Annotated in this window: 115 protein-coding genes, 1 tRNA gene and 1 other RNA gene (1 of these 117 running past the window's edge); 53 read left to right on the top strand and 64 right to left on the bottom strand. The window is 46.4% G+C overall.

From position 1 onward, the window contains the following. The coding region (locus B3S93_RS02980) for a methyl-accepting chemotaxis protein (protein ID WP_292748398.1) at window positions 1–1,551 on the top strand (1,551 nt) is incomplete at its 5' end. A gap of 26 nt (window positions 1,552–1,577) precedes the next feature. On the opposite strand, the gene B3S93_RS02985 is transcribed toward B3S93_RS02980, so the two are convergent. Further along, window positions 1,578–2,465: an SDR family oxidoreductase gene (locus tag B3S93_RS02985; protein WP_292353614.1), complete on the bottom strand. Its 888-nt coding sequence runs from the start codon at window positions 2,463–2,465 to the stop codon at window positions 1,578–1,580. Between the two features lie 548 nt (window positions 2,466–3,013). Between B3S93_RS02985 and B3S93_RS02990 the strand changes: the two genes are divergently transcribed. From B3S93_RS02990 to B3S93_RS03015, 6 genes are all read left to right on the top strand, one after another. Further along, entirely contained in the window at window positions 3,014–3,475 is a 462-nt protein-coding gene (locus B3S93_RS02990) for a ferritin-like domain-containing protein (RefSeq protein ID WP_292353615.1), read from the top strand. Window positions 3,476–3,563: 88 nt separating this feature from the next. Next, a complete protein-coding gene (locus B3S93_RS02995; RefSeq protein WP_292353616.1) occupies window positions 3,564–3,947 on the top strand; it encodes a hypothetical protein in 384 nt (127 codons plus the stop codon). Window positions 3,948–4,221: 274 nt separating this feature from the next. Then, window positions 4,222–4,806, top strand: a complete 585-nt coding sequence (locus tag B3S93_RS03000) for a hypothetical protein (protein WP_292353617.1) — start codon at window positions 4,222–4,224, stop codon at window positions 4,804–4,806. 199 nt (window positions 4,807–5,005) lie between these two features. Then, window positions 5,006–8,704: a methionine synthase gene (gene metH / locus B3S93_RS03005; RefSeq protein ID WP_292353618.1), complete on the top strand. Its 3,699-nt coding sequence runs from the start codon at window positions 5,006–5,008 to the stop codon at window positions 8,702–8,704. Between the two features lie 74 nt (window positions 8,705–8,778). After that, on the top strand, window positions 8,779–8,982 hold the full coding sequence (locus tag B3S93_RS03010; protein ID WP_292353619.1) for a SlyX family protein: 204 nt from the start codon (window positions 8,779–8,781) through the stop codon (window positions 8,980–8,982). 45 nt (window positions 8,983–9,027) lie between these two features. Further along, window positions 9,028–11,028 (top strand): tRNA(Met) cytidine acetyltransferase TmcA, encoded by a 2,001-nt coding sequence (locus B3S93_RS03015; protein ID WP_292400168.1) that lies wholly within the window; start codon window positions 9,028–9,030, stop codon window positions 11,026–11,028. A 286-nt stretch (window positions 11,029–11,314) separates the two neighbouring features. Here the strand turns inward: B3S93_RS03015 and B3S93_RS03020 are convergent, their stop codons facing one another. From B3S93_RS03020 to rluC, 9 genes are read right to left on the bottom strand one after another with little or no spacing between them, the layout of a single operon-like run. Continuing rightward, the gene (locus tag B3S93_RS03020; protein WP_292353621.1) at window positions 11,315–12,517 is read right to left on the bottom strand and encodes a permease; all 1,203 of its coding nucleotides are present in this window, start codon (window positions 12,515–12,517) and stop codon (window positions 11,315–11,317) included. A gap of 35 nt (window positions 12,518–12,552) precedes the next feature. After that, complete coding sequence (locus tag B3S93_RS03025) at window positions 12,553–12,900, bottom strand: Rieske (2Fe-2S) protein (RefSeq protein ID WP_292400166.1); 348 nt, start codon at window positions 12,898–12,900, stop codon at window positions 12,553–12,555. Window positions 12,901–12,902: 2 nt separating this feature from the next. Further along, a complete protein-coding gene (locus B3S93_RS03030; protein ID WP_292400163.1) occupies window positions 12,903–13,757 on the bottom strand; it encodes a PfkB family carbohydrate kinase in 855 nt (284 codons plus the stop codon). Window positions 13,758–13,769: 12 nt separating this feature from the next. Continuing rightward, on the bottom strand, window positions 13,770–14,417 hold the full coding sequence (locus B3S93_RS03035; RefSeq protein WP_292353624.1) for an adenylate kinase: 648 nt from the start codon (window positions 14,415–14,417) through the stop codon (window positions 13,770–13,772). A 41-nt stretch (window positions 14,418–14,458) separates the two neighbouring features. Continuing rightward, window positions 14,459–15,298: an HDOD domain-containing protein gene (locus B3S93_RS03040; RefSeq protein ID WP_292353625.1), complete on the bottom strand. Its 840-nt coding sequence runs from the start codon at window positions 15,296–15,298 to the stop codon at window positions 14,459–14,461. Continuing rightward, window positions 15,289–15,450, bottom strand: coding sequence for a hypothetical protein (locus B3S93_RS03045; RefSeq protein ID WP_292353626.1), 162 nt, complete (start codon window positions 15,448–15,450; stop codon window positions 15,289–15,291). The genes B3S93_RS03040 and B3S93_RS03045 overlap by 10 nt, the downstream gene beginning before the upstream one ends. After that, the gene (locus B3S93_RS03050; RefSeq protein WP_292400159.1) at window positions 15,450–16,433 is read right to left on the bottom strand and encodes a S49 family peptidase; all 984 of its coding nucleotides are present in this window, start codon (window positions 16,431–16,433) and stop codon (window positions 15,450–15,452) included. The genes B3S93_RS03045 and B3S93_RS03050 overlap by 1 nt, the downstream gene beginning before the upstream one ends. 43 nt (window positions 16,434–16,476) lie before the next feature. Beyond that, window positions 16,477–17,139, bottom strand: coding sequence for an HAD-IA family hydrolase (locus B3S93_RS03055; RefSeq protein WP_292353628.1), 663 nt, complete (start codon window positions 17,137–17,139; stop codon window positions 16,477–16,479). Then, window positions 17,139–18,095 (bottom strand): 23S rRNA pseudouridine(955/2504/2580) synthase RluC, encoded by a 957-nt coding sequence (rluC, locus tag B3S93_RS03060; protein ID WP_292400156.1) that lies wholly within the window; start codon window positions 18,093–18,095, stop codon window positions 17,139–17,141. Before rluC ends, B3S93_RS03055 begins: the two co-directional genes overlap by 1 nt. 544 nt (window positions 18,096–18,639) lie before the next feature. Here rluC and B3S93_RS03065 point away from each other — a divergent pair. Then, window positions 18,640–21,060 carry an Rne/Rng family ribonuclease gene (locus B3S93_RS03065; RefSeq protein ID WP_292400153.1) on the top strand — a complete coding sequence of 807 codons (2,421 nt, stop codon included), beginning with the start codon at window positions 18,640–18,642 and terminating at the stop codon, window positions 21,058–21,060. A gap of 16 nt (window positions 21,061–21,076) precedes the next feature. Continuing rightward, entirely contained in the window at window positions 21,077–21,337 is a 261-nt protein-coding gene (locus tag B3S93_RS03070; RefSeq protein WP_014708114.1) for a hypothetical protein, read from the top strand. Here B3S93_RS03070 and kdsB read toward each other — a convergent pair. The 7 genes from kdsB to B3S93_RS03105 are packed head-to-tail and all read right to left on the bottom strand — an operon-like array spanning window position 21,305 to window position 28,350. Beyond that, entirely contained in the window at window positions 21,305–22,063 is a 759-nt protein-coding gene (gene kdsB / locus B3S93_RS03075) for a 3-deoxy-manno-octulosonate cytidylyltransferase (protein WP_292400150.1), read from the bottom strand. The two genes, B3S93_RS03070 and kdsB, sit on opposite strands and share 33 nt — an antisense overlap. Next, window positions 22,063–22,242 carry a Trm112 family protein gene (locus tag B3S93_RS03080; RefSeq protein ID WP_292353632.1) on the bottom strand — a complete coding sequence of 60 codons (180 nt, stop codon included), beginning with the start codon at window positions 22,240–22,242 and terminating at the stop codon, window positions 22,063–22,065. Before B3S93_RS03080 ends, kdsB begins: the two co-directional genes overlap by 1 nt. After that, window positions 22,243–23,223, bottom strand: a complete 981-nt coding sequence (gene lpxK, locus B3S93_RS03085; RefSeq protein ID WP_292400147.1) for a tetraacyldisaccharide 4'-kinase — start codon at window positions 23,221–23,223, stop codon at window positions 22,243–22,245. Beyond that, on the bottom strand, window positions 23,223–24,977 hold the full coding sequence (gene msbA / locus B3S93_RS03090) for a lipid A export permease/ATP-binding protein MsbA (RefSeq protein ID WP_292400144.1): 1,755 nt from the start codon (window positions 24,975–24,977) through the stop codon (window positions 23,223–23,225). The genes lpxK and msbA overlap by 1 nt, the downstream gene beginning before the upstream one ends. Continuing rightward, window positions 24,974–25,399 (bottom strand): ExbD/TolR family protein, encoded by a 426-nt coding sequence (locus B3S93_RS03095; RefSeq protein WP_292353635.1) that lies wholly within the window; start codon window positions 25,397–25,399, stop codon window positions 24,974–24,976. Before B3S93_RS03095 ends, msbA begins: the two co-directional genes overlap by 4 nt. After that, on the bottom strand, window positions 25,396–26,031 hold the full coding sequence (locus B3S93_RS03100) for a MotA/TolQ/ExbB proton channel family protein (protein ID WP_014708108.1): 636 nt from the start codon (window positions 26,029–26,031) through the stop codon (window positions 25,396–25,398). Before B3S93_RS03100 ends, B3S93_RS03095 begins: the two co-directional genes overlap by 4 nt. 51 nt (window positions 26,032–26,082) lie before the next feature. Beyond that, window positions 26,083–28,350: a DNA internalization-related competence protein ComEC/Rec2 gene (locus B3S93_RS03105; protein ID WP_292400142.1), complete on the bottom strand. Its 2,268-nt coding sequence runs from the start codon at window positions 28,348–28,350 to the stop codon at window positions 26,083–26,085. Between the two features lie 44 nt (window positions 28,351–28,394). Between B3S93_RS03105 and B3S93_RS03110 the strand changes: the two genes are divergently transcribed. Further along, on the top strand, window positions 28,395–28,931 hold the full coding sequence (locus tag B3S93_RS03110; RefSeq protein ID WP_292353637.1) for a DUF2062 domain-containing protein: 537 nt from the start codon (window positions 28,395–28,397) through the stop codon (window positions 28,929–28,931). Window position 28,932: 1 nt separating this feature from the next. Here B3S93_RS03110 and lolD read toward each other — a convergent pair whose 3' ends face one another. From lolD to rpiA, 3 genes are read right to left on the bottom strand one after another with little or no spacing between them, the layout of a single operon-like run. Continuing rightward, complete coding sequence (lolD, locus tag B3S93_RS03115; RefSeq protein WP_292353638.1) at window positions 28,933–29,613, bottom strand: lipoprotein-releasing ABC transporter ATP-binding protein LolD; 681 nt, start codon at window positions 29,611–29,613, stop codon at window positions 28,933–28,935. Further along, the gene (locus B3S93_RS03120; protein WP_292400139.1) at window positions 29,606–30,853 is read right to left on the bottom strand and encodes a lipoprotein-releasing ABC transporter permease subunit; all 1,248 of its coding nucleotides are present in this window, start codon (window positions 30,851–30,853) and stop codon (window positions 29,606–29,608) included. Before B3S93_RS03120 ends, lolD begins: the two co-directional genes overlap by 8 nt. 47 nt (window positions 30,854–30,900) lie before the next feature. Beyond that, window positions 30,901–31,563 carry a ribose-5-phosphate isomerase RpiA gene (gene rpiA, locus B3S93_RS03125; protein ID WP_292353640.1) on the bottom strand — a complete coding sequence of 221 codons (663 nt, stop codon included), beginning with the start codon at window positions 31,561–31,563 and terminating at the stop codon, window positions 30,901–30,903. Between the two features lie 116 nt (window positions 31,564–31,679). On the opposite strand from rpiA, the gene ilvA reads away from it, so the two are divergent. Continuing rightward, entirely contained in the window at window positions 31,680–33,194 is a 1,515-nt protein-coding gene (gene ilvA, locus B3S93_RS03130) for a threonine ammonia-lyase, biosynthetic (RefSeq protein WP_292353641.1), read from the top strand. An 84-nt stretch (window positions 33,195–33,278) separates the two neighbouring features. Here the strand turns inward: ilvA and B3S93_RS03135 are convergent, their stop codons facing one another. Further along, on the bottom strand, window positions 33,279–33,989 hold the full coding sequence (locus B3S93_RS03135; protein ID WP_292400136.1) for an SIMPL domain-containing protein: 711 nt from the start codon (window positions 33,987–33,989) through the stop codon (window positions 33,279–33,281). 141 nt (window positions 33,990–34,130) lie between these two features. Between B3S93_RS03135 and pgl the strand changes: the two genes are divergently transcribed. The 3 genes from pgl to apaG are packed head-to-tail and all read left to right on the top strand — an operon-like array spanning window position 34,131 to window position 36,193. Continuing rightward, window positions 34,131–34,841: a 6-phosphogluconolactonase gene (pgl, locus tag B3S93_RS03140; protein WP_292353643.1), complete on the top strand. Its 711-nt coding sequence runs from the start codon at window positions 34,131–34,133 to the stop codon at window positions 34,839–34,841. Window position 34,842: 1 nt separating this feature from the next. Further along, complete coding sequence (glk, locus tag B3S93_RS03145) at window positions 34,843–35,823, top strand: glucokinase (protein WP_292400133.1); 981 nt, start codon at window positions 34,843–34,845, stop codon at window positions 35,821–35,823. After that, window positions 35,813–36,193, top strand: coding sequence for a Co2+/Mg2+ efflux protein ApaG (gene apaG, locus B3S93_RS03150; protein ID WP_014708098.1), 381 nt, complete (start codon window positions 35,813–35,815; stop codon window positions 36,191–36,193). Before glk ends, apaG begins: the two co-directional genes overlap by 11 nt. A gap of 9 nt (window positions 36,194–36,202) precedes the next feature. On the opposite strand, the gene B3S93_RS03155 is transcribed toward apaG, so the two are convergent. Next, window positions 36,203–37,063 (bottom strand): pentapeptide repeat-containing protein, encoded by an 861-nt coding sequence (locus B3S93_RS03155; RefSeq protein ID WP_292400131.1) that lies wholly within the window; start codon window positions 37,061–37,063, stop codon window positions 36,203–36,205. A gap of 63 nt (window positions 37,064–37,126) precedes the next feature. On the opposite strand from B3S93_RS03155, the gene B3S93_RS03160 reads away from it, so the two are divergent. The 3 genes from B3S93_RS03160 (at window position 37,127) to B3S93_RS03170 (ending at window position 40,994) form a co-directional block, all read left to right on the top strand. Continuing rightward, on the top strand, window positions 37,127–38,695 hold the full coding sequence (locus B3S93_RS03160) for a flagellar hook-length control protein FliK (RefSeq protein WP_292400128.1): 1,569 nt from the start codon (window positions 37,127–37,129) through the stop codon (window positions 38,693–38,695). Further along, complete coding sequence (locus tag B3S93_RS03165) at window positions 38,692–38,970, top strand: EscU/YscU/HrcU family type III secretion system export apparatus switch protein (RefSeq protein WP_292400125.1); 279 nt, start codon at window positions 38,692–38,694, stop codon at window positions 38,968–38,970. The genes B3S93_RS03160 and B3S93_RS03165 overlap by 4 nt, the downstream gene beginning before the upstream one ends. 212 nt (window positions 38,971–39,182) lie before the next feature. Next, window positions 39,183–40,994 carry a putative bifunctional diguanylate cyclase/phosphodiesterase gene (locus B3S93_RS03170; RefSeq protein WP_292400123.1) on the top strand — a complete coding sequence of 604 codons (1,812 nt, stop codon included), beginning with the start codon at window positions 39,183–39,185 and terminating at the stop codon, window positions 40,992–40,994. Here the strand turns inward: B3S93_RS03170 and B3S93_RS03175 are convergent. The 24 genes from B3S93_RS03175 to B3S93_RS03290 form a co-directional block, all read right to left on the bottom strand. After that, the gene (locus B3S93_RS03175) at window positions 40,991–41,377 is read right to left on the bottom strand and encodes a DUF2802 domain-containing protein (protein ID WP_292400120.1); all 387 of its coding nucleotides are present in this window, start codon (window positions 41,375–41,377) and stop codon (window positions 40,991–40,993) included. The two genes, B3S93_RS03170 and B3S93_RS03175, sit on opposite strands and share 4 nt — an antisense overlap. A gap of 18 nt (window positions 41,378–41,395) precedes the next feature. Then, complete coding sequence (locus B3S93_RS03180; RefSeq protein ID WP_292353649.1) at window positions 41,396–41,578, bottom strand: hypothetical protein; 183 nt, start codon at window positions 41,576–41,578, stop codon at window positions 41,396–41,398. Window positions 41,579–41,584: 6 nt separating this feature from the next. Continuing rightward, window positions 41,585–42,064, bottom strand: coding sequence for a chemotaxis protein CheW (locus B3S93_RS03185; RefSeq protein ID WP_292353650.1), 480 nt, complete (start codon window positions 42,062–42,064; stop codon window positions 41,585–41,587). 101 nt (window positions 42,065–42,165) lie between these two features. Continuing rightward, complete coding sequence (locus B3S93_RS03190; RefSeq protein WP_292400117.1) at window positions 42,166–42,747, bottom strand: chemotaxis protein CheW; 582 nt, start codon at window positions 42,745–42,747, stop codon at window positions 42,166–42,168. Next, window positions 42,740–43,537: a ParA family protein gene (locus B3S93_RS03195; protein ID WP_292353652.1), complete on the bottom strand. Its 798-nt coding sequence runs from the start codon at window positions 43,535–43,537 to the stop codon at window positions 42,740–42,742. The genes B3S93_RS03190 and B3S93_RS03195 overlap by 8 nt, the downstream gene beginning before the upstream one ends. Next, window positions 43,534–44,445, bottom strand: coding sequence for a flagellar motor protein MotD (gene motD, locus B3S93_RS03200; protein ID WP_292400114.1), 912 nt, complete (start codon window positions 44,443–44,445; stop codon window positions 43,534–43,536). The genes B3S93_RS03195 and motD overlap by 4 nt, the downstream gene beginning before the upstream one ends. Window positions 44,446–44,449: 4 nt before the next feature. Then, a complete protein-coding gene (locus B3S93_RS03205; protein WP_292400111.1) occupies window positions 44,450–45,190 on the bottom strand; it encodes a flagellar motor protein in 741 nt (246 codons plus the stop codon). A 3-nt stretch (window positions 45,191–45,193) separates the two neighbouring features. Continuing rightward, complete coding sequence (locus B3S93_RS03210) at window positions 45,194–46,231, bottom strand: protein-glutamate methylesterase/protein-glutamine glutaminase (protein ID WP_292400109.1); 1,038 nt, start codon at window positions 46,229–46,231, stop codon at window positions 45,194–45,196. An 8-nt stretch (window positions 46,232–46,239) separates the two neighbouring features. Continuing rightward, window positions 46,240–48,231 carry a chemotaxis protein CheA gene (locus tag B3S93_RS03215; protein WP_292400106.1) on the bottom strand — a complete coding sequence of 664 codons (1,992 nt, stop codon included), beginning with the start codon at window positions 48,229–48,231 and terminating at the stop codon, window positions 46,240–46,242. Window positions 48,232–48,243: 12 nt separating this feature from the next. After that, entirely contained in the window at window positions 48,244–48,975 is a 732-nt protein-coding gene (locus tag B3S93_RS03220; RefSeq protein WP_292353657.1) for a protein phosphatase CheZ, read from the bottom strand. 18 nt (window positions 48,976–48,993) lie between these two features. After that, on the bottom strand, window positions 48,994–49,383 hold the full coding sequence (gene cheY / locus B3S93_RS03225; RefSeq protein WP_169697805.1) for a chemotaxis response regulator CheY: 390 nt from the start codon (window positions 49,381–49,383) through the stop codon (window positions 48,994–48,996). Between the two features lie 16 nt (window positions 49,384–49,399). Then, window positions 49,400–50,113: an RNA polymerase sigma factor FliA gene (locus B3S93_RS03230; protein WP_292748405.1), complete on the bottom strand. Its 714-nt coding sequence runs from the start codon at window positions 50,111–50,113 to the stop codon at window positions 49,400–49,402. Window positions 50,114–50,129: 16 nt separating this feature from the next. Next, window positions 50,130–51,002 carry a MinD/ParA family protein gene (locus tag B3S93_RS03235; RefSeq protein WP_014708082.1) on the bottom strand — a complete coding sequence of 291 codons (873 nt, stop codon included), beginning with the start codon at window positions 51,000–51,002 and terminating at the stop codon, window positions 50,130–50,132. After that, entirely contained in the window at window positions 50,995–52,197 is a 1,203-nt protein-coding gene (gene flhF / locus B3S93_RS03240) for a flagellar biosynthesis protein FlhF (protein ID WP_292353659.1), read from the bottom strand. Before flhF ends, B3S93_RS03235 begins: the two co-directional genes overlap by 8 nt. Window positions 52,198–52,212: 15 nt before the next feature. Next, the gene (gene flhA, locus B3S93_RS03245) at window positions 52,213–54,291 is read right to left on the bottom strand and encodes a flagellar biosynthesis protein FlhA (protein ID WP_292353660.1); all 2,079 of its coding nucleotides are present in this window, start codon (window positions 54,289–54,291) and stop codon (window positions 52,213–52,215) included. 3 nt (window positions 54,292–54,294) lie between these two features. Next, the gene (flhB, locus tag B3S93_RS03250) at window positions 54,295–55,434 is read right to left on the bottom strand and encodes a flagellar biosynthesis protein FlhB (protein ID WP_292400100.1); all 1,140 of its coding nucleotides are present in this window, start codon (window positions 55,432–55,434) and stop codon (window positions 54,295–54,297) included. Further along, window positions 55,427–56,209: a flagellar biosynthetic protein FliR gene (gene fliR, locus B3S93_RS03255; protein WP_292400096.1), complete on the bottom strand. Its 783-nt coding sequence runs from the start codon at window positions 56,207–56,209 to the stop codon at window positions 55,427–55,429. Before fliR ends, flhB begins: the two co-directional genes overlap by 8 nt. 2 nt (window positions 56,210–56,211) lie before the next feature. Beyond that, a complete protein-coding gene (gene fliQ, locus B3S93_RS03260; protein ID WP_014708077.1) occupies window positions 56,212–56,481 on the bottom strand; it encodes a flagellar biosynthesis protein FliQ in 270 nt (89 codons plus the stop codon). A 2-nt stretch (window positions 56,482–56,483) separates the two neighbouring features. Continuing rightward, on the bottom strand, window positions 56,484–57,221 hold the full coding sequence (gene fliP / locus B3S93_RS03265) for a flagellar type III secretion system pore protein FliP (protein WP_292353663.1): 738 nt from the start codon (window positions 57,219–57,221) through the stop codon (window positions 56,484–56,486). Next, window positions 57,221–57,574 carry a flagellar biosynthetic protein FliO gene (fliO, locus tag B3S93_RS03270; RefSeq protein ID WP_292400093.1) on the bottom strand — a complete coding sequence of 118 codons (354 nt, stop codon included), beginning with the start codon at window positions 57,572–57,574 and terminating at the stop codon, window positions 57,221–57,223. Before fliO ends, fliP begins: the two co-directional genes overlap by 1 nt. 65 nt (window positions 57,575–57,639) lie before the next feature. Further along, entirely contained in the window at window positions 57,640–58,098 is a 459-nt protein-coding gene (gene fliN, locus B3S93_RS03275) for a flagellar motor switch protein FliN (protein ID WP_292353665.1), read from the bottom strand. After that, complete coding sequence (fliM, locus tag B3S93_RS03280; RefSeq protein WP_292353666.1) at window positions 58,091–59,116, bottom strand: flagellar motor switch protein FliM; 1,026 nt, start codon at window positions 59,114–59,116, stop codon at window positions 58,091–58,093. Before fliM ends, fliN begins: the two co-directional genes overlap by 8 nt. A 2-nt stretch (window positions 59,117–59,118) precedes the next feature. Next, window positions 59,119–59,628 carry a flagellar basal body-associated FliL family protein gene (locus tag B3S93_RS03285; RefSeq protein WP_292353667.1) on the bottom strand — a complete coding sequence of 170 codons (510 nt, stop codon included), beginning with the start codon at window positions 59,626–59,628 and terminating at the stop codon, window positions 59,119–59,121. Window positions 59,629–59,677: 49 nt separating this feature from the next. Further along, on the bottom strand, window positions 59,678–60,085 hold the full coding sequence (locus B3S93_RS03290; protein ID WP_292353668.1) for a flagellar basal body-associated FliL family protein: 408 nt from the start codon (window positions 60,083–60,085) through the stop codon (window positions 59,678–59,680). 85 nt (window positions 60,086–60,170) lie between these two features. Between B3S93_RS03290 and asd the strand changes: the two genes are divergently transcribed. Then, window positions 60,171–61,061 carry an archaetidylserine decarboxylase gene (gene asd / locus B3S93_RS03295; RefSeq protein WP_292353669.1) on the top strand — a complete coding sequence of 297 codons (891 nt, stop codon included), beginning with the start codon at window positions 60,171–60,173 and terminating at the stop codon, window positions 61,059–61,061. Between the two features lie 61 nt (window positions 61,062–61,122). On the opposite strand, the gene zwf is transcribed toward asd, so the two are convergent. Then, window positions 61,123–62,592: a glucose-6-phosphate dehydrogenase gene (zwf, locus tag B3S93_RS03300; protein WP_292400089.1), complete on the bottom strand. Its 1,470-nt coding sequence runs from the start codon at window positions 62,590–62,592 to the stop codon at window positions 61,123–61,125. 78 nt (window positions 62,593–62,670) lie between these two features. Here zwf and glgA point away from each other — a divergent pair, with 78 nt between their 5' ends. Both glgA and ppc read left to right on the top strand, forming a co-directional pair. Next, window positions 62,671–64,137: a glycogen synthase GlgA gene (gene glgA / locus B3S93_RS03305; RefSeq protein WP_292353671.1), complete on the top strand. Its 1,467-nt coding sequence runs from the start codon at window positions 62,671–62,673 to the stop codon at window positions 64,135–64,137. Next, on the top strand, window positions 64,134–66,977 hold the full coding sequence (ppc, locus tag B3S93_RS03310; protein WP_292400086.1) for a phosphoenolpyruvate carboxylase: 2,844 nt from the start codon (window positions 64,134–64,136) through the stop codon (window positions 66,975–66,977). The genes glgA and ppc overlap by 4 nt, the downstream gene beginning before the upstream one ends. Here ppc and B3S93_RS03315 read toward each other — a convergent pair. The 7 genes from B3S93_RS03315 to trxA all read right to left on the bottom strand — a co-directional run bounded on the left by B3S93_RS03315 (window position 66,974) and on the right by trxA (window position 73,679). Then, on the bottom strand, window positions 66,974–68,194 hold the full coding sequence (locus B3S93_RS03315) for a DEAD/DEAH box helicase (protein ID WP_292400083.1): 1,221 nt from the start codon (window positions 68,192–68,194) through the stop codon (window positions 66,974–66,976). The two genes, ppc and B3S93_RS03315, sit on opposite strands and share 4 nt — an antisense overlap. Before the next feature lie 106 nt (window positions 68,195–68,300). After that, a complete protein-coding gene (locus B3S93_RS03320; RefSeq protein ID WP_292400080.1) occupies window positions 68,301–69,173 on the bottom strand; it encodes an EamA family transporter in 873 nt (290 codons plus the stop codon). After that, entirely contained in the window at window positions 69,173–69,706 is a 534-nt protein-coding gene (locus B3S93_RS03325) for a DUF411 domain-containing protein (protein WP_292400077.1), read from the bottom strand. The genes B3S93_RS03320 and B3S93_RS03325 overlap by 1 nt, the downstream gene beginning before the upstream one ends. Further along, complete coding sequence (locus B3S93_RS03330) at window positions 69,693–69,944, bottom strand: hypothetical protein (RefSeq protein ID WP_292353676.1); 252 nt, start codon at window positions 69,942–69,944, stop codon at window positions 69,693–69,695. The genes B3S93_RS03325 and B3S93_RS03330 overlap by 14 nt, the downstream gene beginning before the upstream one ends. 2 nt (window positions 69,945–69,946) lie before the next feature. Further along, on the bottom strand, window positions 69,947–71,044 hold the full coding sequence (locus B3S93_RS03335; protein WP_292353677.1) for a TRAP transporter substrate-binding protein: 1,098 nt from the start codon (window positions 71,042–71,044) through the stop codon (window positions 69,947–69,949). Window positions 71,045–71,059: 15 nt separating this feature from the next. Beyond that, window positions 71,060–73,222 carry a DNA helicase II gene (gene uvrD, locus B3S93_RS03340; protein WP_292400075.1) on the bottom strand — a complete coding sequence of 721 codons (2,163 nt, stop codon included), beginning with the start codon at window positions 73,220–73,222 and terminating at the stop codon, window positions 71,060–71,062. Window positions 73,223–73,352: 130 nt separating this feature from the next. Then, window positions 73,353–73,679 (bottom strand): thioredoxin TrxA, encoded by a 327-nt coding sequence (gene trxA, locus B3S93_RS03345; RefSeq protein WP_014708059.1) that lies wholly within the window; start codon window positions 73,677–73,679, stop codon window positions 73,353–73,355. A 100-nt stretch (window positions 73,680–73,779) separates the two neighbouring features. On the opposite strand from trxA, the gene rhlB reads away from it, so the two are divergent. Genes rhlB through B3S93_RS03360 form a run of 3 tightly spaced genes read left to right on the top strand, consistent with a single transcriptional unit; the run spans window position 73,780 to window position 76,091 of the window. Further along, a complete protein-coding gene (gene rhlB, locus B3S93_RS03350; RefSeq protein WP_292400073.1) occupies window positions 73,780–75,096 on the top strand; it encodes an ATP-dependent RNA helicase RhlB in 1,317 nt (438 codons plus the stop codon). After that, complete coding sequence (locus B3S93_RS03355; protein ID WP_292400069.1) at window positions 75,083–75,412, top strand: hypothetical protein; 330 nt, start codon at window positions 75,083–75,085, stop codon at window positions 75,410–75,412. The genes rhlB and B3S93_RS03355 overlap by 14 nt, the downstream gene beginning before the upstream one ends. Further along, on the top strand, window positions 75,399–76,091 hold the full coding sequence (locus B3S93_RS03360; protein WP_292400067.1) for a hypothetical protein: 693 nt from the start codon (window positions 75,399–75,401) through the stop codon (window positions 76,089–76,091). The genes B3S93_RS03355 and B3S93_RS03360 overlap by 14 nt, the downstream gene beginning before the upstream one ends. A gap of 4 nt (window positions 76,092–76,095) precedes the next feature. On the opposite strand, the gene B3S93_RS03365 is transcribed toward B3S93_RS03360, so the two are convergent. Genes B3S93_RS03365 through B3S93_RS03380 form a run of 4 tightly spaced genes read right to left on the bottom strand, consistent with a single transcriptional unit; the run spans window position 76,096 to window position 80,330 of the window. Beyond that, window positions 76,096–77,268 carry a UbiH/UbiF/VisC/COQ6 family ubiquinone biosynthesis hydroxylase gene (locus B3S93_RS03365; RefSeq protein WP_292400064.1) on the bottom strand — a complete coding sequence of 391 codons (1,173 nt, stop codon included), beginning with the start codon at window positions 77,266–77,268 and terminating at the stop codon, window positions 76,096–76,098. Beyond that, window positions 77,265–78,467, bottom strand: a complete 1,203-nt coding sequence (gene ubiH, locus B3S93_RS03370; protein ID WP_292353683.1) for a 2-octaprenyl-6-methoxyphenyl hydroxylase — start codon at window positions 78,465–78,467, stop codon at window positions 77,265–77,267. Before ubiH ends, B3S93_RS03365 begins: the two co-directional genes overlap by 4 nt. Window positions 78,468–78,471: 4 nt before the next feature. Beyond that, entirely contained in the window at window positions 78,472–79,782 is a 1,311-nt protein-coding gene (gene pepP / locus B3S93_RS03375) for a Xaa-Pro aminopeptidase (protein WP_292400060.1), read from the bottom strand. Then, the gene (locus tag B3S93_RS03380; protein ID WP_014708052.1) at window positions 79,782–80,330 is read right to left on the bottom strand and encodes a UPF0149 family protein; all 549 of its coding nucleotides are present in this window, start codon (window positions 80,328–80,330) and stop codon (window positions 79,782–79,784) included. Before B3S93_RS03380 ends, pepP begins: the two co-directional genes overlap by 1 nt. Window positions 80,331–80,435: 105 nt before the next feature. Here B3S93_RS03380 and B3S93_RS03385 point away from each other — a divergent pair, with 105 nt between their 5' ends. From B3S93_RS03385 to ssrS, 3 genes are all read left to right on the top strand, one after another. Next, window positions 80,436–80,645, top strand: a complete 210-nt coding sequence (locus B3S93_RS03385) for a TIGR02449 family protein (protein ID WP_069294960.1) — start codon at window positions 80,436–80,438, stop codon at window positions 80,643–80,645. Continuing rightward, window positions 80,642–80,947, top strand: a complete 306-nt coding sequence (locus B3S93_RS03390; RefSeq protein ID WP_292353685.1) for a cell division protein ZapA — start codon at window positions 80,642–80,644, stop codon at window positions 80,945–80,947. Before B3S93_RS03385 ends, B3S93_RS03390 begins: the two co-directional genes overlap by 4 nt. A gap of 40 nt (window positions 80,948–80,987) precedes the next feature. Further along, window positions 80,988–81,172, top strand: a non-coding RNA gene (gene ssrS / locus B3S93_RS03395) — 6S RNA. Between the two features lie 31 nt (window positions 81,173–81,203). Here the strand turns inward: ssrS and B3S93_RS03400 are convergent. Next, window positions 81,204–81,704, bottom strand: coding sequence for a MarR family winged helix-turn-helix transcriptional regulator (locus tag B3S93_RS03400; RefSeq protein WP_292400057.1), 501 nt, complete (start codon window positions 81,702–81,704; stop codon window positions 81,204–81,206). 146 nt (window positions 81,705–81,850) lie between these two features. On the opposite strand from B3S93_RS03400, the gene B3S93_RS03405 reads away from it, so the two are divergent. The 3 genes from B3S93_RS03405 (at window position 81,851) to sodC (ending at window position 86,799) form a co-directional block, all read left to right on the top strand. Then, window positions 81,851–83,026 carry an efflux RND transporter periplasmic adaptor subunit gene (locus tag B3S93_RS03405; RefSeq protein WP_292400055.1) on the top strand — a complete coding sequence of 392 codons (1,176 nt, stop codon included), beginning with the start codon at window positions 81,851–81,853 and terminating at the stop codon, window positions 83,024–83,026. Further along, window positions 83,023–86,199, top strand: a complete 3,177-nt coding sequence (locus tag B3S93_RS03410) for an efflux RND transporter permease subunit (RefSeq protein ID WP_292400052.1) — start codon at window positions 83,023–83,025, stop codon at window positions 86,197–86,199. Before B3S93_RS03405 ends, B3S93_RS03410 begins: the two co-directional genes overlap by 4 nt. Before the next feature lie 87 nt (window positions 86,200–86,286). Next, entirely contained in the window at window positions 86,287–86,799 is a 513-nt protein-coding gene (sodC, locus tag B3S93_RS03415) for a superoxide dismutase [Cu-Zn] SodC (RefSeq protein ID WP_292400050.1), read from the top strand. 26 nt (window positions 86,800–86,825) lie between these two features. On the opposite strand, the gene B3S93_RS03420 is transcribed toward sodC, so the two are convergent. Further along, window positions 86,826–88,166, bottom strand: a complete 1,341-nt coding sequence (locus B3S93_RS03420; protein ID WP_292400048.1) for a sensor histidine kinase — start codon at window positions 88,164–88,166, stop codon at window positions 86,826–86,828. Then, window positions 88,166–88,852, bottom strand: a complete 687-nt coding sequence (locus tag B3S93_RS03425; protein WP_292353691.1) for a response regulator transcription factor — start codon at window positions 88,850–88,852, stop codon at window positions 88,166–88,168. Before B3S93_RS03425 ends, B3S93_RS03420 begins: the two co-directional genes overlap by 1 nt. 245 nt (window positions 88,853–89,097) lie before the next feature. Between B3S93_RS03425 and B3S93_RS03430 the strand changes: the two genes are divergently transcribed. Further along, window positions 89,098–89,499: a Spy/CpxP family protein refolding chaperone gene (locus B3S93_RS03430; protein WP_292353692.1), complete on the top strand. Its 402-nt coding sequence runs from the start codon at window positions 89,098–89,100 to the stop codon at window positions 89,497–89,499. Between the two features lie 59 nt (window positions 89,500–89,558). Here B3S93_RS03430 and aroE read toward each other — a convergent pair whose 3' ends face one another. After that, the gene (gene aroE, locus B3S93_RS03435) at window positions 89,559–90,380 is read right to left on the bottom strand and encodes a shikimate dehydrogenase (RefSeq protein WP_292400041.1); all 822 of its coding nucleotides are present in this window, start codon (window positions 90,378–90,380) and stop codon (window positions 89,559–89,561) included. A gap of 3 nt (window positions 90,381–90,383) precedes the next feature. After that, complete coding sequence (hemB, locus tag B3S93_RS03440; RefSeq protein ID WP_292400038.1) at window positions 90,384–91,394, bottom strand: porphobilinogen synthase; 1,011 nt, start codon at window positions 91,392–91,394, stop codon at window positions 90,384–90,386. Between the two features lie 164 nt (window positions 91,395–91,558). Here hemB and carA point away from each other — a divergent pair, with 164 nt between their 5' ends. The 11 genes from carA (at window position 91,559) to B3S93_RS03495 (ending at window position 102,944) form a co-directional block, all read left to right on the top strand. Beyond that, window positions 91,559–92,689 (top strand): glutamine-hydrolyzing carbamoyl-phosphate synthase small subunit, encoded by a 1,131-nt coding sequence (gene carA / locus B3S93_RS03445; protein ID WP_292353695.1) that lies wholly within the window; start codon window positions 91,559–91,561, stop codon window positions 92,687–92,689. 6 nt (window positions 92,690–92,695) lie between these two features. Further along, window positions 92,696–95,914, top strand: a complete 3,219-nt coding sequence (gene carB, locus B3S93_RS03450; protein WP_292400035.1) for a carbamoyl-phosphate synthase large subunit — start codon at window positions 92,696–92,698, stop codon at window positions 95,912–95,914. Further along, window positions 95,914–96,390: a transcription elongation factor GreA gene (gene greA / locus B3S93_RS03455; protein ID WP_292353697.1), complete on the top strand. Its 477-nt coding sequence runs from the start codon at window positions 95,914–95,916 to the stop codon at window positions 96,388–96,390. Before carB ends, greA begins: the two co-directional genes overlap by 1 nt. A 3-nt stretch (window positions 96,391–96,393) precedes the next feature. Continuing rightward, complete coding sequence (locus B3S93_RS03460; protein WP_292400032.1) at window positions 96,394–96,858, top strand: DUF4149 domain-containing protein; 465 nt, start codon at window positions 96,394–96,396, stop codon at window positions 96,856–96,858. Between the two features lies 1 nt (window position 96,859). Beyond that, window positions 96,860–97,477 (top strand): 23S rRNA (uridine(2552)-2'-O)-methyltransferase RlmE, encoded by a 618-nt coding sequence (rlmE, locus tag B3S93_RS03465; protein ID WP_292353699.1) that lies wholly within the window; start codon window positions 96,860–96,862, stop codon window positions 97,475–97,477. A 45-nt stretch (window positions 97,478–97,522) separates the two neighbouring features. Continuing rightward, on the top strand, window positions 97,523–99,424 hold the full coding sequence (gene ftsH, locus B3S93_RS03470) for an ATP-dependent zinc metalloprotease FtsH (RefSeq protein ID WP_292354101.1): 1,902 nt from the start codon (window positions 97,523–97,525) through the stop codon (window positions 99,422–99,424). A gap of 13 nt (window positions 99,425–99,437) precedes the next feature. Then, complete coding sequence (gene folP / locus B3S93_RS03475; RefSeq protein WP_292400029.1) at window positions 99,438–100,277, top strand: dihydropteroate synthase; 840 nt, start codon at window positions 99,438–99,440, stop codon at window positions 100,275–100,277. Continuing rightward, window positions 100,270–101,619, top strand: a complete 1,350-nt coding sequence (gene glmM / locus B3S93_RS03480) for a phosphoglucosamine mutase (protein ID WP_292400026.1) — start codon at window positions 100,270–100,272, stop codon at window positions 101,617–101,619. The genes folP and glmM overlap by 8 nt, the downstream gene beginning before the upstream one ends. A gap of 100 nt (window positions 101,620–101,719) precedes the next feature. Further along, entirely contained in the window at window positions 101,720–102,499 is a 780-nt protein-coding gene (tpiA, locus tag B3S93_RS03485; RefSeq protein ID WP_292353702.1) for a triose-phosphate isomerase, read from the top strand. A gap of 8 nt (window positions 102,500–102,507) precedes the next feature. Then, on the top strand, window positions 102,508–102,840 hold the full coding sequence (secG, locus tag B3S93_RS03490) for a preprotein translocase subunit SecG (RefSeq protein WP_292400023.1): 333 nt from the start codon (window positions 102,508–102,510) through the stop codon (window positions 102,838–102,840). Between the two features lie 19 nt (window positions 102,841–102,859). After that, window positions 102,860–102,944 (top strand) — tRNA-Leu (locus B3S93_RS03495). A gap of 110 nt (window positions 102,945–103,054) precedes the next feature. Here the strand turns inward: B3S93_RS03495 and rarD are convergent. Continuing rightward, window positions 103,055–103,936, bottom strand: coding sequence for an EamA family transporter RarD (gene rarD, locus B3S93_RS03500; RefSeq protein ID WP_292400020.1), 882 nt, complete (start codon window positions 103,934–103,936; stop codon window positions 103,055–103,057). Window positions 103,937–104,125: 189 nt separating this feature from the next. Between rarD and B3S93_RS03505 the strand changes: the two genes are divergently transcribed. The 12 genes from B3S93_RS03505 to nuoK all read left to right on the top strand — a co-directional run. Further along, window positions 104,126–106,084: a putative bifunctional diguanylate cyclase/phosphodiesterase gene (locus B3S93_RS03505; RefSeq protein ID WP_292353705.1), complete on the top strand. Its 1,959-nt coding sequence runs from the start codon at window positions 104,126–104,128 to the stop codon at window positions 106,082–106,084. A 140-nt stretch (window positions 106,085–106,224) separates the two neighbouring features. Then, complete coding sequence (gene ndhC, locus B3S93_RS03510) at window positions 106,225–106,581, top strand: NADH-quinone oxidoreductase subunit A (RefSeq protein WP_292353706.1); 357 nt, start codon at window positions 106,225–106,227, stop codon at window positions 106,579–106,581. Continuing rightward, window positions 106,572–107,060, top strand: coding sequence for a NuoB/complex I 20 kDa subunit family protein (locus B3S93_RS03515; protein WP_292353707.1), 489 nt, complete (start codon window positions 106,572–106,574; stop codon window positions 107,058–107,060). The genes ndhC and B3S93_RS03515 overlap by 10 nt, the downstream gene beginning before the upstream one ends. A gap of 9 nt (window positions 107,061–107,069) precedes the next feature. After that, the gene (locus tag B3S93_RS03520; protein WP_292353708.1) at window positions 107,070–107,741 is read left to right on the top strand and encodes an NADH-quinone oxidoreductase subunit C; all 672 of its coding nucleotides are present in this window, start codon (window positions 107,070–107,072) and stop codon (window positions 107,739–107,741) included. Then, entirely contained in the window at window positions 107,741–108,994 is a 1,254-nt protein-coding gene (locus tag B3S93_RS03525; RefSeq protein ID WP_292353709.1) for an NADH-quinone oxidoreductase subunit D, read from the top strand. The genes B3S93_RS03520 and B3S93_RS03525 overlap by 1 nt, the downstream gene beginning before the upstream one ends. Beyond that, window positions 108,991–109,503: an NADH-quinone oxidoreductase subunit NuoE gene (gene nuoE / locus B3S93_RS03530; protein ID WP_292400018.1), complete on the top strand. Its 513-nt coding sequence runs from the start codon at window positions 108,991–108,993 to the stop codon at window positions 109,501–109,503. The genes B3S93_RS03525 and nuoE overlap by 4 nt, the downstream gene beginning before the upstream one ends. Beyond that, window positions 109,503–110,801, top strand: coding sequence for an NADH-quinone oxidoreductase subunit NuoF (gene nuoF / locus B3S93_RS03535; protein ID WP_292353711.1), 1,299 nt, complete (start codon window positions 109,503–109,505; stop codon window positions 110,799–110,801). Before nuoE ends, nuoF begins: the two co-directional genes overlap by 1 nt. Then, entirely contained in the window at window positions 110,794–113,157 is a 2,364-nt protein-coding gene (gene nuoG, locus B3S93_RS03540) for an NADH-quinone oxidoreductase subunit NuoG (RefSeq protein WP_292400016.1), read from the top strand. The genes nuoF and nuoG overlap by 8 nt, the downstream gene beginning before the upstream one ends. Beyond that, on the top strand, window positions 113,150–114,202 hold the full coding sequence (gene nuoH / locus B3S93_RS03545) for an NADH-quinone oxidoreductase subunit NuoH (protein ID WP_292353714.1): 1,053 nt from the start codon (window positions 113,150–113,152) through the stop codon (window positions 114,200–114,202). Before nuoG ends, nuoH begins: the two co-directional genes overlap by 8 nt. Further along, a complete protein-coding gene (gene nuoI / locus B3S93_RS03550) occupies window positions 114,199–114,690 on the top strand; it encodes an NADH-quinone oxidoreductase subunit NuoI (protein WP_292353716.1) in 492 nt (163 codons plus the stop codon). Before nuoH ends, nuoI begins: the two co-directional genes overlap by 4 nt. Window positions 114,691–114,701: 11 nt before the next feature. Next, the gene (locus tag B3S93_RS03555; RefSeq protein ID WP_292353718.1) at window positions 114,702–115,310 is read left to right on the top strand and encodes an NADH-quinone oxidoreductase subunit J; all 609 of its coding nucleotides are present in this window, start codon (window positions 114,702–114,704) and stop codon (window positions 115,308–115,310) included. Next, window positions 115,307–115,343 carry the start of an NADH-quinone oxidoreductase subunit NuoK gene (gene nuoK, locus B3S93_RS03560; protein WP_292353720.1) on the top strand. Its footprint extends 269 nt past the window's final position, so 37 of the gene's 306 nt are visible here — the first part of the coding sequence; the start codon lies at window positions 115,307–115,309; the stop codon falls past the right edge of the window. Before B3S93_RS03555 ends, nuoK begins: the two co-directional genes overlap by 4 nt.

The raw sequence follows: 115,343 nt of genomic DNA on the forward strand, positions 1-115,343 counted from the left end.
CGGAAAAGCAGTTGTGTCATTGACCCTTACCTTTATCCAATTGACGGTGAGCAAGTGCTATTGACCAGTCTGGTTGCTCCGATAATGCGTGATGGTCGGTTTATTGGCATAAGTGGTATTGATATCTCTGCTGCTTTTTTGCAATCGGTTATCAAGGATGTCGCGGCAGAGCTTTATAAGGGAATGGGGCAGACCTTATTGATCAGTCCACGGGGTGTCATAGTTGGACACAGTCAGCAACCTGAGCTGATTGGTCAGAATCTCAATGCGTTGGATAATGACCTCAGAGAAGCATTACGCAGTGTCAGCGAGGAAGGCCAAAGCCGGATTTTGCAGCAACAGCAACAATTTATCGTGCTTAGCCCATTCAACCTGCCAGGAAGTGATCAGGGCTGGGTAACCTATCTGGCGGTTCCAGAAGCCGAGGTACTGGCAGCCGTAGCCAAACAGGAGCAATTTCTTCATCGTGCTCAAACCACCTTTGTGACCACCACCAGTCTGCTGGGTTTGCTTTTAGCCATTATTGGTGTCGGTGTGGTCTGGCTGGTGGCGCGTAGCAGTATCAAGCCATTGTCAGAAATGACTACACTGGTAGCTTCTATCGCTGAGGGCGAGGGCGATCTGACGCAGCAGCTTGATATCAAACGCCAGGATGAGACGGGTAAATTATCCGGTTTTCTGAACACCTTTATTGGCAAGCTTCGCAGGCTGATTCAGCAATTAATTCCGCTTGGCGACAATGTCAGCAAGTTGTCTGCTGAAGGTCGTCAAATCAGCGAGCAAACGCGAACACAGATGGATCAGCAGCAGCAGTTGCTTGAAGAAATGGTTTCTGCGGTAACAGAAATGGCTGCTTCAGCCCAGCAGATTGCCGGAAATGCCGATCGCACATCACAATTTGTCAGTAATGCCAATGAGTCATCACAGTCTGGTGCTGGACTGGTGCAACGTACCTCAGAGTCAATTCACCAGGTCAGTAATAGTGTGCAGGAATCTCAATCAGCGATGTTGGAGCTGGAAAAAAACAGTGAGGCGATTGTCAGCATTTTGTCAGTGATCCAGGGAATTGCTGAACAGACCAATTTGTTGGCACTTAATGCAGCAATTGAAGCAGCGCGGGCCGGGGAGAAAGGTCGTGGTTTTGCTGTAGTAGCAGATGAAGTAAGAGCCCTGGCAAGTAGGACTCAGGTAGCCACTGTTGATATTCAGGAAAAGCTCAATGTATTGCAAAAAGGCAGTCGACAGGCAGCCGCCAAAATGCAGCAAAGTGGGCAACAAGTGACTGAAACTGTTGATCTGGCTCGTGCAGCAGAATCTGCATTGCAGGATATTCAGAAAGCTATCATGGAAGTCACCGAAATGACGTTTCAGATTGCTTCAGCGACCGAAGAACAAAGTGCGGTATGTGAGGATGTCAGTAAAAATCTGACAAAAATTTCGCAACTGGTCGAACATACAACCGAGGGCGCTCGCCAGCTGAATCAGGTAGGGAATCAGCTGGACGAAGCTGCTAACAGCCTTAAACTTCAGTTAGGTTCGTTCAAGGTCTGACCTGGATTTTATGGCAACCCGGGGTTTCACATTTGGATACGGCCACCGGTGACGCCATAAATTTCACCAGTCACATAGCTGGCATCTGCTGAGGCCAGAAAGACATAAACCGGTGCCAGTTCAGCCGGCTGGGCCGGGCGGCCAAATAAGGTATTGGCACCGAAGTTTTTCACTTTTTCATCAGGCATGGTGGTGGGGATTAACGGAGTCCAGACCGGGCCCGGTGCTACCCCGTTTACTCTGACGCCCTGGTTGATGGCTTCAGAAGCTAATGACAGGGTGAAGTTGGCAATAGCTGCTTTAGTTGCGGCATAAGGAGCAAGATTGCTGCTGGGTTCAAATGCCTGAATAGAGGTGGTGTTAATAATGGATCCACCTGGTGGAATATGGTTTAACGCTGCTCGTGAAAAATGGAAAAAGGCTTCAATATTGGTTTGAAATGCATAACTGATTTCCTCATCGGGAATATCCTGTATCGATTCATAGGTTTGCTGAAAAGCGGCGTTATTGACCAGAATATCCAGTCGGCCAAATTCTTCGATACATACTTCCACGGCTCTATCACAGGCCGGTCGATTATTTGACTGATCCATTTTTATTGAAATAACTTCTCGACCAGCTTCCCGTACCAGGCGTTCAGTCTCATGTGCATCCACTTCTTCGCTGAGATAGGTAAATACAATATTTGCTCCCTCACGAGCATAGGCCAAGGCCACCGCCCTCCCAATGCCACTGTCACCACCGGTAATCAAAGCCACTTTCCCGGCTAATCGATCATGTCCCTGATAGCTGGTTTCACCATGATCCGGCACCGGGTTCATTTTGCTTTCCTGACCGGGCAATTTCTGTGACTGCGTTTCAAATTCGGGACGAGGGTAACAATTTCTTGGATCAGTGAAGGTGTTTTGCGTCATGGCTGAAATCCTCCTAAATCATTAATTGAAAAACACTTAATGAATAACTCAATTGCAAAAGCTATTCCGATCACGATTCAACGAGAAAACAATCAGTGATGATGAGCTGCTAATGCGTAATTAGATGTATTTACAGGAACAATGCCCGGGTAAAAATTACTGGTGATAGGAATTTTTTATACAGGTAACCCTTTATTTTGCTGATTTAATTTAAACAGAATTCCGGGCCAGACATTGTGCATCCTTGTTTCACGGTGAAAAAAGATCTCTGGCATACAGATTGCGATAGTGTTGATTAGCTTTTGGCTAAGGCCAGTACATGATGCATTGCAGTATATGTACGCTAAGTAACGAACAGAGTGAGATGTTTGGGAGAGAATCAAGAATATCCAAGACATCATGAATCCGGAAATCGAAATGGTCAGTGTTACGACCCGCGTTAAAGATGAGTACCGAAAATGGCTGCGTGAGTGGCTGTAGTAAATGGAGGGTCAGGTTTAAAAAATGAATAAGCAATTAATATTCAATAAAAAATTTAAAGGCACACGATGGAAGTAATTAATGAGAGTGATGTCATGGAGACTGAAGATATCATCAGCAAGCTTAATGATTTGGTTGCATTGGAATTTAATGCTATTGAGACTTACGAAGTTGCAATCGAACGGCTGGAAAATCTCGACTATCGGGCAAAAATGACGGAGTTTCTTGGCGAACACGAGCGCCACTTGATGGACTTATGTGACGCGATTATCGAGGAAGGTGGAACTCCACTAGATGGAGGAGATTACAAACAATTCCTCACAAAGGGACCCGTGATCATCGCGGGTATTGGTGGGGATAAATCTGTTTTGAAAGCCATGCTGCTTAATGAGGGGCTGACCAACAAGCTTTATAAAAATGCTAATGATGAAATATATCCTGGTTATATCCAATTAATGCTGAAGCAGGCCCTGGGAGATGTTCGTCATCATCGGGTCTGGATTGAATCGGCGATACAAGAGCTTGATTAAAACATACGAAAAATATCACACCAGGCATGCAACATTTACTTATATAGAACTGTCTTTTTAAAAGATAGCTTAATGAAGGACTAAAGAAATGTATAAAAAATTATTTCTTTCAGCAACCGTTTCGGCTTTCTTAACCGTTACTTCAGTAATGGCAGAGGATTTAAATCAACCTCAGGACCACCGTTCAACCATTAACCAGAAACAGGAAAATCAGGTTGGACTACCCATCGATAATCGAGTTGATAGTCAGATAAAACAGAATCAACAAAACACAACGGTCAATCCTCCTGAAACTGAACCATTGCCGACAACTCCTCCTTCAAGATCGGTTATCACACCTGAACCACCGCCACCACCTTCGCGCATAAACCCGAAAAGTAACGATCCGACTCTTCCCGAAAACCAGTCTCCACAGGGTATTGCGCCAGATGTGCCGGATTCAGCCTATCCGGATGATAGCCCGACGCCATAACGTTGAAATGAGGGTGAAACACTAAATGACGAGAATCGAACTTAACTGCTCAACTTGGTTGAGCTTGCGGTGTTAAAGAGCCAGTTTGGATAACATCGCTAATATAAACAAAGCTTCTACAGGGTCAAACAGATAAAAGGATGCTGCCATGCCACACGCTAGAAAGTTAGATAATCAGCCCATACCGAGACACCATACCCGGTTTTCAAAAACACTCACGGATGATGAAAAGACAAACACGAGCTCTTCTTCTGAAAAAAACAGAGCTAAAATCATGCTTCATCCTGAACTTGATATGGATGAGATGGATTTTGAAGTTTTAAGTAAATCCGTTCCTGATGGAGCCGTTGGTGACATCAAGAAAGTGCATCAACACAACACTGAATTGTTGCTGCATAAACTAGGTCAGCGACTTGCATTTGAACGCGCCAGCGTCAGATTATATGAAGCGCTGATATTCAAATGTCTGGCAATGCGAAATGGCAGAAAAACTGTAGTTTCCGTTGACCTGTTAAGACAATTCCGTGATGAAGAAGTAGAACATAGTCGGTTACTGAAGACGGCCATCGAGACATTAGGATTTGACTCTGATGAATGGATTCCCGATGCGGATTCCAATTTACAGTCCAGCCTGCAAATACCCAAAGTCTTCACCAAGAAAACGACATCCGTGCTGCAATGCCTGGAATCGGTATTGATCTTTGCTACTAATGACAATGCAGAATGGCATACACTGCACGGTTTGTTTACCAACATGGGGTTACAGGACCTGGCGAATGAGTTTAATCAGGCCCTCGAAGAAGACAGCCGACAGCTTGAGACTATTTCCCGCTGGATATATCAGCTCTCTCACGCCTGAGACGCTTCAATCCTGCTGAAATCAAAACTGGGAGGAGAAACATTTCTCCTCCCATATTCTTTTTGTCAGTTTAAATCCATTAAAGATATATTTTCGACTGAGCTCAAAACAGAAGCGCTAACATGCCTGAAGCGATACGAGTATCTGTTATAATCAAGCGTTTTTTCTATACCTCTAACAGCCTGACAGGAAAACCGTTTTGACCACAGCTTCTCATCAAATCCGCAGTCTGCTTGAACAAAAGATCCTAATCCTTGATGGCGGCATGGGCACCATGCTGCAAAGTTACAAATTGAGTGAAGCAGATTTTCGCGGTGAACGTTTTGCCAATCATCCTTGTGATGTCAAAGGTAACAACGATTTACTGTCGCTGACTCAGCCGCAGATCATTCGCGATATTCATCGGGCCTATTTTGAAGCCGGTGCCGATATAGTTGAAACCAATACCTTTAATGGTACGTCGATCGCGATGGCCGACTACCAGATGGAAGATCTGGTTTATGAGCTGAATAAAGTCTCGGCACAACTGGCCCGTGAAGTGGCCGATGAATTTACCGCCAGTAATCCTGACAAACCGCGGTTTGTCACCGGCGTATTAGGCCCCACCAATCGTACCGCCAGTATTTCACCAGATGTAAACAATCCTGGTTTTCGTAACGTCAATTTTGATCAGCTGGTGGAAGCCTATCTGGAGGCCATTCGTGGTCTGATTGATGGTGGCAGTGATCTGCTGTTGGTTGAAACCGTCTTTGATACCTTGAATGCCAAAGCCGCAGTATTCGCCATCGAGCAGTATTTTGAACAGCATGATGTGCATTTGCCGGTGATGATTTCCGGCACCATTACCGATGCCAGTGGCCGCACACTTTCTGGCCAAACGGCTGAAGCGTTCTGGAATTCACTGTCACATGTACAACCGTTATCCATTGGTTTGAACTGTGCTTTAGGTGCAGAGCAATTACGTCAGTATGTTGAAGAGCTGTCGAATATTTCCACCAGTTATGTCAGTGCCCATCCCAATGCCGGTTTACCAAATGAGTTTGGTGAATATGATGAATCACCGGAAGCCATGGCGATTCATATCAAGGAATGGGCCGAAGCCGGTTTCCTGAATATTATCGGTGGTTGCTGTGGTACGACGCCGGCACATATCAAAGCCATTGCCGAAGCCGTCGAAGGTGTTAAACCACGCCAGCGGATTGAAAACAAGCATTATTGCCGCTTGAGCGGCCTGGAACCCCTGACGATCACACCGGACAGTCTGTTTGTGAATATTGGTGAGCGGACCAATGTGACCGGTTCATTGCGGTTTGCCAAACTGATCAAGGAAGGTGATTACGATACAGCTTTAGAGGTTGCCAGACAGCAGGTTGAAAACGGCGCACAAATCATCGATATCAATATGGATGAAGGCATGCTCGATTCGCAGGATGCGATGGTGACTTTCCTCAATCTGGTTGCTGCCGAACCGGATATCAGCCGCGTTCCGATTATGATTGACTCCTCCAAATGGGAAATCATTGAAGCCGGTCTCAAATGTATTCAGGGCAAGGGCATCGTCAACTCGATCAGTCTCAAGGAAGGTGAGGAAAAATTCATCGAACAGGCCAAGCTGGTACGCCGTTATGGCGCAGCCGTTATCGTCATGGCGTTTGATGAAGATGGGCAGGCCGATACCCGTGAACGGAAACGCGAAATCTGTACCCGCAGTTATGAGATTCTCACTGAAAAAGTGCATTTTCCGGCCGAAGATATCATCTTTGATCCGAATATTTTTGCCGTGGCGACCGGCATTGATGAGCATAACAATTATGCCGTCGACTTTATTGAAGCCACCCGTGATATCAAGCAAAGCCTGCCACATGCGATGATCAGTGGCGGCGTATCCAACGTATCATTTTCATTCCGTGGTAATAATCCAGTACGTGAAGCGATTCATGCGGTGTTTCTCTATCACACCATCAAAGCCGGAATGGACATGGGTATCGTCAACGCCGGACAGCTGGCGATCTATGATGATTTACCCGAAGAGTTACGTGAGCGGGTTGAAGACGTTATCTTAAACCGCCGTAACGATGCCACTGATCGCTTGCTGGAAATTGCTGATAAATACAAAGGCGATGGCAGCGTTGAGAAAAAAGAAGATTTGGAATGGCGCAGTCTACCGGTGGTTAAACGGCTGGAATATGCATTAGTCAAAGGTATCGCGGACTTTGTCGAAGAAGATACCGAGCTGGCTCGTCATGAATATGCCAAACCACTAGAGGTCATCGAAGGACCGTTAATGGACGGCATGAATGTGGTCGGCGATTTATTCGGTGAAGGCAAAATGTTTTTACCACAGGTGGTTAAGTCCGCCCGGGTAATGAAAAAAGCCGTGGCCTATCTGATGCCGTTCATCGAACTGGAAAAAGACGACAGCACGGTCAGTAGCAGTAACGGTAAGATCCTGATGGCCACGGTAAAAGGCGATGTTCACGATATCGGCAAGAATATTGTCGGCGTGGTATTGCAATGTAACAACTTCGAGATCATTGATCTTGGCGTGATGGTGCCTGCAGCGACAATTCTGGAAACCGCACGCAAGGAAAATGTCGATATTATCGGTTTGTCAGGTTTAATTACGCCTTCGCTGGAAGAAATGGCGCATATGGCCAAGGAAATGGAGCGTTTGGGGTTTGATATTCCGTTAATGATCGGTGGTGCAACGACTTCGCTGATTCATACCGCTGTCAAAATTGATCCAAATTATCATGGTCCGGTGATTTACGTAAAAGACGCATCACGAGCCGTTGGCGTGGCACAGAATCTGGTCAGTAAAATCACCCGTGAAGATTTTGTCGACAAAATCAAAACCGATTATCAAACTAAACGCGATCAGCATAAAGGCCGTAAATCTACCCGACGTTTGCTGACACTGAAACAAGCCCGGGCCAATAAAACCAAAATCGACTGGCCGGCATATCAAGCGGTAAAACCTGCTCAGACCGGAATTCAGGTGTTTGATGACTACCCACTACAAGAATTGGTGGATCGCATCGACTGGACACCATTTTTCCAGTCATGGGAATTAGCTGGCAGATATCCCCGTATTTTAACCGATGAAATCGTCGGTGAGCATGCCACGCATTTGTTTGAAGATGCGAAAAAAATGCTCAAACAGATTGTTGATGAAAAATGGCTAACAGCACGCGCGGTGATTGGTTTGTTTCCAGCCAATAGTGTCGGCGATGACGATATCGAAATTTATACTGATGACAGTCGTCAGCAGGTATTAATGAAATTGCATTCATTGCGACAGCAAGCCGAGAAACCACCAGGTCGGCCTAATGCTGCATTAGCAGACTTTCTGGCCCCCAAAGACAGTGGGGTGGAAGATTATATCGGCGCCTTTGCTGTAACTGCCGGAATTGGCATAGATGAGCATATTGAACGTTTTGAAGCTGATCATGATGACTACCATAGCATTATGGTCAAAGCGCTGGCCGACCGGCTAGCAGAAGCCTTTGCTGAGCGTATGCATGAACGGGTTCGCAAGGAATTCTGGGGCTATAAAAAAGATGAACAATTAGCCAATGAAGATCTGATTGACGAAAAATATCAGGGTATTCGTCCGGCACCGGGATATCCAGCATGTCCAGATCATACCGAAAAAGGTCTGTTATGGGATTTGCTGGATGTAGAAAAACGCATTGGCATGACGTTAACCGAAAGTTTTGCCATGTTGCCAACAGCGGCGGTCAGCGGTTTCTATTTTGCGCATCCTGAATCACGTTATTTTGGTCTGGGTAAAATTAGTGAAGATCAGGTTAAGGATTATGCAAAACGCAAAAACTGGACGCTTGATTATGCTGAACGTTGGTTGGCACCGGCATTATCCTATGATGGTGATGATTGATGACGGATAAAAAACAAGCCCATTCTTAAAACTGTGTTTAAACCCATTAACTATAAGAAAGGGGAAGTTTAGCTATGCATGAAGACATCGTAGATTTACAAACCCGCATGGCGTTTCAGGATGGTGTGATTGAACAACTCAACCAGGTGGTCACCGATCAGCAACAGCAGATAGATCGACTGGAACGTCGAATGGAAAAATTGCTGGGTCAGGTGGAAGCACTTCAGGCAGATCAGTTGATCCAACAGGCGAATGAACCGCCACCACCGCATTATTAATTCTGTCCAGCGTCTATGAAGTTGAATAAACCGCCCAGGCGATGTTTGCTGATTAAAGAAGCGGTTGAGCTTGCTCATCAAACTGCTGAAGCCTTGCTGGCATTCTGGCAGCCCGATTCTCATATCTGGCTCACTGACGCTTCACAGGCCTCAGCGGATAAAAAAATTCAAAAACAGGCACGCCAATTTCTCGGGCAAGAATTTGATGTAGTGGTTTTTGACGCGACTCAGGAATTTAACGCCGACAGCTTTGCAGCCATTATTGGCACTATCCGCGCAGGTGGTATATTGCTAATGCTGCTGCCTGAAAAAAGTCCTTCTTCCAACTGGTATCAACGGTTTGAGCAGGTTATTGAGCGTTATCAAGCTGACTTTGTAGAGTTTCATCAATGGCTACCGGGTAGAATCCTGCCAGGTGATTTTCGTCCTGAACAAAACCCGGATAAAGCGTTTCAACTGACGCCTGATCAGCAAAATGCATTAAGTCTTATCCACAAAACAGCTTTTGGTCATCGGCGCCGACCCTTATTGATTACATCTGATAGAGGTCGTGGCAAAACAGCCTTGCTGGGGATCGCGGCAGCGGAGTTGATTCGCCAGGGGAAACAAAAGATTTTAGTCACAGCCCCCAGCTATGCCAGTGTGGAAACTTTATTTAAACATGCTGCCAGCGAATTAAAAAACGCCCAGCTTGGTCACGGGCAGTTATTCAGCGATGGTTGCGAGATTCAGTTTGTGGCACCTGATGCTCTGCTGGAGAATGAGCTGGAAGCTGATGTATTGCTGGTTGATGAAGCCGCTGCATTGACCTTACCCATGCTCAAGCTGATGTTGCAACGCTATCCGAGGATTATTTTTGCGACGACTTTACATGGTTACGAGGGCAGTGGCCATGGTTTTAAATTGCAGTTCCAGCAAGTCCTTGATCAGCAAACACCAGATTGGCGACAGATTGAATTAACGCAACCGGTTCGCTGGAATTTAGGCGATGTATTGGAACAATTCAGCTTTGAACTCTGTTTGCTGGATGCCGAACCTGTCGCTGAACAATTGATTGTGGATCTGGGGATAGAAAAGCTTCAGGTTAAAAAACTGACTGCAGTAGAGTTATTAAAGGACGAAGCGTTGTTAAGACAATGCTTTGGTCTGATGGTAACGGCGCATTACCGAACTCGGCCATCTGATCTGCAAATGCTGTTGGATCGTGATGATATGTGGTTAGTTGGTGTCTTTAATCAGCAGCAGCTGGTTGCTAGTGCATGGTTAGTAGCTGAAGGACCGATTAATCCGCGATTGGCCGCAGCAGTATTTGCTGGTGAACGACGTCTAAATGGTCATCTATTGCCGCAGACATTGTTAGCCCATTCAGGCATTAGTATTGCCGGTGAATATCATTATCAGAGAATCGTGCGGATTGCTGTACATCCTGCCCTGCAAAGTCGTGGCATAGGACAGTATTTAGTAAATGCTTTGGTAACTCATTTACCAGAAAACACCGATATATTAGGTTGCAGCTTTGCTGCCAGTGAAGCATTGGTGCGCTTCTGGCAAAACAGCGATTATCGATTAATGCGAGTGGGCGCTCATAGTGATCATATCAGTGGTCGTCATGCAGTCATTCTGGCAAAACCCATCAGTTTGGCTGGTCAGCAACTGGTTGAGCTAACCCAGCAACGATTGAGTCAACAGTGGCCAGATTTGCTCAATAGCCAGCTATCTCAACTGGAAGCCGGTTTGATCCCATTGTTGATGCAGCTGTTACCGGAAGCGGAGTTGCCAATAACGGCTGCTGATGAAGAGGAAATCACTGCTTTTGCCTTTCAAAAACGGCATTATGATGCTTGCCAGATAGCCATCAGAAAATTTGTGTTGAATTGCGTAGAACAGCAGCGGTTCCTATCAATTTCAACATTACTGCAATCTATCTGTTTAATTTTTGTATTACAGCAGCAGCCAATAGCCACTGTTTGCAGACAGTTAAATTTGAAAGGGAAGCAGGATTTGATAGGGCAGTTGCGGGAAGCGATCAGAGTTCTATTGTTGTGAGGTCAGTAATAAATAATCTGTAGAACAATTTTTTGCAGTGCTTCCCACAAGCTATGCTTCATTAAAATGCAATATAGTTGTCATCTTTTCGCCTAACATTGGCTTGATCGAAACCTACGGAACAAACTTCTGTAATTAAGCTTAGTAGCAGGTATGTTAAATAACTAGCACTAACAGCAAATGAAATAATCACAACAGAGAAAAGTTGGGAGGGAAACGAACAAGCAATTCCTGCTGGATTATAAATACTCTTGGTTCAAATGCGTCAGGCAGAAGACTGTTCTTCTCAAAACAAACTCAGAACCACGCCCAACACCAGCCAAATAACAGCAATTACACAAAGACTATTGATAATCGGTTGGCTACTACCTCCACCGTGATGGTGATGTTTGCTATTCTCATTTTGGCGTTTCCATTTCAATAACATCCATACTGAAGCCACTATGGATATGACATTGAGCCAGAACTGATAATTAAGCTGAAAATGATCGCGATCAGCTGGGGATGACCACTGGCTCTGATCCGGCAACGAGTTAAATAACTGCAGCCCATAATGCATCAGCAAGGAAGTGGCTATTAGGCAGGTAAATAGCATAAGCATAATGTACAGAGCCATTTTCCAGCCATAATATTGGGCATTAATACGCAGCACTGGCAACACAATTAAATCAGAGAAGATGAAGGCCATCACGCCAGCAAAAGCGACCCCTTCACCAAACAGAACTGCTGCCAAAGGAATATTGCCCATTGAGCCGATAAATGTAAAAAATGCGGCAACGGGTCCAACCATCGCCTGTTGCAATAAGGCCCAGAAACCCGGGTCGCTGGTACCGGCACCGATAAACAGCCACTCAAAAAAAGCCGTTGGCACAAAAGCGGAAATAATGCCGGCGACAGTAAAGCCAATCAGTACGTCTTTCCATACCATCTGCCATTCCATGGCATATTTCTGACTAATAGCGGACCAGATTTCTTTATCCAGAATACGTGACCACGCATGACCGTCGTTTTCATGGTCATGATCACTATTTGATTTTTTTTGCCGCGCTTTTTTGATTAATTCGGCCGGATTAGTCAGCTTTATGAATAGCCAGGCTAAAAGGATCAGAATAATTCCACCAATATATTCTCCGACCACAAACTGCCAGCCCAAAAACAGGGCGATAACAAAACCCAGCTCGATAACAAGATTGGTGGAAGCAAGCAGAAATGCTATAGAGGGGGCGAAATTGGCGCCTTTTTGAAACAAAGCACGGCTGGTTGCAAGTGCAGCAAAGCTACATGAGCTGGAGATAAAGCCAAATGCACTGCCCAGCGTCATAGATTTCAGACTATCATCACCCATTAATTTGCGCATTTCACTACGGGAGACCATGACCTGGATAATACTGCTGATAAGATAACCCAGCACAAATGCCCAAAGAGCCATCCAGAAAAATCCCAAGCTGGTGAGGGCGGCCTCGGACCATTTATCGAGCAAAGAATCCATCGCAATTCCTTTCAGCTGAAGTAATTAAAACCCTATCAGCCTTGAGAGATGAGGTAAACCTCCCCTTGCTCAGTGATTTCAATATTGAGCGGAGTCAGACTTTGCCCGCGACATGGACCGGAAATACAATAACCTTCTTCCAGCGTAAACAACGCGCCATGTGTTGAGCATTGAATATGTGTTTCTTCCAGCGAGAGAAATTTGTCTGGCTGCCAGTTCAAGGGGATGCCCAGATGTGGACAATGATTGAGATAGGCGCGGATATGTTTGCCCTGACGTAGCACGACAATATCGAGCTCATTTTCTGCTGCTAACGGGATCTGAAATCCATAGCTTTGATGGTCTTTCAGGTCTTTGGTATGGCAAACAAATTTTTTCATCATAATTAAACGAGATTTTCAAAACCATATTGTTGGCATTTTCGAGCAGCGAGTTCACTGGCAAATTGCAGACTATCCTGTAGCGAATTTTCCGCTACCAGGCTGTGGATCATTCCGGCATTAAAGGTATCACCGGCACCCAAGGTATCAACAACGTGATCGATCTTGGTTGCTGGAATATACATAACTTTTCCATTGTGCCAGCCATAAGCACCTTCTGCACCCCAGGTAAGCGTTGCCTGATAGGTCACTGGCAGCGAAGCCAGCATATCCTCTGCAGATTGAAAACCTCTCGCCTCGGCATATTGGCTGGAGAAAAAGAGCCAGTCAGCCCAATCAAATAAGCTCTCAATATCTTCGCGAGGTTTCTCTATTTCCAATGATATAGGCACATTTGGTGCCTTTTGCCGACAATATTTCAGTATTTTCTGTAATTCAGAAATATTACGGGCTTCAAAATGTAACCAGTCAATTTGTGATAAATCGATGTGCTGGAATGCGGCAAAACTCAATTCGGGACAATCTCGGTGATGCACAATCGTACGACTGCCAGTTTGCCGGTTTAACGTGATATAGGATGTTGGCATTTTGCCCTCATTCAATCGAGGGCAAAACTGTGTATTGATGTGATAGCGATTTAGATCGGCTTCGATAACCTGACCATCGGCCTCATTAATCAGTGTAGCAGCCAAATAACTTTGATGGCCCAGCTGACTTAACACGCAAAGGGTATTGCTGGCATTACCACCACGGCGAATGCGCTGTGATAAAGCCCGAACTTCTGCATCTTCTTCCGGATAGCTGGCAACTTCATTAATAATATCCAGCGTCGCAATGCCGGTGGCCAGAATGCGTGCCATCAGTAAAACAAATCAGATGTCGTCGAAAATGGCACCGACTGCATCAGTAATGGCATCAATATCGCCGGTACCTTTTATCGTGTGAAGTTTATTCTGTTGCTGATAGAAGCCGACTAATGGCGCCGTTTGTTCTTCATAGACTTTCAGGCGATTTTCGATAGTGGCTTCGTTATCGTCCTGCCGTTGAAATAATTCTCCACCACAATTATCACAGATACCTTCCTGCTTGGGTGGAGACAAATGTACATTAAAAATGGCGCCACAGTCCTTACAGGTACGGCGACCGGTTAAGCGTTGCATCAATTCATTAAAGGGTACATCCAGTAACACCACTCCCTGTAATGGTTGTCCCAGATCATCCAGCATCTGATCCAGTGCTTCGGCCTGAGCAATATTACGTGGAAAACCATCCAGAATATAACCATTCTTGGCATCATCATGTGTCAAACGTTCACGGATAAGTCCAATCACGATTTCATCAGAAACCAGTGCGCCGGCATCCATCGCAGATTTAGCCTTTTTACCCAAGTCAGAGCCGGCAGTGACCGCGGCACGAAGTAAATCCCCAGTTGAAATTTGTGGGATATTGAATTTTTTGGATAAAAATACGCCCTGAGTACCTTTACCGGAACCCGGTGCGCCAAGTAATACTGTTCTCATGTTTGCCTCTTGCTAGTTTGCTATTCGTTTAAATTAGATTTTTATAATAAGTTTGCTGCCAGATGATCTAATTGGATGGCCACTTTACGTAGCAATGCTGGAATTATTTCCGGTTGTAAACCCAATCTTTCCCAGGCCACAGGGTCCAGCGGAGGAACATGCTGATCACCGCTGTGTCCGAATGGAACTGAACTGACCATAACATCAGCGACGTGGACAATGCAGACTTCTGGCGCATAGCCTGAAGCAACCGGAGTGTGATGATGTCTGGCAACAAAACCAAGCGATTCCGGTAACCGCCATGCCTGAATTAACGCTTCTCCGGCCTCTGTGTGGTCAAAACCGAGCACCCGCTGTTCAGCCAGGTAAATGACTTCATGCCCGAATCTGGCGCTTTTTATTGCTTCGCCAGACAGTTCAGGTACTGATTGATACAGGACCAAACTGCCGATGTTATGTAACAAACCGGCAATCAGATATTGCTCACTTTGCTTATGGCCTGCTGCTTCAGCGAGTAATTTGGCACAGATGGCACAGGCCAGACTGTGTCGCCAGAAAGTGTTCATCTCTATCAGTGTTTTGGGGATGCCGGTAAAGGCATTAACCACCGATGTTGCCAGAACCAGATTGGTCAGTTCACGGGTACCAATAACAGTAATCGCACGGGAAATGGTATTTATCTGCGATGGAAAGCCATAGAAAGGGCTGTTAACGATCTTCAATAATCGTGTCGTCAATGCCGGATCGGTGTTAATGACTTTACTGATGTCATCAATGGCGCTGTCAGGATCGTGGATCAACTCATCAAGCCGGGCATAGGTACTGGGCGGTGAAACCAGTTCCAGCGATTTGTTAACTAATGATTGAGGTGTCAGAGCCATGCTTTATCCGTTTCATCAGGAGTCAGCTTGTCTATTGATGCCTCGGCAAACAGCATGGCTATTAAAGGATGATTCAGGTCTGCATAGCGGAATAATTCTTCGCGCTCGGCTAAGGCCTTGGTCTCTGATTCATTGAGATGGTTAGTTTCCATTAACGAAGATTCCAATATTGACTACTCAGCAGAATTTCACTGATTTTCACACCGAGGCTGCCGGCAAAGCGATCCAGATAGCTTGGGCGGGGTGTGTAATCGACAAGTTCTTCGGCGCCGACAATGTCTCTGGCAACGGTACTGCTATTGGCCAGTCCATCAATCAAACCTAATTCAAGCGCCTGCTCACCCGACCAGAACAATCCGGAGAAAATTTCAGCATTATCTTTTAAACGATCCCCTCGGCCAGTTTTGACGACATCAATAAACTGCTGGTGGATATTGTTGAGCATTTCATGGGCATGCTCAACATCTCTTTCCTTAAGTGGCATAAACGGATCGAGGAAAGCTTTATTTTCACCGGCTGTTAATGAACGTCGTTCCACGCCTACTTTATCCATTGCTTCGGTGAAACCAAAGCTATCCATACGAACGCCAATTGAACCAACAATACTGGCTTTATCGGCATAAATTTCATTGGCGGCCACGGCGATATAATATCCGCCTGAAGCGCAGACATCCTGAATGACAGCATAAACAGGGAAATCAGGGCGTGTTGCCCGCAAACGGGTGATTTCATCGTTGATGATTCCCGACTGAACCGGGCTGCCGCCAGGAGTATTCATGCGGAGGATTAATGCTTTGGCCTGTGGACTTTCGAAAGCTTCACGGATACCGGTGACAACCCGATCGGCACTGGCTTCCATATCCGGTGCAATAACACCACTCACATCAACTAATGCCGTATGTGGGCCTGATGGCAGATCACTCTCGCCAAAAGGCCTAGTCATCAGGAAGATAGCGACGAAATACAGTAATACCAGAAATTTGAACAGGTATCCCCAGCGGCGTGTTGCGCGCTGCTCTTTGATGGCAGCGAATGCAAGATCCTGCAGAATTTTGCGTTCCCACTGGTCATTTTGCGGTGAAGTGTTCTGTGGATCTTGTTTGTGTTCTGGTGGAAAGTCGCCAAAAGTTGCCATTAGGTTTCATCCTGAACTATAAAGTTAGTGGGTCACATCATAATCAAAAGCGCACGTTGTTGCCATGCAACCAGTCATCCAACGCAAATAAGTCATCAACAATATGCAGTGGCTCGCAGGCCTGCAACCTTTCCAGAGCATGTGCCCCGTGTGTTACCGCAACACTTTTTGCTTTGGCATTATGGGCCATCAGCAAATCAAACTCGGTATCACCAATCATCATAGTGGCATCTGCTTCAACGCCACAGAAGCTTATTAATTCTTCAAGCATTTGCGGATGCGGTTTGGAATGACATTCATCAGCACAACGCGTTGCGGTAAATAAATCTGCTAAACCCGTGGCAGCGAGGACTTTGTCCAGACCGCGTCGTCCTTTACCGGTTGCCACACCGAGGAAAATATTCTGATTTGCCAGTTTGTGCAATAACTCGACAGCATTATCAAACATCGGCGACTCATGTGGATGATCCAGCCAGATTTCTCGATAAGCCATTGCCAGCCGCTGAATATCTGCATCGGTGCTGTGTGGATATAGGGTGCGGACGGCTTCTGGTAAACCCAAACCAATAATCTGACTGATTGCATTATCAGTTAATGGCGAGAGTTGCAGTTTATGAATGGCTTCGCGCATACAGAAAACGATATGGCTGGTGGAATCCATCAGGGTGCCATCCCAGTCAAAAACGATCATTTGATACTGACTCATCACTGCTTTTCCAATTGTTTTAAAACGTCTTTTAGCGTATCGGGCAGTTCTGCGTTAAAGGTTAATGGTTCATCCGTTATCGGGTGTTTGAGCGAAAGCTGCCAAGCATGCAGAAACATGCGTTTTAAACCAAATTGTCTGAGACGTTTGTTAAATTCACGATCGCCGTACTTTTCATCACCAGCTACCGGATGTGACTGGCTGGCGCTATGCACACGGATCTGATGTGTACGTCCGGTGTAGAGTTTTGCAGCAACCAGCTGGCAGCCAGAAAACTCCTGTTTTACCTCAAATAAGGTTTTGGATTTTTTACCATTAATATCCGGCACCACCATGCGCTCGCCAGAACTCAGCGAATTTTTTTGTAATGCCAAATCAACAATGTTTTCCTGTGCAGGCCACTTGCCTCTGGTTAAGGTAAGATAACGCTTATCGGTTTCAGAGTCTTTCATTTGCTGCTGCAGATTTAATAGCGCGGTACGGCTTTTTGCCAGCACCAGACAACCTGAGGTGTCACGATCCAGGCGGTGTACCAATTCAACAAAGCGATTTTCAGGACGTATAATGCGCATGGCTTCAATGACGCCCAATTGGATCTGACTACCTGCATGAACCGCCAGACCTGCAGGTTTATTTATCACCAGTATGTCATCATCTTCCATGAGAATTGCGCTTTCAAGTGCATCGGTAAGTGAGTCGGATAACTCGGTAATAACAACTTTCTCACTGACCCTGAGCGGAGGAACCCTTACCTGATCACCAGCTTGTAGTCGATAGGTCTGTTTAATGCGACCTTTATTAACCCGAACCTCGCCTTTGCGCAAGGCACGATAAATCCGGCTTTTCGGAACGCCTTTTTCCAATGTAATCAAAAAATTATCAATACGTTGGCCTGCCTGATCGGCCCGAATATCGATAAATTGAACGCTTGGTGGTGCTGGTGGAGAATTCGCCATAAAATATTGTAAGGTTATTTCTTGCTGATGTGGTTGCGTACTGATATATTTTGCCGTTGGTCTGTACGTAAAATGAGGTCAGTATACCGGCTTTCTGGCGATGAGACCTAAGCAAACGTCGCTCCCCCTAGAAATGGGGTTGATGCGGCTAAGGACACGAAACGAATTTGAATACGCTGAACAGGGGTTCAGTGATGCAGGGCTCCGCATAAGGAGCTTGTTTTTAAGAATAAGATGGTTCCCACGTCTGGCTACAGCAAAACAAATAGCAAAAAATGTACAAGACAGGGCGACGAAGTAAATAATCAAACGTACTGTGACTAAAGAGAGTCACACGACGTTATGTAGCGTTGCAGAACCCTATTGCAGCCACAATGTGATGACATTGTATAAATGGACCAGTGATCTGTTGATTCGATACTGGCAGTGCCCAACTAGTTGATTATATTGCTGATAAAACGCCGTTCTGGATGTCCTGGGCAGGCTGATGCCGCCCGGCTTACTGACTGTAACTGACGCGTGAACCTCTAACTGAGGTTTATGAATGAAACGAATTTTAATTAACGCAACACACGAAGAAGAGTTGCGTGTTGCGATGGTCGATGGCCAGCGCTTGTTCGATCTAGATATCGATACTCCTTCCAGAGAACAGAAAAAAGGTAATATTTACAAAGGTAAAATCACTCGTGTAGAACCGAGTCTCGAAGCGGTTTTTGTTGAATACGGTTCTGAACGTCAAGGCTTTCTGCCACTTAAAGAAATCAGTAAAAGTTATTTCCGACAAAACAAGGATGACGGCGAAAACAACGGCCGAATCAATGTGCAGGATGTGCTTTCAGTTGGCCAGGAACTGGTCATTCAGATTGAAAAAGAAGAACGTGGTAACAAAGGCGCAGCCCTCACCACATTTATCAGCCTGGCCGGCCGTTATCTGGTTTTAATGCCTAATAGCCCACGTGCCGGTGGAATTTCACGCCGGATTGAAGGCGATGAACGTGCGGAACTGCAAGAAGCCTTGCGCGATCTGGAAGTTCCTGATGGCATGGGCATGATTGTTCGCACTGCCGGCGTCGGTAAACAAACCGAAGAACTGCAGTGGGATCTTGAATACCTTGTCCAGCTTTGGACAGCTATTGATGTTGCCACCAAAGACCGTAATGCGCCATTTCTGGTGTATCAGGAAAGTAACATCATCATTCGTGCGTTACGTGACTATTTGCGTAAAGACATTGGTGAGATTCTGGTGGATTCACCAGAAGTTTATCAAACTGGTTATGACTTCATGCGCATGGTCATGCCGCATGAATTGAGCAAATTCAAGCTCTACCAGGACAAAGTTCCGTTGTTTACCCGTTACCAGCTGGAAAGCCAGATTGAAAGCGCTTTCCGTCATGAAGTGCGACTGCCTTCCGGTGGCGCTCTGGTAATCGATCCCACTGAAGCGTTGATTTCAATTGACGTCAACTCGGCGCGTGCCAATAAGGGCGGCGATATCGAGGAAACGGCACTGAATACCAATCTGGAAGCAGCTGAGGAAATTGCCCGTCAATTACGCTTGCGTGATTTGGGTGGACTGGTGGTTATCGACTTTATTGATATGGGACCTACCCGTAATCAACGTGAGGTGGAAAATCGTCTGCGTGACCATCTAAAATCAGATCGTGCTCGCGTTCAGATTGGCCGAATTTCACGGTTTGGTTTACTGGAAATGTCACGTCAGCGTTTACGGCCTGCTTTGGGAGATGCACATCAGGAAGTCTGTCCTCGTTGTGCCGGTTTAGGCCATGTTCGTGGCGTAGAATCTTTAGGTTTAGCCGTATTAAGACTGGTTGAAGAAGAAGCGACAAAAGACAGCGTCAGCCAGCTGGTAATTCAATTACCGGTTTCTGTGGCAACTTTCATGCTGAATGAAAAACGTGCCCAGATTGATACGATTGAAAAACGTCATGGCGTGCGTTTGGTATTGATTCCCAATCCGCATCTGGAAACACCACATTACGATATCGAACGTATTAAAGATGGCAATGAAAAACAGACCAGCAGCCATCAGCTGATTACGACGCCTGAAATTGAAGCAACCGTAGTGTTAAAAGAAAAACCGGTTATGGAACAGCCTGCTGTTACCGGTATTGCCCCTATTGCTCCTGCACCGATTATTAAACCTGCAGCAGCGGCTGAACGTAAGCCAAGTCTGTTAAAACGACTGTTAGGTGTTTTAACCGGTGCTCCGGTAGAAGAACCAGAAGTGAATAACCCCGCTTCTGTTGTTAAAGAGACTGATGTGGAAAAAGAAACCCGTAATCAAAATCGTCGTAGTCGAGGACGAAATAATACCAACCGACGTAATAATAATCGTCCCCGTCGGCCTGAAAATGCTGCCGGTGAAGAGGAGAAAAATATCAAACCAGCGGAAGCATCCACAAAAGTTGCCACCGCAGATGAGAAACCTGCAGCTGAGGCTGCGGGAGATGAAAAAGCGCGTAATCCCAATGCCAAACGTTCACGTCGGGGCGGACGTCGTCGTCGCGGACGTGGTGAAGGCGATGCCGCAGCGGCGGGAACAGTAGCGACTGAGAACTCTGAAACTTCTGAAAAAGTGGAACGTCCGGAAAAGGGCAATGCCATTCCGACACCTCCACCAGAAGTGAATGGTAATGCTATCCCTGAACCAGAACCGGAAATCAATGGCAATGCTATTCCAGTATCGACGGAGCCAGAAGTAGACGGCAACAAAATTCCGGCTAAATCTGCACCACGTCGTTCGCGTACCAGCACCGGAGCATCGACTAATAACCGTCGCCGCCGCGGAGCACCTGCAAAAGATAAAGAAAACCGTGAAACAAAAGAAGTAGAAAAAAATCCTGCTTCGGCTGATAATGAGACTCAGAAGGTTGAAAAACCAAAACCAGTTGAAAAACCAAAACCAACTGAAGAGAGTCCTAAAGCAGATGCCAAGGAATCATAAATTTAGCTGTGACGACTTGCTGAACCTTATTGGTCAGCAAGTCGTATACCATCATCAACGCTGTGAAATTATTGAGTTGCTGGATGGCTGTGAGCTGGTATTACAGGAGCTCAATCAGGACAGTAATATCCAGCCAACACAATACGGAGAAGGGCATCGTCCGGTTCCTGTGACCCATGTTTTACCGGTTTTTGACGGTGAAGGTGAGTTACATGCTGAATTAGTCTCAGCCGGTCTGGATCAATTACTGAGAGAGCAAGGCCTCTACGGCCAGTAAATCCTGCTCTGTATCTACCCCGTGTCCCGGATCAACCTGGGCTTCTGTCAAATGTATCCGATTGCCATGGTAAAGCGCTCGAAGCTGTTCCAGTGATTCAAATTGTTCTGGTGGTGCAGGTGGTAATTCATGATAACGATGCAAAAAATCTGCTCGATAGGCGTACATGCCAACATGCTTTAAATGCGGCATAGTGACGTTGTCGAGGGGCTGTTTGTTATTAAATTGCTCGCGTAACCATGGAATAGGAGCGCGGCTAAAATACATCGCATAACCTTTAGCATCCACCACCACTTTAACGATATTAGGATCAAATACCTGTTCAGCGTCTTCAAGCGGGCTGTAAAGCGTAGTAATGGCTGCTTCACGATGGTGGGCCAGATCCGCGGCGACCTGATTAATCAACAAGGCCGGCAAACAGGGCTCATCTCCCTGTACATTCACTACTAAATCATCACCATGAAAAGCTCTTAACTGAGCCACTTCTGCCAAACGATCGGTGCCGGAAATATGATCATCCCTTGTCATGCAGACATCTGCACCAAAACTTTTTGCCGCTTCGGCAATACGCTGATCATCTGTTGCGATAATGACTTCACTGGCTTCACTTTCCAGGGCTCTTTCATAGACATGCTGAATCATCGGTTTTCCGACGATTTGACGTAAAGGCTTACCTGGCAGCCGGCTTGAAGCAAAGCGGGCCGGAATAATGATTTTAAATTGCATCAGTAGGTTTCTTCAGCCGTCAGTTCGCGTGCTTCATCAATTAACATTACCGGAATTTCATCACGAATGGGATACGCCACACGGCAGGCTTTACACACCAGTTCCTGAGATTGTTTCTGATATAAAACACTGCTCTTACAGACGGGGCAGGCGAGTATTTCCAATAAGGTTTTATCCATTTAAAGCTCTCTTAATTTTTTGTCGATTGCTGGACCAAGTGATGGGCTGAGTTTAGCTTCCGCTGGCACATACCACATGTTTTCTGTGGCAAAGCCCTGACATTTTACCGCATCTTTTTCAGTCATCAGTATGGGATAGGCCTCTGCAAACTGGAAATCTGCTTCAGTATAGGCATGATGATCAGCAAATGCATGGGGAATGATGGTTAAACCGAGTTGTTGCAACTGGTCAAAAAAACGTTGCGGATGACCGATTCCGGCGACGGCATAAACAGGGGTTTCAGCAAATTCAGTTAATGATATGTGGCGGTTATTATTCTTTAACTGGGTTGCCTGCTGGAGTTGCAGTTGCATGGTGAGTCGCTGAGAATCGGACTCACCATGAAAAATAATAAAATCAACGGTTTCAAGCCGGGATAATGGTTCACGCAATGGTCCAGCAGGTAAACATAATTGATTGCCCAGACCTCGTTTGGCATCAATAATAACGATTTCCATATCACGCTCTAGCCGGTAATGCTGCAGTCCATCGTCGGTGATAATCACATTACAGGAATTTTCCGCTAACAGTTGTTGCCCCGCGGCTACCCGATCCGGAGCCACCACCACTGGACAGTGAGTGCGCTGATGAATTAACAAGGGCTCATCACCGACTTCGGCAGCCGAACTGTTCAGCTGAACACTGCATGGATAATGATCTGCCTTGCCGCCATAACCACGACTGATAATGCCTGGTTGCCAGCCCTGATTCTGTAAGTATTGCGCCAGCCAGATCACAAAAGGGGTTTTACCACTGCCACCAACACTGATATTGCCCACTACAATGACGGGCACTGGAAGTGATAGTTGTTCGAACAGGCCTTTTCGGTATGACTGACGTCTTAGACTGATAATGAGTCGATATAACCAGCTGACTGGACGTAACAGCAGTGAGACTAACGAGGGGCGATACCAGTTATTAGTTAGCCAATCCGTCTTCATTATTGTTGTTGAAACTGCAGTCGATGAAGTTCTGCGTAATGATCGCCTTTACTGATCAATTGTTGATGAGTACCGGTTTCAACAATGCGCCCATCATGCATCACCACAATAAGATCGGCTTTTTCGATAGTGGATAGTCGATGCGCTATAACCAATGTGGTTCGGCTTTGCATCAGATTTTCCAATGCTGACTGAATATGTCGTTCGGCTTCCGAGTCCAGTGAGGCGGTGGCTTCATCAAGAATCAGAATGGGCGTGTCACGTAATAACGCCCGGGCAATAGCCAGTCGTTGTCGCTGTCCACCAGACAATAAGACACCATTCTGGCCGACTTCAGTCTGCAAGCCTTCCGGTAGTTTCTGAATGAATTCCCAGGCATGAGCTGCTTTGGCTGCCGCAATAATACGTTCTTTAGCCACAACTTCTTTTTGACCATAGGTAATATTATTGGCAATCGTATCGTTAAACAGAATAACCTGCTGATTAACCAGGGAAATCTGTTGACGTAAATCCAGCAACTTGAGATCGCTGATATCCGTTTCATCAATGAATATCTGACCTTCTGTAGGTGAATAAAATCGAGGTAACAGACTAACCAATGTAGTTTTTCCACTTCCGGAATGTCCTACAAACGCAATGGTTTGACCGGCTTTTACCTCAAAGCTGATATTGTCCAGAACCTTTCGTGAGTTTGGATTGTATTGAAAGCCCACCTGTTGAAAGCGAATATCGCCTCTGGCACGTTCCAGTTGCTTTGTACCGGTGTCTGCTTCCGGTTGTTGGTCCAGCATTGTAAATACACTATCGGCGGCTGCGATACCGGCCTGAAGTTTGGAATTGAGTTTGGTGAGGCGTTTTAGCGGTGTCAGGATCATAAACATCGCCGTGATAAAGGAAATAAAGGTGCCCACGGTGATCTGCTCAAGCATTTGCGGCAGGGTGGCCAGATAAATCACCACAGCCAGTCCAAGCACGGCAATTAATTCGATAATGGGCTGGCTGGTCGCTTCGGTAGCGATCTTTTTCATTCGTTGACGACGGTTCAGCTGATTGACCTTATCAAAACGTTTGGCTTCATATTGTTGGCTTCCAAACGTTTTCACCTCACGGTGGCCTTCAATCACTTCACTGGAGGTATGGCTGACATCGCCCATTGAATCCTGAATGGTCTTACTGATGCGTCTGAAACGTGAACTGATTTTGTAGACCAGCAGGCCAATAAACGGCACCGTCAGTAAAATAATTAACGAAAGCAAGCCATTCAGATAAATCATCCAGGCAAGCAGGCCAACAATCGTCAAGGTGTCCCGAACTAATACCAGAATGGCGTCCGTCGCAGCATCAGCTACCTGCTCAACGTCATACAGTAGTTTGGACATCAGCTGCCCGGAAGTGCTTTTATCGTAAAAGCTGGCAGGTAATGTCAGCAAGCGATCAAACATTTCGGATCGCAAGGTCATGATCACATTACGGGCGATCCAGCCTAAACCATAGGTGGTTAGAAAGTTGGCGACACCACGAATCAGAAAAATAGCGATTAACGCAATGGGGATCCATTTAATAATAAACGGATCTTTTTCGACAAAACTGCCGTCCATTAACGGTTTCATCAAAGCAGCCATCGCGGTTTCACTGCCGGCATAAACCAGCATGGACAAAATAACGGCGCCAAACACCAGCCAATAGGGTTTTACATAAGTCAGCAGGCGCTTATACAGTTGGACAGCGCTCATTTCATTGGCTATTTGTTTCATGGAGTCTCAGCAGTTTTTTGGCGTGTTGCCAGTGTCAAACGGGTAAAACCAAGTAATTGCGCGGCATCCATCGCCGTAACGATATGTTGATATTCGGCATTGGCATCAGCGCTGATAATGATATGTGGATCAGCATTATCGCCTGCAGTGGTTTTCAGTAAATCCCTTAAGGCATCGCGGGTGGCAACGGCTATTGGTGTTTCATTAACCAACACTTCTCCATTTGCCCGGATAATAATGTCAATCGGTGTTTCCTCTTCCGTCAGTGCCTGACCGCTGGCTTCAGGTAAATCCACTTTTAAAGAACTTTCCCGAATAAAGCTGGTAGAGACCATAAAAAACAGTAGTAGCAGAAACACCACATCAATCATCGGCGTCAGATTGACGTCGGGCTCTTCAGAATTCCGTGGCAACAATTTCATTGCGAACGTGCCTCATCAGGGTCAAACTCACGTTCGCCATGTAACATTTCAATTAACTGCATGGCTTGTTCTTCCATACTGACCACCAGTTGATTGATTTTCCCACGGAAATAACGATAGAAAATCACACTGGGAATGGCCACGACCAAACCGGCTGCAGTGGTCAGTAATGCCTCAGAAATACCGCCGGCCAGTGTTTCCGGGTTTCCGACACCTTCCAGCGTAATGACGGCAAAAACTTTAATCATGCCAATAACGGTACCCAACAAACCGATTAGGGGGGAGATCGCGGCAATAGTGCCTAAGGTATTCAGGTTGCGTTCCAGTAGCTGAGTTACATGGCGACCCGTATCCTCAATACTTTCTTTGGTAATTTCTCGAGAACTGTTGCGATTGATAAGACCTGCAGCGAGAATTTGACCAAGCGGAGAGTTTTTTTGCAGTGAGTTAATGCGATATTGATCAATTTGTTTGAATTGTAACCACTGCCAGATCTGAGTGATTAATTCAGGTGGTGCAATACGACGTTGTTGTAGACTCCAAAACCGCTCTGCAATAATTGCAATGGCAATTATCGAACAGCCAAGTAGCGGTAACATCAGCCAGCCACCTGCTTTAAATAGTTCCAGCATGCTCCATCCGTCCCAGTTAATGAAATGTTGCCATGATACGTGAAAACGCATTTATTCAGTAGCGTTACGCATCCATATTCTACGGTGTTGCTCCCGCCATCCAATGGGCATTAAATCTATGTGTTGGTCGAGTTTGATAGATAATGCACCTTGTTTACCCGTTTGAAATGTTTTGCTGCCAATATCCTGGTAACGGGAAACTACCTCTTCAGAAGGAAAGTTGTAGCGGTTTTGATGACCACTGGCGAATAAAACATAGCGTGGAGAAACCTGCCTGATAAACGTCGTAGAGGATGAGCTGCGGCTGCCATGGTGAGGTGCAATCAGAATATCGGCTTTGAGCTGCTGCTCATATTGTCTTATAAGTTTTATCTCGGCTTTTCGCTCAATATCGCCCGTCAATAAAACCGTACCATATGGACCGCTGATTTTAAGTACGCAGGATAAATCATTACGGCTACCGGTTTGATCTTTATCAGGATGTAAAACGTCAAACCGGACCTGATCCCACTGCCATGACTGGCCATCTCTGCAGAATTCACTGCCAGCTAATTTATCAGGATCACTGCTTAGAATCTGTTTAGTGGGATAGCTTGATAAAACGGCACTTGCTCCGCCAATATGATCGTTATCTGCATGACTTATCATCAGCATATCGAGTTGCTTGATACCTTGATATCGAAGATAAGGCACTACCACTGCAGCACCGGTATCAAAATTACCAAAAGCCGGACCGGTGTCAAAAACCAATGTATGATTTTCAGTTTGCACTACGGCTGACAAGCCTTGTCCCACATCGAGTAACGTAAACCAGATTTCACCGCTTTCTGGTTTATTTGGCAGATAATAAAAAAGTGGCAATAACATAACAGCACCCAGCCAGCGTAAAGGCCAACCCCGTGGGGCAAGTATTATCAGCGTGCCAATGATTGATATGGCGAGCAGCTCAACGGGAAACACAGGTGTTTGCCAGACAGAAAAGGGTGATTGTGCCAGCCACTCCAGATACCACCACAATTTGGATAACAACCATTCTGTAAGTTGCAGCAGCCATTCAGCCAATCGCAGATCAAAGCTTAACAACAGCATGGAAATTAACAACAGCGGAACAACCAGGAAACTGATCACCGGCACCGCAAGCAGGTTAGCTAACGGTGCAATCAACGAGGTTTCCTGAAAAAACAGTAAAAGTAATGGCGTCAGACCTATTGCAATCCATAGATGAATATGCAGCCAGAGCCATTTTCTGGCCGGTTGTCGATATTGTGCTATATACAAAATGCAGGCAACAGCAGCAAATGAAAGCCAGAAACCTGCTGCCAGAACCGCAAATGGATCCAGCATCAGAATCAATATCAAGCTCAGACTCAGCACATGCAGCGGATCAGTACGACGTTTTATAAAGATACTGAGCATCACCACGCTGACCATTACTAATGCACGCTGAGTCGGGATGGATAATCCGGCCAGCAAGGCATAGAACAAAGCCAGTAAAAATCCGCCAACAGCACCGGCCTGCCTGTCGCTTAATGTTAATAAATGACGACTGCGTATTCGCCAGAGCAGTTTGGCAGTAAAAAATCCCAGTGCTGCAGCGAGTCCTATATGCAATCCGGAGATTGCCAGTAAATGGCTGGTACCAGTTTGTCGTAAAGTATCCCATTGGCTTGTTTGCATATTGTCACGGTTACCAACAGCCAGCCCTTGAACTAACGCCAGCGAAGGACTTTGCTTTAAGACGTCGGACATTTTATCTATTAACTGCGCGCGCCAATGATTAACCGATAGCAAATTTGCTGAATGTAATTTTTGATTATGATCAGATTCCCGGATATATCCGGTAGCCCCGATCTGTTGCTGAAACAGCCATGCTTCGTAATCAAACCCACCCGCGTTGGACATACCATGTGGGGCTTTCAAGCGAACGGAGAACTGCCATTTTTCACCAGATTTGGGGAGGTTGGTGGGAGGGAAATACCAACTCAAGCGAATCTTCTCGGGCAGCTTTAAATCGTTATTTTCCGGTTTGAATTCAAAACGGATTCGTTGATCGTTATGATGTGGCAGCGAGGTAATGAAACCTGACACCACAATATCCTGTCTCTCAAGTGTAGGATCAAGCTGATCATCTATTCTGAGCTGAGCCTGGAAACTCGCCCATACCACCGCCACAACAAACCACATAACGGTCCATTGAGACCGCCGCCAGACAATAATCATCAAGGGGATTAAAGTGAGCAGCCAATATGGAGAGAGCAGCTGGGGCAACCATGCCACCAGTAAACAGCCCGACAAAAATGCAATGGCAGGTTTAATCATATATCCCTATAATGACCGCCGTTTATCAGCAATACTGAGACGTAATGCCTCGTAAGTTCCTAAAACGAATCATGCCAGATCATGTCACCATGCGCGAGCATAAGCATATGCGGCGTTTTGGCGAAAAGATCATGGCGCCGGAATTGTGGCATCTTAACCGCAGATCAGTATCTGCGGCGGTGGCGATAGGGGTTTTCTTTGCCTTTATACCGATGCCCGGACAAATGCTGGTGGCGGGTCTGCTGGCTATCTGGTTACGGGTAAACCTGCCTATTGCCGTGATGTGTGTATGGATAACCAATCCATTGACCATGGCGCCAATTTACTTTTTCACTTATAAAGTCGGCGCTATCCTGCTGGATGTGCCACTGCGCACGCATGAATTTGCTTTCAGTCTGGAATGGTTGTGGCAGGAGATAGGATTTATCTGGCAACCATTATTACTCGGTTCGGTAATCTGCGGCGCGCTGGCTGCGTTAGCGGGTGTGATTATTGTTCGATTAATCTGGCGTCTGGTCGTGATCAACAGTTGGTTAAAACGCTACCAGCGCCAAAATTCAGCTAAACGAAAAGATAAATAAATCAGTTTTGTAATTTGCCATCAATCAACGTTAACTGCTGATCCATTCTGGCAGCAAGTTGTCTGTCATGCGTTACGATGACCAGTGCTGTACCCAGTTCCGTATTCAATTTCATAATCAAATCAAAAATACCTTCAGCAGTCTGGTGATCCAGATTTCCGGTAGGTTCATCAGCCAACAGGCAGGCAGGTTTTGTAATTAATGCGCGAGCCAGTGCCGCACGCTGACGTTCACCACCCGATAATTCGCTGGGTTTATGATGTGCCCGGTGACCCAGTCCTACCTGTTGTAACAGTTCATTGGCCTGTTGTTTGGCTGCCTTGGGATGCATGCCGCCAATAACCAGTGGCATAGCAACGTTTTCTTCTGCCGTGAACTCAGGTAGTAAATGATGAAACTGGTAAACAAAGCCTAATGATTGATTGCGTAATTTACTGAGATCATTGACTGAAAGTTTGCTGATATCCTGACCCAATACCTCAATTTTTCCGTCAGTTGGACCGTCCAGTCCGCCAAGCAGATGCAATAGCGTACTTTTACCGGAACCTGAACTGCCGACTATCGCAATACGGTCACCAGCAAGCACTTGCAGATTAATATCCTGTAATACTGGGGTTTCCAGATTACCGTCTTTATAGCGCTTTACCAGTTTTTCGCAGCGAATTACCGTGTTATCAGTCATAACGTAAAGCCTCAGCCGGTTTAACCTGAGCGGCACGCCAGGAAGGATAGATAGTCGAAAGAATGGATAAAACAAAGGCAGTAATACCAATCACCGTGACATCGTTCCAATGCAAATCGGAAGGCAGGTCACTGATGTAATACACTTCTGCTGGCAGGAACTGGTAGCCTAAAATGGTTTCTATCCAGGCGATAATGTTAGAGACATTCAACGCCAGAATGACCCCACCTATCACCCCCAGAATTGTGCCAATGAGACCGATAACAATACCCTGCACCATGAAAATCCCCATGATGCCGCGCGGTGACATGCCCAGCGTCCTCAAAATGGCAATATCTGCATATTTATCGGTTACCATCATTACCAGCGTTGAAACGATGTTAAATGCCGCAACGGCCACAATCAGCATCAGAATGACAAACATCACGGTTTTTTCGGTTTTTAAGGCACGGAAAAAGTTAGCATGCTGGTAAGTCCAGTCAGCTGCGCGATATTCTGCAGGCAGGGTTTGTAAAAGCTCTCGGGTAATTCTTGGAGCCTGATAGACATCGTCCAGTTGCAATCGCAGGCCCGTTACTTTGCCGGGTATGCGGAATAAATTAGCGGCATCCTCAATATTCATGATGGCTAACGCACTGTCATATTCATACATGCCGATTTCAAAAACACCTGATACGGTCAAACGTTTCAGTCTGGGAATAACCCCGGCAGGGGTTGGGGTAACGTGTGGTGTGATCACCGTGATTTTATCGCCGGTGCCCACGCCCATGGCAATGGCTAAATCCTTACCCAGAATAATGCCGTAACTGCCCGGTTGCAATGAGTCAAAGCGACCCTGAATGATTTTGTCACCAATACTGGAAACCTTAGGCTCCAAAGAGGGATCAACCCCACGGATTTGGGTGCCTCGAACCCGGCTACCCTGATTCAGCATTGCCTGGCCTTCAACAAAAGGAGCAGTATTTATAACCCTTGGGAAGCCTTCGATAAGTACCTCGGCCTTTTCCCAGTCAGCCAGTGTTCCATCCGAGCCGGTGACAAAAGCATGTGATGTCATACCGAGAATGCGTTCGCGTAATTCCTTTTCAAAACCATTCATTACCGATAACACGGTAATCAATGCGGCCACACCGAGCGCGACGCCCAGCATAGAGGTCATCGAGATGAATGAAATAAAATGATTACGCCGTTTAGCCCGGGTATAACGGGCGCCGATATAGACACTTAGAGGTCTGAACATATATTCGCTCTGGCAAAAAGCCCGCTATTACAGCGGGCTAGTGCATATTATTTTGGGTTGACGGTTTGGGTACCGTTTTCGGTGCCTAGTAACAACACGTCCGCAGGACGCATTGCAAACAAGCCGTTAGTCACTACGCCAACGATATCGTTCAGTGTTTTTTCCAGTTTGATAGGTTCCATAATATCCAGACCATGCACATCCAGAATGACATTATGGTTATCGGTGATCACGCCTTCACGATAAACTGGCTGACCGCCCAGTTTAACGATTTCACGGGCGACGTAGCTACGCGCCATCGGGATCACTTCAACCGGTAACGGGAATTTGCCCAGCACATCAACCAGTTTGGTTGCGTCAGCAATACAGACAAATTTATCAGCCACTGCTGCAATAATTTTTTCGCGGGTTAATGCACCGCCACCACCTTTAACCAGTTGCAGATTGTGGTTTGATTCATCTGCACCATCTACATATACCGCGACTTCTTTAACCTCGTTTAAATCAAAAACATGAATGCCGTAATCCTTGAGCCGTTGGGTGGAAGCATTTGAACTGGATACAGCACCTTCAATACGACCTTTAATGGTAGCTAACGCATCAATAAAGTGATTAACGGTAGAGCCGGTGCCAACACCTACGACACCATCAGTGGTAATGTATTCCAAAGCCGACCACGCAGCTTGTTTCTTCATTTCATCAGCAGTCATTGCGATTCCTTGTTAATTTGAATGGCTTGATTTTATCCGGCTAATTATAGAGATAAATGATGGTCAATGGTAACGTAGTCATCTTTGTTAACCTAACAGACTGAATCTGGAACACCATGCTCACAGGCTATGTAGAAAAAATCCTTAAAGCGCGCGTCTACGATGTCGCTATCGAAACCCCTTTGGATTTGATGCCAAGATTATCCAAGCGGTTGAATAATCAGATTCTGATTAAACGCGAAGACTTGCAGTCGGTTTTTTCCTTTAAATTGCGTGGTGCCTATAACAGGATGAGCCACTTAACCGATGCTGAGCGAAAGCAGGGGGTGGTCGCCGCTTCAGCAGGTAATCATGCGCAAGGTGTTGCGCTGGCCGCCAGCAAAATGGGTATTTCCGCCATCATTGTTATGCCGATAACTACGCCACCAATCAAAGTGGAAGCGGTACGTATGTTGGGTGCTGACATTACTTTGCATGGTAATAGTTACGATGAAGCGTTTGATTATGCCAAGCAAGTTTCTGCTGATGAGGGACGGGTGTTTATCCATCCTTATGATGATCCTCTGGTGATAGCCGGACAGGGCACCATTGCGATGGAAATCATGCGCCAGCATCCCGATCCAGTTTATGCAGTATTTATTCCGGTAGGTGGCGGCGGTTTGCTAGGCGGAATGGCGGCTTATATAAAAGCCATCTGGCCTGAAATCAAAATTATTGCAGTTGAACCTGCCGATGCTGCGAGTCTCAAAGCTGCTCTTGATGCCGGTGAAAGAGTCAAACTGGATCAGGTAGGGTTGTTTGCCGATGGAACTGCGGTCAGACAGGTTGGTGAAGAGCCATTCCGGATTGCACAAAAAACGGTTGATCATGTGGTGACGGTGGAGACCGATGAAATCTGTGCTGCGATAATGGATGTGTTTGATGATACCCGCTCAATTGCCGAGCCTTCAGGGGCGTTATCGATTGCCGGTGCCAAAAAATATATTCAGCAAAATGGTTTGTATGACAAAACCATGGTGGTTATCAACAGCGGCGCAAATATGAATTTTGATCGGCTCCGGCATGTGGCAGAACGGGCTGAAATTGGTGAACGCCGGGAAGTATTGTTTGCCGCAACTATTGACGAGCAGCCGGGTAGTTTCCAACGCTTCTGCAAGACTTTGGCGGAACGCGGAATAACCGAGTTTAATTATCGATATGCTGATAAACAGCAGGCACAGGTGTTTGTTGGGGTGCGGATGTCTGGTCGCGAAGAAGAACGACAGATCCTCTTTGAAAACCTGACTCAAGCAGGCTACCAGTGGATCGATTTTAGCGATAATGAAATGGCGAAATTACATGTTCGTTATATGGTTGGTGGCCATGCACCTCAAGCTGAAAATGAACGTCTGATTCGTTTTGAATTTCCGGAACGACCGGGGGCCTTGTTACGTTTTCTGACACATATCGGTCAGCGCTGGAATATCAGCCTGTTTCATTATCGTAATCATGGAGCAGCGTATGGCCGGGTGCTGGTTGGGATTCAGGTAGCACCTGAATTCAATGAAGAATTTCAGGCGTTCCTGGATAATCTTGGTTATGTCCACTGGTTGGAAACCGACAACCCGGCCTACGATTTGTTTTTAAAGTAAGCCTAGGGCTTGTTTATCTTTCAGAGCAACTACTGCTGGAGACGCATTTCGTCCAACGAAGCGGAAATGAAAGAACTATAAGTCTTAATCCGTTAGTGTGGTGGTATCACTGATCAATTGAATCTGGCCATGGACATCAACTGAGACTTTATTGCTGCCAGCTTCAAGTGCTACGGGTGCACTTTTGCTGCTCATATCGGCGGACATCATCATGCTGCTTTCCATGCGATGAACCGGCGCATAGCCGCTGGTATTGACTGACATATTAACCAGGCGATAACCCGGTTCATCAAATTGCTGCTGAATTAACGATGCTTTATTACGAAACTTGCTGATAGCCTGTTGCATCAGGTCGTTTTGAGTTGATTCGATTAATTCGTCGGATAATGAAAATTCCATGGATTGTACTGTGCCAAGAGATTGAATTTCACCCAATAATTCGCTCATCTGATTGAAATCGTGACTGTTTAAGCGAATTTGCTGGCTTACCTGCCAGGAGACGATTTGACTGTCTTTATACATCGGGCGGGTTTGGTAGCCGGTGGTTTGAGATTTGACCGCATCAAAATCTTTGATTTTCGCCAGTAACTGATTGCTGCGTTGATTGACCTGCTGACCCAATTTAGCCGGATCTGTGCCATTAAGCATTACCTGAATCACACTGCTTACCTTGTCATTTGCCACTTCGGTGGCGGCTGTTGCATTGAGATTGATTAGGTTAAAGTTTATTTCTGTTTCAGCTGCAGCAGACGCGGAATAAAACAACATGGCAACAATAAAAAAAGTATTTTTCATAAAGTGAAGGTTCCTGTGAGAAGTGGATTGAAGTGTTATTTGGCTTGCTGTCGGTGCAGCTTGATTGCTAAATTAGCAGGATTTGACTGACACTGTCAGCTGATTACCGCACAAAAATTATTTTTAATATTGAGGATAGACATGAAAGCTGAACAAAAAATTCTGCCTGATTCTGATACGTTGATCGAGGCTGCTGCCGAACATTTTGTGGTGACCGCCCGTTCAGCCATTGCCAAAAGAGGCGTATTTTATGTTGCGCTTGCCGGTGGTTCGACACCAAAAGGACTGTATCAGAAACTGGCTACTTCACCTTATATCGAACAGATAGATTGGGCAAGAGTGCAGATATTTTTTGGTGATGAGCGCTGTGTGCCGGCCACTCACGATGACAGCAACTTTAAAATGGCCAGACTGGCAATGCTGGATCATTTACCTATCCCGGCTGAGAATGTGCATCGCATGCCTACCGAAAGTGGCGATGCTGCTGAGGTTGCAACTCGTTATGCCAGTACCATCAAAATGGTGATGGAAGATAATCCTTTTGATCTGGTGCTCCTCGGGTTAGGGCCTGATGGTCATATTGCTTCACTGTTTCCAGATACTCCCGCACTGGACGTTACCGATACGCTGACAACCAGTCTGTTTGTGGAGAAATTTCAATCCTGGCGCGTAACATTGACCTATCCGGTAATCAACTCAGCCAGACAGGTGATTGTGTTTATCGCCGGTGAAGCGAAAGCAGATATTGTCAGAGATATTACCAGTGAGGCGGTATCCGGCTTACCGGTTCAGCGGCTCGCGCCGACAGGTGATTATTACTGGTTTATGGACCAGGCTGCTGCGGCACAATAATATGCAAACCTTGTTAGCTGCAGATATCGGCGGTACCAAAACCTTGTTGCAACTCAGTCACCTCGAAGGTGAAATTATTCTGCAACAACGTTTGGAAAATGATGATTATGCTGATTTTGAAAGTCTGCTGACAGCGTTTTTATCTACTGTAGCCGTCGATTTTCTGCCAGTCAGTAGCGCATGTTTTGCCGTGGCAGCACCGTTAAGGGGATGCCGAGTGCAACTGACGAATCGACCCTGGATTATCGATAGCGATAAGCTGAAGCAGCAATTTCCACTTGCTGAGCTTTGCCTGGTCAATGATTTTGCCGCGGTGGGTCATGGTATCGGTGAACTTGAAGAGAATGATCTCATTGTGCTGCAGCAAGGTAAGCCGGAAGCCAAATCATTACGAGCAGTCATTGGTGCAGGTACCGGGTTGGGGCAGGCTATTCTGTCACCTCTCCATAAAAGCTGGCGGGTATGGCCGACAGAAGGCGGCCATACCGACTTTGCTGCTCAGGACACCCAACAGCACGCTTTATTGAATAAACTGTTTGAACAATTTGAGCATGTCTCCTACGAGCGGGTATTATCAGGCTCCGGCCTGGTTATGCTGTACCATTTTATTGCCGAACAGCAAGGTGACAACACGACATTGAATTTAACGGCAGAACAGATAAGTCAGTCTGCTCTGCAAGAAACAGATCCTGCGGCAGTAAAAGCCATGCAGTTATTTATGCAGATTTACGGAGCTCAGGCGGGTAATCTGGCGCTAATGACCTTGCCCAGAGCCGGAATTTTTGTCGCTGGAGGTATTGCGGTAAAGAATCTGGCCTTATTTGAACAGGGCTTTTTCATGCAGTCGTTTCTGGCGAAAGGCAGGATGCGTGGGGTGCTGGAGCAGATACCGGTGTATTTGATCAACAATCCTGATGTGGGACTCCGTGGAGCACGTTTGTTGGCTCGAAAAGCGTTGTATAATGTTGACCATGACCGATAAAAAAAACCACATTATGGTGAACGTTGAAACCACTTACCTGGATCATGAATCTGATCCGGCCAGAGCAAGATATCTTTTTGCCTATACCATTACCATTACCAATGAGGGCGATACGCCAGCGCGGTTATTATCACGTTACTGGAAAATCACTGGTGGCGATGGTCATGAACAGGAAGTGGAAGGTGATGGCGTGGTTGGTCAGCATCCTTATCTGGCGCCAACAGAAACATTTACCTACACCAGTGCGGCGATGCTGGATACCCCAGTCGGTATGATGCAGGGCCATTACAATATGATGGATGACAGTGGCAGCCGCTTTGCGGTCGATATCCCGGCATTCACATTGGCTGCTCCGCAAAAGCTGCATTAATAACCCGGCTTATAAACAGTTTCCAATCGAACCTGCCGCACATATCCGGCCATCTATCCAGATAGCTTTGTCCAATTTTGCATTTTGCAAATCACTGCCCCCCAGTTTGGCATCACGTAAATTGGCAAAACTCAAATCACTGTCGGATAAATTACTGTAAGACAAATCAGCCTGCTGCAGGTTGGCTCCTTTCAAATTGGCCCCCTGTAAATTGGTATAACTCAGGTTACTAAGTGGTAAATCTGCATAGCTTAAGTCAGTCCCAACCAAATCAGCATTCATCATATTTGACATGGCGAGTCCGCTGTTGCGAAGGTTGGCTCCCGTTAACGTGGCTGAAGGGATGTCCAAGCCGGGTTTCAGACAGTTTTCCCAATTCACCAACGGGGCTGGAGCAGTGTCGCAATCTGCTTCAGAAATATTCGAAGGGGTTGGGAATGAAATCGCACCTATAAATACACCCGTTAAAATCACACTGATAATAAATATCGGCCAAAAACGGGCAGGACGTTCCGGTTTGAGTCTTTTTAATAATTCACTGCGCTGTTGGCGCTGCTGAATTAAAAAGTCCGGTTCCTGTTTGCGTCGCTGTTGCCGACGCATTTCACGTTCGGCTTCGGTAAGCGGCTGTTCATTGCGCCTATCAAAACCATCACGTTCATCAATGGGTAATGGAGGGGGGATGACCGGGTCAACAGTGTCCAGTGCGATGATATCGCCCAACGGTTGCCAGTATTTCTGATCAGTGCTGACTTCCGTTTGAGCATTAATTCTGCCCAATTGCAGGTTACTTTTCAGCAGGGCCTTTGTGAAAGGGCCACTGATGGTCTTATCCTGGCGTGTATACCATTTTGTACTGAATTTATTCATTGACCGGTCTTTGGCAACAAGTTGGTTGCTATACTAGCATTGTGTTTAATGCTGGGTGAATTCATGCAAATACCTCAGACCTCACAGGCTGCTCAGGTCACTGTTACGGAAACTGCAAGTCGCACACTGCCACTTTCCCCCGGCCAGGTTGCGCAAGCGGTGGTGGTCTCAGCAGGTAAAGCCGGTGAAAATGTTGATATTCAACTGGCGGGAAAAATCGTCACCATTCAGTCTGGTGTGGATTTGCAACGTGGTCAGACTATCGAGCTACAGCGGTCTGATAGCGGTGATAAAGCGGCGCTTAAACTGATTTCGGTGGCAGCCGTTCCTCCCGTTACAACCGATCTGCGGCCGGGGCAAACGTTGTTGGCTGAGGTCATTAAGTTGCTACCCCAGCAATCCATCTTGCTGGCGCTACAGCAATCCGGAAAGTTATCTGTTCCCCTGGAATTGGATATCAGCAGACTAAGTTCCAGCTTTAAACCCGGTCAGCAGCTTTTAGTGCAAATTCTCAGTAACTCACCGTTAAGCGTGGCTTTACAAACTCCCAATCAAACTTCCTCAGAAACCATGGTTTCCCAACAACGTCGGTTAATGCCAATGGTTTTAGCTCAACCACCGCAATTACAAAATGTTATCAATGCGTTACCTGAATTGAAAAACATGGTGCCGGTGCAAAATGCTGTGAGCCAGCTTTGGCAAAATATCCGGGAATTACAGACTGTCCAGCAACCTGCCAATTTACAGCAGGCCATTCAGCAGTCTGGCGTATTTCTGGAACGACAGTTACTGCAGCCCAATCCGAGTTTAACTGGAGACTTTAAAGCCAATTTACTGAAACTGGCTGCAGCGCTGGAAGGGCAGATCCGGCAGACAGCAAATGGCCAAATCAATGCTCAGAATCTTCCGGCGGAAATTCGAACTGCACTGATAAATCTGCTCAATCAGCCAGCGGCTTTACAGCAATTGCCATCTCATATAACCAGTGCTTTACTGGCTGGCGGGCAGACGCCAGCGCAGTTGCTCACCACGCTTCTGGCTGGACAAGGTTCTGTTGGCGCGACTGTCACAACTAATCAACCGATGAGTTCTTCAAATGCACCTGTTCAACAAATTGCTCAGAATGCCCAATTTCAGGCTGGCGTTACCGAGTTGGCCAGATTGCAGGTGTTATTGCGTGAAGTGGAAACGGCGCTTGCCAGAGTGCAGATGAACCAACTGAACATGGTAAGGGAGGCGGATAGCCCCACCCAACAGCAGGTCTGGTTAATGGATGTGCCACTCAGGGATAAACAACAGTTACAGTGGATGCAGTTACAGTTTCAGCAGGGGACCAAACAGAACCAGCAAGATGAAGAACAATGGCAGGTCACACTTAATCTGGAAACGCAAAATCTTGGCAAACTGCGGGCTTCGATAGGTTTGCAATCAACTGTCGTCAGTGTGGCATTAACGGCAGAAGATCCCAAAGCGGTAGCCTTGCTGGAGGAAAATATCGATTTATTACGTGAAAAACTAGCGGCACTTGATTTACAGGTACAGCAATTAAGTTGTCACTGTGCCCCGGTGGAATGGTTAACGCCGCTGACACAGACTGCTACCTCTGATGCATTAGTGGATATTTCGGTATGAAACAGCAGACGCAGCCATTACGAGCAATTGCACTGCATTATGATGGTGATAATGCCCCGACAGTGACCGCCAGTGGTGAGGGCGATATTGCCGCTGAAATTATCCGCATTGCCAAACAGCACAATATTCCGCTTCGTGAAGATGCAGCGTTAGCGGACATGCTTAAAGATATGCAGCTGGGTGAAGCGATACCCGAAGCTTTATATCGGGTAATCGCTGAAGTGATAGCCTATGCCTATATTGTTTCAGGAAAGTTTCCCAAAGAAAAAGGTTAAATTCCTTTATCAATTCATCTATATCGAACCATTATCATTGAGCTCATATAGGCTAAATTTCTTCAATACTTTATAAATCGCATTATAAAAATCACATTAAGTATTGATTTTAAAATATAAAACCGCTATTTTCATCTGCATGTATCTCTAAAACCGGTCAAAAGTAACCGCATACAGAACAGATGAATAAACTGCTAACAATTGAGTCACAGGTGTCAAAGACATCCGAGCAGAGCCTGACGGCGCCAGTATCTGCTGCGGAAGTTAATGATTTACTGGCGGCACGAATTCTGATTAGCGGGACACGCGTTTCTGATCTGGCTTTTCTGCAAACCATGTTGTCACTTAGTGGATTTACTAACATCACCAGTGCCAATGGCCAAGAAAAGCTGATGCAAGTACTGCGCAAGAATATTAATGATGATCAATGTGATATTGATTTAATTATTCTGGATTGTCGTCTGGGTGAATGTAATGCCCGTGAACTGCGTCTGAAACTGGATCAGTTTGATGAATGGCGGCGCATTCCAGTTATTGCCCTGACCGAAAAATCCCAATGGAACCATAACCAATTATTAACGGATTTGGGGCATGGGGTGACGTCGCTTTTATATCGGCCGCTTACTGCTGAATCATTGCCGCCTGCAGTTATGACAACGCTGGCTACCAAGCGCGAACGTGATCATTACTATCTCCGCCAACAACAGATTGAAGACGAAAATGCCCAGCTACGGGTGATGGAAGCTCGACTGCAATTTTCAGTAAATCATGATGATTTGACTGGTCTGGCAAACCGGCGTCGGCTTGAACAGGCACTTGAAATTACTTTAACGCAGGTGCGGAATTTCCATACCAGTAGTGCGGTGTTTTATATTGATCTGGATAGCTTCAAAGTTCTTAACGACGCTGAGGGTCATGAGGCGGGTGATAGCCTACTGGTACAGGTTGCGAATTCGTTGCGGGGATTTTTTAAAGTCCGCGACACACTGGTTCGAATCGGTTCTGATGAGTTTGCGGTATTAGTCGATACCATCGATCCGGAAACCGCCGTAGCGCGGGCAGAAGGTTTGCGAGACCTGTTTGATGGCTACAGTTTTACTTTCCATGATCATCAATATCATTTATCTGCCAGTATCGGTGTTAAATGTATTTCCGAAGCGGATGCCTCGACAGTAGGTGAAATTCTGTCGCATGCCAATCAGGCCTGTTATACCGCCAAAAAACGTGGACGCAATCGTGTGCATGTATACAGCCCGGCAGATCGTGAGATGTATGCATTAAGACACAGTGTCAAATGGGCGCCCAGAATTCGTGCGGCATTGAAACAAGAAAAATTTGTTCTGGAATTTCAGCCCATCTACTCGCTCAAAGAGAGAAAAATCAACCATTACGAATGTTTGATTCGAATGCGTGGACAGGGCGACAAACTCTATTACCCACAGGATTTTATTCCCGTTGCTGAGGCCATGGGGTTAATTCACCAGATTGATTTGTGGGTGGTTAATCATGCATTTGAATTGCTGACACACATACCGAGTGATACGGCACTGGCGGTTAATTTGTCAGGCAATATTTTCCTCGATCAGAATTTATATCCTCTGGTGGAACGCAAACTGCTGGAAACCGGTGCCGATCCTTCGCGTCTGGTCTTTGAAATTACTGAGACGTCAGCGATATCCAATTTTGAACAAACCAAACAGATGGTGGATCGTCTGCGAAATTTGGGGTGCCGCTTCGCACTGGATGACTTTGGTGCCGGTTTCAACTCTTACAGCTATTTAAAACATTTCCCGGTAGATATATTGAAAATTGATGGTGGGTTTATCACCAATTTACATAATGATCCGGTGGATCAATTATTGGTGAAATCAATGATTGATATCTCACACAGTCTCGGCAAAAAAACGGTAGCTGAGTTTGTTGAGGACAGGGAAACTTTGAAGATGTTGCAGGAATTCGGTGTGGACTTTGTCCAAGGTTATTTAATTGGTAAGCCGCAACGAGCGTTGCCTAATAAATCCTAGTGTAAATCGGTTACGGACTGACGCTGTATCCCATGCAGACGGGTAATCAACAATGCTTCTTCCTCACTCAGGTTGCAATTATCAATAAGCTGATTGATATCAACACCTTTTCTTGCCAGGCGAATGGCATGCTCGTAACTTTGTTGTTGAGGCTGTCCCAAATCCATACTGTTTTGCTGCTCACGTATTTTCATCAGGGTTTGTTCAAAGCGAACAATTCGTTCATCCGAACCCACTGCAGCACTGCATAAAGCAGATAACTGTTGCTGCAGAGCACTGATTTGGTTGGCCTGAGAGCGGCTCAATCGAAAGAAACGGTAGCTGGTGACCAGTAGCACAATCCCCAGCAATCCCACCAAACTGTATAAGCCGTATAACATCATGATATATCTCCTGAGATATCACACATATTCATCAATAATGCCGGTTTTAGGAGGCCGCTTTGGCTGTTTATTTTCTTTTTCATTATCTTCGACATGATTATCGTCCTGCTCGTTCTGTTTATGGCGACGTTTTTCATCTGCAGGAACATCCACTCTTGTTGTAGGAACAAGTGGTTGAGCAGGATGAATTTCGTCAGCCATGTCACATTAGAAACTGGCGATATCAGCGATTTCGTCATCATTCAGCAGTTTATTGACGTCAACCAGAATCAATAACGTTTTATCTCGGTTACATACGCCTTGAATAAAACGAGAACTGTCATCACTGCTGACATTAGGCGCAGTGTCAATTTCTGATTGATGTAAATAAACGACCTCAGCGACGCTGTCGACTAACATGCCAATAACGTTACCACTGACTTCGGCAATAATAATTCGCGAATCTTCGTCAGCTTCACGGGAGGGCAGACCAAACCGCTTGCGAGTATCAATGACGGTTACCACATTACCGCGTAGATTGATGATACCCAGCACATAATCAGGTGCTCCAGGTACTGGAGCTATTTCAGTTGGGCGTAATACTTCCTGCACCTGCATCACATTGATGCCATAGACTTCCTGTTCCAAATGGTAGGTAACCCATTGTAGAATCGGATCACTCCCGGCCTGATTATCTTGCTCGCTCATGGTTTTTTCCTTATTCAAAAAATTGACCAACCTTAATCTGCCAATTTTATGACGCTATTTATATATATTCATCAAAGCACAGTTTGTGCCAATTTTATTGGCTAACGTATTATTTTTAACAGCTCGGGTAACGAAATAATACTACTCAGAGGAGACATTAACATACCCGCCAGCCAGGGTCTCTGACCTGGTTCTCGCCGCCAACGCACATTATCACCCTCGAGCTTGACCACATGACGTATCACTGAAACCGCCAATCCCAATTGTTTATTGTCTACTAATAATATGTATCGGTTGTTATCTGAATTACTTGATTGATTGGTGATCAATGTCGTCAAATCAATTACTTGGGTATGCTGTTGAGGCCGACTTAAGGTGCCAACAACATAGCTTGGATGCCCTGGAATTTGCGACAACCCATCGTCTGGCCAGTTTTCAATGCCATCCAGTTCATCCAGACTCAATGCAAGCTGCATTCCCGCCACCTCGAATAATAATGCCTGCGTATGTTTGTCAGGCGAATTTTCGATGTCGGCGAAGCTTTCGGGTTCGGCGACAGGAAGTGTCTGGTCTATCTCAGCAGCTACCTGTTCAAGCGTTTCCGGTTCACTGTCCAGCAATAACTCCTGCAGATAAGCTGCTAACGCCTGTTTTGGTTCTTTTATTTGTGTTGGCTTAGACATTCTTATCTGACTTTGCCACTGCTGCGGCTTTGGTGAGTTTCTTCATTAGACGTTCATACGCCATGCTGCCCCGACTTTCAGGATTGAGTGCTGGCAGGGGAATGCCTGATTTGCTGGCATCACGAAATTGCGTATCTATTGGAATCGCATCCTGCCAAAGGTTATCTTCATAGTCTTTTTGCATTTTTTGCAATGTCTGGGTGCCAGCCCGAGTACGACGATCATACATGGTCGGCACAATCAGATACGGCAGCTTGTGCTGACGGGAATGGTTGATCAAGTGTAGCGTGTGCAACATGCGTTCTAGCCCTTTTAAGGCCAGAAATTCAGTCTGGACCGGTATTAACAGCTCATCACATGCAGCCAGAGCATTCACCATCAACACTCCCAGCATTGGCGGGCAGTCAATCAGTACATATTCAAAACGGTCTTTGAGTTGCTGTAGGGTTTTTTGTATCACTAAACCTTTACCACTTTGAATGCCCAGCTGGCGATCCAGTGTCGCCATCGCAGTTGCAGCCGGTAATATGTACATATTTTCCTGACTGGTTTTCTTCAATGTTTTGAATATGGCGTTCAGTGGTTGCTGTTCAGCATGTTGGAATAGGGTATAGATACTGTTTTCGATATTGTCCGGATCAAAACCAAAATAAGTGGTTAATGAACCATGTGGATCCATATCCAGCAACAGCGTTGAATGGCCCTTCAACGCCAGATGGCTGGCAAGACTCACCACCGTAGTGGTCTTGCCTACGCCACCTTTCTGATTGGCGATCGCCCAGACCGTCATGGAGATGCTTCACCATTATTGGCGGGCATCATCAACGGCGATGACAAGGTGTCAGTAATGGGAGTACTTGAGTTTTCTGGCTCTGTTGCAGAGCGATTAAATTGATCAAACACTTCAAGTGTCCTCCGGCTTTCCGAGCTGCCCAGAATAACCAGAACAACCCGACGGTTTTTTTGGCGGCCCAATTCCGTTTCATTATTAGCTATCGGTTTGAATTCTCCATACCCAATAGCTGACATTCGTCCCGGCTCAATGCCAAAACGATCCAGTAAATTTACCACGCTGGCAGCCCTGGCTGCTGACAACTCCCAGTTTGACGGAAATCTTGGCGTATTGATCGGTTGATCATCGGTAAACCCTTCAACCTGCAGAGGATTGGCAACGGGTGCCAGTACATCCGCAATCTGACCAATCACTGGCACGGCCTCACGTGCTAAACGCGCATCGCCGCTGGCAAACAGAAAATTGGAATTGATTTCTACCTCCAGCCAGTCTTCAGTTTGTTTGATACTGACATCTTCATTTGTAATCAAATCGGCCAGTGCACTGCTGAGTTGCTGCGAAATATCATTAATTGTCCGTATGCTCTGCTCGGAAACGGGTGGGCGTTCTTTGGGAAGTTCGGGTAATTCAATTTCAAAATCCGGAAGTTCTGGTTTACCCGGTGAAGCTACTCGTTCGCCTTGTCCGCGGCTGACTTCGCCGATCTGAATGGGGTCTTCACTGCGGGTTGGTTGTGAGAACACGCTTTCCAGTGTCTCTGATAGCACCCTGTATTTACCTTCATTAACTGAAGAAATGGAATACATCACCACAAAAAACGCAAACAGCAGGGTGATAAAGTCAGCATAGGAAACCAGCCAGCGTTCATGGTTTTCGTGTTCTTCATGACGCTTTCTCCGGGCCATAGGATTAACCCAGATATGCCTGCAAACGGCTTTCGATATTGCGTGGATTGTCACCATCAGCCACACTGATCAAGCCATCAATTAACATCATTTGTAATTGGGTGCGGCGTTGTACCAACGTCTTGAGTTTATTCCCCATTGGTAAAAACAATAGGTTAGCCAGCCCGACACCATAAATGGTGGCAACAAAAGCCACGGCAATGCCTGATCCAAGTGAGGAAGGATCTGCCAGATTTCCCATGACGTGAATTAACCCTAACACCGCACCAATGATACCGATGGTGGGTGAATAACCTCCCATGGCTTCATAGACTTTAGCAGCCTGCAGATCATTGTTCTCCATGATATCCAGATCGGTCTCCAGAATCTCACGAATGATTTCCGGCTCGGCACCATCAGCAATGAGTTGCAGACCTTTTTGGGTAAAGATATCGGTTTCTTCCATAGCCATAGCCTCAAGGCGAAGTAACCCCTCACGTCGGGCGATTTGATTCCAGTCAAGAATCTTTTCCAGTAAACGTTTGGCCGATTGCTGAGGGGGCTTGAATATCCATACGGTCATTTTCAATGCACGCAAAAATGTATTCATCGGCGTCTGTAGCATTACGGCACCCAGTGTACCGCCCAATACAATTAATAAGGCCACCGCATTAAGAATGGTATCGAGATGCCCGCCTTCCAGATACTGACCGACAATAATGGCACCAAACCCAATCAGTAAGCCCAGGATGCTAAGGATATCCATAGCTTATTTAAGCGCCGTCAGTAGTTTACCGATTTCAGCGAGGCTGAGAATTTTATCAGCCACGCCTGCCTTGGCGACGGCCATTGGCATACCATAGATAGTACTGGACTGTTGATCCTGAGCCCACACGGTTGAGCCTTTCTGATGCATTTTTATCGCCCCATCACAGCCATCAGCCCCCATACCGGTAAGGATTATCGTCAAGGTCTGTGCTGGACAAATCTGGGCAACAGATTCCAGTGTGACATCTATACAGGGGCGATATGTTGCATTTTCGGGGCCAGCCTCGACCTGCAGATAAAGCTGTCCTCTACGGCCTTTCAACATCAATTGTTGTCCACCCGGAGCAAGGTAAGCCACTCCTGGTTTTAAGGAATCATTCTGCTGAGCTTCTTTGATTTTGATATGACACTGGGAATTCAGTCGTTCAGCAAAAGAGGGGGTAAACGTTGCAGGCATGTGCTGCAATAGAATAATCGGAAACGGAAATTCCGCTGGCAACTGGGACAATACACTTTGCAAAGCAACAGGCCCACCGGTTGAGGTGCCGATAACCACCAGTTCAATTTTTTTCTTTTCAAGTGGCGTTATGGTGACCGGTGATTCTGACGTTTTGATGGCTGTGGTATGTTTTTCAGGCTTTGAGTGTGTTGCCAGAAAATTGATACGGTCACATAATTTTTGCCGGGCGCTGGCTTTGTCCTGCGCAAGATCTTCAAAACGTTTTGGCAGAAAGTCCATCGCCCCGGCATCTAATGCCTCTAGTGTTGCTTTGGCGCCGTCCGTGGTCCAGGTGGAAAGCATAAGCACCGGGGTAGGGCGACGGCGCATGATTTTTTTTACTGCCCCAATGCCATCCAATACAGGCATTTCCAAATCCATGGTAATAACATCGGGTCTGTAGCGAGATACCAGTTCGACGGCTTCCACACCATCAGCGGCACTGGCGATAACTTCAAGCCGAGGATCGGCATTAATGATTTCAGTCAGTCGCCGGCGAAAAAAAGCTGAATCATCAACAATCAGTACCTTAACAGTCACAAATATCCTTAATAATTTCGATGTGCGTAAGTATTCATTAACTCTGGGAAATCAAGAATCAGAGCAATACGTCCATCGCCAGTAATGGTCGCTCCTGCAAAGCCTTTGGTACCATGCAGCAGGGCTCCCAGAGGCTTGATAACCACTTCTTCTTGTCCAATTAACTGGTCAACAACGAAACCCACTTTTCGTGTGCCGACATTGACGATAACAACATGTTCGGTTGTTGCTTTACGCTCTGTGACATTGTTTTTATTCAGCCATTTACGCAAATAAAATAAGGGCAGAGCTTTGTTTCTAACAATAACAGTTTGCTGACCATCAACGGTATTGGTTTTATTCAAATCCAGATTAAAAATTTCATTCACACTGACCAGTGGGAAGGCAAATATCTGATTACCCAACATCACCATTAATGTGGGCATGATCGCCAGGGTTAACGGGACTTTGATGGAAAGTGTCGTGCCTTTGCCTATTTCCGATTGAATATCAATGACACCATTGAGTTTGGAGATGCTGGTCTTGACCACGTCCATACCGACACCGCGACCGGAGATATCAGAAATATCCTGTTTCATCGAAAATCCTGGTGCAAATATCAATGCAAAACATTCCGATTCGGTCAGACGTGAGGCAGCTTCCTCATCCATCATGCCTTTTTCAACGGCTTTGCGGCGTAATACTTCAGGGTTCATTCCGGCGCCATCATCTGAAATAGTCAGCAGAATATGGTCACCTTCCTGAGCTGCAGCGAGCACGATTTGTCCTTGTTTCGGTTTGCCTGCCGCTTCACGGACATCGGGCATTTCAACGCCATGATCGACTGCATTACGAACCAGATGCACCAACGGATCTGCCAGGGCTTCTACCAGATTTTTATCCAAATCGGTTTCTTCGCCACGTAATTCAAGGTTGATGTCTTTTTTCAGGCTGCGAGCCAAATCACGTACCACTCGAGGGAAGCGACCGAATACCTTTTTGATCGGTTGCATCCGCGTTTTCATGACGGCGGTTTGCAGGTCTCCAGTAACCACGGCAAGATTATTGACGGCTTTGGCCATTTCCTCGTTTTCAAAGGCCGCTTCCAGCGTGTTAATACGATTTCGCACCAGAACCAGTTCGCCTACCATATTCATGATGTCGTCCAGTCGGGACGTATCGACGCGTACACTGGTTTCTGCTGGCGCTTTCGCTGCTTGCGGTGCAGCTGCAGCAGCTGCTGGTTTTACCGCTGTTACCACATCCTCATCGTCAGCCGTTTTCGGTGAAGATGCAGGTTCTGCTGGACTGACGGGTTTAGCTGCTTCGGCAGCAGGTTTAGTTGCGGGCGGAGGAGTGGTTTTAGCTGCTGGTTTCTTTCCCTGTAATTCATCCAGAAGCGCTTCAAATTCTTCTTCGGAGATTTCATCATCTCCAGTCGATTTGGCTGGTTCGGCTTTAGGAGGATCTGCAGGTGGAGTAATGCCAGGCGCAGCATTGCCATGCAATTGGTCCAGTAGCGCTTCAAATTCATCATCTGTTATGTCATCGCCAGCTACATTGTTTTCAGCTGCCGGTGGGCTCACTTCTGGTTCAGGCTCTGGTTCCGGTTCTGCAGCAGCGGGCGGCGCTTCACCAGATAAATAAGCCGCCAGTTGATCGATTATGACCGGATCAGCTGCCGTTGGATAAGAGCCGGCTTTGACCTCAGCAAACATACTGTTAAGAATATCCAGTACCTTGAGAAAGGTATCCATCATGTCTGCATCAACCAGGCGTTCACCCTGACGCAACAGGTTAAATACATCCTCGCCTTTATGACACAGGTTTACCATCGCTTCGAGACTTAAAAATCCAGCGCCACCTTTAATAGTGTGAAAGCCCCGAAAAATGGAGTTAAGTAAATCTTTATCCTGTGGCTGTGTTTCCAGAGCAACCAATTGCTCATTCAAGCCATCCAGTATTTCTTCTGCCTCAACCAGAAAATCCTGCAGAATTTCATCATCTGTATCTAAGGCCATGCTCCTGTCCTTCTAAAAACCAAGACTGGATAACAAATCATCCACATCGTCCTGGTTGTTGACCACATTCGGTTTATTTTTAGCATTTATCTGCGGTCCTTCTGCTTTTAATGGATCGACCTGTTTTGTCTCTCCACTTTGCTGAGATTGTCCTGCCACCTTAACCAGTTTTACCAGATTGTTTTCAACTTCTTCTACCAGTCCAATGACCTGGCGTAAAACTTGTCCGGTTAAGTCCTGAAAGCCCTGTGCCAGCGTCATTTCAGATAAGTTATTGTGGATCTCCCCAGCATGCGTATTCACCACAGGTAAGTAAGCTTCAATTTCCCGGCTCAAATCACGGAATTCTGTTGCTGACATCTCCCGATTTCGAAAGCGTTGCCAGCTTTCATTGAGCTTAGCGGCAGTTTGTTTCAATTCATTAGCCAAAGGCAGGGTTTTATCGATATAACCTAACGTTTTGTGTGCAGCTTCTTCAGTGGTTTGAATAACGTAGTTCAGACGATCCCGGGTATCCGGCATATCGTTGTGTGTCAGATCAACCAGTCGGGCATCAACTTTGAAGTTATTTAATGCTTCGTGAAGTTCACGGGTCAATTTGCCTATTTGCTGAAATAATGCACTTTCGCGAGCATTGGTAAGCGCCATTAATTCAGTTTTAATACGATCTTCGTCATCCTGCTCAATCGCATTAATAAGGGCCTGGGCGGCTTCAAGTTGTTCTGCTTTATTCAGAGCTTCCATAAATTCCTTTCCAGCGGATTATTGTGCGTTGATACGTTCGAATATTTTTTCGATTTTTTCTTTTAATGTTGCGGCCGTAAATGGTTTTACAATATAGCCATTGACGCCAGCCTGAGCGGCCTCAATGATTTGCTCCCGTTTTGTCTCGGCAGTAACCATTAACACGGGCAAGGTAGCTAATTTGGGATCGGCACGCACAGTTTTAAGCAAGTCTATTCCTTGCATGCCGGGCATATTCCAGTCGGTTACCAGGAAATCGATACCACCTGCATTTAAGATGGGCAGGGCAGTTAAACCATCATCTGCTTCAATAGTATTATTGAAGCCAAGATCACGTAATAGATTTTTGATAATCCGTCGCATTGTAGAAAAGTCATCCACAATGAGGATTTTCATATTTTTATCCAAGGTATACCTCCCAAAATTACTGCATCCAATCGCGAAGCTTACTACGCAATCTCACCACAGTTTGTGTGTGGATCTGACTGACACGTGACTCACTGACGCCGAGTACTTCACCAATTTCTTTTAAGTTTAATTCTTCATTATAGTACAGGCTCATTAATAACCGCTCACGATCCGGCAGACCGTCTATCGCTTCTGCAAGAGCGCGTTCAAAATTGTTATTCTCGGTGATTTCAGCGGGACCGACATCATCACTACCGAAAGAGTCACCATCAGTCAGTTGATTATCAGTCATATCATCCAGACTGAATACCTGGTGCCCTGAGGCATCCTGTAATTGCTGGTGGTACTGATCAAGTGTCATTTCCAGTGCATCCGCCACCTCTACATCCATTGGTGAACGGCCAAGTTGCTGTTCAAGCTGATGCATGACTTCAGCGATTTCACGGGCTTTGCGGTGTACCGAGCGCGGTGCCCAATCATTGCGCCGAATTTCATCAAGCATCGCTCCACGGATACGAATACCCGCATACGTTTCGAAGCTGGCACCCTGGCTGGCTTTATACTGGTGGGAAGCATCCAGCAGACCAATCATGCCTGCCTGAATTAGATCATTCACTTCAACCGTATGGGGTAAGCGGGCAACCAGATGATAAGCGATACGTTTAACCAGGCCACCATGCTGTTGAATCAGCTGGTGCTGAGTGAGTTCTGATATTTGGCTGGAATACATGCTTAATCCAATCATCCTAACCTGCTTCCAGGCTAGCCTGTATCAGACGTTCAACAAAGAATTCCATATTTCCCCTCGGTTGTTTGGCTACGGGCCAGTAATCGATTTTTTTTGCCAGATGCTGAAATGCCGTGGCAGATTTGCTGCGCGGTAAAAACTCGACCACTGAACGTTGCTTTTTAACTGCCCGACGAAGATCTTCATCAAAAGGAACAATCCCCATAAAATTTAAGGTTACATCCAAAAAGCGATCGCATACCAGTGAGATTTTATCGAATAATTCACGACCTTCCTGAATACTGCGTCCCATATTGGCAATAATATGGAATCGTTCAACTCCATGCTCGCGACTCAGTAATTTGATTAATGCATAGGCATCGGTAATTGAGGCAGGTTCATCACAGACAACAACGATGACTTCCTGCGCCGCTTTGGTAAAACTGACGACACTGTCAGCGATACCTGCTGCACTGTCGATAAGCAGGATATCAATGTGATCATCGAGTTCACTGAAAGCTTGAATCATACCCGCATGTTCAGCAGGGCTGAGTTCAGCCATTTTCTTAACACCGGAAGCCGCTGGGATAATCTGTAGCCCGGATGGGCCATCAACCATAATTTCTTTCAGGCTTTTATCTCCCTCAAGAACATGCAGCAGATTGAATTGCGGATGTAAGCCAAGCATCACATCGATATTGGCCAAACCCAGGTCAGCATCGAGTAGAACGACTTTTTTCCCTTGAGTAGCAAGTGCCACACCAATATTCACCGTGACATTGGTTTTACCCACACCACCTTTACCACTGGCAATAGCGATTACTTTTACCGGCTTCGGAATGTGGGTCATTTTTCGCAGACCACTTGCCTGGTCCAAGGGTGCATCAGCCATAAGCGGCAAAACCTCCGTAACTGGATACTGTATGAGGATCCAGTGCTTGTTGTTCAGATTGCATCAACTCACTGGCCTGATTCACCAAACTGTTTGGTCGTGCCAGACCAAGATCTTCAGGTACTTGCTGACCATCGCAGATATAGGCCAAAGGCAGTTGATGACGAATTATTGCAGAGACCGCACCTCCCAGACTGCTGCTTTCATCAGTTTTGGTCAGAATGCAGCCGCTTAATTTAAGGTGCGAAAACGCCTTAATGATATCATTCAGAGCAGAGTTTTGGGTGGTTGCAGACAGCGTGAGGAAATGTCGGATGCGGGGAGAATGCTGAGTTAACATAGCTATTTTTTGTGTTAATTGCATATCACGCGGATTCATACCTGCAGTATCGATCAGTATAAAGCGCCGATCAAGCATATCATTCAGTGCTTCACCCAGTTCCTGATGGTTTCGCGCGACTCGTAATGAGACGCCCAATATACGAGCATAACTACGCAGTTGCTCCTGACCGCCGATTCGGTAGCAATCAGTGGTAATCAGGCCTACCTGGCGTGCACCGTGTTTCAATGCGCAACGCGCTGCCAGTTTGGCAATGGTCGTGGTTTTACCAACGCCAGTCGGTCCCACCAGAGCCATGATGCCACCTTTTTCGATAATGTCCTGATCTGATAACGGGATTTGCGCCGCAAGTTTGCCTAATGATTGACGCCAGGCAGTTTCCAGATCATCAATTCCCTGACTGGCTGTAACCAGTTGTTTGGCGAGTTCAACATCCGTTCCCATGCGCATATGGCGTTGCAAAACTTGCATCTGGGTTGGACTTTGTCTTGCCATATCTTTCCAGGTTAAATCAGACAGCTGGTTTTGCAGCATATCCCGCAAACTGGCAATTTCTTTGCGCATCTGAACCAGAGTGGGTTCCTGCGACCAGATATTTTGTTGTGGGGCAACGTAAGCCGGTGCTTGTGGTTGAGCAGGATCAATTTCAATTTTGGGTTCGTCTGCGACAGCTGCGGGACGAGGAACATTATTCTGACGACGGAATTGCGTCTCATCGTAATCTGTAGCCGCCACAATCTCCACGCCACCATCAACGCGAGTATTAGAGAGGATAACGGCATCCGGACCCAGTACTTCACGTACTTCGCGGATTGCCTGACGTACATCTGCCGCCTGGAAACGTTTAATTTTCATCACATCACCTTCTTGTTATCGACCCACATTTGCCACAATGCGTATTTGTTTATCATCAGGTATCTCGTTGTAGGAAAGCACATGTAGTCCTGGAATCGCGTTACGGATAAAACGGGAAATCCAACCTCTTAATCCCGCCTGAACCACCAAAATCGCCGACTCACCCGACATCTCTTGTCGTTGAGCCGCTTCTTGCAGATTTTTGTGCATATTTTCTGCGAGTCCCGGTTCCAGACTTGCGCCACCTTCTCCAGATGCCTGTAATGTTTTTAGCAATATTTGTTCCAGCTCTGGATCCAACGTGATGATAGGCAGGTCAGGTTGGGTGCCATTAATGTGCTGTACGATGGAATGTGCCAGCGCCATCCGTGTTGCGGCAGTGATTGCCTCGGGATCGGGATTGCGTGCTGCCTGTTCGGCAATTGCCTCACTGATGGTGCGGATATCGCGAATTGGAATGTTTTCCTGTAGCAGGTTTTGCAGTACTTTTTGCACCGTACCTAATGGGACGGTATCGGGTACCAGACCTTCCACCAGTTTGGGCGCAGTTTTGGCAAGATTGTCCAGCAGGTGCTGAACTTCTTCGCGTCCCAGTAAATCATGCGCATGATTTTGCAGGATTTTACTTAAATGGGTGGCAACAACTGTGTCAACATCAACCACGGTATAACCCTGGGCCTGGGCATGCTCTCGCTGGCTGGGCTCAATCCAGATTGCATCCAGACCAAAGGCGGGATCCTTGGTACGAATACCCTCTAATTGGGCGAAGACCTGACCGGGATTGATTGCCAGCATCCGATCGGGATAGACCTCGGCTTCACCAAAGGTCACACCAAATAAAGTGACTTGATACGCGGTGGGCGATAAATCCAGATTATCGCGGATATGCACCGGTGGAATTAAGAAGCCCATTTCCTGCGAAATCTTTTTGCGAATACCTTTGATGCGATTCATCAACTGGCCGCCCTGATTTTTGTCTACCAGTGGGATCAAGCGATAACCGACTTCCAGTCCAATTGGATCAACCGGACTTAAATCATCCCAACTCAGCTCCCGTTGATCTCGATTGGCTTCCTGTTGTGGCGGTGGAGCTGCCGCAAGTGTGGCGGCTTTTTGACGCTGTGCTATCAACCAGGCACTGCCAGCACCGGCACCGGCCAAAAGTAAAAATGGGACATTTGGCATGCCAGGAATTAAACCCATTCCGCCGATAATGCCTGAGGTAATGGCCAGGGTTTTGGGTTCTTTCAACAACTGAGAGAAAATCTGCTCACCAATATCCTGATCAGCAGTAGAGCGGGTGACCAGCAAGCCCGCAGCGGCAGCAAGCAGTAATGAAGGTATCTGGGCGACCAGACCATCACCTATCGTCAGCAGGGTATAGTTATGTGCTGCTTCAGAAAAGCTCAGACTATGTTGCAGAACACCAATGACAAATCCACCGATGATATTGATAAACAGGATCAGGATCCCGGCAATAGCATCACCGCGAACAAATTTACTGGCACCATCCATAGAACCGTAAAAATCTGATTCCTGCATGATTTCTTCACGACGACGGCGGGCTTCATCCTGATCAATTAAGCCAGCATTTAAGTCAGCGTCGATCGCCATTTGTTTACCGGGCATCGAATCCAGGGTAAAACGGGCGCTAACTTCAGCAATACGCGTTGCACCTTTGGTTACTACCACAAAGTTGATAATAACCAGAATGGCGAAAACGACCAGACCTACCGCATAGTTACCGCCGATAACAAACTCACCAAATGCTTCGATAACCTGCCCGGCGGCGGCAGTACCGGTGTGTCCCTCAAGCAGAACAATACGGGTAGAAGCGACATTTAAAGCCAGTCTTAGCAGGGTTGCTAATAGCAGTATGGTTGGGAATGCGGCGAACTGTAAGGGTTTTCTCACATAAACACTGGCCAGCACGATGGTCAGTGATAAGGCGATATTAAAGCTGAATAACATATCCAGCATAAATGCAGGAAGGGGAATGACCACCATGGCCAGCAATGCCACCAGGAACATTGGTGTCGCGACATTACCGTTTAACACCCCACCTAAACGGCTTGTCAGGCTTGTATTCTCCATTGACTACTCATCTCGTTTAAATTCATCCGGTATTGGCAAGTCTTCTGTATTGAGATTTGGCTTGTTACCGCCCGTATTTTTATAACGTCTCAATTGGAAGACAAACGCCAATATCTGGGCTACTGCAATATACAGACCAGATGGAATTTCCTGACCGATTTCCGTGCTGTAATAGACGGCTCGGGTCAGTGGAGGAGCAGATATAATGGGCACTTCGTGGTGATCGGCGACCATTCTGATTTGTTGCGCCATCAGATCGGTGCCTTTAGCCAGGACAACTGGAGCGCCAGATTTAGATTGGTCGTAACGTAAAGCAACCGCATAGTGTGTTGGGTTGGTAATGATAACGTCGGCTTCGGGCACATCCTGCATCATCCGTTGTTGAGATAACTGGAGTTGCATCCTGCGAATCCGCCCTTTGACTTCCGGGCTACCTTCGGTTTCTTTATTTTCGTCTTTAAGTTCCTGTTTTGTCATGCGTAATTGTTTAGTGTGATTCCATAGCTGGAAAGGCACATCAATCAACGCAATCAAAATCAGGCTGGCACAAATTGCTAAAAATCCCCAGAGGACAATGAACCCCAGCTCTGTCATTGCCACTTCAACTTCCTGCCGTCCCAGTGTCAATAATCGGTCACGCAGACTCCACAGAATTAAGGTGCCTATGCTGCCCACCAGTAAAAACTTGCCTAGCGCTTTGCCAAGTTCAACCAGACCCTGAGGGCCAAAAATACGCTTAAGACCGCGAAGCGGACTCATCTTTTCCGGTTTGACGCCCATGGCCTGCGTGGAGAAATTCCAGCCGCCAATCAATGCCGGAGCTGCTAATGCCGCTATCAGCGTAATTGCCAGAAAACTACCGACATCAACAGCCATGATTTTCAAGGCGACAATCAGCTGCTGCGCCATCATATGCGGGTCCATGATCAACTTGCGGTTCAGCGAAAAGGATTGGGTCATTACCTCGCCGAGACTGCTGACCAGATTTCCACCCACAAACAGCATCGCCACCGCACTGGAAATCAATACCACTACTGTGCTTAATTCCTGGGATCGGGGGACCTGACCCTTCTCCCGTGCTTCATCAAGACGTTTACCCGAGGGGTCTTCGGTGCGTTCCTGACCGCTATCCTGATCAGCCATTGTTCACTACCAGCATTCGTGTCATTTGCAGCATTTGATCCGAAAAGTTAACCAGATGATTGCCGACCGCGGGCAGGGTGATATAAATGATGACAAAGCCCAAGCCGATGGTAAGCGGAAAACCGATCGAAAATGGGCTGATTTGCGGGGCAGCACGAGACAAAATACCAAACGCCAGATTGACCATCATTAAAGAGCCAATTGCAGGTAAGGCAATAATAACACCGGCTGCATACATCCAGCTGGCCAGCCCGGCGATATCACGAAAACTTTCCACTGAAATACCGCCGGCACCCATTGGCAAGGTGATAAAGCTTTCTGCCATCACCTGGATCAATACTAAATGCCCATTAATACTGAGAAACATCAGGGTAATGAAGATCAGATAAAATTGACTGATTACTGGCACCGTAGTGCCATTCTGAGGATCAACCATTGAGGCAAAACCAAGCCCCATCTGCATTGCAATAATCTGACCGGCGACGATGAAGGCATTAATCAATAGTTGCAACATAAATCCCATGCAGATACCAATCATCACTTCTTGAGCAATAAGCAGGATGCCTTCACCACTCAGCGGCGAGAATACCGGGGGGGGAGTATTGATGGTTGGAACCACCACGAAAGTGATGGCCAGAGCAATGATCAGTCTGGTTCGAACATTGACAAAATTGCTACTAAAAATCGGTGCCACCATCAGCATACCGCCAATGCGAAATAGCGGCAGCATATACGCCCCGAGCATCGCACTGATTTCTGCGATAGACAGATTCATCGCTAACCTATCAGGTAGGGAATGTTTTCAAACAGTCGAACCGTGTAATTGGTGACCAGACTGAGCATCCATGGGCCGGCTACCATCAATACCAAAATCGTTACCAGCAATTTGGGAATGAAACTTAACGTCTGTTCGTTGATAGAGGTAGCCGCCTGAAACATGCTCACGATTAAGCCGGCGATTAACGCTGGAATGAGTATCACAATAATCAGCAAAGTAATCACTTCAAGAGTTTGCTGCATAACGGTTAAGACGGTTTCAGGAGTCATCGCTAAATATAAAAGCTGGAAGCCAGCGTTCCCATTAATAATGCCCAGCCATCAATTAAAACAAATAACATCAGTTTAAAGGGCAGAGAGATCAGCATGGGTGACAACATCATCATCCCCATTGCCATCAAAACTGAAGCGACGACAAGATCAATAATCAAAAATGGTACGAAAATCAAAAAGCCAATTTGAAAAGCGGTTTTTAACTCGCTGGTCACAAAAGCTGGCAGCAGCAGGCTGAAAGGTACATCTGCAGGACTTTCAATGGCGGAATAACCACCAATTTCAGCAAATAATTCGATATCACTTTCTCTGGTCTGCGCCAGCATAAATTCGCGAAAGGGTTGACTAACCTGTTCAATCGCTGCGGTTGCTTCGATATCGCCATCCATATATGGCTGAACGCCATTTTCATAGGCTGTACTGAAGACCGGAGACATGATAAAGAAAGTCAGAAACAGCGCCAGACCAATCATAATCTGATTGGAAGGCGTGGACTGCACACCCATTGCCTGCCGCAGAATCGCCAATACAATAATGATCCGGGTAAATGAGGTCATCATTAACAATGCTGCCGGTAACAGCGTCAACACTGTCATTAACGCCAGGATCTGCAAGGTCAGCGAATAACTTTGTGATCCATCTTCGCCAGTCGACAAGGTCAATGCAGGAATACCGGGCTCAGCTAAAACCAAGCCAGGCAACACTAGCAGTAACAAGAACAAACCAACGCTACGCATTATTTATGGCCTCGCTGCTGCATCATCTGTTTCAGCCGATCAGCAAATGACTCGCCCTCAGCGGGTGGGGAAATTTCACGAATGGGAAGTGGTTCGGATAGCGTATGCAAAGTGCTGATATTTTGCGCAGTAACACCAATTAAAAGCTGTTGTTCGCCCACTTGTATCAACACAGCTTTTTCCCGCGTACCTAAAGAGAGGGAGCCTAAAACCTTTAATTGACCATTATGTGCTGCGTGAAAGAATTGACTGCGTTTAAGGATCCAGCCTAAAAACACAATTATCGCCAGCACCACAATCAAGCCAAAGATCGTTTGTAGCAATGTACTGGCATTGACTGGTGTGGAACTCATGGTTTCTGCGTTGACCAATAGTGGGAACAACGCAACAGAGTTCACCAAAATGACTTGCCAATATCTCATCGCAGTTTTTTAATCCGCTCTGCGGCGCTGATAACATCGGTCAGACGTATACCGAATTTGTCGTTAACCACCACTACCTCACCATGGGCAATCAAGGTGTCGTTAACCAATACGTCCATCGGTTCACCCGCCAGCCGATCCAGTTCAACCACTGAACCCTGACTTAATTGCAGTAAATTACGGATGCTGATTCGGGTACGGCCAATTTCCATCGAAATGGTCACCGGAATATCCAGAACCATGTCCATATCTACATCAGTACGTGGTTTACCTTCATCATCCAGTTTATTCAGTGGAGCAGGGCTGGGCCGGGCTGCTGATGACTCGGCATCGGCCTGCTCTTCAAGTGCTGCTGCCCAGTCATCCTGGCCGCTATCGTCATCGACCTGTTCTTCCAGTGCAGCCGCCCATTCGTCAGCCAGATCCTGATCGGATTGTTTTGTATCTTCACTCATGATTTTTAGCCTTTGTCATCTGGTAACTTGGTGTAGTGTCTTTGGGATGTTCAATAATTGAGGTGATTTTCAACGCCGCTTTTTCATTATGCTCACCATAGCTAGCACGGAATATCGGGATATTTTCCACCATTGTGGTCACCGTTTTGGGCATGCTGATAGGGATAATGTCGCCCACTTTTAATGAGCGAACTTGTTCCAGCGTCAGTTTCGTTTGCGCCAGTGTTGCCGAAACGGTGACATCCGCCAACATCAATTCTTCACGCATTGATTTGGCCCAGCGACCATCATCGGCAGAACGATCACTTTGCAGGCCGGTATCCAGTAACTCACGAATCGGTTCCAGCATCGAGTAGGGCAAGGTGATATGTAAATCTCCACCACCCCCATCCAGTTCAATATGGAAGGTGGAAATAACCACTACTTCACTGGGACTGACAATGTTGGCAAACTGAGGATTGACTTCATGGCTGACGAATTCAAATTTTACTGGCATAACCGGTGACCAGGCTTCAGTCAAATCGGTAAAGCACAAATTCAACACCATCCGTATCACCCGTAACTCGGTGGCAGTGAACTCCCGGCCTTCTATACGAGCCTGAAACCGGCCTTCACCACCAAAATAATTATCCAGAATGGTAAACACTAATTTGGGTTCAAAGACGATAAGTCCAGTGCCACGTAATGGTTGTAGCTGAATCAGATTCAGACTGGTCGGAACAAACAATGTATGAACATACTCAGAGAACTTCATCACCTGAACGCCACCCACTGAAATCTCAGCGGAGCGGCGCAGCATATTAAACAGATTAATTCGTAAATAGCGAGCGAAACGTTCGTTGATCATTTCCAGCGTCGGCATCCGACCACGAATAATGCGTTCTTCGTTACCGAAGTCATAACGCCGTGGTTTGCCGAACTCATCCAGTTCAGGTTTATTCTGCTGGATATCGTCACCGCCAAGACCATTTAGCAGTGCATCGACTTCATCCTGTGACAATATATCGTGAACGGCCATATCTATTGCATTACCAAACTGGTGAAATAAACGGCTTCAAGCCCGGTGACATCACTATTCTGCTGTTTAAGGAAACTATTAATGGTTTCCAGCGATGCCTGCTGTAAAGCCTTTGTGCCCTCAGTCGTACTGAGATCGTCATAATTTTGACTGTAAAACAACATCAGCAATTCATGAACCAGTGCGGGTTCATGTAAAGCAAACAGATCAATGGATGCCTGATCGCGCGCCATGACTTTCATTTTGATTTGCAGATAGCGAACCCGATCGTTACTTTGCTCTGAGAAATTGACAATAAAGGGGGCGGTCACTTCATGATAAACCGGAGTGGCTTTCTGTACCTCTACCTCGGCATCCTCTGTCGACTCATCCGAAGCTGCATCTTTAGACAGCCACCAGTAAACACCTGCCCCTATGATAGATAACAGCACGACAATACCAATAATCATGATGATTTTGGTTTTTTTGCTCATGCCTTGTTTGAGTTCGATATCTTTTTGTATTTCAGCCATGTTGTCTATGTCCTATCGATAAATTATTCAAAGCAAATACCGTGCCTGTTCATTGCCAGAGAAAGGTAGTGAAATACACTGCTTCAAGGTTGCTGTTACCTGTCTCTTCTTCAAAAATGGCTTTAATACGCTGATAAGCTTCTTCCTGGAGTTGGGTACGACCTTCCAGACTTTTTACTGAATCCATATTTTGCTCTGCAAATAGAATACGCAGCGTGTCCTGAATCATTGGTAGGTTACTTTCTGCACTGGCCAGGATGGCTGGATCTTCTGACTTTAACGCTACCTTGATTTGCAGATAACGTGCCTGATCATCACTTTGCCGCAAAAAATTAATGGTAAAGGGCTCTTCAATAACGTAATACAATGGTTGATTCGGCTGGCCACCTCCCGCATAACATACATAGCTGGTAAAACTGAGCAATGTGATTATTAATGCGTTCAGCAGATTTTTCATGACTTGGTATACTCCTTTGCGGAATGAGCTGGTGATATCAGCAACTGATTATGACAAGCTTAGGTAATGCGTGAAAGGGGGCAATTTGTCTAATAATGAACTAAAGCAAAATCAGGTGCCGAGAGCGAGCAAAAAAGATTTCTGGCTGACCCTGCCACAATACTGTCTGCCACAACACTTATTATCACTGCTGATGCACCGAATTTGTCGATTAACCACACCCTGGTTTAAGAATCGCATAATCTCAATTATTATTCGCCAGTATAAGGTGGATATGTCGGAAGCGGTAAATCCAGATATTAATTCCTATCAGCATTTCAATGCTTTTTTTACCCGCAAAATTAAACCCCAAACCAGACCAGTCGCATTGGGGAGTGACGTAGTTGTCTCTCCGGTAGATGGTTGTTTAAGCCAGTTGGGCTTTATCCAACAAGGCAGAATTGTACAGGCCAAGGGCCATGATTATTCAACGCTCGAACTATTAGGTGGCGATTCAGCAGTAGCGGAAAAGTTTGATGGGGGACAATTTGCGACAATTTATCTGTCACCACGTGATTACCATAGAATCCATATGCCTGTTTCAGGAAGTCTGACCCGAATGCGCTATATACCGGGGAAATTATTTTCGGTTAACCCACTTACCGTTCGCGGTGTACCGAGATTGTTTGCCCGCAACGAGCGCGTGGTCACAATTTTTCAGACCGACTTTGGACCTGTGGCGCTCATTCTGGTTGGCGCTATTTTTGTTGGCAGTATGGAAACAGTGTGGCATGAAGGCGAGATTACACCGCCATACACCAAAGGTATTCTGGACTGGCACTATACCGATGCCCATATTCGTCTGAATAAAGGTGAGGAGATGGGGCGTTTCAACATGGGGTCGACGGTGGTTTTATTGTTACCACCTGGCGCGCCAACCTGGACAGATAACTGGAAAGCCGAGATGAAGATAAAACTGGGTCAGGCCCTGACCTGAGGTATCTAAATAATCAAACGCAAAAAAAAACCGGACATTGTCCGGTTTTTTTGTTTGCTATCTAGACATTGTTACGCCAGGCGTGACAACTGTTGTCCTTTAATTGCTCCACTTCTTCCGGACCCCAGGTACCCGCTGTATAGGTGTGGATGAAATCTTTTTCTTCAGACCATTTCTCCAGGATCGGATCAACCGCTTTCCAGGCCAGATTGACTTCATCAGCACGCAGGAATAAAGAACGATCACCTTGGATAGCATCCAGGATTAATGCTTCATAAGCATCAAGCTTGTGCTTGTTGTCATCGGACTCCATTGTTTCCAGACCAACGGTATGCGCTTTCATTTCCAACCCGGGTTGTTTGGCCTGTAGTTCAATACGCAACGTATTGTCAGGTTGCAGACCCATGACAATCCAGTTGGCATGACTTTCACCTACTTTGGTGTCTTTGAATAATTCCAAAGGCGGTTTTTTAAAGCGAATGGCAATCATCGCTTTTGATTCAGGCATGCATTTACCTGTACGCAGATAAAAAGGCACACCATGCCAGCGCCAGTTATCAATATAGACTTTCATCGCGGCATACGTTTCGGTCACACTGCCTGCAGGTGCATCATCTTCTTCCAGATAACCTTTGACCGGTTTGCCGTTGATTTCACCTGCCGCATATTGGCCACGGAAAGCATGTTGATCAACGATGTCTTTAGTGATTGGACGAATTGATTTGAGAACTTTTACTTTTTCATCGCGTAATGATTCATCATCCATGTCTGCAGGTGGTTCCATTGCGACCAATGCCATCACTTGCAATAAGTGACTTTGAATCATGTCACGTAAAGCGCCCGAACCATCATAGTAGCCAGCACGGCCACCAACACCTTGTTGTTCGGCATGGGTGATCTGTACGTGATCAATGTATTTGTGATTCCACAAGGGTTCTAACAACAAATTGGCAAAGCGGAAAACAAAGATATTCTGAACCGTGCCTTTACCCAGGTAATGATCGATACGGTAAGTCTGTTCTTCGGTGAAGTTTTTGCGCAGAATGCGTTCCAGTTCAGCGGCACTTTTCTGATCGTAACCAAAGGGTTTTTCGACCACCAGATGACGCCAGCCATCAGTTTCCTGATTCAACCCAACTGCAGAAAGCTGATCGCCCACTACGCTGAATAGAGAAGGACTGATGGAGAGGTAAAAAACGATATTTTGAGAGAAACCATTTTCCGGTGTAGTGATCAGTTTTTTCAATTCGTGATAGCTGAAGGCTTCGTTGATATCACATTTGAAATAATGCACTTTCTTCAGAAAAGTTTGCAGTAAATCGTTATCGATGCCACCACGAACTCTGGGAGTAACGTATTCTGTTACCAGCTCCTGCCACTCTTCCTGGGTGCTTTCTTTGCGTCCCATACAAATGATGCGGGTGTCGTCGGTTAAACGATTTTCCGCTTGTAAATGATACAAGGCGGGCAGCAGTTTTTTCTGGGACAGATCGCCGGTGGCGCCGAAAATAACAATAGTACAAGGTTGCATGGTTTCTCCCGTTACAAGGCTGTGACTATGCCTTTGAGCGTATATAATTGAGTAATTGTACAATTTTGGGAGAGCATAGTGCGAAAAATTCTGTTTGCAAGTAGTGAAGTGCATCCGCTGATAAAAACCGGTGGCTTAGCGGATGTCTCAGCCAGTCTGCCATTGGCCCTTTCACAGATGCAGCAGGATATTCGTATTATCATGCCGGCATATCGTGCCACACTGCAGCAATTAGGCGAATGTCCGCTGATTGCCACAGTAAAACTGGAGGGCTATCATCAGCCTATCCAGCTTCTGCAAGCACAATTACCGGATAGTGATGTTGTCGTGTTGCTGGTGGATTCTCCTGAGCATTTTGATCGGGATGGTGGACCTTATTGCGATACACAAGGGGCAGACTGGGCGGATAATGCGGCACGTTTTGCGTTATTTTGCCGCGCTGTTGTAGCGGTAGCCACCAATCATGCTGGATTAGACTGGCAACCCGATGTAGTGCATTGTAATGACTGGCAGACCGGTCTGATTCCTGCGTTACTCAGCCTGGAAAAGACTCGCCCGGCTACTGTTTTCACCATTCATAACATGGCCTACCAAGGGTTGTTTTCCCGTGAAGTATTTGAGATGCTCGATTTGCCTGATGCGTTATGGCAGATTGAGGGCATTGAATTTTACGGCATGATGTCCTTTATGAAAGGTGGCCTGGTTTATGCCGACCACATCACCAGCGTCAGCCCCACCTATGCGCAGGAAATCTGTCATTACGAATACGGTTATGGCCTGGAAGGTTTACTGGCCTTGCGTTCAGAACAATCACGACTCAGTGGTATCGTGAATGGTATTGATACTCAGGAATGGAATCCGCAAACCGATAAGTTCATCAGTCACCACTACAGTATTAAAAACCTGCGACCCAAATTGCTCAATAAAAAAGCATTGCAGCAGCATTTCTTTCTTCCCGAATCAGCCGACACATTGATGTTTGGCATGATCAGTCGGCTGGTGTCGCAAAAAGGTGTGGATCTCACGATTGATGCGATTCATCGTCTACTGGCAGAAGGCAAAGATGTCCAATTGGTTTGTTTGGGAAGTGGCGAAGCCGGATTTGAACAGGATTTGCGTGTTTTACGTGCCAGATTTCCTGATAAAGTGGGCATCCAATTTGGTTATGATGAAGCATTGGCGCATAAAATCGAGGCGGGTGTTGATTCGTTTTTGATGCCATCACGATTTGAACCCTGTGGTTTGAACCAAATGTATAGTCTGCGCTATGGCACGTTACCTGTCGTCAGAAATACCGGTGGCCTGGCCGACACAGTAGTCGATGCGAACGAAGAAAATCGTAAACAGATGTTGGCAACAGGCTTTAAATTTACCAAGCCCACCGTCGAGGATTTGTACAATACTCTGTTAACGGTGAATGAATTATTTTCACATCCCCGGTTATGGCGACGGATGATGCTGACTGCAATGGTGCAGGATTTTAGTTGGATAAATAGCGCGCAAGCCTATTTGCACCTTTATCAGCAATTAGTGGATAACTCATGACAACACGGCAAGTTGATTTCAGTAGCGCTGTGGCGCTTGATTTACTTATGGACAAAGATTTACGTTCACACGTCCGTTTTTTGGTGAATTTATTGGGCGAAGTTATCGCTGAACAGTCCGGGCCTGAGGTTTATCAGGTGATTGAGCAGTTACGCAAAGGATTTATCCGACTGCGTAAGGAAGATGATGTTGAGCTGCGTCAAACTCTCAAGGATAAAATTGAATCGTTGGATGAACTGACCTTACGTGAAGTTATCCGCGCTTTTAATCTGTATTTCAGTCTGGTCAACACGGCTGAAGAAGCCTATCACCACCATAATCGACAAATTCAACTGCGAAACGGTGGAAATCTCTGGCATGGTTCGTTTCTGGATACACTGACTCAGTTCAAAAATGAAGGTGTATCAATCAAACAGCTACAGGATTTGCTGGAAAAACTGGTTTTTATGCCGGTGTTTACCGCCCATCCAACCGAGTCCAAACGACGCACCGTGATGGAAATCTTACGTCGCGTGTTTTTGCTTGATGAGAAACTTACTGAAGGTCTGATAACACCGTTTGATCAACAGCAGATTCGTAACCAATTGAAACGCCAAATCCAGCTGCTCTGGTCAACTGATGAAGTAAGAGCGGTTAAACCATCAGTTCGCGATGAAATCAAAAACGGATTGTATTATTTCAATGTCAGTCTGTTTGATGCAGTGCCACGCAGTTATCGTAACCTGGAGAATGCTCTTCGTCGGGTTTATGGTGATGAACTGGATCCGGAAACACCAATTGTGGTGCCAGATTATTTACGTTTTGGCTCATGGATTGGTGGGGACCGTGATGGCAATCCCTTTGTCACTGCGCAAACAATGGAAATGGCGATAGCGCTGCAAAAGCGCACGGTAATTCGACGTTATCTGGAAGATGTCACTAAACTCAGTTTTATTCTGACGCAGACGCAGCCACTCTGCGAGATCAATGCTGATTTGGCTACCGATATCGAACTGAGCGAACAACGTTTTGCCGGAGCCTTTTCAACCAATCCGCAACGGTTTATTAATGAGCCTTACCGCCGCAAGCTTTATATGATGCGCTATCGGCTCAAAGATAATCTGGCTGTTCTGGAAGAATTCTTTCGCCCGGATCTGCAAATTGAAAGTCTCGGTGTGGCCTATCATAACGAAGATGAGTTTCTGGCGGATTTGTACCTGATACATAAATCACTGGTGGATAATGGCGATATCGCGATAGCTGCCGCTGAACTCACCGATCTGATTCGGCTGGTCAAAACCTTTGGGTTTTATCTTTATAATCTCGATATTCGTCAGGAATCATCAAAGCATACTGATGCGGTGGGCGAGATATTAGCGCTCACTGGCCTCAATCGCCATTATCTGCAAATGGATGAAGCAGAGCGCCAGACGTTGTTATCGGATTTACTGTCGGCCCCCAGATTGCCAGAAATATACGGCGATTTGCAGCCAGACTCTCTGGAAATTCTCAATGTATTCAGATTAATCGCCCGACTGCGGGTAGAGGTCAGTGAAAAAGCATTTGGTAATTATGTGATTTCCATGACCCATCAGGCCAGTCATATTCTGGAAGTAATGCTGCTGGCCAGATTTGCCGATTTAATTGGTCAGGATGAACATGGCTGGTTTTGCCATATCCGGGTAGCACCATTATTCGAAACCATTGAGGATCTTGAGCATATCGAGCCGGTAATGTCTGCTTTGCTTGAGAACAGTCAGTACCGCACCTTGCTCAGTGCTTCGGGCAATATGCAGGAAGTCATGCTTGGCTATTCGGATTCCTGTAAGGATGGTGGCATTCTGGCATCTGCATGGAATTTATACCAGGCGCAGAAAACGGTCAGTCGACTTTCAGAACAATATGCTATCGGTTGCCGAATGTTTCATGGCCGTGGTGGCACCATCGGCCGTGGTGGTGGCCCGACGCATGATGCCATCTTGGCTCAACCGGTCGATACCGTGCACGGTCAGATCAAGTTTACCGAGCAGGGTGAAGTGCTGTCATTTAAATACGGTAATACTGAAACTGCGGCCTATGAGTTAGGTATGGGGGTCTCTGCATTAATTAAAGCCAGCAGGGGACTGGTAACCGATTCAGCTCAGGAAAAGCCCGAATACCTTTCGATCATGCAGCAACTGGCACAGTTGGGTGAACAGCAATATCGACAATTGACCGAGCAGACTCCCGGCTTTCTCGACTATTTCTATGAAGCCTGCCCAATCAGTGAAATCGGTTTGATGAATATTGGCTCACGGCCTTCACATCGTAAGGTCGGCGATCGATCCAAGTCTTCGGTCAGAGCGATTGGGTGGGTGTTTGCCTGGGCGCAATCAAGACATACCTTGCCAGGCTGGTATGGGATTGGTAGTGCGATTGCCACGTGGATTTCTGGGGATCCTGAAAGACGTCAAATACTGCAAAAAATGTATTTTGAATGGCCGTTTTTCCGGGCAATGGTGAGTAATACCCAGATGTCACTTTCCAAGGCTGATATGGATATCGCGGCAGAATATGCTGATCTGTGTATCGATAAACAGCAGGCGCAACAGGTACTCTCTGTTATACGTAATGAATACCAGCAAACAGCCAGTCAATTATTACAGCTGACAGGGGCGGAGACGCTAATGGCCGAAAATCCCCAATTAGCCTTGTCTTTACGAAGAAGGCAGGCTTACCTGGATCCGCTGAATCATATCCAGTTACTGTTATTGAAACGTTATCGGCATGGCGATTACAGTGATGCGGAAACAGCCAAATGGCGCGATCCGTTGTTGCGCACTATCAGCGCCATTTCACAGGGAATGCGTAATACCGGTTAATCGTCTTTGGCAGCACGATCCTTCTTGGGAATATAACGCGGTTTATCTTCCTTGCTTTTGGATCGTGCCTTGTTAGCCTTGGCCTTGGGTGCAAGCCCCTTCAATTTGCGGATGGGTAAGCTGTGGCCAAGGTGATATTCAATGCGTTCCAGATTTTTCAGATCGTGCGGTTCAACCAGATTAATCGCCGTGCCATGTTTATCTGCCCGACCGGTACGGCCAATACGATGAATATAGTTATCACCGCGAAACGGCAGATCGTAGTTAATGACATGGGTAATATCTGCTACATCCAGCCCCCTGGCAGCAACATCGGTGGCTACCGTGACCTTGATTTGGCCGGCGCGGAATTTACGAATCCGTTCACGGCGTACAGATTGATCAAAATCACCATGTAACAGCTGAGCGGAGATATTCTGTGACTGTAACCAGTCGCAGACTTCTTCAGCACGGATTTTTTTATTACAGAATACTAAGGCTCGTTGGCAGGCCGGTGCGTTGATAAATGCTAATAATAAAGCCTGTTTATGTTCACGGTTATCAGCCAGATAAACCTGCTGAGTAACATTCTCTGCCAGTTGATTGGCCGCATTAATATGAATTTCCTGCGGGTCGGTAAGCAGTTCGTCGGCAAAAATTCTGACACCACTGCCTGCCAAGGTTGCCGAGAATAGTCCAGCCTGGAATTTTGATTTAATAGCGGCGAGCGCCATCAGCACATCAGGACCCTGACCCATATCGAGCATGCGATCGGCTTCGTCAATAATGACCAGTTCAACTGCTGATAAATCGACTGATTCATCATTTACCAGACTTAACAGACGACCGGGCGTAGCGATAATAATGTCGCATTGAGCAGTAGCATGTTGCACCTGCGCCCAAGGCGAGGCACCGCCGGTCAACATGGCGATGGTCGGTTTAAAGGCTTTACCGAGTTGATGAAACACATGCTGGATCTGAAATGCCAGTTCGCGGGTTGGAGCGAGGATCAGAATACGAGCCTGATCGTGCTTATGGCGTTCATCATTGAGGCGTTGCAAAATTGGCAGGATAAAGGCCGCCGTTTTCCCGGTACCGGTAGCGGCACAGGCCAATACGTCCTGACCGGCCAATAATGCCGGGATCGCCAGTTGCTGGACCTCAGTCGGTTTTTCAAAACCACTGTCGCGCACAGCGGCAATCAATTCATCATCAAGGAATAGATCGTCAAAAGTCATGGTGTTTATCTTATCAGTCGAAAGCGCCTGTGGGATCACAACAGGCATAGAAGTGGCGGGCAATATAACACAATATTGCTGCTAAGCCTGATGTGGTTGTTTTACTTCAGGTAGTCAAAACCAGCAAACAGCCAGCAATCATGACTGCGCAAGCCGCTAATCGGCGAAGAATATGTTTTTCATGAAAAATGCGGTAGCCGAGAAACACCTGTAATACCATACTGAGTTGGAATAACGCCAGCGAATAGGCCACCAGTAATTGCGAAAAAATCAGCATAGTGGTGTATTGCATCAAAAAAATAAAACCGCCCAGCCAGAGAAAATGACTGCGGTGTTGTCTGGCTGCTTGCCAATCCATTTCCCAGCGTTTGCCACCAAACCAGTAATACAGACCAATCGATAATGGCAGGCCAAATAAACACCAATAGACTGTGGTTGCCAGTGCACCGCCACTCAATACGGCATTTTTAAGTGGCAGGGTGCCAATTGAAAATAACAGTATGGATAAAAACCGATATTGCACGCCGCGTTGCATGAATAATTGCGATAGTCGGTTTGCAGATGGAGTTGTGGCCGGAGGGAATAACAAAAAACTGCCAAGCAAAATGATTATAACCCCGTTGAGCCCCTGCATACTGGGCACTTCGCCCAGAAAGATCAGCGCAAGAATCATCGAAAATACAACTTTATACGCGTTCAGTGGGCCGAAAACCGATAAATCGGTTTTGGATAAAGACAACACCAGAAATAAAGTGCCCGCCATATCCAGCAGAGCAGCCAGCAGAATATTGATCCAGAAGCGATGATCAATGGCACTGTGTTCCACCAATAGTATTAAAGGCAGACTAATGCAGGCCAGAACGAGATAGGAAAGCATCACGATAAATAGTGAATGCAGACCTTTGTGAGTGAACTGTTTTTGAAAAACGTTAGCCGCGGCGGAGGAAAATATCCTCCCTAGGACGATCAGTAACTCCATTACTCAGCAGAGTTTAATGGCAGATAATTATTTTCAGCATTGGTTTGATAAGCATTAAACATCTGGTAGTTGGCGTCCGGATCAAAACTGAAGACGATAAAATGATCCTTGCGTGAGCCCATTTCCATGCCTGGTGTACCGACCGGCATCTGCGGAACCGACAAACCTTTGATATGAGCAGGTTTATCGATCAGTAATTGTTTAATATCATCAGCCGGCACATGGCCTTCGATCACAAAATCATTAATAACGGCGGTATGACAGGAAGCCATATTGTTGGGCACACCAAGTTTTTGTTTAATTGTCGCCATATCATTACGGATCTGATCAATCACTTCAAATTGATGTTTTTCGAGATGCTCAATCCATTTATGGCAGCACTGACAATTGGCGTCACGATATACAGTAATCATTTGTGGCTGTTCAAGTTGCAGACGAGCCTGATCCCATTCGCTGGCGTGGAGAGTAGATGCTAAAGCCAGACTCAGCAGTAAAGTCAGGCCGAAATTTACCATTTTATTAAGGGCACTCAATCATAATCTCCTGATCCTGGCTGTTTTTCTCGACATACTCCAAAGCCCACAATGTCGACTTATTATTTTCAACATCAATCATCTGCGGCAACTCGACACAATCGATTCCATGGTTTTTAAAGTGATCGATTTCAGTTTCTGTCAGCAACTGCGGGTTATGCCAGATGGCTGAAATATCATCACTGATTTCAGCCTGAAAAGCTTCCAGACCCTCACGAGTAAAAATAATAAGTACCATGATTATGGGATATCCAAATAGGCTTTTTCAGAGATAGTCGCCCAATCTTCATCCTGTTCACGAAAGTTTTTATAGGCTTGATGAACACGATTGAATTTAGGATTTTCCGCGGCTTCTTCAGCCAGAGTCTGTTCAGTAATTTTTTTGAGCGTATTCAATACATCCGCTGGGAAGGGAACGATATTGATATCATCGCGCTGACGTAACTCTGCCAGTGCAGCCACATTCTTCTGTTCCATTTCGGAGGCCATTAACAAATTTTCTGCTTTGGCTGCATTTTCGATAATAGCTTGTAAATCAGGCGGCAATAAATCCCAGGCACGTTTATTAATACTGAGTTCCAGCACAGCACCTGGTTCCTGCCAGCCCGGATAATAATAAAATCTGGCTGCGCGATGCAGACCCAGACGTTGATCGTGGTAGGGCGCAATCCACTCAGTGGCGTCAATGGTATTGCGTTCCAGCGCGGTATATACTTCACTGCCAGCAAGCAGAATGGGATTACCGCCGGCTTTGGCAAAAACTTTGCCCCCTAAGCCGGGGATACGCATTTTTAAGCCTTGCAAATCGGCCATCGAGTTGATTTCTTTATTAAACCACCCCCCCATTTGAATGCCGGTATTGCCTAACGGAAAAGGCACAATATTGTAGGGCTCATAGACTTCACGCCATAAATCCAGGCCACCACCATGATATAACCAGGCATTCATGCCGCGTGGGGTCATACCAAATGGCACGGTAGAGAAAAACTGCGCTTCTGGTACTTTACCCGCCCAGTAATAGGCACTACCGTGGCCCATTTCAACGGTTCCCTGAGAAACAGCGTCAAAAGTCTGCAAAGCCGGAATCAATTCACCACCGGCAAATACTTTAACCTTGAGGCGGCCATTGGACATGGCTTCAAGGTTGGCGGCAAAGCGTTCAGCCCCTTCCTGCAGCACCGGGAAACCCGGGGGCCAGGCGGTTACCATTTTCCAACGATAGATTTTACTGGTATCAATTTCTTCGTTAAACGGGCCAGTGTCATCAGGACCACAGGCGGAGAGTAAGCAGATGCTTACCAGCAATGCCAAGCGTCGTATAAATACGGATAAATGCATTATCGTTTTCCTGAATTACAAGGTTTCAAGTTTGGCATAGGCCAATACCAGCCATTTACTTCCGGCTTGTTTGAAATTCACATGAACACGAGCGTGACTGCCATTGCCTTCAGTGTCAATAATCACACCCTGACCAAATTTCTGATGCATCACCTGTTGCCCGGTTCTGAACCCGTTATCATCAGCTGATTGTGATCGACTGGCAAGTGCCGTCAGACCAGATGCGGCCATATTTTGTGGAGAACGTACCTGATGAACTCGTTCAGCGGGAATTTCACTCAAAAAGCGCGAAGGGCGAGGATGCATTTCCTGCCCATACAAATAGCGTGATTCGGTATACAACAGATAGAGTGTTTTGCGTGCCCGGGTCATGCCGACATAACAAAGACGGCGCTCTTCGGCCAGTCGCAGCGGGTCATCAGCTGATTTCTGCCCCGGGAACAGGCCTTCTTCCATACCCACCATAAAGACGATGGGAAATTCCAGACCTTTGGCGGAATGCAGAGTCATTAACTGCACACAATCCTGCCATTGATCACCCTGGTTTTCGCCAGCTTCCAAAGCGGCGTGCGCAAGAAAAGCATCCAGTAACGGCATCTCTTCTTCATCGTCAGCGCGCATAAATTCACGACTGGCGTTAATCAGTTCGTCCATGTTTTCAATGCGACCCTGGCCTTTTTCGGTTTTGTCCTTGGCAAAATGGGTACGTAAACCACTTTCGTCGATCACCAGTGCAGTCAGTTCATGTAATGACATGGTGTCATCTTCGGGTGTGAGCGAATCAATCAGCTCCAGAAAACTCGATAAGGCGTTGGCTGCTCTGGCAGGGAAAACTTTTTGTTGTAAGGTATCCACCGCAGATTGCCACATGGATTGATTGGTTTCCCGGGCATATTGGCGCAGCTGGGTTAACGTGGCTGCACCAATACCGCGGGTGGGCGTATTTACAATACGTTCAAAGGCAGCATCGTCACGACGATTACTGACCAATCGCAGATATGACAATACATCCTTGATTTCAGCGCGTTCAAAAAAGCGCAAACCACCATAAACCCGATAGGGTACAGCCGATTGCATCAAGGCTTCTTCAATGACCCGTGACTGAGCATTGGAACGATACAGCACGGCAACATCACTGCGTTGTCCACCCTGATTCATCCAGTTGCGTACTTCCTGCACCAGATAGGCGGCTTCATCGCGTTCGTTATAAGCGTTATAAAGCTGGATGGGTTCACCATCGGCATCTTCGGTCCACAGTTCCTTGCCAAGACGTTCACTGTTATTCTTGATAACCGCATTGGCTACGGCCAGAATATTGCCGGTGGAACGATAATTCTGCTCCAACCTCACAGTACTGGCGTCGGGATAATCTTTATGAAATTTCTGGATATTCTCAATTTTGGCGCCACGCCAGCCGTAAATTGACTGATCGTCGTCACCGACAATAAACAGATGTCCGGTCTGACCGGCCAGTACTCTTATCCAGGCATACTGAATGGTATTGGTATCCTGAAACTCATCGACCAGGATCTGCGAAAAACGTTGTTGATAATGCGACAGAATATCTGGACGTTTCAGCCACAATTCATGACTGCGCAGCAGTAACTCGCCAAAATCGACTACACCGGCACGTTCACAGGCTTGTTCATAGGCAAGATAAATCGCCAGCATGTTTTGTGAATACGGGTCTTCCCCAGCCTGCAAATGCGCGGCACGAAGACCTTCGTCCTTTTGGCCGTTGATATACCACTGAGCCTGCTTGGGCGGCCATTGCGCTTCATCGAGGGACATGCCACGGATAATGCGCTTGATCATGCGCAATTGATCATCGCTGTCGAGGATCTGGAAACCCTGCGGCAGCCCAGCCTCCTGCCAGTGTGAACGAAGTAAGCGATGCGCCAGACCATGGAATGTACCAACCCACATACCGCCAATAGGATAGCCGAGCATCTGTTCGATACGACCACGCATTTCTGCGGCAGCTTTATTGGTAAAAGTGACTGCAAGGATGTTTGCCGGTGATAAGGCTTCTGCCTGAATCAGCCAGGCAATTCGATGTACCAGAACACGTGTTTTACCACTTCCGGCACCAGCAAGAATTCGCGTATGCCCCAGCGGTGCAGCAACTGCTTCGCGTTGTGGTTTGTTCAGATCATCAAGTAGTTCAGATACATCCATTAGTTTCGTAACATTTCGGAGTGGTGGCCCTGAAAAGCATCAGCTCGAAATAATATGCGATGCAGTGGGTTGAGGCATCTATAGATACAACTATCCCCACAGATAGTGGGGATAGCGTTGCATTATGGATTTAGATGTTGCTGTCGAGAAACGCAGCCAATTGTGATTTGGTCAAAGCGCCGACTTTTGTGGCTTCCACTTCACCATCTTTAAACAGCATCAATGTCGGGATACCACGAATACCATAACGAGGTGGGGTATCTGGATTTTCATCGATGTTCAGTTTGCAGACTTTTAATTTGCCTGCGTATTCAGCGCCAATTTCTTCCAGCACCGGCGCAATCATTTTGCATGGACCGCACCATTCAGCCCAGTAATCAACCAATACAGGCATATCAGACTGTAGAACCAGGCTGTCAAAGTCGCCATCGGTCACATTAGTGACGTTTTCGCTCATGTTTTATCTCCAGTGGTATCTAAAGTATTGGACCGCTATACTCGCAAGCCAACATTGAGTAACATTTTTTCTTATCAGTAAAGGTAATGCAAGTATTTATATGAGTGCTCACCTCACCGACACGGCATTTTCATCGCTGCCACTCCATCCGCTCCTGCAGAAAGGCTTGCAGCAAGCCGGTTTTGAATTTTGCACGCCGATTCAGGCTCAGTCTCTACCTTTATTGCTGGCAAACCACGATGTCGCGGGTCAGGCACAAACAGGCACCGGAAAAACCATTGCCTTTTTATTGGCCACATTTCAACGCTTATTAACGAATCAGGATGCGCAAAAACCGGCTTCAAAGCAACCTCGCGCATTAATATTGGCACCCACTCGGGAATTGGCAATTCAGATTGTAAAAGATGCTGAATTACTAAATAGTCATGCCGGATTGCGCATTGTGATCGCTCATGGCGGTAAAGATTATCAACGTCAGCGTGATGCAATCGATGACGGTTGTGATGTTTTGATTGGTACACCGGGACGTCTGCTGGATTTCCATAAACAACGGGTGTTTAACCTTAACAATATTGAAGCAGTGGTGCTGGACGAAGCCGACAGGATGTTTGATCTGGGCTTTATTAAAGATGTGAGGTTTTTTCTGCGCCGCTTACCCAGTCCTGAAAAGCGTTTAGGTATGCTTTTCTCTGCCACACTTAGTTATAAAGTGACTGAGCTGGCTTACGAACATATGAATAATCCGGAGAAAGTGCAGATCGAACCGGAAAAAATGATGGGTGATCGGATTGAAGAATGGGTTTATTACCCTTCAAATGAAGAAAAAATACCGCTACTGCTGGCGTTGATTAAGCGAATTCAGCCTATCCGCAGCATTGTTTTTGTCAATACAAAACAAGTCGCCGAGCGGGTGTGGGGCTTTCTGGAAGGAAACGGCTACAAAGCTGCTTTATTATCTGGCGATGTACCGCAGAAAAAACGTGAAAGCCTGTTAAAACATTTCCAGGATGGTGAGTTTCCGTATCTGGTGGCAACTGATGTGGCCGCACGCGGGTTACATATCCCTGAAGTAAGTCATGTGTTCAATTTTGATTTACCGCAGGATGCTGAAGACTATGTGCATCGTACGGGTAGAACCGCGCGGGCAGGTGCCAGTGGTATTGCGATAAGTCTGGCCTGTGAAGAATATGCTTTTTCGTTGCCTGATATAGAGCAATATATCAAACATAAATTGCCGGTAGCGCAAAGCACCGATGAGCAGCTGGAAACGCCTCAGCCCAGAATTAAAGCTGAACGGAATCCGGACCCTCGCCATAAAAATAAAACTCGTGGAGATAATAGCCATAACAATCGTCCGCGCGGCGGCAAGCGCAATAATGGCCCCAAAAAACCGGTAACTTCGGATGCAAATCAATAGTAACTTACCGGTTCTTTTTGCTCCGACAAGACAACCGGATGAGTCGTCTGTCCGACTTCCGGTGTTGTTGGATAAACAATCTGATTTTAATAATGTAAATCGCCAGCCCGTTATCAGCCGTCCAGTCATTGGGGTAACCAGTGATAATGATAGTCAACAGGCACGTTATATTCGTAATTTCAGTCTGACCAACCGTGAAACTGAGCGTGAGTATACAGCCCAGAACAGATTGCCAGCACAAGTTCAGGCCTACCTGCAGGTAGAGGCCCTTAAGGATGTTCCGACTCAGGAGAGATTATTTGATGCAATGGCTTAAGCTTGTCTTGATTTGCAGCGTTATCTGTTTATTTTCAGCTTGTGCAGCCAATTCGAGTGATGGTTCACCTAACCTTTCCAGCTTTGCCAAAAGTAACATTGACGATGTTATCGAGCTGCATCAGCAACGGGTTATGCAGGATCTGAAAACGTTAACTATCAAACTGTATCAACGTAATCCCTATCAGCGTCATGATCGCCATATGCGTACACTGGAAGACAGTGTAGCCAGATTATTTATGTATCCGGCGGATGTCGGTTTTGCCAAATGGGATGGGTTTGAACCGACCGAGATTATTCGTCTGGCTCTGACGGATGATTATGATGGTGACAGGGTGCTGGCCTTCACTGTGGGCATGCGGCGGATGTTAATGGCTTCGTACAACAATCAGTCAGAATTCTTTTATCTGTCATCTATCGATCAGCAAAAGCTCTACAACAGCGCACGCAATATCGAAATTGCCGCTTGGATGCTGGCGGAACGACGTGATGCAGATGGCAAACGATTATTACTCAGTGATAGTGTGCAGGATGAGTCCCGGAACTTGAGTTTTCAACGTATTATTGGTGGCATGATTGCGACACAGGATAATATTTCCGCCATCATTGCTCAGAAAAACGGCCGACTGGTAAAAACGGTAGTGGTGCAGGCGGCCTCGATGATGTTTTTGCCCATCTGATAACTTATTTGGCGCCAATCGCCTGCAGCATGATACGTTTTTTCAACCACTGGGATTTATTGACCTGCTTCATTCCGGCTGTTCTCAACCAGCTGACAGGTTTAGCAGACTGGGTAAACAGGCGATGAAAACCATCCATACTGAACTGCATCAGCAGATTTTCTGCCAAACGACGGCGTTGATATTTTTTTAACGTATGCAAGCTGCCAATCTGACGCTGCTGCTGTACTGCCCAGGCAAGCGTTTCTGCCAACGCCCTGGCATCCTGCAAGCCAATATTCACGCCTTGCCCGGCTAATGGGTGAATTGTATGTGCTGCGTCACCCAGCAAGGCGAACCCCAGTTTCACATAGTCTCTGGCATGCGCTAATGCAAGGGGGAAACTGGCCCGCTCGGAAACCAGCTCAACTTTGCCCAGTTGATGGTCAAATGCTTCTGCTAGTCTCAATTCAAAACTGTTTTTGTCGAGCGCTTTAAGGTGTTCTGCCTGCTCAGTTGGTAAGGACCAAACGATCGAGCACAAATGCGTATCATTTAACGGTAAAAAGGCGAGAGGTCCACCGGGTAAAAAACGTTGCCAGGCGGTTTTCTGATGGGGCTGTTCAGTGCGTATGGTCGCGACCAGACCATGTTGCTGGTAAGCCCAGCCTCGGCTGGCAATCCCGGCTTGCTCGCGTAATAAGGAATGCGCACCATCTGCCGCCACAATGAGGTCGGCGGTTAAAACGCGGCCATTTTCCAGAGTGATTTGACCTGTTTGATAATGTTGGGGCTTTTCGGGACAAATTAAATCAACTTGCCGATGATTGGCTGCTAAAGCGATTGCTTGATGCTGAATAAGCTGATTTTCAACAATGTGGCCAAGATAATCGACCCCGATTTCAGCTGCCGAGAAATGCAGAACGCTATCGACTGTTTCCCAAACCTGCATTTTTTCAAAGGGACCCAGTCGTGAGGTATACAGATTTTGCCAGACATTTATCTCTGTCAGGATTTGCTGGCTTGAAGGATTAATCGCACTGACACGTTGCGATGGAACATCATCAACCGCCAGTTGTTCTGTTTGATGCGCTTCAACTAAGGCAATTTGTAAATCAGTTTGCTTTGCCAGTAACAGGGCAAAAGTGGTGCCGACCATGCCACCACCGACAATAATCACATCATAGTGGTTTTTCATAATGGCAGTCCCCGACTGAGTCTGGACTGTTTACCGCTAAGTCCCATGCTTGTTTTAGCCAGCTGATTTTTTAATCCAGGCAGTCCATTAAGTAACGCAAGACTCAGCGAACGACCATGTCCAAGCAGAAAATGGTTATTGCTGAAGGTGTTCACCAGAAAATCTGTAGCATTGACCACTTTATCCTGATCCTGTTGCTGCCAGTCGGAATAATCCTGTAACAGACTGGCGTGACCACAGTCTTCAGGATGGGCGGCAATCAACTCTGCCAGAACCGCTGCATCACGTAAGCCAAGATTAAAGCCCTGACCGGCAATGGGATGCAGACTATGGGCTGCGTTGCCAATTAATAGAACTCGATTTTGTACAGGTTGATTGGTTTGCATTAGTCCTAATGGGTAGCAGCTACGCTGACCAATTTTTTCAAAATGGCCGAGACGATAGCCAAAGGCTTTCTGCAGCCGTTCAGCAAATTGCTGTTCGTTACTTGCTAACAGGGCACGCTCTTCACCTGTTTTCACCGTCCATACCAAACTGCAACGACCCTCAGACATGGGCAATAAGGCTAACGGGCCATGTTCAGTAAAGCGTTCGTAAGCCCAATTCTGATGTGCTCGTTCAGGTATCACATTCGCTGTGATGGCGGTTTGCTGATATTCGCGTTGCCAAATGGTTAACCCCAGCAACTCCCGAATGGTGGAAAATTGTCCGTCGGCACCGACCAGTAATCTGCTGGTGAGTTGCTGGCCATCAGATAGCGTTACAGTGACTGATGTAGCGGTTTGCTCCAGACTGTCAACCTGAAGTGGTGTCATAATGCTTAGCGTTGGGTGTTGCTGTAATGCCTGATTTAATTGAATACCCAGATGTTTTGCGGTCATCACCTGACCCAACGCGGGAACCTTTTCTTTCTGGGCAGTCAGACGCGTTACGCCAAAATGCCCCCGGTCTGAAATATGAATGCCGTGAATCGGAGTGGCTTTATCCTCCAGCTGAGACCAAAGTTGCATGGTTTCAAAAATTCGTTGGGAGCCGTAAGACAAGGCAATGCCACGATCATCAAAGCCGGGTTGATGGTGTTCCAGCAGATCCTGAGCCTCCACCAAAGCAATACGTAAACCGCTATTTTGTAGCGCGAGGGCCAAACTTGACCCTACCATGCCAGCGCCAACAATCAGTAGATCAAAATCGGCTTTCACGATGTTAGCGAGCTCCTGCCATCAGGGCTTCAATGTCGTCAATTTCTTTCGGCGCGCCAGCAGATAATACTTCGTGACCCTCTTTGGTCACCAGCACATCATCTTCAATACGAATTCCAGTGAAATGCCATTTTTTATCAATATGCTCCGGATCGCGGATATACAAACCAGGCTCTACGGTTAACACCATGCCTGGTTCCAGTAAGCGCCAGGTACTATCGATTTTATAATCACCGACATCATGCACATCCATTCCCAGCCAGTGGCCGGTGCGGTGCATATAGAATTCACGATAAGCCTGATCTTCAATTAACTTATCAACATTTCCCTGAAGCAAACCAAGTTTGACCAAACCTTCCGTGAGAACCTGCACAGCCGCTTCATGCGGTTGATTCCAGTGGTTTCCAGGTTTGACTGCCTCAATAGCGGCATATTGCGCATCCAGCACAATTTGATACAACTCACGCTGAGCCGGAGTAAATTTGCCATTCACCGGGAAGGTTCGAGTGATATCTGCGGCATAACATTGATATTCGGCACCGGCATCAATTAATAACAGATCATTGTTTTTCAATTTACTGTTATTTTCGATGTAATGCAGAATACAGCCGTTTTCACCGCCACCGACAATAGAAGGGTAGGCCGGACTGCGGCAGCCATGTTTCATAAACTCATGAATCAGTTCCGCTTCGACTTCATATTCGAACTTACCCGGTTCGGTAAACTGCATCGCCCGGATATGTGCTTTGGCTGACGCTTCAGCCGCGTAGCGCATGCTCTTGATTTCCTGGCTGCTCTTAAACAGACGTAACTCATTGAGGCAATGTTCCAGTTCGATGATTTCAGTAGGAGAGTGTTTGCCTGAGCGGGAGGCCTGGCGAAGATGATTTAGCCAACCTACCATATGCTGATCAAATGCAGGTTGGTTACCCATGGTGTAATAGACTTTTTCCTTGTCTTCCATCAAGCCCGGCAAAATATCATCCAGATCGGCGATAGGATAAGAATCATCTGCGTCATATAATGCAATGGCACCTTCCTGACCGGCACGATAACCATCCCAGATTTCCTTATCGAGATCGCGTTCCCGGCAGAACAGGATGAATTCGCCATGTTCCCGTCCGGGGATCAATACCAAAACTGACTCTGGCTCATCAAAACCACAAAGGTAATGAAAATTGCTGTCACTGCGAAATGGAAAATCGACATCGCGGTTACGTGGGTGAACCACAGCGTTTGGTAACACGGCAATACTGTCCGGGCCCATGATTTCCATCAATCTCTGGCGCCGTTTGGCGAATTCTTTTTTAGTCATTAATGCTCAATTATCTTGTCTTCGGGAGTAGTCGGATTTAACTCACCATAAAGGAGGAACAAACCCATTCGGAGATATTCCACTAATTCTTCGTAGTTATTATCGTCATCGTCACTGGGTTGCAATTCAATATCATCAACCTGACTGATTTGTAACACATCTGTCAGATACTCCTGACAATCTGCCGGCAGTTCAGTTTCGTTGGTCAGACCAGAAACACCCAACCCGTATACCAGGCCCTGAGACCAATCGCTTAAAGCAGCAAGCCGTGAGCCCAAAGGTGCGTCATCATCCGGCAATTCCAGCTGAAAATCGAAATCAAGACTGTTAAGCGACTGCATCGTCTCATCAAACAGGCCCAGCAGGTTTTGTTTTTCTTCTTCGCCAGGATGGTAATCCTCAAATAAATCGCTATACCAGGTATTACGATTGGCCTGAGAATTCATACACAACAAACCGCATAATGCGCCCTGCAACTCGGCTGTGCTGGCAGGACCATCGGCGGTCACGTTTTCCGGCGACAGGGATGGAAAATATAATTGAGACATAGAGATACAACCCGAAATTAAAAAACACATCATGCAGTTGTTGACCGGGTCAACGGCGCACGTCTATAGTTAGGCATTATTCTCGCATAGCCAAGACGCATATTAATGGATAAAAACCCGATTCAACAATTGGAACAGCAGCTCGATGAGCTGTTACGGGCCAGTAGACGCTTGCGTGAAGAGAATATGTTACTTCGTTCTCAGCAGGCAGCTTGGCTGAGTGAGCGTGCGCAATTAGTTGAAAAAACTGAAATTGCCCGTAACCGCATCGAGAATATGGTGAACCGTCTGAAGCAGCTGGATGAAGAACTATGACCGTACCTGTTAACGTCACAATCCTCGGTAAAGATTATCAAGTTGCCTGTCCCGAAGATCAACAAGATGCGCTAATTGCCTCTGCACGTATGGTGCATCAGAACATGGAAAAAATCCGTAACACCGGGAAGGTGGTAGGGGTTGATCGCATTGCAGTTATGGCGGCTTTAAATATTGCGCATGAGTTGCTGTCATTACAGCAGGATGAAAGTCAGGACATCAAAAAAGTTAATGAAAAAATTTCTCTGCTTAAAGAGCGGGTTAGTGCATTTATTAACGAAGATAGGCAGTTGGAATTATAAAATACTGACGACTTGGCGAATAAAGTTGCGTATCATTTAACTAACCCTGCGGTGAGCGATAGCGACATGTGTTGTCTTGAGCCGATAAGCAAATGCTTTAGGAAACCAAATTTACGGGGTTGAAAAACAAGCCCGCTCCGACGGGAAGTTTGCCATCCCCATGCGGTTTCCCACTTGAACCAACAGGTTCAAGAACCCCGTTCGTAACGCCACTGTGGGGCCTTTCTTTAAATTCTCTGTTGTGTGCAGATTCAGATCAGCGCATGCCGAGCTGATTAATCTTCGTTAATAACCTATTGAGCATCTCACGCTCATCACTGCTTAACGCATCGCTAAGTTGTTTTTCATGTCTTGCCAAGACTATCTCTAACGCTTCCTCAATCAGCTTTTTGCCTTTATCGGTCAGTTTCACCAACCGACTCCGCTGATCATCCGAACATTGTCGCCGAGTGATTAAGCCGTTTTTTTCCAGACTGTTAAGCACTTTGGTTAACCCCCCCGAGCTCACCAGATTCACCTGGCATATATTGGATGGGGTTTGCTCGTAGGGTGGCCCCTGCAAGCGCAATGATACCAACGCGTCAAATTCACCCACATTCAGATGAAATTGCTCCATCACAATTTTTGCATCAGAAAAAAATAATTCACGCGCACGAAACAGCCGCTTTATTGTCTCTGCTACAGCAAGATCATCGCCGTGCCAGCAACTGCGCATTTGTTCGAGTGTTTCTTCTATACTTAATAAGCGATCTGCCAAGTGAGTTCCTCCTGAGATGACAAAATTATGACAAAAAAATTTACTTGCACGTAAAAGAATCTTGCATTAGTCTTTCCAGAAACCTTTCTAGAAAGAATTCTAAGCTATTCCCCTCGCTTTCACCAGCGAATAACAAAGGATCTGTCATGCGTGATAACTCACTTGATACTAAGCCCTCTTATCTGCAGGCTTTAGCAATCACCGCTTTTTTCTCGTTAAGCCTTCTGTGTCATTCCGTCAGCGCTGAACAAAACCTTCCCAGAGTTCAGGTGGTAGAACCGGAAGTTCGCACGTTGACTGAGTGGAAAGAATTCACCGGTCGTTTTGAAGCGGTGGAGATGGTTGAATTGCGCGCAAGAGTAACAGGCTATCTGGATAAAGTGCATTTCGACGATGGCCAGATGGTAGAAAAGGGCGACTTATTATTTGAAATTGATCCGCGGCCTTATGCAGCGGCAGTGGCCAGAGCTGAAGCAGAACTGGCCAGAATGGAGAGTCAACTGAAACTGGCTGACCTGGATACCAAACGGGGTGAAAGGTTATTAACCCAGAGTGCGATTTCTCAGGAAGAGGTGGATACCCGTCGGGCACGTTTTCAGGAAGCCAATGCTAATGTGGCATCTGCTGCAGCTGCGTTGAAAACCGCTGAACTGGACTTACAGTACGCCAAAATTACCGCTCCGGTAAGTGGACGGATTTCAAATCGCCGTGTTGACGTCGGCAATCTAATTGGCAGTGGAGATACAGGTGAACCTCTGACCACCATTGTCTCGCTGGATCCGCTGCATTTTGTTTTTGACGTATCAGAAACAGAATATCTGGAATTGATTCGTTTGCCAGAGGGCCAGGAGCAATTGGTTAATGGCAGAACCATGCCGACGGAACTTAAATTAATTGATGAAAAGAACTGGACGCGTGAAGGTCGCATCGATTTTGTTGATAACCGGCTGGACGAAAATACGGGTACGCTGAGAATGCGCGTCGTTGTTGACAATGCCGATGGTGTCTTACGTCCAGGACTTTTTGCCCGCTTGCGTTTACCAACCAGTCAAAATGCAGAAGCGATGCTGGTTCCGGATAAAGCGATTGTGACCGATCAGGCAGCCAAAATAGTGATGACGGTGGATGCCGAAGGCAAAGTCATTCCTAAACCCGTTGAACTTGGCACGCTACAAGGTGATATGCGGGTTATCAGAAGCGGATTGACAACATCAGATCGCATTATTGTTGAAGGTTTGCTGAGAGCTCGTCCGGGTGCCGAAGTGAATGCTGTTCCATATCAAGCTGATGAACAGCCTAATGATGACGGAAAAGACTCATGAAGTTCACCCATTTCTTTGTTGAAAGACCAATTTTCGCGACCGTTATTTCGGTCCTGATTGTCCTGGTGGGCACAATTGCCTATAACAATTTGCCTGTTGCACAGTACCCTGAAATTGCGCCGCCCAGTATAGCGGTCACTGCCACCTATCCTGGCGCCACAGCCGAAACGGCTGGTAATACTGTAGCGACAGTATTGGAACAGCAGATCAATGGTGTAGAGAACATGCTCTACATGAAATCTGAAAATACCTCAGATGGACGCACCTCCCTGAATATTACGTTCAAGCCGGGTACCGATTTAGATACAGCGCAGGTGCTGGTGCAAAACCGCATTGCCATTGCCGAGCCCTTACTTCCGGAGGAGGTGACTCGACAAGGTATCGATATTCGTAAAAACTCACCTGATTTGATGATGGTTATTCATATTCTGTCTTCAGATGGCAGTCGCGATAACCTCTATGTTTCAAATTATGCCAGAACCCAGGTAGTTGATCGGTTGGCCCGTATAGACGGGGTCGGTGAGGCGCGGATTGTTGCAGAGCGGGCTTATGCAATGCGGATCTGGATTGATCCGGAAAGAGCTCAGTCGTTTGGTTTAACAGCGAATGAAGTAGTTGCCGCTTTACGTGAGAACAACACCCAGATTGCTGCCGGTACTATCAACAGAGAACCGATTGAAACCAAAGGCGGTTTTGAGTTGAGTGTGGAAACACAGGGCCGGCTGCTGGAAGAAGAAGAATTCGGCAATATCATTGTAAAACGTGGCACTGATGGCCGGACCGTGAGATTACGGGATTTAGCCAGAGTCGAGTTGGCTGCACAGGACTATAACAACATCGGTTATCTGGATGACAATCTGGCTTTACCGGTCGTTATCTTCCAACGCCCGGGTTCCAATGCATTGGAAACTGCTCAGGCGTTACGGGCAGAGATGAAAGATATTGCTCAAAGTATGCCTTATGGGGTCGAATACCAGATTATTTACGATCCAACCGAGTTTATCGCCAAATCCATCGAGAAGATTTATCACACCATTCTAGAAGCCATCATTCTGGTTATTTTGGTGGTAATGCTGTTCCTGCAGAGCTGGCGAGCATCCATTATTCCTATTTTGGCCATACCGGTTTCACTGATTGGTACGTTTGCCGTCATGTCCTTGCTAGGAGTTTCATTAAATAACCTGTCGTTATTTGGATTGGTATTGGCAATCGGTATTGTGGTTGATGACGCCATTGTTGTGGTTGAAAATGTGGAGCGTTACATACGAGATGGATTCACTCCTCGAGAAGCGGCACATAAAACCATGGATGAAGTGGGCGGCGCCTTGGTGGCTATTGCCATCGTATTGACTGCCGTATTTATTCCGACGGCTTTTATTTCAGGCATTTCCGGGGCATTTTATCAGCAATTTGCCTTGACCATTGCCACAGCAACCATTATTTCGCTGATTGTCTCTTTGACATTATCGCCGGCTTTATCAGCGTTGTTATTAAAGCCACATGTTGAAGGCCATCAGCCAAATGGTATTTGGGGCAAGCTTAGTTCTCCATTTCGTGCGTTTGGCAATGGCTTTAATCGTGCCTTTGAGTGGATGGGGGATCGTTATTCGGCACTGACACGCAAGTTGTTACGCATGATGACGGTAATGCTACTGATATACGTCGGTTTGATCATGTTGACTGGCTATCAGTTCAATAAAGTGCCAACAGGGTTTATTCCTGAACAGGATCAAGGTTATTTGATCAATGTCCTACAGTTACCCCCTGGCGCCACGTTGGAAAGAACTGATGCGGCAGCACGCGAAGCTTCGGCACGTTTAAGAGATGTTCCCGGCGTTGCACATGCGGTTTTGTTTGTTGGTCTGGATGGGCCTACTTTTACCAACGCATCTAACTCAGCGGTTATCTTTACGCCATTGGATTCGTTTGAAGACCGTATTGCCGCCGGTATTACCATCGATGATATTGTTGCAGGATCACAGCAGGCCTTATCTCAGGTTGATGCAGCGATGGCTTTTGCGATCAGACCACCGCCAGTTAGGGGTATGGGGAACTCAGGTGGGTGGAAATTGTATGTTCAGGATCGTGGCGGGCTTGGTCTGGAAAGGTTACAGGCTGTTACCAATGAGGTGATTGGCGCAGCAAATCAAACAGATGGTTTATCGGCAGTGTTTACCTTCTTTAACTCTGGAACCCCCAGAATTTACGCTGATATTGATCGTACCCGGGCAGAAATGCTCAATGTACCGGTAGGCAATGTTATCGATACCCTGGAAATCTATCTTGGCTCACGTTACGTCAACGATTTTAACTTTCTGAATCGGACTTATCGAGTTGTGGCGCAGGCGGATGGCCCTTACCGTGATGAAATTGAAGATATCGGTAAATTACGTACCCGCTCTGATAATGGAGCGATGGTGCCCATTGGGACGATAGCGACGTTTGAAAACATTACGGGACCAATACGTCTGCCGCATTACAATCTGTATCCTGCGATCGAAGTGCAGGGCAATACCGCACCGGGTTACTCCAGTGGCGAATCACTTGCCATTGTCGAAGAACTATTAAGCGATACATTGCCGGAGGGAATCAGTTTTGAATGGACTGAGCTGGCCTTGCAAGAGAAGTTAGCCGGCGACACAGCCTTTCTTAGTTTTTCTCTGGCAGTCGTCTTTGTCTTTTTGCTACTGGCAGCGTTATACGAAAGCTGGTTACTGCCCCTTGCAGTAGTGTTGATTGTTCCTATGTGTTTACTGGCAGCGATACTTGGGGTCAGTTTACGCGGTATGGACAACAACATTCTGGTGCAGATTGGCTTTGTGGTGCTGATTGGTTTGGCATCAAAAAATGCCATATTAATTGTTGAGTTTGCCAAACAGGCTGAAGATCGTGGTTTGAGCCGACTGGATGCTGCAGTTGAAGCAGCACGTACACGTTTGCGTCCAATCCTGATGACATCCTTTGCCTTCATTCTAGGCGTGGTACCATTAGTCTTGGCCTCTGGTGCTGGCGCCGAAATGCGGCAGGCCTTAGGAACGGCAGTATTTTTTGGTATGCTTGGTGTGACCTTCTTCGGACTGATATTTACCCCGGTCTTTTATGTTTTCTGCCGCTGGCTGGCGTCATTAAGGGATAAACGCGAGCAGCAACAAACCGCTGATGAAGTGAATTAAGTTCAGCAGACTGAGCTGATTTGATCAATGAAACTCCATGGTCTCGAGCGAGTCCGATTAAGCGTCACACTATTTTTTGGAGGGATTATGAAACTATTGACGAGCATAATGATTGCGCTGACATCTTCAGTAGCACTTGCTGATACACAGATCGAGCTTTATGAAGTGGACAAACAGGGAACCGGCAAAAGTCTGGGAACCGTAGCAGTACATCAATCAGCATTTGGTCTGGTTTTTACCCCGGATTTAAAATCGTTAACACCCGGTTTGCATGGCTTTCATGTGCATCAGAATCCAAGCTGTGATGCCGCTGAAAAAGACGGTGAAATGGTGCCTGCATTAGCCGCTGGTGGTCATTATGATCCCTACGATACTGGTAAGCACGACACCCCTTGGGGCAGCGGTCATGCCGGTGACTTGCCACCGTTGTATGTAGCCGATGATGGAACAGCAACTCATCCAGTGCTTGCACCACGCTTGACGCTTAAAGATTTACAAGGGCGTTCATTAATGATTCATGCTGGTGGTGACAATCACTCTGATCATCCTAAACCCTTAGGTGGTGGCGGTGCCCGAGTCGCCTGCGGTGTAACGGATTAATCTCCGTCAACTAGATAAATCAGTAATCAGACCGGAAGCAAGATTGAAATATTAAGTCCGCCTTCCGGTCTGTTTTTTGCAATAATCTCGCCGCCGTGGATTTCAATAGCACGATGAGCAATCGTCAGCCCCAGACCGATACCATCTTGCTGGTGGTTGTCACGACTGCGAAAGAACGGCTGAAAAATTTGCTGTAAATCCTGTTCAGCAATTCCCGGACCCTGATCTTCTATAGTGATTTGCCAATGGCCGGCTAATTTTTCAGTGGTTAGTTGGATCACTCCATTCTCAGGTGAATACTTAATCGCATTGCGCAAAACATTTTCAATAGCACTATGAATAAGCTCAGGGCGTGCAAACAGACTGACTTGCTCAAAAGTATTGTGCGTTATCTGAACATATTTATTCTGGGCTTCAAAACGAGCGTCCTCCACAATATCCAGCAGCATTTCTGTTAGATCGAAAAGTTGTCTTTCATCATTTTCAGTTGTCGGATTTTCCAGACGAGATAAATTCAGCAACTCACCGATAAGATGATCGATACGCTCGGATTCACGTTCAACCCGATCCAGCATTTTTGCAGTTTTATCCGGACTTTGCTGTGCTAAACCAATCGCAGCCTGCATCCGTGCCAAGGGTGAACGTAACTCATGAGAAACGTCGTGGAGTAATCGTTTCTGTGCATTCAGCAACTGGCTTATGCGCCCGGTCATATAATCAAAGTTCTGCCCCAGTTCAGCCAATTCATCACGACGTTTTCCCATAGCCGGGCTAATTCGGGTATCAAGTTTGCCATCTGCAACATCATTAAAGGCTTTCTTTAAAATACGGATGGGTTTGGTAAACCACCAGGCCAGTAATGCACTGAATAATAATCCCGACATCAACCACATGCCCAGTAATAATAAGAGTGGTGGTTTAGGAGGTTTGGGCCGATCCAGCTTCTGGCCGAGTTTTTCAGGGGAGGGGATAAATAACAGCAAGGCTCTGCCATCTTCCAAAATTACTTGTTGGACAGAGCGTATTCTTTGATTTTCAAATACTAATTGTCTCGTCGTTGCCAGTAATTGCGGATCAATATTCCGTTGCAGAATATCCTGATTATCCTGATTAACGGCGAAAAGCTTAATGCCATTACGATGTTGTTCATGGAGGTACTTTTTTAGCGGCTCGATACCGGCATAACGCGCTATATCAGCCGCACTGTCGACAAGGTCTGTAGCTTTCCAGCCCATTTGCACCGGAATTGCCTCGAAGGACTGACGTTCTGCATTATGGCGTAGCCACATGCCACTGGCGACACCAATACTCGTCAGTAATAAAGCCAATAAAAAAGCAAAAAAGAATTTCCAGAATAAACTTCGCATTACTTAATCAACTGATAACCTTTACCACGGACTGTCTGAATATAAGAATGGCCATCCTGTTGTTCTCCTAGCTTATGCCGAATACTGCTCATATGCACATCAATACTGCGATCAAAGCGTGCCAGCGGCCGGCCTAATGCTGCTTCTGATAATGCATTTTTACTGACGACCTGACCGGCATTTCTTGCAAGGGATTCCAACAGGCTGAATTCGGTGCTGGTCAGTTCCAGCGCGGTATCAAACCATAAGGCTTTACGCTGTTGAGGCCAGAGTTGTAACGGACCTGTTTGAATAACGGTTTCATCCTGTTGCTGTTGTCGGGTGATTTCACTGCGCCGTAAAATAGCTTTGATTCGAGCAATTAATTCTCTGGGAGTACAGGGTTTAGGTACATAGTCATCAGCCCCAGATTCCAGTCCCATGATGCGATCAACATCGTCACCCTTTGCGGTAAACATTAAAATGGGCACATGACTTTGCTGACGGATGAGTTTTAATACTTCAGTGCCACTCATATCAGGCAACATCACATCCAGAATCACAATATCGAAATCTCCCTGCAAGGCAAGCTGCAGGCCTTCTGTTGCTGTATCTGCAGTGCGAACCTGAAACTTCTCTTCCTCCAGATAGTCTTGAAATAGACCAGAAAGAATCACATCATCATCAATAATTAATACTTTGCTCACAGAGATGTCCTGTTATTTTTTTAAAGTAATGATACGTCCGCAAATATTAATCAGCTAATTGTAAATCAGTGTTTTACCTGAATTTACATATCAAAACAGTCATTAACAGTTAATCCATCAATACTGTCTGCAACCTGTCGAACGACAGTATTTCGTTAAAAAATAACCTTTTTAGGAGAATACCTATGCGTAGCAAATTAATGGCGCTCAGTTTGATTCCAGCTTTATTTTTAGCAGTACCTGCCATGGCCGATAAACATAAAAGCTGTGGTGAAGGCAGTAAATACAGCGATATGAAGAAAATGCACGGTGAACATGATGGTATCCCTCTTATGTTGCAAGGCATTGATTTAAACGAGGATCAAAAATCAGAAATCAAAAAATTAGTTGAGGCTCAGCAAACTGATAAAAGAAATGATATGAAGTCGCACTGGGAGCTGCGCAAGAAATTAAACCAATTGGCTTTTAATGATCGTCTGGATCAAAACAAGCTAGAAGCCATAATCAATGAAGCCACAGAATCTCATGCCGACAGATTAGCTAAAAAAGCTAAATTGAATAATGCGATTTTCAATGTGCTAACAGCAGAACAAAAACAGCAGCTGAAGCAGAAAATGGCCGACTCTGAAAACCGTAACAAGCCTTGAATAAAATTACTTACCTCATCCTGACAATGAATGCAGGATGAGGTTTTTATGGGCGTTGTTCAGGATTTCTTTTGAAGCAGTGAAATTACTGAAGCTGTTTGCGGGCGCACACCACGCCAGATATAAAAGGCTTCTGCGGCCTGTTCAACCAGCATGCCCATACCATCAATTGTCTTGGCTGCATTATGTGTTTTAGCCCATTTGATAAATGCTGTATCAGCTTCGCTGTACATCATGTCATAACAGCAGGCGCCACTTGCCAGCACCGTATCAGGCAAAGGAGGTACTTCACCCTGTAAACTGGCTGCGGTGGCATTAATCACCACATCAAATTCACCGTCAATGTCATCAAATCCACCGCCATGAACATTGCCCAGATGGGCAAACAGCTCGGCAAGGTGAATGGATTTTGAAGCCGTTCGGTTGGCAATAAATATTGCGAGCGGTTTGTATTCAAGTAAAGGCGCGATCACGCCACGTGAAGCGCCACCGGCTCCAAGTAATAAAATCCGTTTGCCGGTAAGCTCTACCTGATGATTGACCGCTAAATCACGGCAAAGACCAATGCCATCTGTATTGTCACCAAACAAGCTGCCATCACTATTGAATACAACGGTATTAACTGCTCCAGCCAATTCGGCCCGGGCAGATTTTTGCTGGGTTATCTCCCAGACCTGCTCCTTGAATGGCACCGTTACATTGATGCCTTTTAACTTAAGCACGTCGCGAAGCTGTTGAAGACTGTTATGCAGTCCGTCCAACTGTACTTCAATCGCTGTATATTCAATATCCTCACCGGTTTGTCTGGCAAACGAGGCATGAATCAGCGGGGATTTACTATGGTGGATCGGGTTACCGATCACGGCGTATTTATCTGTCATGATTTAGCGCTGTAACTGTTGTGCAATATCTTTAGCGAAATAGGTGAGGATACCGTCGGCACCCGCACGTTTAAATGCCAGCAGGCTTTCCATAATAACTTCTTCACTGAGCCAGCCTTTCAACGTTGCTGCCTTGAGCATCGCATATTCACCACTGACCTGATAAACAAAAGTGGGTTTCTGGAAAGTCTTTTTCACCCGGTACAAGACATCAAGATAGGGCATGCCGGGTTTAACCATCACCATATCAGCACCTTCCTGAATATCCAATGCGACTTCATGTAAAGCCTCATCAGAATTGGCTGGATCCATCTGATAACTGAATTTATTGCCACCGGCTAAATTCCCTGCACTGCCCACAGCATCGCGAAATGGTCCATAAAAACTGGAGGCATATTTAGCGGAGTAAGCCATGATACGAGTATGTATGTGCCCGGCATTTTCCAGCGCGTTACGTATCGCGCCAATACGTCCATCCATCATATCGGAGGGAGCGACTACATCGGCTCCTGCCTCGGCATGAGATAACGCCTGTTTGATTAATACTTCCACCGTTTCATCATTAATAATATAGGCGTTGTCATCAATCAGCCCATCCTGACCGTGAGTGGTAAAAGGATCCAGAGCAACATCAGTCATTACCCCCAAATCGGGGAAGGCTTTTTTTAAGGCTCTGACAGCGCGTTGCGCCAGACCATCGGGATTAAACGCTTCTGCAGCATCCAGTGACTTCTGCTCCAATGGGGTCACTGGAAACAATGCCATCATCGGAATGCCCAATTTGTGAATAATTTCAGCTTCCTGAAGCAGCAAATCAATGCTCAATCTCTCCACTCCAGGCATTGAAGTGACTTTTTCTCGTTGATTTTTGCCTTCGAGTACAAAGCAGGGATAAATCAGATCATCGACGGTGAGCTGATGCTCTCGAACCAGTCGCCGGGAAAAGTCATCTTTGCGCAAACGGCGGGGTCTTTGTTGTGGAAAAGCGGAAAAATTAAAATACTGTTGGGTCATAAGTTCTGCCAGGTAAATAAGCTGCGCTTCATACTACCGCTGGCAAGGTAACTTGTCATCGTTTTTAGCGTGGACGCATAGGCTGCAGATAGGCTAAAATTGCAAAGATTTTGTCCGGGGAGAACGTCGTCCCCTGTTCCTTTTTTATCTGGTGGAGGTTCCCCTTGCGTACAACTGCGCTACTTGCTCTTGAAGATGGCACGGTCTTTCACGGCGAATCAATCGGTGCTGTGGGCCAGTCAGTTGGTGAAGTGGTCTTCAACACCGCGATGACAGGTTATCAGGAAATTATTACCGACCCGTCGTATTGCCGCCAAATCGTCACCCTGACTTATCCGCATATCGGTAACGTTGGCGTCAATAAAGACGATGAAGAATCTGACCAGGTGTATGCCAGTGGTTTAATCATTCGCGAACTTTCACCGGTCATGTCCAGCTGGCGTGGTGAAGAAGCTTTGGATAAATATCTTGAGCGCCAGAATGTAGTCGGACTGGCTGGTATTGATACCCGGCGGCTGACCCGTCTGTTACGGGAAAAAGGTGCGCAAAAAGGCTGCATCGTTGCTGGCGATAATATTGATGTTGATGCGGCAATTGCTGCGGCCAAAGCCTTTGCTGGTTTGAAAGGCATGGATCTGGCCAAAGAAGTTTCAACCAAACAGGCTTATGAGTGGACTGATGGTATCTGGCACATCGACAACCAGTCTCGTAAAGCCGAGCCGCGTTTTCATGTGGTTGCCTATGATTATGGCATCAAGAAAAACATCATGCGTATGCTTACCGAACGTGGCTGCAAATTGACAGTAGTGCCCGCACAAATGCCTGCTGAAGAAGTCATGAAGTTGAATCCTGATGGTATTTTCCTGGCCAATGGCCCGGGTGATCCAGAACCTTGTGATTATGCGATTAAGGCGATTCAGTATTTCCTCGATAAAGAGATGCCGATTTTTGGTATCTGTCTGGGACATCAATTACTGGCATTGGCCTGTGGTGCCAAAACCGAAAAAATGAAATTCGGTCATCATGGGGCGAATCATCCGGTTCAGGAATTGCTGGCAGGTCTGGTGATGATTACCAGTCAGAATCACAGTTTTGCTGTAGATGAATCCACTTTGCCTGACACCGTTGAAACCACTCATCGTTCTTTATTTGATGGAACATTGCAGGGTATTCATCATAAAACCAAACCGGCTTTCAGCTTCCAGGGACATCCGGAAGCCAGCCCTGGTCCACAGGATGCATCACCTCTATTCGATCACTTTATCGACCTACTCGAACAAGCGACAGGTAAATAACACATAATGGCTAAACGTACTGATATTCAAAGCATTCTGATTCTGGGTGCTGGTCCGATTGTTATCGGTCAGGCCTGCGAATTTGATTATTCTGGCGCACAGGCTTGTAAAGCCCTGCGAGAAGAAGGTTATCGCGTCATTCTGGTCAATTCCAACCCGGCCACTATCATGACTGACCCAAATATGGCTGATGCGACATATATTGAGCCAGTTACCTGGGAAGCAGTCAGCAAGGTTATTGAAGTTGAACGTCCCGATGCGATATTGCCAACCATGGGAGGCCAAACCGCGTTGAACTGTGCATTGGCACTGGAAAAACATGGCGTTTTGGAAAAATATGGCGTCGAGATGATCGGTGCTGACAGTGAAGCCATAAATAAGGCCGAAGATCGCGATTTGTTCCGCGCGGCGATGCGTAAAATTGGTCTGGATATGCCGCAATCGGATATTGCGCACTCCCTTGATGAAGCGCTTGAAGTTCAACAGAAATTTGGTTTCCCGGTCATTATCCGGCCGTCATTTACCATGGGCGGCAGCGGTGGCGGAATTGCCTATAACCGTGAAGACTTTGTCGATATCTGCCAGCGTGGCTTATATCTCAGCCCGACTTCCGAATTGTTGATTGAAGAATCCATCATTGGCTGGAAAGAATATGAAATGGAAGTGGTGCGTGACAAAAAAGACAACGCCATCATTATCTGTTCCATTGAAAACTTTGATGCAATGGGCGTGCATACTGGTGACTCAATCACTGTGGCACCTGCCCAGACGCTGACCGATAAAGAATACCAAATCATGCGTAACGCCTCGCTGGCAGTTTTGCGTGAGATTGGCGTGGAAACCGGTGGTTCGAACGTGCAGTTTGCGGTAAATCCGGAAACCGGTCGTTTGATCATTATCGAAATGAATCCACGGGTGTCACGCTCATCGGCTTTGGCTTCGAAAGCCACCGGTTTTCCAATTGCCAAAGTCGCTGCCAAACTGGCAGTGGGTTACACACTGGATGAATTACAGAACGAAATTACCGGCAATGCGACACCAACGTCATTTGAACCGACTATTGATTATGTCGTCACTAAAATTCCACGTTTTACCTTTGAAAAATTCCCGTTGGCGGATAACCGTCTGAGCACTCAGATGAAATCTGTCGGTGAAGTGATGGCCATTGGTCGTAATTTCCAGGAGTCTTTACAGAAAGCATTACGTGGTCTTGAAACAGATCGGGATGGTTTTAACGAAATTCTGGATCTGAAAGCCGAAAATACCGCTGAAGTATTACGCCGTGAATTAAGTTTGCCTGGCTCCGATCGTCTTTGGTACGTAGGTGATGCTTTCCGTTATGGAATGGGCTTTGACGAAGTTCAGCAGCTAACACATATTGATCCGTGGTTCCTGATACAGATTCAGGAGCTGGTGGAAATTGAAAATCAGCTTAAAGAGCGTTCGTTAAACGATATTGATGAAGCTGAAATGCGCGCGTTGAAGCGCAAAGGTTTCGCTGATTCACGACTGGCAAAATTGTTACACAAAACAGAAAAACAATTTCGCAGCCATCGTCATGCATTGGGAGTTCGTCCGGTGTATAAACGGGTTGATACCTGTGCAGCTGAATTTTCAACCTCTACTGCCTATATGTACTCAACCTATGACGAAGAGTGCGAAGCCAATCCGACTGATCGTGACAAAATCATGATTTTAGGTGGTGGTCCTAACCGTATTGGTCAGGGTATTGAGTTTGATTATTGTTGTGTTCACGCCGCGCTGGCGTTACGCGAAGATGGTTACGAAACCATTATGGTCAACTGTAATCCAGAAACCGTTTCCACCGATTACGACACATCGGATCGACTATATTTTGAGTCACTGACGCTGGAAGACGTACTGGAAATTGTTGCGCTGGAAAAACCTAAAGGCGTGATCGTCCAGTTCGGTGGTCAGACACCATTAAAACTGGCGCGTGCACTTGAAGCTGCCGGTGTGCCAATTATTGGTACTTCGCCGGATGCCATTGACCATGCAGAAGATCGCGAACGGTTCCAGCAAATGGTCGAAAAACTCGGCTTGCTGCAACCGCCAAATCGTTTGGCACATTCAGTTGATACCGCTGTGTCACTGGCGGCAGAAATCGGTTATCCATTAGTGGTTCGTCCATCTTATGTATTGGGTGGCCGTGCAATGGAAATCGTTTATAACGAAGAAGAGTTACAACGTTATATGCTGACTGCGGTATCGGTTTCCAATGATTCTCCGGTATTACTGGATCGTTTCCTGGATGACGCCATTGAGGTCGATGTCGATGCAATTTGTGACGGTAAGGAAGTGCTTATCGGCGGCATTATGGAACATATCGAACAGGCTGGTGTTCATTCCGGTGACTCTGCCTGCGCCTTACCCCCTTACAGTCTGAGTCAGGAAGTAATGGATCAGTTACGGGTACAGGTGAAACAGATGGCACTTGAACTGGGCGTAGTGGGACTTATGAATACCCAGTTTGCCATTCAGGGTGACCGTATATTTATTCTTGAAGTGAACCCACGAGCATCACGTACCGTGCCATATGTATCTAAATCGATTGGTGTACCGCTGGCTAAAGTTGCTGCACGCTGTATGGCCGGTATGAGCCTGGCAGAGCAGGGTGTAACTAAAGAAGTGATTCCGTCTTACTATTCGGTTAAAGAAGCGGTGTTCCCATTCATCAAGTTCCAGGGTGTGGATCCGATTCTTGGACCGGAAATGAAATCCACTGGTGAAGTAATGGGCGTGGGCCGTACTTTCGGTGAGGCTTTTGCCAAATCCCAGTTAGCGGCATCGGTGAGTCTGCCGGTTGGAGGTAAAGCCTTTATCTCAGTGCGTGATGCCGACAAACAATCGGTTATCAAGATTGCCAAAGATTTGTTAGGCTTGGGTTTCTCGTTGCTGGCCACGCGAGGCACACAACAAACGCTGATGGAGGCCGATGTGCCCTGTGAGCGAGTTAAAAAAGTCGCAGAAGGTCAGCCGCATATTGTGGATATGATTAAAAACGATGAAATTGCCCTGATTGTGAATACAACAGAAGGTCGTCAGGCCGTTGCGGATTCAAGAGAAATACGCCGCGCTGCATTGCAACATCAGGTGAACTACACCACAACATTAGCCGCTGCTCGTGCCACAATTCTGGCCCTGCATTGCGAAGACAGTGTCTCGGTGAATCGTTTACAGTCATTACATGGAGAATTGAATTAATGGCCGTACCAATAACAGAACGCGGTGCTCAGGCACTGAAAACTGAATTACATGAACTGAAAACCGTTAAACGTCCAGCCGTGGTGGATGCGATTTCTGAAGCCCGTGCGCATGGCGATTTAAAAGAAAATGCTGAATACCATGCAGCCCGTGAACAGCAAAGTTTTATTGAGGGCCGTATTCAGGAACTTGAATCGACTTTGGCGGATTGTCAGATAATTGATCCCACTTCGTTGCCTAAAGATGGCCGTGTTGTGTTTGGTGTTACGGTCGATTTGCTGAATATCGATACTGATGAAGAAAAGCAGTATCAGATCGTGGGCGATTATGAATCCGATATTAAATTGAACCGTATCTCAATTTCTTCACCTATTGCACGGGCATTGATCGGTAAGGAAATTGACGATGTAGCAACTGTCCAGGCGCCGGGTGGTGCAATCGAATATGAAATTACCGGCATTCATTATCTGGGCTAACGGTTGAATCGTTCTGAAACTATAGGCGAACGCTTATTACTGACACTGTGGGTAGGCGCTTTATGGTCAGTCGGTTATCTTGCTGTTCCGCTGGCTTTTATCAGCCTTGAGACATTAGTGGCCGCAGATTATGCGGCCAAACTGTTTTTTGCAGTGAATGTTATTGGCATAATCAGTGGTACGCTGATTCTTCTGGGCAAAATAATTATTCAGCGTGGCCGGGCAATACATTCCTGGCGTTTCTGGATTTTGATGGCCATGTTGGTGATTACCTTGATATTCAGCATGTATATACAGCCTGAGATGGCCAGCATAAAAACGGTCGATAACTGGCGTCTAGAGACCAATTTCGCCGAGCGCTTTGAATGGTTACATATGCTGAGTCAGAATCTGTATCTGATGTTGAGTATTGCCGGATTATTGTTAGTACTGAGTACTGACAAAATCCACGTGGCAGAGAAGAGCTGAAATGGCACGCAGTAAATCCAGCACAAATTGGCTTAAAGAACATTTTGACGATCCTTATGTCAAAAAAGCACAGCAGAAAGGTTACCGTTCCAGAGCAACCTTCAAACTGGAAGAAATCGATCAGAAAGACAAATTAATACGCAACGGCATGTCGGTGGTCGACCTTGGTTCGGCGCCGGGCGGATGGTCTGATTATGCTTTGCATAGGGTCGGTGACAAAGGTAAAGTTATCGCATTGGATATTTTACCGATGACGCCTTTGACTGGAGTACATTTCATCGAAGGTGATTTTCGTGAGGATCATGTACTCGAAAAACTGAATGAAGTATTGGCCGGACAATCAATAGACCTTGTATTATCGGATATGGCCCCCAATATGACAGGTGTAGGCGCAATCGATCAGCCGGGTAGTATGTATCTTGTCGAACTGGCATTGGATTTTGCTATTAATAACTTGAGTAAACAGGGTGATTTTCTGGTCAAAGTTTTTCAGGGTGAAGGCTTTGATGAATTTTTGAAGTCTATGCGGTCACATTTTAATAAAGTGACAACCCGTAAACCTGATGCTTCACGTGCTCGCAGCCGTGAGGTATATCTACTCGGACGTGGACTGAAATGACAGTAAAAAGACTAACGTTACTAGGGGTAACAAACATTGAGTGACATGATGAAAAATATTGTTTTATGGGTCGTCATCGCGATGGTATTGATGTCGGTATTTAACAATTTCGGTCCGCAGCAAAGCAAGCAGAGCGAAATGGATTACTCGACCTTTATCAGCAGTGTGAAAAATGGCGGGGTCTCCAGTGTGGATATCCAGGGTCGGACGATCACCGGCAAATTATCGGATGGCAGTAACTTTACTACCTACAGTCCAGATTACGATCCAGGCCTGATTGGTGATTTGCTGGATAACGGAGTGGCTATCAAAGCTGAACCAGCAGAAAAAACCGGTCTGCTAATGCAGATATTTATTTCATGGTTCCCAATGTTGTTACTGATTGGTGTGTGGATTTTCTTCATGCGTCAGATGCAAGGTGGCGGTGGTAAAAACCCCATGTCGTTTGGCAAAAGCAAAGCCCGCATGTTGAATGAAGATCAGGTTAAAGTGACCTTCAAAGATGTTGCTGGCGTCGAGGAAGCTAAAGAAGAAGTTCATGAATTAGTCGACTTCTTGCGTGATCCAGGCAAATTCCAGAAGCTGGGTGGACGCATTCCACGCGGTATTCTGATGGTTGGTTCGCCAGGTACTGGTAAAACATTATTAGCCAAAGCGATTGCCGGTGAAGCGAAAGTACCTTTCTTTACTATTTCGGGTTCTGATTTCGTTGAAATGTTTGTTGGTGTCGGTGCCTCACGGGTTCGTGACATGTTTGAACAAGCAAAAAAACATGCACCATGTATTATCTTTATCGATGAGATTGATGCCGTCGGTCGTCACCGTGGAGCCGGTATGGGCGGTGGTAATGACGAACGTGAGCAGACACTGAATCAGTTGTTGGTTGAAATGGATGGTTTTGAAGGTAATGAAGGCGTCATTATTATTGCCGCCACCAACCGTCCTGACGTACTTGATCCCGCTTTATTGCGTCCGGGTCGCTTTGACAGACAGGTAGTAGTGCCATTACCGGATATTCGTGGACGTGAACAGATTCTGAAAGTTCATATGGGTAAAGTGCCCGCTGATGAAGATGTTGATCCAAGTGTCATTGCACGTGGAACTCCAGGCTTTTCAGGTGCTGACCTTGCCAATCTGGTGAATGAAGCTGCTTTATTTGCGGCCCGCACCAACAAACGCCTGGTATCAATGGTGGATTTGGAGTTAGCCAAAGATAAAATCATGATGGGTGCTGAACGTCGCTCAATGGTCATGAGTGATAAAGAAAAAGAACTGACGGCCTATCATGAAGCCGGTCACGCCATTGTTGGGCGCAGTGTACCGGGCCACGATCCAGTGTATAAAGTGAGTATCATCCCTCGTGGTCGTGCGCTGGGTGTAACGATGTTTTTACCGATCGAAGACAGATACAGTTACACCAAACAACAATTGGAAAGTCAGATTTCAAGCCTGTATGGCGGTCGACTGGCTGAAGAAATGATTTTTGGTGCTGAAGCAGTGACTACTGGTGCCTCAAATGATATTCAGCGGGCAACAGAACTGGCACACAATATGGTCACCAAATGGGGACTATCAGACAATATGGGGCCTTTATCTTATGGTGAAGAAGAAGGCGAAGTTTTTCTGGGTCGCAGTGTTACCCAGCACAAGTCAGTATCTGATTTGACAGCTAAACAGATTGATGAAGATGTTCGTGCATTGATTACCAGGAATTATGATCGTGCCAAAAATATTCTGACCGAAAATGCTGATAAATTGCACACCATGGCAAAACTTCTGATCAAATACGAAACGATTGATAGCGATCAGATCGATGCGATCATGGAAGGACGTGAACCAGGTGCACCTAAGGGTTGGGATGATAAATCATCGACTCCACCACCATCCGCTAAAGCAGATGAAGATGGCCCGGAACCTACAGGCAAACCTGCTGATCAATTAAACTGAGAAAAGTTAAATCATGATGATGGATTTTGCGGGCAAATCTCTGGATTTGTCCGCTCCGCACGTTATGGGCATCGTCAATGTAACGCCCGACTCCTTTTCGGATGGCGGGCGTTTTTTTTCGGCTGATAAAGCCCTCGAACAAGCTCGAAAACTGGTTGCTGATGGCGCTACTATTATTGATATTGGTGGCGAATCGACTCGTCCCGGCTCTGAACCTGTTGGTGTTGAAGAAGAAATTCGCCGAGTGGTGCCTGCAATAGAAGCTATTCATGCTGAGCTTGATGTGGTTATTTCTATCGATACCATGAAAGCTAAAGTTATGCGAGCTGCAGTAGCGGCTGGGGCGAGCCTGATAAACGATGTAAATGCGTTACGTAGTGAAGGGGCATTACAGGCAGCCGCTGAACTGGGTGTTCCGGTGTGCCTGATGCATATGCAGGGCTCACCTCAAACCATGCAACAACAGCCCCACTATTCCGATGTGGTCAGTGAAGTAAATGAATTTCTGTCTGAGCGGGTTGCTGCCTGTGAAGCAGCGGGAATTTCGCGTTCAAAGATTATTCTGGACCCGGGATTTGGCTTTGGTAAAAATGCCCGTCATAATCTGCGATTAATGAAGCATTTATCGGTGATAACGGAATCGGATCTGCCTGTCCTGGTCGGCGTTTCACGAAAATCCATTATCGGTGCGATGCTCAATATATCGGTTGAAGAACGATTGGCGGGAAGCCTGGCTCTGGCATCGATAGCGATATGGCAAGGCGCAAAAATCATACGCAGTCATGATGTCCGGGAGACCGTACAGGCAGTCCGATTGTGTGAACATGTAATGCAGGTTAACGATTTTGACTGAACAAAAACGACGTTATTTTGGTACTGATGGCATCAGAGGAAGAGTAGGCGATGGCGCCATTACACCTGACTTTGTATTGAAACTCGGGTGGGCGATTGGACGTGTGTTGGCGAAGGAACGTAACAGCAAGGTTTTGATCGGTAAAGACACCAGAATATCCGGTTATATGTTTGAATCCGCATTACAGGCAGGCCTTTCAGCCGCTGGTGTAGATGTATATTTAATGGGGCCAATGCCAACCCCCGCAGTAGCTTATCTAACCCGCACATTTCATGCCCAGGCAGGCATTGTAATCAGTGCCTCGCATAATCCCTATCATGATAATGGCATTAAATTCTTCTCTGATAAGGGAACCAAGTTGCCGGATTCAGTTGAACTGGCGATTGAGGCAATGCTTGACCAGCCGATTAGAACGGTTGATTCTGCCTATTTAGGCAAGGCCCACCGTATTGCTGATGCTGCAGGACGTTATATTGAGTTTTGTAAAAGCACCATTTCGACTGGGGTTGATTTATCCAATCTGAAAATTGTGGTGGATTGCGCTCATGGTGCCACTTATCACATCGCACCAAACGTATTCCGTGAACTGGGTGCCGAAGTCATTTTGATGGGCGCCGAGCCGGATGGTCTGAATATCAATCAGAATTGTGGTTCGACTGAACCGCGATTACTGCAAGCCAGCGTTCTCGAGCATAAAGCTGATTTGGGTATTGCTCTGGATGGCGATGGTGACCGCCTTATCATGGTGGATCATCAGGGCGAGCTGGTAGATGGTGATGATATTCTGTTTATCATTGCCCGTGGAAGACAACGTGTTGGTCTGGATAGAGGCCATGTGGTCGGTACACAGATGTCGAATCTGGGATTGCAACATGCCTTGGAAAAACACGACATTATTCTGCATCGGGCAAATGTCGGTGATCGTTATGTGATGGAGAAGCTGCAACAGGTTGAAGGACTGATTGGTGGCGAGGCCTCAGGACATATTATCTGTCTGGATAAAACCAGCACGGGGGATGGTATTGTTGCAGCATTGCAGGTACTGGCTGAAATCCAGCAAACGGGTAGCAGCCTGCATGAACTGTGCTCTGCTGTCATAAAATATCCACAACGTCTTGTTAATGTACGTATTGATAAACTGGTTAATTTACGGGATTATCCGGAAATTCAAGCGGCTGTAGAAGAAGTGGAGAAAACACTTGGTCAGGAAGGGCGAGTGCTGCTGAGAGCCTCCGGAACAGAACCGGTTATAAGAGTAATGGTTGAGGGGCACGATGCAACCCGCACTAACCAGTTAGCCAAGTCTCTGGCCGAACAAATTGAGATAATATTACAACGTTAGATAAGTAATTCTATGCCAACAGAGTGAGCGGAGAGGACATTGCTTTATCTTCGGTCTGTCGGTACCCTTTATAATTAATTTTTATTGAGAGTAGGTGTCTGTGCGCAAACCGCTGGTCGCTGGTAACTGGAAAATGAACGGCTCTAGCGCAAGCAACAAATTGTTGCTTGATGCGATACTGGCGCAAAGAGACTCCTTTGCTTCAGTTGATGTCGCTTTATTCCCTCCTGCACTATATATACAACAGGTTCAGTCTGCTTTATCCGGTACAGGAATGTATTGGGGGACGCAAAATGTGTCGCAATTTGATTCTGGTGCTTATACCGGTGAAATTTCAGCGGCAATGTTGCATGACTTTAGTTGTCAGTATGTGTTGATTGGTCATTCCGAACGACGTTGCCTGTATGCAGAGCTAAATCTGGATCAGGTTTTTCTTGATCATATCATCGCAGAAAAATATGAAATGTCCGTCAAGCATGGCATTACCCCCATTATCTGTATTGGTGAAAGCCCGGAAGAACACTCCATGGGCCGCACCGAAGAAATGGTGGCACGCTTGATGGATATAGTGATTGCGCAACAAGGGGTCAAAGCGCTGTCAAAAGTGGTATTGGCATATGAACCTGTCTGGGCAATCGGAACAGGTAAGACAGCCAGCCCGGAATGGGCGCAGGATGTACATTCGTTCATGCGTCAGCGGGTGGCAAAACATGATGCGAATATTGCCGCATCACTCAGAATACTTTACGGCGGCAGCGTAAAAGGTAATAATGCTGCTCCATTATTTGCCAAGCCCGATATTGATGGTGGATTAATCGGCGGCGGCTCTAGAGATGCCGATGAATTTGTAAAAATCTGTCAGGCTGCAGTTCAAAATTAGGAAGTTAAATGGATGCGTTGATTCTGGTGGTTCACATTGTGATCTCACTATTGTTAGTTGGTTTGATCTTAATCCAGCACGGTAAAGGTGCTGATGCCGGTGCTGCATTTGGCGGCGGTGGCAGTGGCGGCGGTGGGGCTTCTTCAAGCCTGTTCGGGAGTCAGGGCTCTGCATCTTTCCTGAGTCGTAGCAGCGCCATTCTGGCCACAGTATTTTTTATTACCAGTCTGACATTGGCTTATCTTGCTGGTAACGCTGATCGTGTTCAGAGTGTTACTGACTCAGTGGTAGTTGAACAGCCTGCAGAAGAAAGTCCTGCGGATCTCCCAGACTTTCCATAAAAATCCCTCACAGTTAATTGCCGTCGTGGTGAAATTGGTAGACACGCTATCTTGAGGGGGTAGTGCCTTAGGGTGTGCCGGTTCGACTCCGGCCGACGGCACCAATATATAAAAACCCGCCAGTGAATAAAATCGCTGAGCGGGTTTTTTATTTTTGAATATAATCGGCAAATTCCAAATTGTTAGCCCAATAAGTCGATTTATAGAAAGCGTATTATTGGTGATTAACCTGTCGACGATGCTTTTTCCACATACCTGCAATAAAGAATATTAACGCTATCCAGATTAATCCAAAGGTTATCAGCCTTTCCGGTGGGTAGGCTTCTTTGAGCACAAAAACGCCAATCACAAATTGAATTGTCGGGTTGATGTACATAATAAACCCCACTACTGATAAATCGACTCGACTGGCCGCCATGGCAAATAGAACCAAAGGCAGAGCAGTGAGAAAACCTGAACCAATAAGTAGCAACGTTAATTGTGAGCTCTCACCAAATGCGAGATTGTAATCAACGTTTGTTGATTGCCAAAGGATCCAGAACAGCGCAACAGGGGCCAACCATAAGGTTTCAATGGTCAAGCCGTTTACGCCATCGACAGGATGTTTTTTTCGAATGAGTCCATAAAGTGCAAATGCCAGGGCCAACGATAAGCCTACCCATGGAATGCTCCCCAGGCTGACCCATTCCCACAAAAACGCAATTGTGGCCAGCACCCCGGCCCAAGCCTGTAAAGGATGCAGCTGTTCTTTAAGTAACCATCTCGCCAATAACAGACTCATTACCGGGGTAATGAAATATCCCAGGCTGGCTTCCAGCACACGATGCTGTGAAACTGCCCAGATAAATATCAACCAATTTACCGCAATAAGTAATGATGATAACGCCAGCCACAATAATAATTTTTTATCGGCAAAAGTCTTAATCAACTTACGGCCGCGGCCCAGTAAAAGGCCTACCACCGTGGTGGCAAGTAAAGACCAGAGAATTCGGTGCGACAACACTTCAACGGCTGATACGCTATTGAGATAACTGAAATAAAGTGGGAAGCTGCCCCAGATAACGTATGCAGCAATGGCGAAAATCAGTCCATACATAAAGTAAATCGCTTAAAGATAATGTTATTGATGACCTTGGCTAAAAGGCTTGAGGTTGTACATATTAACGAAATGGCTATGCTAGGGTCTTTTTAAGTAATTAAACCCATGAACGATACTTAAAAGAGTATGGTTACAAAAAATATAAACGTAATAATTAAGATGGTATGAATTGGATAGGTAGACCGGGTGTTAAGCAATAAACTCAACCAATTGCAGAGTCGACTTAATAAGTCTCGAAGAGCAGGATATCTTGCACCACTGCGAATTGCATTGTTTTATGCCATTTTTGCCACATTATGGATTATTTTTTCAGATCAACTTATAGAACGGTTCACCCGAGATCCCCTGTTATTGTCACGTTTACAAACATACAAGGGATTACTGTTTGTCACTATCACGACCATCCTGGTCTGGTTGATGACCCAACGTTCATGGTTATCGCAAAATAAACTTATTGCTGCATTGCAGGATAGTCAATCAAGGTTATGTTTGATCTTTGATAATGTGTCATGCGGGATACTGGAATGCGATCTGCAAGGGCGAATTACTTTCAGTAATCAAGCCCATCATGAGATTCTGGGCGTTAAACCTAATGAGTTGATCGGATCCCATATCTGGGATTATCAACCGGATGAAACCACTCAACAGCAATTTAAACGATTGTTCGATAATTTGGTGATCCATCAGCCATCACCAGATTTAATGGTTACCACCAATCTTAGCCAGCAAGGTCAGCAAAAAATTCTGGAATATAGCTGGGACTATATTTATGACGAGCTGGGTGATTTGACGGGGCTAATTGCCGTTATTTCTGACATTACCACACGTAAACAGCAGGAAGAACGAATACTTCATCTGGCGCAATACGATACGTTAACGAGCCTGCCTAATCGCTTTCTGGCATTGGATCGTTTATCCCAACGGCTGAAGTTGGCCCACCCCAATAAAGACATGGTGGGTGTGTTATGTATGGATTTAGATGATTTTAAAAAAATTAACGAATCATTGGGACATTCTGCCGGCGATGCCTTACTGATCCAGGTCACAAAGCGTATTCAGACGCATATTCGCCATGGTGACACTCTTGGTCGGCTTGGTGGTGATGAATTTATTGTGTTGCTGACCGACCTGCAGACAACGGAGGAAATTACGCAAATTGTTGAAAATCTGATTCAGCAATTTCGCTTGCCTTTCAGCATTGATGGGCAATCTCTCACAATGACCTTAAGTATTGGTGTTGCCATTCATCCTGTGGATGGAAATGATGCTTCACAATTACTCAGACAAGCTGATGCAGCCATGTTTTATGCTAAAAGTAATGGGCGTAATACTTTTACATATTACACCGAGTCAATGAACCGTGATGCAACCCGCCGATTATTGATAGAGCAACAGATGTATGGAGCTTTGGAAAGAGGCGAGTTTTATCTGTTTTATCAACCACAGATTGAGTTGGCAACGGGGAAAATGATTGGTGCTGAAGCCTTGTTACGTTGGCAAAACGATCAGTTGGGTCCCATCGGTCCTGATGAGTTTATACCTGTTGCTGAGCAAACCGGTCTGATTGTCTCGATTGGCGAATTTGTGATGCATTCAGCTATAAAAATGGCATCAAAATGGCAGGCGCTTCAGCCAGATTTTCGCATGGCGATCAACCTTTCTCCCTGTCAGTTTCGTGACCCTGGATTGTTAGGTTTTGTAGAGCAGCAGCTACTGCAATACCCAGTTCAGCCCAATACGCTGGAATTGGAAATAACCGAGGGTGTATTACTTAGCGGCTACCTGATGACTGATGAGTTATTTCAGTCTTTTACTGCTAAGGGAATTGAGATGGCGATGGACGATTTTGGTACTGGCTATTCATCACTTAGCTATCTGCGGCGCTATCCTTTTGCCATATTAAAAATCGATCGAAGCTTTATTAACGATATGACAACTGATCCAGCCGATAGGGAATTGGTTAATGCCAGCATTGCCATGGCGCATGGGCTTGGCCTGAAAGTCGTTGCTGAAGGTGTGGAGACTGAAGAGCAGGCAAACTCCCTCAAAATAATGAATTGCGATTATGTGCAGGGATATTATTTCAGCAAACCGATTACCCCTGATGAATTAATCTCAAAGCTGGAGAATTATGTTCATGAATAAATGCATCTAAATGCACGCTTCAAATACAGCCCGTTAATGTGTACTATCGGGAGTTGATCAAATAATTTTGATTTCGTAAAAACAATAATAATTATCAGGTGTCACAAAGACACTACATCTCGGAAGAGTGGAAGGGCGGCATGTTAGAGGGATACCTCCCCATTTTGTTGTTTATTATCATTGGCATTGGCTTCGGTGTGATGCCTCTTATTGCGGGCTTTATTATCGGGCCACAGCGCCCTGATGCCGAAAAACGCTCCAGCTATGAATGTGGCTTTGAACCTTTTGAAGACACGCATGGCAGATTTGATGTGCGTTATTACCTGGTTGCCATTCTGTTTATCATTTTCGATCTGGAAATCGCCTTTTTATTCCCTTGGGCTATCGTGCTCGATGAAATCGGGGTGTTTGGTTTGCTGGCCATGTTCCTGTTTCTGGGGATTCTGGTAGTAGGCTTCATCTATGAATGGAAAAAAGGAGCCCTGGAATGGGAATAGAGGGCGTTCTTCACGAAGGTATAGTCACCACTTCTGCAGATAAATTAATTAACTGGGCCCGGACCGGTTCTTTATGGCCGATGACCTTTGGTCTGGCATGTTGTGCGGTTGAAATGATGCATGCCGGAGCTTCACGTTATGATCTGGATCGTTTCGGGGTAGTGTTTCGGCCCAGTCCCCGTCAGTCGGATGTGATGATTGTGGCTGGCACCCTTGTTAACAAAATGGCACCGGCATTACGCAAGGTCTATGACCAGATGTCCGAACCTCGCTGGGTTATTTCAATGGGATCCTGTGCTAATGGCGGTGGCTACTACCATTATTCCTATTCAGTCGTTCGGGGCTGTGATCGGATAGTACCGGTGGATATTTATGTGCCGGGTTGTCCGCCAACTGCTGAAGCCTTACTCTACGGTATTATTCAGTTACAGAAAAAGATTCAACGTACCAATACCATCGCTAAAAGCTCACAAGCATAAGGTTGTTGCATGGAATCGCTTAAACATAAACTGGAACAGCATTTTGCCAATCAGCTGGTGGAGTGTGAGTTTAATCGAGGCGAATTAACAATCCATGTTGAGGCTGAACAGATTATTCCAGTATGCCAAGCATTACGCGATGAATTTGAGTTTACCCAATTAATTGATTTATGCGGTGTAGATTATTCCGTATATGGCAACAGTGGCTGGGAAACCAAACAGGCCACTGAACATGGTTTCAGTCGGGCACGTGAACCGTTTTCGCAAATCGACGAAATGGACGAAGGCTTTCGCTATGCCGTTGTTTATCATTTGCTATCGGTGCAACACAATAATCGACTTCGCCTTAAGGTGGATCTGATTGCTGAAACGCCCATTATTGATTCAGTTACCAGCATCTGGCATTCGGCTGACTGGTACGAACGTGAAGCCTTTGATTTGTTTGGCATCCTGTTCAAAGGCCATGAAGATCTGCGACGTATTCTGACGGATTATGGTTTTGTCGGACATCCGTTTCGCAAGGATTTCCCATTGATTGGCAATGTAGAAATGCTTTATGACCCCGAACAGAAACGGGTGATTTATCAGCCAGTCAGTATTGAACCTAGAACACTGGTCCCGCGGGTAATTCGTGATGATAACCGTTACCTGCAACCGCATGGCAGCGAGGCCAAGAAATAATGGCTGAAATTAAAAATTACACGCTGAATTTTGGCCCACAACATCCAGCAGCACATGGTGTATTACGGCTGATTCTGGAAATGGATGGCGAGGTTATTGTGCACGCTGATCCACATATTGGTTTGCTGCATCGTGGTACCGAAAAGCTGGCTGAGTCCAAACCCTATAACCAGAGTATTGGTTATATGGATCGGCTGGATTATGTGTCGATGATGTGTAACGAACATGCCTATGTGATGGCGATAGAAAAGCTATTAGGTATTGAACCTCCGGTTCGGGCACAGTACATCCGGGTTTTGTTTGATGAAATGACCCGGGTTTTGAATCACCTGATGTGGCTTGGTGCACATGGTCTGGATATCGGTGCTATGACCGTCTTTCTTTATTGCTTTCGTGAGCGTGAAGATTTAATGGACTGTTACGAAGCTGTATCCGGTGCAAGGTTACATGCAACCTATTATCGTCCAGGTGGCGTCTATCGTGATTTACCCAACAGCATGCCGCAATATCAAAAATCCAAATGGCATTCTGACGCAGAGGTTAAAAAGTTAAACCAAAGCCGCGAAGGCAGCCTGCTCGATTTTATTGAGGACTTCTGTCAACGCTTTCCCAAATGCGTTGATGAATATGAAACGCTGTTGACCGATAACCGTATCTGGAAGCAACGTACCGTAGGAATTGGTGTGGTATCGCCGGAACGCGCGCTGCAACTTGGTTTTACCGGACCAATGCTACGTGGCAGTGGTGTGGAATGGGATTTAAGGCGCAAGCAGCCCTATGAAGTTTATGACCGATTGGATTTTGATATCCCGGTGGGTAAAGAGGGGGATTGTTATGATCGATATCTGGTACGCATTGAAGAGATGCGTCAGTCCAATAAAATCATGCAGCAATGTATTGACTGGCTGCGAGTCAATCCGGGTCCAGTGATTGTTGATAATGTCAAAATAGCGCCTCCCAGCAGAGCGGATATGAAAGATGATATGGAAGCCTTAATTCATCATTTCAAACTGTTTACTGAAGGTTATTGTGTGCCAGAAGGCGAGGTATATAGCGCCGTAGAACATCCCAAGGGGGAGTTTGGTATTTATATGGTTTCGGACGGTGCCAATAAACCTTATCGCGTGAAAATACGTGCCCCGGGCTTTCCCCATCTTGCCGCAATGAACGAAATGGCTAAAGGCCACTTGCTGGCTGATGTGGTGGCCATTATCGGTACCATGGATATTGTTTTCGGGGAGATTGACCGATGACAGCAGAGTTGCAACTCACAGGCCACCGGGATCAGTTGTTCAGTGAATCCATCCGCCAACAGCTGGATAGCTGGATCAGTAAATATCCACCAGGCCAGGCTCAATCAGCGGTCATCCCGGCTTTGCATATTCTGCAGGATGCGCATGAAGGATGGCTAAGCGAGGGATTGATGCGTGCGTTGGCGGAGTATCTGGATATTCCGGTTATCAGTGTGTTTGAAGTTGCTACGTTTTATACGATGTTTGAACTTAAGCCGGTGGGCCAGCATAAAATCAGCCTTTGCACCAATATTTCCTGTCAGCTCTGTGGTTCGGAAGATATCGCCAGACATATTCAGAAAAAGCTGGGGGTTGGTTTTGGGCAAACTACTGCTGACGGCAAATTCACGTTAAAAGAAGTAGAGTGTCTGGGAGCTTGTGTCGGTGCCCCCATGTTATTACTGGATCGTGATTACCATGAGCACCTGACCGTGGAAAAAATCGATACGCTTTTAGACGGGGTGAAATGATGCAACAAAACCAGGTTTGTTTTCGCACCATGCACCTTGACCAGCCCTGGTCGATGGAAGCTTATCGCAGCGTTGGCGGTTACGAAGTACTGGAGAAAATTCTCCGTGAAAAGACCCGTCAGGAAAGCATTATTGAGACCATCAAAAATTCGGCATTACGTGGACGCGGCGGTGCTGGCTTTCCAACCGGGCTGAAATGGAGCTTTATGCCGCGGCGTATGCCCGGGGATAAATATATCGTCTGTAACTCGGATGAAGGCGAACCCGGCACCTGTAAAGATCGTGACATTATGCGTTACAACCCCCACCAGTTGATTGAAGGCATGATTATCGCCGGCTATACCATTGGTGCCCAACGTGGCTACAACTATATTCGTGGTGAGTTTTTTGAGCCGATTGAACGGTTTGAACAAGCATTAATTGAAGCACGTGAAGCGGGTTATTTAGGCAAGGATATTCTTGGGAGTGGATTTAATTTTGAACTTCACACTCATCCTGGGGCCGGTGCGTATATCTGTGGTGAAGAAACGGCATTACTCGAATCCCTGGAAGGCAAAAAAGGCCAGCCGCGTTACAAACCCCCATTCCCGGCAGGCTATGGTTTATACGGCCGGCCAACCACAATAAACAATACCGAAACGTTAGCCTCGGTGCCGGTCATACTGCAACATGGTGCGGACTGGTTTCATGAGCTGGGCACACCAAATAACGGCGGTCAGAAAATCTTCTGCATGACCGGCCATGTGAATAAACCGGGAAATTATGAAGTGCCATTGGGAATGCCCTTTGCAGAATTACTGGAACTCGCCGGTGGTGTCCGCAATGGCAACAAACTTAAAGCCGTTATCCCCGGTGGCAGTTCGACACCTGTGGTACCTGCAGATGTCATGATGCAAACCGCAATGAGCTATGACGGTATCGGCAAGGCAGGTTCGATGCTTGGGGCAGGGTCAGTGATTGTAATGGACGAAACCACCTGCATGGTCAAAGCGTTGGAGCGCATCGCCTATTTTTATTACGAGGAGTCCTGCGGTCAGTGCACCCCTTGTCGTGAAGGCACCGGCTGGCTATATCGCGTTATTAAACGCATTGAAAATGGCGAAGGCCGTCAGGAAGATCTGGATCGTCTGGTAGATGTTGCGAACAACATTAACGGTAATACGATCTGTGCTCTGGGCGATGCCGCAGCCGCGCCTGTTATCAGCTTTATCAAGCATTTTCGCGATGAATTTCAGTATCACATCGATCACCAACGCTGCCTGGTTGATGAACCAGAATTGAAGTTGAACTATGGTTAATATCGAAATTGATGGCATTCCACTTAAAGTGGATTCAGCCAAAATGATTATTCAGGCTGCCGATGAGGCGGGTATTGATATTCCGCGTTTTTGTTATCACAAAAACCTGTCGATAGTGGCCAACTGCCGTATGTGTCTGGTTGAGGTCGATAAGGCTCGTAAAGCTTTGCCAGCTTGTGCTACGCCAGTTGCAGAGGGAATGAAAGTATTTACTCAGTCAGAAACAGCGCTGGCAGCACAACGTGGCGTTATGGAATTTCTGCTGATCAATCACCCGTTGGATTGCCCGATTTGTGATCAGGGCGGCGAGTGTGAATTACAAGATTTATCGCTGGGCTATGGCAGTGGCATAAGTCGATTCAGTGAGAAAAAACGGGTTGTGAAAGACAAGGATATCGGGCCGCTGGTACAAACCGATATGACCCGCTGCATCCACTGTACCCGTTGTGTGCGCTTTGGGCAGGAAATTGCCGGCATCAAAGAATTGGGTGCGACAGGCCGTGGTGAACATATGGAAATCGGTACCTATGTTGAACACAGTCTGGCGTCCGAGTTATCAGGCAATATCATTGATATCTGTCCGGTAGGTGCACTGACTTCCAAACCTTTCCGCTATAAAGCACGGGCCTGGGAGATGACTTCCCACCCGTCAATTGCGATGCATGATGCCGTGGGCTCCAGTGTGGAGATTCATACTCGGCAGAATGATGTTATGCGTGTGGTTGCCAGAGATAATGAATCCGTCAATCAAAGCTGGATTTCAGACCGGGATCGTTTCAGTTATCTTGGTTTAAAACATCCTGATCGTTTGCTGCACCCCATGATTAAACAAAATGGTGAGTGGCATACTACCGATTGGCAGACGGCTCTTGAGTTTGCAGTAGAAGGTATCAAACACGTTAAAACCAAAAATGGTGCCGATCAGATTGCCGGCTTGATATCCCCCACAGCTACATTGGAAGAAGCCTATCTGTTCCAGAAATGGCTACGTAATTTTGGTAGTCAGAATATTGATCATCGCTTACGGCAGCAGGATTTCAGTGACGCAGGGCACGAGCAATTCAGCCCAATCTGCCTGGCAGAAGTTGAAGATTGTGATGCGATTGTCTTATTGGGTTGTAATGTTCGCAGTGAAGCGCCCCTGTTAGCCCATCGAATTCGCCAGTCGGCTTATGCCGGCGGGCTGGTCAGTGATATTAATTTCTTCAAAACCGATTTGCTGATGCCGACAGACCGTCAGGTGGTCGTGAATACGGCACAACTATTCGCCTTGCTCAGCGGCATTACCAAAGCGTTATTACATTTGGATAAGGAGGCTGCTGCAGCCTGGCAACATCTGATTCCTGAAAAAGCGGCCTCGGCAACCGAGCAGAATATTGCGATGCAGCTGGCTAATGGCAATCAACCATTAATTGTTGTTGGTGCATTAGCCAATCAGCACCCTCAGGCAGCAGTCATTCGATCAATGGCGGCGCTTATCAGTAAACTGACAGGAGCACGGCTGTTAATTCTACCGGAAGCGAATAGTCAGGCTTTGCATTTGGCCGGCGCTTTACCGCATAACGAAATGATAAAAGACGTAAAGCCTGGCCTGGATGCTAAAACGGTCTGGGAAGAGCAGTTACGTGCATATGTATTAATGAATATTGAACCGGAATTTGACTGTTCCAATCCCTCTGCTGCCCAACTTGCCTTGCAACGAGCCGGTTTTGTGGTCGCAATAAACAGTTTTCATTGCAACAGTCTTCATGAGTATGCCGACGTATTACTGCCTTTGGCGGCATTTGCAGAAACGTCTGGTACGTTTGTCGGTCTGGATCATCAATGGCAGTCCTTTACCGGCGCAGTGGCACCACCGGGAGAAAGTCGTCCAGGCTGGAAAATTCTGCGGGTACTGGGCAATATTTCAAAATTCAACGGGTTTGATTATGTTTCTTCAGAAGGGGTGCGCCAGGAGTTGCAGGATCAGTTGAACCGGCATTCTCCGGTTAAACATGGTTTGTATATTCCAGCTGAAATTTCTCAGGCTGACGGTTTGCAGCTGATTTCAGAGGTGCCGATATATCGTACAGACAGTCTGGTCAGACATAGTAAAGCCCTGCAATTAACACCGGAAAATCAGTTTCTGGATACCTTGCGGATTCATCCGATACAGGCTGAGCAGTCAGGTCTACATCAGGGGGATCAGGTGCATATTCAGCAGGGTGAAATCTCCGTATCGACCACCGTACTGATAGATGAACAGGTTGCTGAGGGCATGGTTTATCTTGCTGCAGCCTCGCCATTAAGTGCCAAATTAACATCAGCCTTTGGTGATGTAGAATTATCAGCCATACTGGAGACAGCAGATGCTTGATCTGCTCACCCAGCATTTGTTACCCAATATAGGCAAAATTTTGCTGATTGTAGCGATATTGATGCTGGCGGTAGCCTATCTGACATTGGCCGAACGGAAAGTTATTGGCTATATCCAGATGCGTATTGGCCCCAATCGTGTGGGGCCGCGTGGCCTGCTGCAACCGATTGCTGATGGTCTGAAGTTATTACTTAAAGAAATCATCTTGCCCACGCGCTCCAATCTCTATTTGTTTGTATTGGCACCGGTATTAGCAATTGGTCCTGCTTTGGCAGCCTGGGCGGTTATCCCGTTTGACGCTGGCATGGTGTTGGCCGATATTAATGCCGGTTTGTTATATGTACTGGCTATTACCTCAATGGGTGTTTACGGCATTGTGATTGCTGGATGGGCCTCCAATTCACGCTATGCTTTTTTAGGCGCGATGCGCAGTGCCGCTCAAGTAGTCTCCTATGAAATTGCCATGGGTTTTGCCCTGGTAGGCGTACTGATTGCCGCTGGTAGCTTGAACCTGAGTGAGATTGTTATGGCTCAGCAAGGCGGTATTTTTTACTGGTACTGGTTACCTTTGTTACCGTTGTTTGTTGTGTATTTTGTCTCTGGTGTGGCGGAAACCAATCGCGCACCGTTTGATATTGCCGAAGGTGAATCCGAAATTGTTGCCGGCTTCCATGTGGAATATTCTGGGATGGCGTTTGCGATATTTTTCCTCGCTGAATACGCCGATATGATTTTGATTTCGATCCTGGCCGCCACCTTGTTTATGGGCGGCTGGTTATCACCTTTTGAAGGTATTCCGGTTTTAGAGCCGATGTTTGCCTGGGTACCGGGACTGGTCTGGCTATTACTGAAAACCAGTATGTTTCTGTTTATCTATTTATGGATCCGCGCCACCTTTCCTCGCTACCGTTATGATCAGGTGATGCGTCTCGGCTGGAAAGTATTTATACCAGTGACATTAGTTTGGCTGGTGATTATTTCGACCATGCAGGTGTTCGATATCGGGCCCTGGTTTAACAACATCGTCGAGGTGACAAGTCCATGAATGAGTCAATTCGTCACTTTTTTAAGAGTTTTCTGCTGTGGGAGTTAGTGCAGGGATTACGTCTGACCGGGCGACATTTGTTTTCGCGCAAGGTCACGGTGCAATATCCCGAAGAGCAAACGCCACAATCGCCACGTTTCCGCGGTTTACATGCTTTACGTCGGTATCCCAATGGTGAAGAACGCTGTATCGGTTGCAAGTTGTGTGAAGCGGTTTGCCCGGCATTGGCAATTACCATCGATACCGAACCTCGTGAAGACGGCACCCGCCGAACCACGCGCTATGACATCGATTTATTCAAATGTATTTACTGTGGATTTTGTGAAGAATCCTGTCCCGTGGATTCAATAGTCGAAACCCGGGTATTTGCCTATCACTTTGAAAATCGTGGTGAAAACATTATGGACAAACAACAGTTGCTGGCGATTGGCGATAAATACGAGACGGAAATCGCTGCTGACCGGGAGGCTGATGCGCCTTATCGATAGGCCGGATAATTATGGAAAAAATACTGTTTTATTTTTTTGCTGGCATTTTATTGTTTGCCGCCACCATGGTGATTACCGTAAGAAATCCGGTGCGTGCAGCATTGTTTCTGGTGCTGGCCTTTTTTACCAGTGCAGCCATCTGGTTGATGCTGGAAGCCGAGTTTCTGGCGATCAGCCTGGTTTTGGTATATGTCGGTGCGGTGCTGGTGCTGTTTTTGTTTGTGGTCATGATGCTGGATATAGATACCAGTGCACTTAAGGAAGGATTTACCCGTTATCTGCCGTTAGGCTTATTAGTTGCCGTTTTGATCGTGCTGGAATTAATTGCCGTATTGGGTGCGGCGAATTTTGGTTTGGATCAGGTGCCCGTTCCTGAAGGTTCTGATGAAAGTAATACCAAAACGCTGGGCCGACTGTTGTATACGGTTTATGTTTATCCATTCGAAATCGCTTCGGTGATTCTGACGGTGGCCATCGTGGCAGCCATTACGCTGACCTTACGGCCCAATAAACGCAAAACTCAGGATCCAGCTGAGCAGGTCAAAGTTCGTAGTAAAGACCGCGTCCGTCTGGTGAAAATGGCCTCGGAAAAACGCCAGGATGGGAAAGGAAAACCATGATTGCTTTATCTGACTTTCTGATTGTTGCCGCTA

The sequence above is a fragment of the Methylophaga sp. UBA3613 genome (assembly GCF_002375415.1).
Taxonomy (GTDB): Bacteria; Pseudomonadota; Gammaproteobacteria; order Nitrosococcales; family Methylophagaceae; genus Methylophaga.

What these genes read in the sequence shown, in the direction of transcription:
- B3S93_RS02985 (WP_292353614.1), bottom strand. Translation starts at nt 2,465, where the DNA reads ATGACGCAAAACACCTTCACTGATCCAAGAAATTGTTACCCTCGTCCC.
- B3S93_RS02990 (WP_292353615.1), top strand. Translation starts at nt 3,014, where the DNA reads ATGGAAGTAATTAATGAGAGTGATGTCATGGAGACTGAAGATATCATC.
- B3S93_RS02995 (WP_292353616.1), top strand. Translation starts at nt 3,564, where the DNA reads ATGTATAAAAAATTATTTCTTTCAGCAACCGTTTCGGCTTTCTTAACC.
- B3S93_RS03000 (WP_292353617.1), top strand. Translation starts at nt 4,222, where the DNA reads ATGCTTCATCCTGAACTTGATATGGATGAGATGGATTTTGAAGTTTTA.
- B3S93_RS03010 (WP_292353619.1), top strand. Translation starts at nt 8,779, where the DNA reads ATGCATGAAGACATCGTAGATTTACAAACCCGCATGGCGTTTCAGGAT.
- B3S93_RS03020 (WP_292353621.1), bottom strand. Translation starts at nt 12,517, where the DNA reads ATGGATTCTTTGCTCGATAAATGGTCCGAGGCCGCCCTCACCAGCTTG.
- B3S93_RS03025 (WP_292400166.1), bottom strand. Translation starts at nt 12,900, where the DNA reads ATGATGAAAAAATTTGTTTGCCATACCAAAGACCTGAAAGACCATCAA.
- B3S93_RS03030 (WP_292400163.1), bottom strand. Translation starts at nt 13,757, where the DNA reads ATGGCACGCATTCTGGCCACCGGCATTGCGACGCTGGATATTATTAAT.
- B3S93_RS03035 (WP_292353624.1), bottom strand. Translation starts at nt 14,417, where the DNA reads ATGAGAACAGTATTACTTGGCGCACCGGGTTCCGGTAAAGGTACTCAG.
- B3S93_RS03040 (WP_292353625.1), bottom strand. Translation starts at nt 15,298, where the DNA reads ATGGCTCTGACACCTCAATCATTAGTTAACAAATCGCTGGAACTGGTT.
- B3S93_RS03045 (WP_292353626.1), bottom strand. Translation starts at nt 15,450, where the DNA reads ATGGAAACTAACCATCTCAATGAATCAGAGACCAAGGCCTTAGCCGAG.
- B3S93_RS03050 (WP_292400159.1), bottom strand. Translation starts at nt 16,433, where the DNA reads ATGGCAACTTTTGGCGACTTTCCACCAGAACACAAACAAGATCCACAG.
- B3S93_RS03055 (WP_292353628.1), bottom strand. Translation starts at nt 17,139, where the DNA reads ATGAGTCAGTATCAAATGATCGTTTTTGACTGGGATGGCACCCTGATG.
- rluC (WP_292400156.1), bottom strand. Translation starts at nt 18,095, where the DNA reads ATGGCGAATTCTCCACCAGCACCACCAAGCGTTCAATTTATCGATATT.
- B3S93_RS03065 (WP_292400153.1), top strand. Translation starts at nt 18,640, where the DNA reads ATGAAACGAATTTTAATTAACGCAACACACGAAGAAGAGTTGCGTGTT.
- kdsB (WP_292400150.1), bottom strand. Translation starts at nt 22,063, where the DNA reads ATGCAATTTAAAATCATTATTCCGGCCCGCTTTGCTTCAAGCCGGCTG.
- B3S93_RS03080 (WP_292353632.1), bottom strand. Translation starts at nt 22,242, where the DNA reads ATGGATAAAACCTTATTGGAAATACTCGCCTGCCCCGTCTGTAAGAGC.
- lpxK (WP_292400147.1), bottom strand. Translation starts at nt 23,223, where the DNA reads ATGAAGACGGATTGGCTAACTAATAACTGGTATCGCCCCTCGTTAGTC.
- msbA (WP_292400144.1), bottom strand. Translation starts at nt 24,977, where the DNA reads ATGAAACAAATAGCCAATGAAATGAGCGCTGTCCAACTGTATAAGCGC.
- B3S93_RS03095 (WP_292353635.1), bottom strand. Translation starts at nt 25,399, where the DNA reads ATGAAATTGTTGCCACGGAATTCTGAAGAGCCCGACGTCAATCTGACG.
- B3S93_RS03100 (WP_014708108.1), bottom strand. Translation starts at nt 26,031, where the DNA reads ATGCTGGAACTATTTAAAGCAGGTGGCTGGCTGATGTTACCGCTACTT.
- B3S93_RS03105 (WP_292400142.1), bottom strand. Translation starts at nt 28,350, where the DNA reads ATGATTAAACCTGCCATTGCATTTTTGTCGGGCTGTTTACTGGTGGCA.
- B3S93_RS03110 (WP_292353637.1), top strand. Translation starts at nt 28,395, where the DNA reads ATGCCTCGTAAGTTCCTAAAACGAATCATGCCAGATCATGTCACCATG.
- lolD (WP_292353638.1), bottom strand. Translation starts at nt 29,613, where the DNA reads ATGACTGATAACACGGTAATTCGCTGCGAAAAACTGGTAAAGCGCTAT.
- B3S93_RS03120 (WP_292400139.1), bottom strand. Translation starts at nt 30,853, where the DNA reads ATGTTCAGACCTCTAAGTGTCTATATCGGCGCCCGTTATACCCGGGCT.
- rpiA (WP_292353640.1), bottom strand. Translation starts at nt 31,563, where the DNA reads ATGACTGCTGATGAAATGAAGAAACAAGCTGCGTGGTCGGCTTTGGAA.
- ilvA (WP_292353641.1), top strand. Translation starts at nt 31,680, where the DNA reads ATGCTCACAGGCTATGTAGAAAAAATCCTTAAAGCGCGCGTCTACGAT.
- B3S93_RS03135 (WP_292400136.1), bottom strand. Translation starts at nt 33,989, where the DNA reads ATGAAAAATACTTTTTTTATTGTTGCCATGTTGTTTTATTCCGCGTCT.
- pgl (WP_292353643.1), top strand. Translation starts at nt 34,131, where the DNA reads ATGAAAGCTGAACAAAAAATTCTGCCTGATTCTGATACGTTGATCGAG.
- glk (WP_292400133.1), top strand. Translation starts at nt 34,843, where the DNA reads ATGCAAACCTTGTTAGCTGCAGATATCGGCGGTACCAAAACCTTGTTG.
- apaG (WP_014708098.1), top strand. Translation starts at nt 35,813, where the DNA reads ATGACCGATAAAAAAAACCACATTATGGTGAACGTTGAAACCACTTAC.
- B3S93_RS03155 (WP_292400131.1), bottom strand. Translation starts at nt 37,063, where the DNA reads ATGAATAAATTCAGTACAAAATGGTATACACGCCAGGATAAGACCATC.
- B3S93_RS03160 (WP_292400128.1), top strand. Translation starts at nt 37,127, where the DNA reads ATGCAAATACCTCAGACCTCACAGGCTGCTCAGGTCACTGTTACGGAA.
- B3S93_RS03165 (WP_292400125.1), top strand. Translation starts at nt 38,692, where the DNA reads ATGAAACAGCAGACGCAGCCATTACGAGCAATTGCACTGCATTATGAT.
- B3S93_RS03175 (WP_292400120.1), bottom strand. Translation starts at nt 41,377, where the DNA reads ATGATGTTATACGGCTTATACAGTTTGGTGGGATTGCTGGGGATTGTG.
- B3S93_RS03180 (WP_292353649.1), bottom strand. Translation starts at nt 41,578, where the DNA reads ATGGCTGACGAAATTCATCCTGCTCAACCACTTGTTCCTACAACAAGA.
- B3S93_RS03185 (WP_292353650.1), bottom strand. Translation starts at nt 42,064, where the DNA reads ATGAGCGAGCAAGATAATCAGGCCGGGAGTGATCCGATTCTACAATGG.
- B3S93_RS03190 (WP_292400117.1), bottom strand. Translation starts at nt 42,747, where the DNA reads ATGTCTAAGCCAACACAAATAAAAGAACCAAAACAGGCGTTAGCAGCT.
- B3S93_RS03195 (WP_292353652.1), bottom strand. Translation starts at nt 43,537, where the DNA reads ATGACGGTCTGGGCGATCGCCAATCAGAAAGGTGGCGTAGGCAAGACC.
- motD (WP_292400114.1), bottom strand. Translation starts at nt 44,445, where the DNA reads ATGGCCCGGAGAAAGCGTCATGAAGAACACGAAAACCATGAACGCTGG.
- B3S93_RS03205 (WP_292400111.1), bottom strand. Translation starts at nt 45,190, where the DNA reads ATGGATATCCTTAGCATCCTGGGCTTACTGATTGGGTTTGGTGCCATT.
- B3S93_RS03215 (WP_292400106.1), bottom strand. Translation starts at nt 48,231, where the DNA reads ATGGCCTTAGATACAGATGATGAAATTCTGCAGGATTTTCTGGTTGAG.
- B3S93_RS03220 (WP_292353657.1), bottom strand. Translation starts at nt 48,975, where the DNA reads ATGGAAGCTCTGAATAAAGCAGAACAACTTGAAGCCGCCCAGGCCCTT.
- B3S93_RS03230 (WP_292748405.1), bottom strand. Translation starts at nt 50,113, where the DNA reads ATGTATTCCAGCCAAATATCAGAACTCACTCAGCACCAGCTGATTCAA.
- B3S93_RS03235 (WP_014708082.1), bottom strand. Translation starts at nt 51,002, where the DNA reads ATGGCTGATGCACCCTTGGACCAGGCAAGTGGTCTGCGAAAAATGACC.
- flhF (WP_292353659.1), bottom strand. Translation starts at nt 52,197, where the DNA reads ATGAAAATTAAACGTTTCCAGGCGGCAGATGTACGTCAGGCAATCCGC.
- flhA (WP_292353660.1), bottom strand. Translation starts at nt 54,291, where the DNA reads ATGGAGAATACAAGCCTGACAAGCCGTTTAGGTGGGGTGTTAAACGGT.
- flhB (WP_292400100.1), bottom strand. Translation starts at nt 55,434, where the DNA reads ATGGCTGATCAGGATAGCGGTCAGGAACGCACCGAAGACCCCTCGGGT.
- fliR (WP_292400096.1), bottom strand. Translation starts at nt 56,209, where the DNA reads ATGAATCTGTCTATCGCAGAAATCAGTGCGATGCTCGGGGCGTATATG.
- fliQ (WP_014708077.1), bottom strand. Translation starts at nt 56,481, where the DNA reads ATGACTCCTGAAACCGTCTTAACCGTTATGCAGCAAACTCTTGAAGTG.
- fliP (WP_292353663.1), bottom strand. Translation starts at nt 57,221, where the DNA reads ATGCGTAGCGTTGGTTTGTTCTTGTTACTGCTAGTGTTGCCTGGCTTG.
- fliO (WP_292400093.1), bottom strand. Translation starts at nt 57,574, where the DNA reads ATGAGTTCCACACCAGTCAATGCCAGTACATTGCTACAAACGATCTTT.
- fliN (WP_292353665.1), bottom strand. Translation starts at nt 58,098, where the DNA reads ATGAGTGAAGATACAAAACAATCCGATCAGGATCTGGCTGACGAATGG.
- fliM (WP_292353666.1), bottom strand. Translation starts at nt 59,116, where the DNA reads ATGGCCGTTCACGATATATTGTCACAGGATGAAGTCGATGCACTGCTA.
- B3S93_RS03285 (WP_292353667.1), bottom strand. Translation starts at nt 59,628, where the DNA reads ATGGCTGAAATACAAAAAGATATCGAACTCAAACAAGGCATGAGCAAA.
- B3S93_RS03290 (WP_292353668.1), bottom strand. Translation starts at nt 60,085, where the DNA reads ATGAAAAATCTGCTGAACGCATTAATAATCACATTGCTCAGTTTTACC.
- zwf (WP_292400089.1), bottom strand. Translation starts at nt 62,592, where the DNA reads ATGCAACCTTGTACTATTGTTATTTTCGGCGCCACCGGCGATCTGTCC.
- ppc (WP_292400086.1), top strand. Translation starts at nt 64,134, where the DNA reads ATGACAACACGGCAAGTTGATTTCAGTAGCGCTGTGGCGCTTGATTTA.
- B3S93_RS03315 (WP_292400083.1), bottom strand. Translation starts at nt 68,194, where the DNA reads ATGACTTTTGACGATCTATTCCTTGATGATGAATTGATTGCCGCTGTG.
- B3S93_RS03320 (WP_292400080.1), bottom strand. Translation starts at nt 69,173, where the DNA reads ATGGAGTTACTGATCGTCCTAGGGAGGATATTTTCCTCCGCCGCGGCT.
- B3S93_RS03330 (WP_292353676.1), bottom strand. Translation starts at nt 69,944, where the DNA reads ATGGTACTTATTATTTTTACTCGTGAGGGTCTGGAAGCTTTTCAGGCT.
- B3S93_RS03335 (WP_292353677.1), bottom strand. Translation starts at nt 71,044, where the DNA reads ATGCATTTATCCGTATTTATACGACGCTTGGCATTGCTGGTAAGCATC.
- uvrD (WP_292400075.1), bottom strand. Translation starts at nt 73,222, where the DNA reads ATGGATGTATCTGAACTACTTGATGATCTGAACAAACCACAACGCGAA.
- trxA (WP_014708059.1), bottom strand. Translation starts at nt 73,679, where the DNA reads ATGAGCGAAAACGTCACTAATGTGACCGATGGCGACTTTGACAGCCTG.
- rhlB (WP_292400073.1), top strand. Translation starts at nt 73,780, where the DNA reads ATGAGTGCTCACCTCACCGACACGGCATTTTCATCGCTGCCACTCCAT.
- B3S93_RS03355 (WP_292400069.1), top strand. Translation starts at nt 75,083, where the DNA reads ATGCAAATCAATAGTAACTTACCGGTTCTTTTTGCTCCGACAAGACAA.
- B3S93_RS03360 (WP_292400067.1), top strand. Translation starts at nt 75,399, where the DNA reads ATGCAATGGCTTAAGCTTGTCTTGATTTGCAGCGTTATCTGTTTATTT.
- B3S93_RS03365 (WP_292400064.1), bottom strand. Translation starts at nt 77,268, where the DNA reads ATGAAAAACCACTATGATGTGATTATTGTCGGTGGTGGCATGGTCGGC.
- pepP (WP_292400060.1), bottom strand. Translation starts at nt 79,782, where the DNA reads ATGACTAAAAAAGAATTCGCCAAACGGCGCCAGAGATTGATGGAAATC.
- B3S93_RS03380 (WP_014708052.1), bottom strand. Translation starts at nt 80,330, where the DNA reads ATGTCTCAATTATATTTTCCATCCCTGTCGCCGGAAAACGTGACCGCC.
- B3S93_RS03385 (WP_069294960.1), top strand. Translation starts at nt 80,436, where the DNA reads ATGGATAAAAACCCGATTCAACAATTGGAACAGCAGCTCGATGAGCTG.
- B3S93_RS03390 (WP_292353685.1), top strand. Translation starts at nt 80,642, where the DNA reads ATGACCGTACCTGTTAACGTCACAATCCTCGGTAAAGATTATCAAGTT.
- B3S93_RS03405 (WP_292400055.1), top strand. Translation starts at nt 81,851, where the DNA reads ATGCGTGATAACTCACTTGATACTAAGCCCTCTTATCTGCAGGCTTTA.
- B3S93_RS03410 (WP_292400052.1), top strand. Translation starts at nt 83,023, where the DNA reads ATGAAGTTCACCCATTTCTTTGTTGAAAGACCAATTTTCGCGACCGTT.
- sodC (WP_292400050.1), top strand. Translation starts at nt 86,287, where the DNA reads ATGAAACTATTGACGAGCATAATGATTGCGCTGACATCTTCAGTAGCA.
- B3S93_RS03420 (WP_292400048.1), bottom strand. Translation starts at nt 88,166, where the DNA reads ATGCGAAGTTTATTCTGGAAATTCTTTTTTGCTTTTTTATTGGCTTTA.
- B3S93_RS03430 (WP_292353692.1), top strand. Translation starts at nt 89,098, where the DNA reads ATGGCCGATAAACATAAAAGCTGTGGTGAAGGCAGTAAATACAGCGAT.
- aroE (WP_292400041.1), bottom strand. Translation starts at nt 90,380, where the DNA reads ATGACAGATAAATACGCCGTGATCGGTAACCCGATCCACCATAGTAAA.
- hemB (WP_292400038.1), bottom strand. Translation starts at nt 91,394, where the DNA reads ATGACCCAACAGTATTTTAATTTTTCCGCTTTTCCACAACAAAGACCC.
- carB (WP_292400035.1), top strand. Translation starts at nt 92,696, where the DNA reads ATGGCTAAACGTACTGATATTCAAAGCATTCTGATTCTGGGTGCTGGT.
- greA (WP_292353697.1), top strand. Translation starts at nt 95,914, where the DNA reads ATGGCCGTACCAATAACAGAACGCGGTGCTCAGGCACTGAAAACTGAA.
- rlmE (WP_292353699.1), top strand. Translation starts at nt 96,860, where the DNA reads ATGGCACGCAGTAAATCCAGCACAAATTGGCTTAAAGAACATTTTGAC.
- ftsH (WP_292354101.1), top strand. Translation starts at nt 97,523, where the DNA reads ATGATGAAAAATATTGTTTTATGGGTCGTCATCGCGATGGTATTGATG.
- folP (WP_292400029.1), top strand. Translation starts at nt 99,438, where the DNA reads ATGATGATGGATTTTGCGGGCAAATCTCTGGATTTGTCCGCTCCGCAC.
- secG (WP_292400023.1), top strand. Translation starts at nt 102,508, where the DNA reads ATGGATGCGTTGATTCTGGTGGTTCACATTGTGATCTCACTATTGTTA.
- rarD (WP_292400020.1), bottom strand. Translation starts at nt 103,936, where the DNA reads ATGTATGGACTGATTTTCGCCATTGCTGCATACGTTATCTGGGGCAGC.
- ndhC (WP_292353706.1), top strand. Translation starts at nt 106,225, where the DNA reads ATGTTAGAGGGATACCTCCCCATTTTGTTGTTTATTATCATTGGCATT.
- B3S93_RS03515 (WP_292353707.1), top strand. Translation starts at nt 106,572, where the DNA reads ATGGGAATAGAGGGCGTTCTTCACGAAGGTATAGTCACCACTTCTGCA.
- B3S93_RS03520 (WP_292353708.1), top strand. Translation starts at nt 107,070, where the DNA reads ATGGAATCGCTTAAACATAAACTGGAACAGCATTTTGCCAATCAGCTG.
- B3S93_RS03525 (WP_292353709.1), top strand. Translation starts at nt 107,741, where the DNA reads ATGGCTGAAATTAAAAATTACACGCTGAATTTTGGCCCACAACATCCA.
- nuoE (WP_292400018.1), top strand. Translation starts at nt 108,991, where the DNA reads ATGACAGCAGAGTTGCAACTCACAGGCCACCGGGATCAGTTGTTCAGT.
- nuoF (WP_292353711.1), top strand. Translation starts at nt 109,503, where the DNA reads ATGCAACAAAACCAGGTTTGTTTTCGCACCATGCACCTTGACCAGCCC.
- nuoG (WP_292400016.1), top strand. Translation starts at nt 110,794, where the DNA reads ATGGTTAATATCGAAATTGATGGCATTCCACTTAAAGTGGATTCAGCC.
- nuoH (WP_292353714.1), top strand. Translation starts at nt 113,150, where the DNA reads ATGCTTGATCTGCTCACCCAGCATTTGTTACCCAATATAGGCAAAATT.
- nuoI (WP_292353716.1), top strand. Translation starts at nt 114,199, where the DNA reads ATGAATGAGTCAATTCGTCACTTTTTTAAGAGTTTTCTGCTGTGGGAG.
- B3S93_RS03555 (WP_292353718.1), top strand. Translation starts at nt 114,702, where the DNA reads ATGGAAAAAATACTGTTTTATTTTTTTGCTGGCATTTTATTGTTTGCC.